This window comes from Streptomyces umbrinus (assembly GCF_030817415.1).
Taxonomy (GTDB): domain Bacteria; phylum Actinomycetota; class Actinomycetes; order Streptomycetales; family Streptomycetaceae; genus Streptomyces; species Streptomyces umbrinus_A.
This window is the reverse complement of record NZ_JAUSZI010000002.1, coordinates 6,471,890-6,584,048: the sequence shown is the minus strand read 5'-3', so window position 1 is coordinate 6,584,048 and position 112,159 is coordinate 6,471,890. Positions and strand designations below refer to the sequence as shown.

General features: G+C 70.6%; 107 protein-coding genes, 1 tRNA gene and 3 pseudogenes (2 of these 111 cut by a window edge). 44 read left to right on the top strand and 67 right to left on the bottom strand.

Going from position 1 to position 112,159, the window contains the following annotated elements:
• The 5 genes from QF035_RS29110 to bldG form a co-directional block, all read right to left on the bottom strand.
• Positions 1–367, bottom strand: the 5' portion of a protein-coding gene (locus QF035_RS29110; protein ID WP_143640322.1) for an oligoendopeptidase F family protein. It extends 224 nt beyond the left edge of the window; only the first 367 of its 591 coding nucleotides appear in the window; the start codon lies at positions 365–367; its stop codon lies off the left edge, out of view.
• Positions 368–582: 215 nt separating this feature from the next.
• Positions 583–2,988, bottom strand: coding sequence for a sodium-translocating pyrophosphatase (locus QF035_RS29105; RefSeq protein WP_307523494.1), 2,406 nt, complete (start codon positions 2,986–2,988; stop codon positions 583–585).
• Between the two features lie 63 nt (positions 2,989–3,051).
• Positions 3,052–3,282 (bottom strand): hypothetical protein, encoded by a 231-nt coding sequence (locus QF035_RS29100; protein WP_307523493.1) that lies wholly within the window; start codon positions 3,280–3,282, stop codon positions 3,052–3,054.
• Between the two features lie 60 nt (positions 3,283–3,342).
• Positions 3,343–3,786, bottom strand: a complete 444-nt coding sequence (locus QF035_RS29095) for an ATP-binding protein (protein ID WP_055618364.1) — start codon at positions 3,784–3,786, stop codon at positions 3,343–3,345.
• 150 nt (positions 3,787–3,936) lie between these two features.
• A complete protein-coding gene (bldG, locus tag QF035_RS29090) occupies positions 3,937–4,278 on the bottom strand; it encodes an anti-sigma factor antagonist BldG (protein WP_003975386.1) in 342 nt (113 codons plus the stop codon).
• An 80-nt stretch (positions 4,279–4,358) separates the two neighbouring features.
• On the opposite strand from bldG, the gene QF035_RS29085 reads away from it, so the two are divergent.
• Positions 4,359–6,833: a DEAD/DEAH box helicase gene (locus tag QF035_RS29085; RefSeq protein ID WP_307523492.1), complete on the top strand. Its 2,475-nt coding sequence runs from the start codon at positions 4,359–4,361 to the stop codon at positions 6,831–6,833.
• Positions 6,834–6,836: 3 nt separating this feature from the next.
• On the opposite strand, the gene QF035_RS29080 is transcribed toward QF035_RS29085, so the two are convergent.
• The 7 genes from QF035_RS29080 to ssd form a co-directional block, all read right to left on the bottom strand.
• Positions 6,837–7,331 carry an Rv3654c family TadE-like protein gene (locus QF035_RS29080; protein WP_307531503.1) on the bottom strand — a complete coding sequence of 165 codons (495 nt, stop codon included), beginning with the start codon at positions 7,329–7,331 and terminating at the stop codon, positions 6,837–6,839.
• Positions 7,332–7,414: 83 nt separating this feature from the next.
• Positions 7,415–7,777, bottom strand: coding sequence for a TadE family type IV pilus minor pilin (locus QF035_RS29075; protein WP_307523491.1), 363 nt, complete (start codon positions 7,775–7,777; stop codon positions 7,415–7,417).
• A 64-nt stretch (positions 7,778–7,841) separates the two neighbouring features.
• Complete coding sequence (locus QF035_RS29070; protein ID WP_373466742.1) at positions 7,842–8,078, bottom strand: DUF4244 domain-containing protein; 237 nt, start codon at positions 8,076–8,078, stop codon at positions 7,842–7,844.
• 133 nt (positions 8,079–8,211) lie between these two features.
• Positions 8,212–9,042 (bottom strand): type II secretion system F family protein, encoded by an 831-nt coding sequence (locus QF035_RS29065; protein ID WP_307523490.1) that lies wholly within the window; start codon positions 9,040–9,042, stop codon positions 8,212–8,214.
• Positions 9,039–9,878 (bottom strand): type II secretion system F family protein, encoded by an 840-nt coding sequence (locus QF035_RS29060; protein ID WP_307531498.1) that lies wholly within the window; start codon positions 9,876–9,878, stop codon positions 9,039–9,041. Before QF035_RS29060 ends, QF035_RS29065 begins: the two co-directional genes overlap by 4 nt.
• A gap of 25 nt (positions 9,879–9,903) precedes the next feature.
• Positions 9,904–11,202 carry a TadA family conjugal transfer-associated ATPase gene (locus tag QF035_RS29055; protein WP_307531497.1) on the bottom strand — a complete coding sequence of 433 codons (1,299 nt, stop codon included), beginning with the start codon at positions 11,200–11,202 and terminating at the stop codon, positions 9,904–9,906.
• A 29-nt stretch (positions 11,203–11,231) separates the two neighbouring features.
• Positions 11,232–12,335: a septum site-determining protein Ssd gene (gene ssd, locus QF035_RS29050; RefSeq protein ID WP_307531495.1), complete on the bottom strand. Its 1,104-nt coding sequence runs from the start codon at positions 12,333–12,335 to the stop codon at positions 11,232–11,234.
• 583 nt (positions 12,336–12,918) lie between these two features.
• Here ssd and QF035_RS29045 point away from each other — a divergent pair.
• Positions 12,919–13,743, top strand: coding sequence for an HAD family hydrolase (locus QF035_RS29045; protein WP_307523489.1), 825 nt, complete (start codon positions 12,919–12,921; stop codon positions 13,741–13,743).
• Between the two features lie 396 nt (positions 13,744–14,139).
• Here QF035_RS29045 and QF035_RS29040 read toward each other — a convergent pair whose 3' ends face one another.
• Positions 14,140–14,991 carry an oxidoreductase gene (locus QF035_RS29040; RefSeq protein WP_307523488.1) on the bottom strand — a complete coding sequence of 284 codons (852 nt, stop codon included), beginning with the start codon at positions 14,989–14,991 and terminating at the stop codon, positions 14,140–14,142.
• Positions 14,992–15,085: 94 nt separating this feature from the next.
• Here QF035_RS29040 and QF035_RS29035 point away from each other — a divergent pair, with 94 nt between their 5' ends.
• Complete coding sequence (locus tag QF035_RS29035; RefSeq protein WP_307523487.1) at positions 15,086–16,072, top strand: ATP-binding protein; 987 nt, start codon at positions 15,086–15,088, stop codon at positions 16,070–16,072.
• A gap of 33 nt (positions 16,073–16,105) precedes the next feature.
• On the opposite strand, the gene QF035_RS29030 is transcribed toward QF035_RS29035, so the two are convergent.
• Positions 16,106–17,446, bottom strand: coding sequence for a hypothetical protein (locus QF035_RS29030; RefSeq protein WP_307523486.1), 1,341 nt, complete (start codon positions 17,444–17,446; stop codon positions 16,106–16,108).
• 325 nt (positions 17,447–17,771) lie between these two features.
• On the opposite strand from QF035_RS29030, the gene QF035_RS29025 reads away from it, so the two are divergent.
• From QF035_RS29025 to QF035_RS29000, 6 genes are all read left to right on the top strand, one after another.
• On the top strand, positions 17,772–20,141 hold the full coding sequence (locus QF035_RS29025) for a bifunctional SulP family inorganic anion transporter/carbonic anhydrase (protein ID WP_307523485.1): 2,370 nt from the start codon (positions 17,772–17,774) through the stop codon (positions 20,139–20,141).
• Positions 20,142–20,381: 240 nt separating this feature from the next.
• Positions 20,382–22,379: an acetate--CoA ligase gene (acs, locus tag QF035_RS29020; RefSeq protein WP_307523484.1), complete on the top strand. Its 1,998-nt coding sequence runs from the start codon at positions 20,382–20,384 to the stop codon at positions 22,377–22,379.
• Positions 22,380–22,630: 251 nt separating this feature from the next.
• Positions 22,631–24,037 (top strand): Na+/H+ antiporter NhaA, encoded by a 1,407-nt coding sequence (nhaA, locus tag QF035_RS29015; protein ID WP_307531493.1) that lies wholly within the window; start codon positions 22,631–22,633, stop codon positions 24,035–24,037.
• Positions 24,038–24,174: 137 nt separating this feature from the next.
• A complete protein-coding gene (locus tag QF035_RS29010) occupies positions 24,175–24,663 on the top strand; it encodes a phage holin family protein (RefSeq protein ID WP_307523483.1) in 489 nt (162 codons plus the stop codon).
• Positions 24,660–25,610, top strand: coding sequence for an alpha/beta fold hydrolase (locus QF035_RS29005; RefSeq protein WP_307523482.1), 951 nt, complete (start codon positions 24,660–24,662; stop codon positions 25,608–25,610). The genes QF035_RS29010 and QF035_RS29005 overlap by 4 nt, the downstream gene beginning before the upstream one ends.
• A gap of 164 nt (positions 25,611–25,774) precedes the next feature.
• Positions 25,775–25,954 carry a hypothetical protein gene (locus QF035_RS29000; RefSeq protein WP_079053496.1) on the top strand — a complete coding sequence of 60 codons (180 nt, stop codon included), beginning with the start codon at positions 25,775–25,777 and terminating at the stop codon, positions 25,952–25,954.
• 74 nt (positions 25,955–26,028) lie between these two features.
• On the opposite strand, the gene QF035_RS28995 is transcribed toward QF035_RS29000, so the two are convergent.
• The 3 genes from QF035_RS28995 to nth all read right to left on the bottom strand — a co-directional run bounded on the left by QF035_RS28995 (position 26,029) and on the right by nth (position 29,346).
• Entirely contained in the window at positions 26,029–27,228 is a 1,200-nt protein-coding gene (locus tag QF035_RS28995) for a MarP family serine protease (protein WP_307523481.1), read from the bottom strand.
• 119 nt (positions 27,229–27,347) lie between these two features.
• The gene (locus QF035_RS28990) at positions 27,348–28,052 is read right to left on the bottom strand and encodes an NUDIX hydrolase (RefSeq protein ID WP_307523480.1); all 705 of its coding nucleotides are present in this window, start codon (positions 28,050–28,052) and stop codon (positions 27,348–27,350) included.
• Between the two features lie 52 nt (positions 28,053–28,104).
• A complete protein-coding gene (gene nth, locus QF035_RS28985; protein WP_373466986.1) occupies positions 28,105–29,346 on the bottom strand; it encodes an endonuclease III in 1,242 nt (413 codons plus the stop codon).
• 670 nt (positions 29,347–30,016) lie between these two features.
• Here nth and QF035_RS28980 point away from each other — a divergent pair.
• From QF035_RS28980 to QF035_RS28955, 6 genes and pseudogenes are all read left to right on the top strand, one after another.
• Positions 30,017–30,691 carry a Crp/Fnr family transcriptional regulator gene (locus QF035_RS28980; protein ID WP_016642758.1) on the top strand — a complete coding sequence of 225 codons (675 nt, stop codon included), beginning with the start codon at positions 30,017–30,019 and terminating at the stop codon, positions 30,689–30,691.
• 118 nt (positions 30,692–30,809) lie between these two features.
• On the top strand, positions 30,810–31,730 hold the full coding sequence (locus QF035_RS28975; protein ID WP_307523479.1) for a hypothetical protein: 921 nt from the start codon (positions 30,810–30,812) through the stop codon (positions 31,728–31,730).
• Complete coding sequence (locus tag QF035_RS28970) at positions 31,721–31,906, top strand: hypothetical protein (RefSeq protein WP_307523478.1); 186 nt, start codon at positions 31,721–31,723, stop codon at positions 31,904–31,906. Before QF035_RS28975 ends, QF035_RS28970 begins: the two co-directional genes overlap by 10 nt.
• A gap of 36 nt (positions 31,907–31,942) precedes the next feature.
• Complete coding sequence (locus QF035_RS28965; protein WP_307523477.1) at positions 31,943–32,626, top strand: nucleotidyltransferase domain-containing protein; 684 nt, start codon at positions 31,943–31,945, stop codon at positions 32,624–32,626.
• A 537-nt stretch (positions 32,627–33,163) separates the two neighbouring features.
• Complete coding sequence (gene ltrA / locus QF035_RS28960) at positions 33,164–34,612, top strand: group II intron reverse transcriptase/maturase (RefSeq protein WP_307522103.1); 1,449 nt, start codon at positions 33,164–33,166, stop codon at positions 34,610–34,612.
• Positions 34,613–34,723: 111 nt separating this feature from the next.
• Positions 34,724–34,921 (top strand): annotated as a pseudogene (locus tag QF035_RS28955) (nucleotidyltransferase); the annotation flags it as partial.
• 59 nt (positions 34,922–34,980) lie between these two features.
• On the opposite strand, the gene QF035_RS28950 reads toward QF035_RS28955, so the two are convergent.
• From QF035_RS28950 to QF035_RS28935, 4 genes are all read right to left on the bottom strand, one after another.
• Positions 34,981–35,820, bottom strand: coding sequence for an MBL fold metallo-hydrolase (locus QF035_RS28950; protein ID WP_307523476.1), 840 nt, complete (start codon positions 35,818–35,820; stop codon positions 34,981–34,983).
• Entirely contained in the window at positions 35,817–36,686 is an 870-nt protein-coding gene (locus QF035_RS28945; protein ID WP_307523475.1) for an NUDIX hydrolase, read from the bottom strand. The genes QF035_RS28950 and QF035_RS28945 overlap by 4 nt, the downstream gene beginning before the upstream one ends.
• A gap of 294 nt (positions 36,687–36,980) precedes the next feature.
• Positions 36,981–37,448, bottom strand: coding sequence for a RidA family protein (locus QF035_RS28940; RefSeq protein ID WP_307523474.1), 468 nt, complete (start codon positions 37,446–37,448; stop codon positions 36,981–36,983).
• A complete protein-coding gene (locus tag QF035_RS28935) occupies positions 37,445–37,606 on the bottom strand; it encodes a DUF4177 domain-containing protein (protein WP_107099910.1) in 162 nt (53 codons plus the stop codon). Before QF035_RS28935 ends, QF035_RS28940 begins: the two co-directional genes overlap by 4 nt.
• Positions 37,607–37,736: 130 nt before the next feature.
• On the opposite strand from QF035_RS28935, the gene QF035_RS28930 reads away from it, so the two are divergent.
• Together QF035_RS28930 and QF035_RS28925 are read left to right on the top strand one after the other, a co-directional pair.
• Positions 37,737–38,714: an ArsA-related P-loop ATPase gene (locus QF035_RS28930; protein ID WP_307523473.1), complete on the top strand. Its 978-nt coding sequence runs from the start codon at positions 37,737–37,739 to the stop codon at positions 38,712–38,714.
• On the top strand, positions 38,711–40,189 hold the full coding sequence (locus QF035_RS28925) for an ArsA family ATPase (RefSeq protein ID WP_307523472.1): 1,479 nt from the start codon (positions 38,711–38,713) through the stop codon (positions 40,187–40,189). Before QF035_RS28930 ends, QF035_RS28925 begins: the two co-directional genes overlap by 4 nt.
• Before the next feature lie 131 nt (positions 40,190–40,320).
• Here QF035_RS28925 and wblA read toward each other — a convergent pair whose 3' ends face one another.
• A complete protein-coding gene (wblA, locus tag QF035_RS28920; protein WP_055515737.1) occupies positions 40,321–40,659 on the bottom strand; it encodes a transcriptional regulator WblA in 339 nt (112 codons plus the stop codon).
• Positions 40,660–41,067: 408 nt separating this feature from the next.
• On the opposite strand from wblA, the gene QF035_RS28915 reads away from it, so the two are divergent.
• Positions 41,068–43,341 carry a transglycosylase domain-containing protein gene (locus QF035_RS28915; RefSeq protein ID WP_307523471.1) on the top strand — a complete coding sequence of 758 codons (2,274 nt, stop codon included), beginning with the start codon at positions 41,068–41,070 and terminating at the stop codon, positions 43,339–43,341.
• A 265-nt stretch (positions 43,342–43,606) separates the two neighbouring features.
• Here QF035_RS28915 and QF035_RS28910 read toward each other — a convergent pair whose 3' ends face one another.
• Positions 43,607–44,071 (bottom strand): GatB/YqeY domain-containing protein, encoded by a 465-nt coding sequence (locus QF035_RS28910; RefSeq protein WP_055617054.1) that lies wholly within the window; start codon positions 44,069–44,071, stop codon positions 43,607–43,609.
• Positions 44,072–44,202: 131 nt separating this feature from the next.
• On the opposite strand from QF035_RS28910, the gene QF035_RS28905 reads away from it, so the two are divergent.
• From QF035_RS28905 to QF035_RS28895, 3 genes are all read left to right on the top strand, one after another.
• Positions 44,203–45,135, top strand: a complete 933-nt coding sequence (locus QF035_RS28905; protein ID WP_307523470.1) for a metallophosphoesterase — start codon at positions 44,203–44,205, stop codon at positions 45,133–45,135.
• Between the two features lie 164 nt (positions 45,136–45,299).
• Positions 45,300–46,103 (top strand): Pr6Pr family membrane protein, encoded by an 804-nt coding sequence (locus QF035_RS28900; RefSeq protein ID WP_307523469.1) that lies wholly within the window; start codon positions 45,300–45,302, stop codon positions 46,101–46,103.
• 51 nt (positions 46,104–46,154) lie between these two features.
• A tRNA-Pro gene (locus tag QF035_RS28895) sits at positions 46,155–46,228 on the top strand.
• 135 nt (positions 46,229–46,363) lie between these two features.
• On the opposite strand, the gene QF035_RS28890 is transcribed toward QF035_RS28895, so the two are convergent.
• A complete protein-coding gene (locus QF035_RS28890; RefSeq protein WP_307523468.1) occupies positions 46,364–47,314 on the bottom strand; it encodes a helix-turn-helix transcriptional regulator in 951 nt (316 codons plus the stop codon).
• Positions 47,315–47,546: 232 nt separating this feature from the next.
• Here QF035_RS28890 and QF035_RS28885 point away from each other — a divergent pair, with 232 nt between their 5' ends.
• Together QF035_RS28885 and QF035_RS28880 are read left to right on the top strand one after the other, a co-directional pair.
• Positions 47,547–48,314, top strand: coding sequence for an SDR family NAD(P)-dependent oxidoreductase (locus tag QF035_RS28885; RefSeq protein ID WP_307523467.1), 768 nt, complete (start codon positions 47,547–47,549; stop codon positions 48,312–48,314).
• A 152-nt stretch (positions 48,315–48,466) separates the two neighbouring features.
• Positions 48,467–49,318, top strand: coding sequence for an SDR family oxidoreductase (locus tag QF035_RS28880; RefSeq protein WP_307523466.1), 852 nt, complete (start codon positions 48,467–48,469; stop codon positions 49,316–49,318).
• A 109-nt stretch (positions 49,319–49,427) separates the two neighbouring features.
• On the opposite strand, the gene QF035_RS28875 is transcribed toward QF035_RS28880, so the two are convergent.
• The 4 genes from QF035_RS28875 to QF035_RS28860 form a co-directional block, all read right to left on the bottom strand.
• Positions 49,428–50,435, bottom strand: coding sequence for an SMP-30/gluconolactonase/LRE family protein (locus QF035_RS28875; protein WP_307523465.1), 1,008 nt, complete (start codon positions 50,433–50,435; stop codon positions 49,428–49,430).
• Positions 50,436–50,591: 156 nt separating this feature from the next.
• Complete coding sequence (locus QF035_RS28870; RefSeq protein WP_307523464.1) at positions 50,592–51,527, bottom strand: TIGR03943 family putative permease subunit; 936 nt, start codon at positions 51,525–51,527, stop codon at positions 50,592–50,594.
• Entirely contained in the window at positions 51,524–52,534 is a 1,011-nt protein-coding gene (locus QF035_RS28865; RefSeq protein ID WP_307523463.1) for a permease, read from the bottom strand. The genes QF035_RS28870 and QF035_RS28865 overlap by 4 nt, the downstream gene beginning before the upstream one ends.
• A 159-nt stretch (positions 52,535–52,693) precedes the next feature.
• Positions 52,694–53,176: a spore germination protein GerW family protein gene (locus QF035_RS28860; protein WP_307523462.1), complete on the bottom strand. Its 483-nt coding sequence runs from the start codon at positions 53,174–53,176 to the stop codon at positions 52,694–52,696.
• A gap of 183 nt (positions 53,177–53,359) precedes the next feature.
• Here QF035_RS28860 and QF035_RS28855 point away from each other — a divergent pair, with 183 nt between their 5' ends.
• Complete coding sequence (locus QF035_RS28855; RefSeq protein ID WP_307523461.1) at positions 53,360–55,495, top strand: potassium channel family protein; 2,136 nt, start codon at positions 53,360–53,362, stop codon at positions 55,493–55,495.
• 68 nt (positions 55,496–55,563) lie between these two features.
• A complete protein-coding gene (locus tag QF035_RS28850) occupies positions 55,564–55,932 on the top strand; it encodes a DUF6191 domain-containing protein (RefSeq protein WP_307523460.1) in 369 nt (122 codons plus the stop codon).
• Positions 55,933–55,941: 9 nt separating this feature from the next.
• Here QF035_RS28850 and QF035_RS28845 read toward each other — a convergent pair whose 3' ends face one another.
• Positions 55,942–56,340: a nuclear transport factor 2 family protein gene (locus QF035_RS28845; RefSeq protein ID WP_307523459.1), complete on the bottom strand. Its 399-nt coding sequence runs from the start codon at positions 56,338–56,340 to the stop codon at positions 55,942–55,944.
• A gap of 150 nt (positions 56,341–56,490) precedes the next feature.
• On the opposite strand from QF035_RS28845, the gene QF035_RS28840 reads away from it, so the two are divergent.
• Both QF035_RS28840 and QF035_RS28835 read left to right on the top strand, forming a co-directional pair.
• Positions 56,491–58,350 (top strand): S9 family peptidase, encoded by a 1,860-nt coding sequence (locus QF035_RS28840; RefSeq protein ID WP_307523458.1) that lies wholly within the window; start codon positions 56,491–56,493, stop codon positions 58,348–58,350.
• 84 nt (positions 58,351–58,434) lie between these two features.
• The gene (locus tag QF035_RS28835; RefSeq protein ID WP_307523457.1) at positions 58,435–59,265 is read left to right on the top strand and encodes an SURF1 family protein; all 831 of its coding nucleotides are present in this window, start codon (positions 58,435–58,437) and stop codon (positions 59,263–59,265) included.
• A gap of 265 nt (positions 59,266–59,530) precedes the next feature.
• On the opposite strand, the gene QF035_RS28830 is transcribed toward QF035_RS28835, so the two are convergent.
• Positions 59,531–60,583 carry a hypothetical protein gene (locus tag QF035_RS28830; protein ID WP_307523456.1) on the bottom strand — a complete coding sequence of 351 codons (1,053 nt, stop codon included), beginning with the start codon at positions 60,581–60,583 and terminating at the stop codon, positions 59,531–59,533.
• 2 nt (positions 60,584–60,585) lie between these two features.
• On the opposite strand from QF035_RS28830, the gene QF035_RS28825 reads away from it, so the two are divergent.
• Positions 60,586–60,783, top strand: a complete 198-nt coding sequence (locus QF035_RS28825) for a hypothetical protein (protein ID WP_307523455.1) — start codon at positions 60,586–60,588, stop codon at positions 60,781–60,783.
• 94 nt (positions 60,784–60,877) lie between these two features.
• Here QF035_RS28825 and QF035_RS28820 read toward each other — a convergent pair whose 3' ends face one another.
• The 3 genes from QF035_RS28820 to QF035_RS28810 all read right to left on the bottom strand — a co-directional run bounded on the left by QF035_RS28820 (position 60,878) and on the right by QF035_RS28810 (position 64,322).
• Positions 60,878–61,546 carry a SigE family RNA polymerase sigma factor gene (locus tag QF035_RS28820; protein WP_079053095.1) on the bottom strand — a complete coding sequence of 223 codons (669 nt, stop codon included), beginning with the start codon at positions 61,544–61,546 and terminating at the stop codon, positions 60,878–60,880.
• 407 nt (positions 61,547–61,953) lie between these two features.
• Complete coding sequence (locus QF035_RS28815) at positions 61,954–63,048, bottom strand: aspartate-semialdehyde dehydrogenase (RefSeq protein WP_307523454.1); 1,095 nt, start codon at positions 63,046–63,048, stop codon at positions 61,954–61,956.
• Positions 63,048–64,322 carry an aspartate kinase gene (locus QF035_RS28810; protein ID WP_189843253.1) on the bottom strand — a complete coding sequence of 425 codons (1,275 nt, stop codon included), beginning with the start codon at positions 64,320–64,322 and terminating at the stop codon, positions 63,048–63,050. Before QF035_RS28810 ends, QF035_RS28815 begins: the two co-directional genes overlap by 1 nt.
• Positions 64,323–64,608: 286 nt before the next feature.
• Between QF035_RS28810 and QF035_RS28805 the strand changes: the two genes are divergently transcribed.
• Both QF035_RS28805 and QF035_RS28800 read left to right on the top strand, forming a co-directional pair.
• Entirely contained in the window at positions 64,609–65,343 is a 735-nt protein-coding gene (locus QF035_RS28805) for a response regulator transcription factor (RefSeq protein WP_307523453.1), read from the top strand.
• Positions 65,340–66,725 (top strand): sensor histidine kinase, encoded by a 1,386-nt coding sequence (locus QF035_RS28800; RefSeq protein WP_307523452.1) that lies wholly within the window; start codon positions 65,340–65,342, stop codon positions 66,723–66,725. The genes QF035_RS28805 and QF035_RS28800 overlap by 4 nt, the downstream gene beginning before the upstream one ends.
• Here the strand turns inward: QF035_RS28800 and QF035_RS28795 are convergent.
• A complete protein-coding gene (locus QF035_RS28795; protein ID WP_307523451.1) occupies positions 66,688–67,212 on the bottom strand; it encodes an SgcJ/EcaC family oxidoreductase in 525 nt (174 codons plus the stop codon). The genes QF035_RS28800 and QF035_RS28795 overlap by 38 nt on opposite strands.
• Positions 67,213–67,364: 152 nt before the next feature.
• Between QF035_RS28795 and QF035_RS28790 the strand changes: the two genes are divergently transcribed.
• Positions 67,365–68,096, top strand: coding sequence for a sulfite exporter TauE/SafE family protein (locus QF035_RS28790; RefSeq protein ID WP_307523450.1), 732 nt, complete (start codon positions 67,365–67,367; stop codon positions 68,094–68,096).
• A gap of 19 nt (positions 68,097–68,115) precedes the next feature.
• Here the strand turns inward: QF035_RS28790 and QF035_RS28785 are convergent, their stop codons facing one another.
• From QF035_RS28785 to QF035_RS28765, 5 genes and pseudogenes are all read right to left on the bottom strand, one after another.
• Entirely contained in the window at positions 68,116–68,703 is a 588-nt protein-coding gene (locus QF035_RS28785; protein WP_307523449.1) for a Uma2 family endonuclease, read from the bottom strand.
• Between the two features lie 67 nt (positions 68,704–68,770).
• Positions 68,771–69,856 carry a hypothetical protein gene (locus QF035_RS28780; RefSeq protein WP_373466985.1) on the bottom strand — a complete coding sequence of 362 codons (1,086 nt, stop codon included), beginning with the start codon at positions 69,854–69,856 and terminating at the stop codon, positions 68,771–68,773.
• Between the two features lie 287 nt (positions 69,857–70,143).
• On the bottom strand, positions 70,144–70,332 hold the full coding sequence (locus tag QF035_RS28775) for a DUF397 domain-containing protein (protein ID WP_307523447.1): 189 nt from the start codon (positions 70,330–70,332) through the stop codon (positions 70,144–70,146).
• Positions 70,329–70,976, bottom strand: coding sequence for a DUF5753 domain-containing protein (locus tag QF035_RS28770; protein ID WP_307523446.1), 648 nt, complete (start codon positions 70,974–70,976; stop codon positions 70,329–70,331). Before QF035_RS28770 ends, QF035_RS28775 begins: the two co-directional genes overlap by 4 nt.
• A gap of 52 nt (positions 70,977–71,028) precedes the next feature.
• A pseudogene (locus tag QF035_RS28765) lies at positions 71,029–71,217 on the bottom strand (hypothetical protein); the annotation flags it as partial.
• Between the two features lie 3 nt (positions 71,218–71,220).
• Between QF035_RS28765 and QF035_RS28760 the strand changes: the two are divergent.
• Positions 71,221–71,637 carry a hypothetical protein gene (locus tag QF035_RS28760; protein WP_307523445.1) on the top strand — a complete coding sequence of 139 codons (417 nt, stop codon included), beginning with the start codon at positions 71,221–71,223 and terminating at the stop codon, positions 71,635–71,637.
• A gap of 44 nt (positions 71,638–71,681) precedes the next feature.
• On the opposite strand, the gene QF035_RS28755 is transcribed toward QF035_RS28760, so the two are convergent.
• From QF035_RS28755 to QF035_RS28745, 3 genes are all read right to left on the bottom strand, one after another.
• A complete protein-coding gene (locus tag QF035_RS28755; protein ID WP_055613477.1) occupies positions 71,682–72,341 on the bottom strand; it encodes a DUF5063 domain-containing protein in 660 nt (219 codons plus the stop codon).
• A 112-nt stretch (positions 72,342–72,453) separates the two neighbouring features.
• Positions 72,454–73,053, bottom strand: a complete 600-nt coding sequence (gene recR, locus QF035_RS28750; protein WP_055613476.1) for a recombination mediator RecR — start codon at positions 73,051–73,053, stop codon at positions 72,454–72,456.
• Between the two features lie 145 nt (positions 73,054–73,198).
• Positions 73,199–73,540, bottom strand: coding sequence for a YbaB/EbfC family nucleoid-associated protein (locus QF035_RS28745; protein WP_269651748.1), 342 nt, complete (start codon positions 73,538–73,540; stop codon positions 73,199–73,201).
• Positions 73,541–73,865: 325 nt separating this feature from the next.
• Between QF035_RS28745 and QF035_RS28740 the strand changes: the two genes are divergently transcribed.
• The gene (locus tag QF035_RS28740) at positions 73,866–74,726 is read left to right on the top strand and encodes an SLATT domain-containing protein (RefSeq protein WP_307523444.1); all 861 of its coding nucleotides are present in this window, start codon (positions 73,866–73,868) and stop codon (positions 74,724–74,726) included.
• A gap of 163 nt (positions 74,727–74,889) precedes the next feature.
• Here QF035_RS28740 and QF035_RS28735 read toward each other — a convergent pair whose 3' ends face one another.
• Entirely contained in the window at positions 74,890–76,392 is a 1,503-nt protein-coding gene (locus QF035_RS28735) for a M20/M25/M40 family metallo-hydrolase (protein WP_307523443.1), read from the bottom strand.
• Positions 76,393–76,633: 241 nt separating this feature from the next.
• On the opposite strand from QF035_RS28735, the gene QF035_RS28730 reads away from it, so the two are divergent.
• Positions 76,634–77,074: a VOC family protein gene (locus QF035_RS28730; protein ID WP_307523442.1), complete on the top strand. Its 441-nt coding sequence runs from the start codon at positions 76,634–76,636 to the stop codon at positions 77,072–77,074.
• A 7-nt stretch (positions 77,075–77,081) separates the two neighbouring features.
• Here QF035_RS28730 and QF035_RS28725 read toward each other — a convergent pair whose 3' ends face one another.
• The 3 genes from QF035_RS28725 to QF035_RS28715 form a co-directional block, all read right to left on the bottom strand.
• Positions 77,082–79,172, bottom strand: coding sequence for a serine/threonine-protein kinase (locus QF035_RS28725; RefSeq protein WP_307523441.1), 2,091 nt, complete (start codon positions 79,170–79,172; stop codon positions 77,082–77,084).
• 78 nt (positions 79,173–79,250) lie between these two features.
• Positions 79,251–79,769 carry a MarR family winged helix-turn-helix transcriptional regulator gene (locus QF035_RS28720; protein ID WP_373466741.1) on the bottom strand — a complete coding sequence of 173 codons (519 nt, stop codon included), beginning with the start codon at positions 79,767–79,769 and terminating at the stop codon, positions 79,251–79,253.
• 62 nt (positions 79,770–79,831) lie between these two features.
• Positions 79,832–80,440 (bottom strand): DJ-1/PfpI family protein, encoded by a 609-nt coding sequence (locus QF035_RS28715; RefSeq protein WP_307523440.1) that lies wholly within the window; start codon positions 80,438–80,440, stop codon positions 79,832–79,834.
• A gap of 216 nt (positions 80,441–80,656) precedes the next feature.
• On the opposite strand from QF035_RS28715, the gene QF035_RS28710 reads away from it, so the two are divergent.
• From QF035_RS28710 to QF035_RS28700, 3 genes are all read left to right on the top strand, one after another.
• Positions 80,657–82,012, top strand: coding sequence for an aspartate aminotransferase family protein (locus QF035_RS28710; RefSeq protein WP_307523439.1), 1,356 nt, complete (start codon positions 80,657–80,659; stop codon positions 82,010–82,012).
• A 100-nt stretch (positions 82,013–82,112) separates the two neighbouring features.
• Positions 82,113–82,844, top strand: a complete 732-nt coding sequence (locus tag QF035_RS28705; protein ID WP_307523438.1) for a GntR family transcriptional regulator — start codon at positions 82,113–82,115, stop codon at positions 82,842–82,844.
• 370 nt (positions 82,845–83,214) lie between these two features.
• Positions 83,215–83,865, top strand: a complete 651-nt coding sequence (locus QF035_RS28700) for a hypothetical protein (protein ID WP_200397344.1) — start codon at positions 83,215–83,217, stop codon at positions 83,863–83,865.
• A gap of 42 nt (positions 83,866–83,907) precedes the next feature.
• Here QF035_RS28700 and QF035_RS28695 read toward each other — a convergent pair whose 3' ends face one another.
• The 4 genes from QF035_RS28695 to QF035_RS28675 all read right to left on the bottom strand — a co-directional run bounded on the left by QF035_RS28695 (position 83,908) and on the right by QF035_RS28675 (position 87,725).
• A complete protein-coding gene (locus tag QF035_RS28695; protein ID WP_307523437.1) occupies positions 83,908–84,333 on the bottom strand; it encodes a hypothetical protein in 426 nt (141 codons plus the stop codon).
• Between the two features lie 122 nt (positions 84,334–84,455).
• On the bottom strand, positions 84,456–84,746 hold the full coding sequence (locus tag QF035_RS28690) for a hypothetical protein (protein ID WP_189843271.1): 291 nt from the start codon (positions 84,744–84,746) through the stop codon (positions 84,456–84,458).
• A gap of 160 nt (positions 84,747–84,906) precedes the next feature.
• On the bottom strand, positions 84,907–85,956 hold the full coding sequence (locus QF035_RS28685; protein ID WP_307532056.1) for a hypothetical protein: 1,050 nt from the start codon (positions 85,954–85,956) through the stop codon (positions 84,907–84,909).
• Positions 85,957–86,441: 485 nt separating this feature from the next.
• Positions 86,442–87,725 carry an adenylosuccinate synthase gene (locus QF035_RS28675; RefSeq protein ID WP_143640206.1) on the bottom strand — a complete coding sequence of 428 codons (1,284 nt, stop codon included), beginning with the start codon at positions 87,723–87,725 and terminating at the stop codon, positions 86,442–86,444.
• Between the two features lie 199 nt (positions 87,726–87,924).
• On the opposite strand from QF035_RS28675, the gene QF035_RS28670 reads away from it, so the two are divergent.
• Entirely contained in the window at positions 87,925–89,013 is a 1,089-nt protein-coding gene (locus QF035_RS28670; protein WP_307523436.1) for a diacylglycerol kinase, read from the top strand.
• Positions 89,014–89,290: 277 nt separating this feature from the next.
• Here QF035_RS28670 and eutC read toward each other — a convergent pair whose 3' ends face one another.
• Both eutC and QF035_RS28660 read right to left on the bottom strand, forming a co-directional pair.
• Positions 89,291–90,064 carry an ethanolamine ammonia-lyase subunit EutC gene (gene eutC / locus QF035_RS28665; protein WP_307531488.1) on the bottom strand — a complete coding sequence of 258 codons (774 nt, stop codon included), beginning with the start codon at positions 90,062–90,064 and terminating at the stop codon, positions 89,291–89,293.
• A gap of 38 nt (positions 90,065–90,102) precedes the next feature.
• The gene (locus tag QF035_RS28660; protein WP_307523435.1) at positions 90,103–91,497 is read right to left on the bottom strand and encodes an ethanolamine ammonia-lyase subunit EutB; all 1,395 of its coding nucleotides are present in this window, start codon (positions 91,495–91,497) and stop codon (positions 90,103–90,105) included.
• Positions 91,498–91,748: 251 nt separating this feature from the next.
• On the opposite strand from QF035_RS28660, the gene QF035_RS28655 reads away from it, so the two are divergent.
• On the top strand, positions 91,749–93,260 hold the full coding sequence (locus tag QF035_RS28655) for an APC family permease (protein WP_307523434.1): 1,512 nt from the start codon (positions 91,749–91,751) through the stop codon (positions 93,258–93,260).
• A gap of 65 nt (positions 93,261–93,325) precedes the next feature.
• On the opposite strand, the gene QF035_RS28650 is transcribed toward QF035_RS28655, so the two are convergent.
• A complete protein-coding gene (locus tag QF035_RS28650) occupies positions 93,326–94,084 on the bottom strand; it encodes an alpha/beta fold hydrolase (RefSeq protein ID WP_307523433.1) in 759 nt (252 codons plus the stop codon).
• A 4-nt stretch (positions 94,085–94,088) separates the two neighbouring features.
• Positions 94,089–94,457 carry a DUF1330 domain-containing protein gene (locus QF035_RS28645; RefSeq protein WP_307523432.1) on the bottom strand — a complete coding sequence of 123 codons (369 nt, stop codon included), beginning with the start codon at positions 94,455–94,457 and terminating at the stop codon, positions 94,089–94,091.
• Positions 94,458–94,541: 84 nt separating this feature from the next.
• Between QF035_RS28645 and QF035_RS28640 the strand changes: the two genes are divergently transcribed.
• Complete coding sequence (locus QF035_RS28640) at positions 94,542–95,144, top strand: TetR/AcrR family transcriptional regulator (protein WP_307523431.1); 603 nt, start codon at positions 94,542–94,544, stop codon at positions 95,142–95,144.
• A gap of 79 nt (positions 95,145–95,223) precedes the next feature.
• On the opposite strand, the gene QF035_RS28635 is transcribed toward QF035_RS28640, so the two are convergent.
• Entirely contained in the window at positions 95,224–95,721 is a 498-nt protein-coding gene (locus QF035_RS28635) for a GbsR/MarR family transcriptional regulator (protein ID WP_307523430.1), read from the bottom strand.
• A 113-nt stretch (positions 95,722–95,834) separates the two neighbouring features.
• Here QF035_RS28635 and QF035_RS28630 point away from each other — a divergent pair, with 113 nt between their 5' ends.
• The gene (locus tag QF035_RS28630; RefSeq protein ID WP_307523429.1) at positions 95,835–96,743 is read left to right on the top strand and encodes an ABC transporter ATP-binding protein; all 909 of its coding nucleotides are present in this window, start codon (positions 95,835–95,837) and stop codon (positions 96,741–96,743) included.
• Complete coding sequence (locus tag QF035_RS28625) at positions 96,740–98,368, top strand: ABC transporter permease (RefSeq protein WP_307523428.1); 1,629 nt, start codon at positions 96,740–96,742, stop codon at positions 98,366–98,368. Before QF035_RS28630 ends, QF035_RS28625 begins: the two co-directional genes overlap by 4 nt.
• A 140-nt stretch (positions 98,369–98,508) precedes the next feature.
• Here the strand turns inward: QF035_RS28625 and QF035_RS28620 are convergent, their stop codons facing one another.
• The 7 genes from QF035_RS28620 to QF035_RS28590 all read right to left on the bottom strand — a co-directional run bounded on the left by QF035_RS28620 (position 98,509) and on the right by QF035_RS28590 (position 106,335).
• Complete coding sequence (locus QF035_RS28620) at positions 98,509–99,729, bottom strand: cytochrome P450 (RefSeq protein WP_307523427.1); 1,221 nt, start codon at positions 99,727–99,729, stop codon at positions 98,509–98,511.
• Positions 99,730–99,871: 142 nt separating this feature from the next.
• Positions 99,872–100,537 (bottom strand): response regulator, encoded by a 666-nt coding sequence (locus QF035_RS28615; RefSeq protein ID WP_307523426.1) that lies wholly within the window; start codon positions 100,535–100,537, stop codon positions 99,872–99,874.
• The gene (locus tag QF035_RS28610; RefSeq protein ID WP_307523425.1) at positions 100,534–101,880 is read right to left on the bottom strand and encodes a sensor histidine kinase; all 1,347 of its coding nucleotides are present in this window, start codon (positions 101,878–101,880) and stop codon (positions 100,534–100,536) included. Before QF035_RS28610 ends, QF035_RS28615 begins: the two co-directional genes overlap by 4 nt.
• Positions 101,881–102,011: 131 nt before the next feature.
• A complete protein-coding gene (locus QF035_RS28605) occupies positions 102,012–102,686 on the bottom strand; it encodes a response regulator (protein WP_307523424.1) in 675 nt (224 codons plus the stop codon).
• Positions 102,683–103,969: a sensor histidine kinase gene (locus QF035_RS28600; RefSeq protein ID WP_307531486.1), complete on the bottom strand. Its 1,287-nt coding sequence runs from the start codon at positions 103,967–103,969 to the stop codon at positions 102,683–102,685. The genes QF035_RS28605 and QF035_RS28600 overlap by 4 nt, the downstream gene beginning before the upstream one ends.
• 262 nt (positions 103,970–104,231) lie before the next feature.
• Positions 104,232–105,431 carry an acyltransferase family protein gene (locus QF035_RS28595; RefSeq protein ID WP_307523423.1) on the bottom strand — a complete coding sequence of 400 codons (1,200 nt, stop codon included), beginning with the start codon at positions 105,429–105,431 and terminating at the stop codon, positions 104,232–104,234.
• Positions 105,424–106,335, bottom strand: coding sequence for an alpha/beta hydrolase (locus QF035_RS28590; RefSeq protein ID WP_373466983.1), 912 nt, complete (start codon positions 106,333–106,335; stop codon positions 105,424–105,426). The genes QF035_RS28595 and QF035_RS28590 overlap by 8 nt, the downstream gene beginning before the upstream one ends.
• Here QF035_RS28590 and QF035_RS28585 point away from each other — a divergent pair.
• Complete coding sequence (locus tag QF035_RS28585) at positions 106,279–106,593, top strand: hypothetical protein (RefSeq protein ID WP_307532052.1); 315 nt, start codon at positions 106,279–106,281, stop codon at positions 106,591–106,593. The two genes, QF035_RS28590 and QF035_RS28585, sit on opposite strands and share 57 nt — an antisense overlap.
• Positions 106,594–107,046: 453 nt before the next feature.
• Here QF035_RS28585 and QF035_RS28580 read toward each other — a convergent pair whose 3' ends face one another.
• Entirely contained in the window at positions 107,047–107,913 is an 867-nt protein-coding gene (locus QF035_RS28580) for an alpha/beta hydrolase (protein ID WP_307523422.1), read from the bottom strand.
• 316 nt (positions 107,914–108,229) lie between these two features.
• Between QF035_RS28580 and QF035_RS28575 the strand changes: the two genes are divergently transcribed.
• On the top strand, positions 108,230–108,838 hold the full coding sequence (locus QF035_RS28575) for a TetR/AcrR family transcriptional regulator (RefSeq protein ID WP_307523421.1): 609 nt from the start codon (positions 108,230–108,232) through the stop codon (positions 108,836–108,838).
• 293 nt (positions 108,839–109,131) lie between these two features.
• Here the strand turns inward: QF035_RS28575 and kynU are convergent, their stop codons facing one another.
• The 4 genes and pseudogenes from kynU to QF035_RS28555 all read right to left on the bottom strand — a co-directional run.
• On the bottom strand, positions 109,132–110,337 hold the full coding sequence (gene kynU / locus QF035_RS28570; protein WP_307523420.1) for a kynureninase: 1,206 nt from the start codon (positions 110,335–110,337) through the stop codon (positions 109,132–109,134).
• Positions 110,330–111,193, bottom strand: coding sequence for a tryptophan 2,3-dioxygenase family protein (locus QF035_RS28565; RefSeq protein WP_307523419.1), 864 nt, complete (start codon positions 111,191–111,193; stop codon positions 110,330–110,332). Before QF035_RS28565 ends, kynU begins: the two co-directional genes overlap by 8 nt.
• Before the next feature lie 154 nt (positions 111,194–111,347).
• A complete protein-coding gene (locus tag QF035_RS28560; protein ID WP_307523418.1) occupies positions 111,348–111,761 on the bottom strand; it encodes a DUF3151 domain-containing protein in 414 nt (137 codons plus the stop codon).
• Positions 111,762–111,857: 96 nt separating this feature from the next.
• Positions 111,858–112,159: pseudogene (locus QF035_RS28555) on the bottom strand (MFS transporter) (its annotated part continues 1,187 nt past the right edge of the window); the annotation flags it as partial.

The following is a 112,159-nucleotide window of genomic DNA, read 5'->3' as shown; positions in this document are numbered from 1 at the left end:
AGATGGTGTTGAGCTCCGTGACGGCGTCCTTCTGCTTCTTCTCGCCGTCGTCGACGTCGGGCGCCCCAGCCTTGTTCACAGCGGCACCGATCGCCTTGTAGGCGTCGGACATGTCCTGGAAGGCCTTGGAGTCGGTCTTCTGGACGTCCGCCGGAGTGCTGTTGTCCGAGGTCTGCTTCTGGATCGCGGTATTGGCGGCCTCGATCTTCACCGCCTGCGGCTGCACCGCGTCACACACCTGCTTGGCCCAGGAGTTCAGCTTGTCGCTGCTGTCGTCACTGCTGCATCCCGACAGCGCCAGTACCAGTACCGCACCGCCGGACAGTGCGGCCGCGAGCTTCTTGTTCACCGGATTGGTCCCTTCCATGGCTCTCGGCCCCGGAACATACACGCCAAGTGGGCGACACCAGCGTGACGAAGGTCCACTTCATCCGTTATTGAAGCCATTTGCACCAAGCGAGATAAGGCTCACGAACAGGGCGTGGACACACACGGGCGGGCGGACGGCACGTCAATACGCGCCGTCCGCCCGCCCGTTGAGCGGAGCCCGGCCGGGCAATGACCCGGCCGGTCATCCGATGGCTACGAAACCACCGCCGGATCCACCGACTTGGCCACCCGCTCGGAGTTGCCTTCGTCACTCACGGCGATACCTCGCCGCTTGGACACGTACACCGCGCCCACGATGACGGCGAGCGAGAGCACCGCGATGAGAACCCGCATGCCCACGCTCTTGTCCTCGCCGTAGCTGAATTTGACTACCGCGGGCGCGATGAGCAGCGCCACCAGGTTCATCACCTTCAGGAGAGGGTTGATCGCCGGCCCCGCGGTGTCCTTGAAGGGGTCGCCGATCGTGTCGCCGATCACCGTCGCGGCATGGGCCTCGCTGCCCTTGCCGCCGTGGTGGCCGTCCTCGACGAGTTTCTTCGCGTTGTCCCACGCACCGCCGGAGTTGGCGAGGAACACCGCCATCAGCGTGCCGGTGCCGATGGCACCCGCGAGGAACGAGCCGAGCGCGCCGACCCCGAGTGTGAAGCCGATCGCGATCGGCGTCAGTACGGCGAGCAGACCCGGTGTGGTCAGCTCGCGCAGCGCGTCCTTGGTGCAGATGTCGACGACGCGCCCGTACTCGGGCTTCTCGGTGTAGTCCATGATCCCGGGGTGCTCGCGGAACTGCCGCCGCACCTCGTAGACCACGGCCCCGGCGGACCGCGAGACCGCGTTGATCGCCAGCCCCGAGAAGAGGAAGACGACCGCGGCGCCCGCGATGAGCCCGACCAGGTTGTTGGGCTGTGAGATGTCCATCATCAGGTTCATGGGCGCACCAGGCCCTGAGACCTTCTCGCCCACTTCGTTCGCGGCCGTGAGGATCGCGTCGCGGTACGAGCCGAAGAGCGCTGCCGCCGCAAGTACCGCGGTGGCGATGGCGATGCCCTTGGTGATGGCCTTGGTGGTGTTGCCGACGGCGTCCAGGTCGGTGAGCACCTGCGCGCCCGCGCCCTCGACGTCACCGGACATCTCGGCGATGCCCTGCGCGTTGTCGGAGACCGGACCGAAGGTGTCCATGGCGACGATGACGCCGACCGTGGTGAGCAGACCGGTACCGGCCAGGGCCACCGCGAAGAGCGCCAGCATGATGGACGTACCGCCGAGCAGGAAGGCCCCGTACACGCCGAGGCCGATCAACAGGGCGGTGTAGACGGCCGATTCGAGACCGAGCGAGATACCGGCGAGGACGACGGTGGCCGGGCCGGTCAGCGAGGTCTTGCCGATGTCCCGTACGGGACGCCGGGTGGTCTCGGTGAAGTAGCCGGTCAGCTGCTGGATCAGCGCGGCCAGGACGATGCCGATGGCGACCGCGATGAGCGCGAGGACCCGCGGATCGCCGGCGTGGCCGAGGATGGCCTCGTCCGTGACGCCGTCCAAATCGGCGTACGAGGACGGCAGATAGGCGTAGACCGCCGCTGCCACGAGCGCCAGCGAGATCACCGCGGAGATGAAGAACCCGCGGTTGATGGCGCTCATCCCGCTGCGGTCCGATCGGCGCGGAGCCACGGCGAAGATGCCGATCATGGCGGTGAGTACGCCGATCGCGGGCACGATCAGCGGGAAGGCGAGCCCGGCGTCGCCGAACGCCGCCTTGCCGAGGATCAGCGCGGCGACGAGCGTGACAGCGTACGACTCGAAGAGGTCGGCGGCCATGCCGGCGCAGTCGCCGACGTTGTCGCCCACGTTGTCCGCGATGGTCGCGGCATTGCGCGGGTCGTCCTCCGGAATGCCCTGCTCGACCTTGCCGACCAGGTCGGCGCCGACGTCGGCGGCCTTGGTGAAGATGCCACCGCCGACACGCATGAACATGGCGATCAGCGCGGCACCGAGCCCGAAGCCCTCCAGGACCTTGGGCGCGTCGGCCGCGTAGACGAGAACCACACAGGACGCACCAAGGAGTCCGAGCCCCACGGTGAACATGCCGACGACGCCGCCCGTGCGGAAAGCGATCTTCATGGCTTTGTGCGAGACGGCGGTGAGATCCTTTTCGGGCTCACCCTCTGCCGGAGTCGCTTCCCGTGCCGCGGCGGCCACGCGGACATTGCTGCGTACGGCGAGCCACATGCCGATATAGCCGGTGGTCGCCGAGAACGCCGCGCCGATCAAGAAGAAGACCGATCGTCCGGCGCGCTGATTCCAGTCGTCCGCGGGCAGCAGCATGAGCAGGAAGAACACCACGACGGCGAAAACTCCGAGCGTGCGCATCTGCCGCCCCAGGTAGGCATTCGCGCCCTCCTGGATCGCCACCGCGATCTTCTTCATGCTCTCGGTGCCCTCGCCCGCCGCGAGTACCTGGCGTACCAGGACCCCGGCGACGACAAGCGCCGCAAGGGCGACGGCCGCGATGACCATCACGATCAGACGGTTGTCGTCTGTCAGTACCGCGGCTGCGAGGGTAGTGGGCTGGTCAAACTGATGAGGGGTAGAAAGCCCCGCCATTCGTCCTCCTTGACGCTTGGACCGAGCTCAAGATGTGGACGGATTGTAGGTACCGGAACCTGATCAAAACAGTGCGCGGTAAGCGGAATTAGCCTTCACTTGCTCTTCAGCAAATGATCCAGGGATCATCACAGAACCCGAAAGTGGTAATGCCTCAAAAGCATTGACGCGTGATCCAATGGCGCCCGGCGCGGCGTAAAGCCGATCGTATTGTTGATCGTAATCCGGATAGTGAATTAATTCACGAAAACACGGAGCTTGATCAGAAGCCTGATCAGAAGAGGGTGCGGACATGCGAAAGGGCCCTGCTGAGCAGGGCCCTTTCGCACATGTGGGGCAGTACCAGGGGGTGGATCAGGGAACGAGCGCAGCCGGCGGCGTGGTGGGCCAGCTCATCCTGATCAGGCCGCCGTTCTCACCGGCGGTCACTTCGACGTCGTCGACGAGGCCGCTGATGACCGCGAGGCCCATCTCGTCCTCTTCGGTCTCGACGTCCGCGTCACTGGCTCCACCATGGGCGCCCGGCGTCTTGTCGCCGGGAACCGTGTGCGGGGCCTCGTCGCCGACCTCGATGGAGAACTGCTTCTCCTCCTCGATCAGCGACACCCGCACCGGCGCCGAGATTCCGCCACTCTGGTGCAGGCCGACGGCCCGGGTGCAGGCTTCGCCGACGGCGAGCCTGACCTCATCGAGAACGGCCTCGTCCACTCCGGCCCTGCGCGCCACCGCTGCCGCCACCAGTCGGGCGGTCCTGACGTGCTCGGGCAGCGCGCTGAAGCGGAGTTCAACGGTGGCCATGCATCCCCCTCGGAACTACGGGCGTGCGGTCGGGGGGCCGGGTCGCCGAGACCCGGCCCCCCTCCATTGACTTCTGCCTCCCGGACACGGTCCGGGATCCGGCTGTCGGCCGCTGACCGGCCAGTCAGGGACGGGCCGGTCCACGGCCGGTCAGTCGGTGGCCGCCACCGCTTCCTCGACCGAGGTGTGGATCGGGAACACCTTGGTGAGGCCGGTGATGCGGAAGATCTTCAGAATGCGCTCCTGATTGCAGACGAGCCGGAGCGAACCCTCATGGGCACGCACCCGCTTCAGGCCGCCGACCAGAACGCCGAGCCCGGTGGAGTCGAGGAAGTCCACACCCTCCATGTCTACGACGAGGTGAAAACTGCCGTCGTTCACCAGCTCGACCAACTGCTCGCGCAGCTTGGGCGCGGTATATACATCGATTTCGCCACCGACCTCGACGACCGTACGATCGCCGACGGTACGGGTCGACAGGGACAGGTCCACGGATCCTCCAGCACCTTGCTATCGAGCGGTCATCCCAAGGGACACCTCGGCAGAGCCCCCGGGACGGTTCGCCAGCCGCGATGGCATTCAATCACTTACCGGCAGGCGTGCACGACGCCTTGGGTCCATTGTCCGTCACGCCAGTGACACACTCGATGCCGATGGCCAAGAATCACCGATCCGATCGAACCTCGACGGACACCGCATCCCGCCCCTCGCCGGGCGAGATCCTGGACCGGCTCGCCTCGGGGCCGAGCCGGGTTTCGCGCATCACTCATACGGAGCACTTGCCCCCACGTGAGGGTCGTCATGCCGTGTGGCCCGACCGGATCCGCGCGGAGGTCATCGCCGCGGTGCAGTCCGCGGGAATCGAACATCCCTGGGCCCACCAGGCACTCGCCGCGGAGCACGCCCTCGACGGCGACTCGGTGATCGTCTCCACGGGCACGGCCTCGGGGAAGTCCCTGGCGTATCTCGTCCCGGTCCTGTCGACGCTCCTCGACGGCTCCGAGGCGCCGAACGGCCGTGGTGCGACCGCTCTGTACCTCGCCCCGACAAAGGCGCTGGCAGCGGACCAGCGCCGATCCGTGAAGGAACTTTCACAACCGCTGGGCAATGCCGTACGCTCCGCCGTCTACGACGGGGACACGCCCGTCGAAGAGCGCGAATGGGTACGCCAGTACGCCAACTACGTGCTCACCAACCCCGACATGCTGCATCGCGGGATACTTCCGTCACACCCCCGCTGGTCCTCCTTCCTGCGCGCCCTGCGCTATGTCGTCATCGACGAATGTCACACCTACCGGGGCGTCTTCGGGTCCCACGTCGCCCAAGTGCTGCGTCGGCTGCGCCGCCTCTGCGCCCGTTACGGCTCCTCTCCCGTCTTCCTGATGGCCTCGGCCACCGCGGCCGAGCCCTCGGTCGCCGCCTCCCGCCTCACCGGCCTGAAGGTGCTGGAGGTGGCCGACGACGCCTCACCCCGCGGTGGACTGGTGTTCGCCCTCTGGGAACCGCCCCTCACCGAACTCCACGGCGAGAAGGGCGCCCCCGTCCGCCGAACCGCCACCGCCGAGACTGCCGACCTCCTCACCGACCTGACCGTGCAGGGCGTCCGCTCGGTCGCCTTCGTACGGTCCCGCCGCGGCGCCGAGCTGATCTCGGTGATCGCCCAGGAACGCCTCTCAGAGATCGACCGCTCGCTGGCCCGCCGCGTGGCCGCCTACCGCGGCGGCTACCTCCCCGAGGAACGCCGCGCCCTGGAGCAGGCCCTCCACTCCGGCGAACTCCTCGGCCTCGCCGCCACCACCGCCCTCGAACTCGGCATCGACGTCTCCGGACTGGACGCCGTCGTCATCGCCGGCTACCCGGGCACCCGGGCCTCCCTGTGGCAGCAGGCGGGCCGCGCCGGCCGCTCCGGGCAGGGGGCGCTGGCGATCCTGGTCGCCCGCGACGACCCGCTGGACACGTTCCTCGTCCACCACCCCGAGGCCCTGTTCGACCAGCCGGTGGAATCCACCGTCCTCGACCCCGACAACCCGTACGTCCTCGCACCCCACTTGTGCGCCGCAGCCGCTGAACTTCCGCTGACCGAGGACGACTTGCTCCTCTTCGGCCCCGCCACCGCCGAACTGCTGCCGCAGTTGGAGGCCGCGAAGCTGCTGCGCCGCCGTACCAAGTCATGGCACTGGACCCGCCGGGAACGGGCCGCCGATCTGGCCGACATCCGCGGTGGGGGCGGCAGTCCGGTACAGATCGTGGAGGCCGGTTCCGGGCGCCTGCTGGGCACGGTCGACGCGGCGGCCGCGCACGCCACCGTCCACGAGGGCGCCGTCCACCTCCACCAGGGCCGTACGTACCTGGTGAAGGAGCTGCACCTGGACGACTCCGTCGCCCTGGTCGAGGAGGCCAACCCCCCGTACTCGACGGTTGCCCGCGACACCACCGCCATCTCCGTCCTGGAGACGGACGTCGAAGTCCCCTGGGGCGACGGCCGGTTGTGCTACGGCTCCGTCGAAGTCACCAACCAGGTCGTCTCCTTCCTTCGTCGTCGTGTCATCACCGGTGAGGTGCTCGGTGAGACCAAGCTCGACCTCCCGCCCCGCACCCTCCGCACCCGAGCCGTGTGGTGGACGGTCACCGAGGACCAACTCGACGCCGCCCGCGTGAACCCCGAGATCCTCGGCGGCGCCCTGCACGCCGCCGAACACGCGTCGATCGGCATGCTCCCGCTCTTCGCGACCTGCGACCGCTGGGACATCGGCGGCGTCTCCGTCCCGCTGCACCCGGACACCCTCCTGCCCACCGTCTTCGTGTACGACGGCCACCCCGGCGGCGCCGGCTTCGCGGAACGCGCCTTCCACACGGCCCGCGAATGGCTCACCGCCACCCACCAGGCCATCGCCTCCTGCGAGTGCGACGCCGGCTGCCCGTCCTGCATCCAGTCCCCCAAGTGCGGCAACGGCAACGAGCCGTTGCACAAACGGGGGGCGGTGCGGTTGCTCACGGTGCTGCTGAAGGGCGCACCGGAGAAGCCGGCCGGGGAGAGCCGAGGCTGAGCGTTACGGCCCCACCTCCTCGACGGCTCGGTCGGACGCTCTGGCCGGCGCCGGATGTGTGCCAGGACCAACTGGTCCCGCCGGGCCCTCCGATCCCGCCGATCCGGGAGGGCCGGCCGGAACCACAGGCCCTACAGGCCCCGCCGGGCCCGCCCTGGCCCGCACTTCCGCCGTCAACGGTCCCCGTCCCGCCGCGACCGTGACGTCCGAGATCTCGCCCTGGACGGCACACCGCACGACCCGGGTGCCCTGGGCCCGTGCCACCCGCTCCGCCTGCCCGCAGGCTGCCGTCCCACCCTCCATCCAGCCGTCGGCCGCCGCGAGCGCCGCCAAGTCGGCCGCTCCACCCGCGCGGTGGCGGATCACCACCGCCTGGCCCATGGCGAGGACGGCACCGAACACGACGCACAGGACGGCGATCGCACCCACGGTCCAGACGGTCGCCGACCCTCGGTCCGACGCGAAGACCCTCGCGGGGACCCTCGCAAAGCCCCTTATACGCGTCCGCCCACGCGGTCTCGTACCCACTCGCGTACCCGCTCTCGTTGCGGCCCCCGTACGCGACCGCAGCCCCGCCCACCTCATCCGCCCGCCCCCACCGTCTCCTCGGCCAGGGCCGCGGCCTCGTGCGTCAGGTCGAGGGTCAGCGCGTCGGGCCCCGGCGCCTTCGCCTCGACCCGTACGTGCACCAGGTCGCCCTCTCTCCGGACGGTGACCCGCGCACCGTTCGGCGCCGTGTCGCGGGCCGCCGCCAGCACCGTGCCCGGCAGGTCCTGCCGGGCCGCCGCGCGGGCCCCCGCCCTGGCCGCGTCCACGCACTGGATCAACGCGGCCGCCGCCATCAACGCCCAGACCAGCGCCATCGTGAACGCGACCAGCACGGGCAGCGCCACGGCCGCCTCCGCCGTCACGAAACCCCGGTCCCGGGACATCTCAAGGGGCATGTCCGGACTCCGAACCCGCCCCGGACCGGACGGCCCGGCCTCCACCTCCGCTTCCGCACCGGCCTCAGAACTGCCCATTGAGCGCCCGCCCCACGATGTCCTGCAGAGCGCCCCGCACCTGCCCACTGGTCAGCACCTCATAGAGCACCACGGCGAACCCCACCGCCGTGATCAGCCCCATCGCGTACTCGGAGGTGACCATCCCGGCGTCCCTCCGCACCTTCCAGTCCCGGCCCGCCAGGACCCACGCCCAAGCCGACCCCAGCATTCGTACTCGTACTCGCCGCATTGCCTTGCTCATCCGAACCCCCGTACAGCTCTGTTCCGTTGACCTTTGAAGTTGGCCACTGGCCCTTCGGCCCTTCGGCCGTTTGGCGCCTGGCCGTTGGCCGTTGGCCGACCCTGACCACTCGCCGTTCACCCCGTCCCGTACGTCACCCACCGCCTCCGCCCAGCACCCCGCCCGCGAGCCCGATCACCACGGGCAGCACGCCGATGGCGATGAACGCGGGCAGGAAACAGAGCCCCACCGGCGCGGTGACCAGGACACCCGCCCGCCGGGCACGGGCCGTGGCGGTGCGCCCCCACTCCGCGCGGGCGTCCGCGGCGATGCGTGCGACCGGACCCGCCGCCGGTACGCCGGACTCGCCCGCCCGTTCCAGCAACCGGGCCAGTGCCCGGGCCCCTGGCAGGGCGGCCAACCCCCGCCACGCCTCGGCCGGTTCACCTCCGAGGCGCACCTCGGCCGCGCCCCGCGCCAGCCGCTGCCCCACGGGCCCGTCCAGCGCCTCGCCCACCGCCCGGGCGGCCACCGCGGGACCGGCTCCCGCCGCGATACAGGCGGCCAGCAGATCGGCGGCGAGGGGCAGTTGCCGCGTGGCCAGACCCACGTCGAACTCCTCCACCGGCGCCGGTCTCCGCTGCCACCGCCACATCCCGAAGCCGGCCACGAGCCCGACCACGACCCCGGTCGCGCCTCCGACGGCGGCCCAACAGACGCTCAGGGCGCCGAAGACCGGCAACCACCGCCTCAGCTCACCGCGCACCTCCAGGCGCCGCCCGCCGGAAGCCGACTCCACGGCCGACCCCGTGCCCACGGCCGACCCCGTGCCCACGGCCGACCCCGGGCCCATGGCCACCACGGCCTTCAACCGCCTTCGCGTCCTCCGCTCCCGCCGCGCCGCGCCCAGGGCCCGGGCGAGCGCCCACACCGTCACCACGACGCACAGCGCGACCCCCAGCCTGTGGACAACTTCCGTGCTCATCCCGCCTCCGCTCCCCGTACGATCCGCAGCACCCACCACAGTCCGACGCCCTCCAGGACCCCGCCGACGAACAGACATCCCAGCCCCGCGCCGGTGTGCAGCACGACATGCAGCGGATCGGCGCCGAGCGCGGTGCCGAGGAGCAGTCCGAGCACCGGCAGTCCCGCCAGCAGCACCGCAGTCGACCGTGCCCCGGCCAACTGGGCACGCAGGTCTGCCCGTTGGTCCCGCTCCGCACGCAACGCGCCTTCCAGCCGGTCGAGCCCGGCGGCGAGTCCGGCGCCGCGGTCCACGGCGACGCGCCAGCACGCGGCGAGGCCCAGCAGTCCTTCGGCTCCCGGTCGTCGTGCCGCGTCGGTGAGCGCGCCAGGCACGTCCCCGCCGAACCGGGCCGCCGCCAGCACCACCGCCTGCGCGCGGCCCAGCCCGCCCGAGTCACAGGACGCGCCGAGCAGGGCCTCACCCGGCTGGCGCCCGGCACGCACCTCCCCCGCGAGCGCCCCGCACAGCGCGATCACCGCGTCGGCCCGCCGCTCCCGCGCCCGCCGTGCCGACCCGGCACGGCGGGCCCGTCGGACCAGCGGGACCCCGAGCGCCCCCGCGACGAGCGGCACCACGGACGCCCCGAGCAGGCCAACCACCGCCCCTGCGACCAGAACCCACCACTCGCCCCGCATCCGATGCCACCGCCGCAGCCGCTCTCCGGCCCGCACGACCCGCTCCCACCCCGGCGGCCCGACCCCGACCGCCCCGCCGCCCGCACACACCAACCGCGCCCGCCGCGCCCCCGGCCCCTGCCCGCCCATCAGCCAGGCCGCCGCCCCGGCACACGCCATCGCCGCACTCACGGACACCGACACCTCACCGACCCCCGTCACAACCCCTCACCCCTCTCGCCGACTTCACGGAACTCACCGATGCCAGACCGCCGCCCCCAGGGCCCCAAGTCCCGGAGCGCCCGGCGCCCCGGGAGTCCCAGACGTCCCCAATGCCGCCGAGCAGCCCCCTCAGCCGCTCCCACCCCCGCTCGCAGGTGAAGGCCTCCGCGCCCCACCGCAGCGCCGGTACCGTCACCACCAGCCCCGCCGGATCCCGCTCCAGCACGTGCACCTCGGCGATCCGCCGCCGCCCGGCCCGGTCGCGTACGAGGTGGAGCACCACCGATAGCGCGGCCGCCACCTGGCTGTGCAGAGCGGCCCGGTCGAGCCCCGCGGCCGTGCCCAGCGCTTCCAGGCGGGCCGGCACTCCCGAGGCAGCGTTGGCGTGGACAGTCCCGCAGCCGCCTTCGTGGCCGGTGTTCAAAGCCGCCAGCAGGGCGACCACTTCGGGCCCACGCACCTCGCCGACGACCAACCGGTCCGGCCGCATCCGCAGGGCCTGGCGCACCAGGTCCTGGAGCGTGACGAGGCCGGCGCCCTCCTGGTTGGCGGGTCTGGATTCCAGCCGTACGACGTGGGGATGGTCGGGGCGCAGCTCCGCCGAGTCCTCGGCGAGCACGATCCGCTCGCCCGGCCCGACGAGGCCCAGCAAGGCGCTCAGCAGCGTCGTCTTGCCACTCCCCGTGCCGCCGCTGATCAGGAAGGAAAGCCTCGCGTCGAGCAGTGCCCGCAGCAGCAGGTCCCCGCCCGGCGGTACCGTCCCCGCCGCCACCAACTCGGGGAGCGTGAAGGCCCGTGGCCGTACGACCCGTAGCGACAGGCACGTCGAGCCGACGGCGACCGGTGGCAGTACCGCGTGCAGCCGGGTGCCGTCCGGGAGCCGGGCGTCCACCCAGGGGTGCGCGTCGTCGAGCCGTCGCCCGGCCACGGCCGCCAGGCGCTGCGCGAGGCGTCGTACGGCCGCCGCGTCCGGAAAGGAGACGGCCGTCAGCTCCAGGCCGCCGCCCCGGTCCACCCACACCCGGTCAGGCGCCGAGACCAGCACGTCGGTGACCGAGGGATCACCGAGCAGGGGTTCCAGCGGCCCGCTGCCGACCAGTTCCGACCTCAACCGCTCAGCCGCCCCGAGGACTTCGGCGTCCCCGAGCACCCGCCCCTGTTCCCGCAGTGCCTGCGCCACGCGCGCAGGAGTCGGCTCGGCCCCACTCTCGGCAAGCCACTGCCGAACCCCGTCCAGCAGCCCCGTGTCCGAAGACAGACTCCCGCCCGCGCGCCGACCCATCAGCCCCACATCCGCAGGCGGACTCCCGCTCATACGCCCCCTCCCGCCACAGCCGTCCGCTCCCAGAACGTCGAGCAGAAGCGGGCCAGTGGCCCTCGGCCTTCCGCGCCGGGCGGTGCCCCTCGCTCCTGGGCCGCCAACAGACCCGTCTCCACCGGGACTTCGCCGGCCAGCGGGAGGCCGAGCAGTCGGGCGACCTCCCGGTCGTCCAGACCGGGCGCGTACGGTCCGCGCACCACGACGCGCAGGTCCTTCAGGACCATGCCGACCGCGGACGCCACCCGCCCGGCCGCCGCGACGGCGCGCAGCTCGGCGGGGACCACGAGCAGGCCCAGGTCCACCTGGGCGAGGGCCTCGGCGACCCCTTCGTCGATCCGGCGCGGCAGGTCCACGACCACTGCCCCGCCTCGCCGCCGGGCGGCGGCCAGCACGGCCCGGACGGCCTCGGGTGCGATGTTGACGCAGTCGCCGCGGTCCCAGCTGAGGATCCGGAGGGCGTGCAACGAGGGCAGCGACTCCTCCAGGGCGCCGCCGCCGACCCGGCCGTGCGACGCGGCGAAGTCCGGCCAGCGCAGGCCCTCGGCGGCCTCTCCGCCGAGGAGTACATCGAGTCCGCCGCCCAGCGGATCCGCGTCGACAAGGAGTGTGCGCCTTCCCTGGCGCGCCGAGATGACCGCGAGCGCGCAGGCGAGCGTGGAGGATCCGGCGCCGCCGCGACCGCCGATCACGCCGACGGTGAGGGCCGGCGGACCGACTCCCTCGGCCACGTCGGCGATCCGGTCGACCAACCATTGTTCGCCATCCGGCAGCAGCAGAACATGGTCGGCGCCGATCTCCACGGCCCTCCGCCAGACCCCGGAATCGTCCTGATCCCGCCCCACCAACACCACGCCGCGTCTGCGCGCGGCTCCCCGCACCCGTCGCGCGGCATCGTCGCCGACGAGCACCAGAGGTGCCGTCTCCCAGCCGCCGCCGCGCTCCGGCACCCCGTGGTGGACCTCGGGCCGGGCGCCGGCCGCGGCGCACAGCCGCAGCAGGTCGTCCAGCAGATCCGCGTCCTCCGTGACGATCAACGGTCCGCCCTGCCGCCCCTCGGCGGCCGACAGCCGGTCGTGTGTGATTGCTCCCGCCACGATCTCCAGCCCCCTTCGCTGCTTCCTCACGGCGCCCCTGCGGCCCCGCGATTCCCGCCCGCGCGAAGAACCGGCAACCGGCCCTCCATATGAACCGCCGATACGAACCGGCCATAGCCGCCGGACAATCGGAACCGGCCATGAACTTCCGCGAGCGGTGCGCGTTGGAATCACGGTGCAGCGATCCAGGAAATCGTGTGGATCTTGGTCGATAACTGTGGACAACTCGACGGTTGTGAATATCGCCTTCACCCAAACCGGTGACCGATGAGTGACTGCTGTACGACTCTCTTAGAGCAGGCCGACGACTACCCACAGTTACGAATCCTGTGCAGACGCAGAGGAACGCCGCAGCCCGCACAACAGGGCCCGGCGTTCGAAAAAATAAGGTTGAAAACCCACCCGGACATGCGACGACCCCCGCCGGGGGGGAGAGCGGGGGTCGTCCCCACGGTCTGACTCGGGGGGGGAGGAGCCGGACCGGGTTAGCACGGTCGCGAACGATCCGTGACTTCCATGGTGTACCCGAGAGCCCTCTCAGGCAAACCCACGCGCCCCACACTAGCCCGAATGGCGGGCGCATATGCTCGACCCCGTGGAAAACCACTCCTTGCCCCGCACAGCGGCCTTCTTTGACCTGGACAAGACGGTCATTGCGAAGTCGAGCACGCTCACCTTCAGCAAGTCGTTCTACCAAGGCGGTCTGATCAACCGCCGGGCGGTGCTACGCACCGCATACGCCCAGTTCGTCTTCCTCGCGGGCGGCGCCGACCACGACCAGATGGAGCGGATGCGTGAGTACCTGTCGGCGCTGTGCCGTGGCTGGAACGTCCAACAAGTGAAGGAAATCGTCGCCGAGACCCTTCACGACCTGATCGATCCGATCATCTACGACGAGGCCGCGTCCCTCATCGAGGAGCACCACATCGCCGGGCGGGACGTCGTGATCGTCTCCACGTCGGGGGCCGAGGTCGTCGAACCCATCGGCGAACTGCTCGGCGCGGACCGGGTGGTGGCGACCCGGATGATCGTGGGCGACGACGGCTGCTTCACGGGCGAGGTGGAGTACTACGCGTACGGCCCGACGAAGGCCGAGGCCGTCAAGGAGCTGGCCGCGTCCGAGGGGTACGACCTCTCACGCTGCTACGCCTACAGCGACTCGGCGACCGACATCCCGATGCTCGAGGCGGTCGGCCATCCGCACGCCGTGAACCCCGATCGCGCACTGCGCCGCGAGGCCACCGCGCGCGGGTGGCCCATCCTCGACTTCCACCACCCGGTCCGGCTGAAGCAGCGGCTGTCGGTGCCGCCCCGGCCGGCCCTCGTCGCCGCCGCGGCCATAGGAGCGGCGGCCGCCACGGCGGGTCTGGTCTGGTACGCGAGCCGTCGGCGCGCGGCAGCCGCGTGATCCACGAGCCGCGGATGCGCCCGATTCACCACCTTTGCCCCCAAAAGTAAAGAAGTACAGCGAGGGGTTCCGCTTCCTCCGGACCTGGAGTACAAAGGGGTTAACGGCCCGCGAGACCAAGGACATCCGAGAGGATTACCTTCAAACGCAACCGAGGCCCCACGGACCGCGCATGAACACCGGGCACCCACGCGACGTCGACCCGTCGATTACGGGCCAGCCGCACCAGGCGACGGGCAACAGTTCCCGACCTGATGGGCAATATCTCGAGGACGCTTGGTAACCGGGTGGACATGCCAGCGGCGGTACGGACCCCGTACCGCCGCAACCCTGTTCAGGGGCATTTTCAAGGTCCAGTGCTTCAAGGGCCAGGGGCCCTTCAGGAGCCCACAAGCCCTACGCAGCCCCTCGCTGAAGCGCCTCGCACACCGCAGTCGACTCCCTTGCGCCGAGTTCGATCGCCTTGCCGCAGTGGGCGATCCAGGTGGCCATGCCCTCCGGAGTGCCGGAGACATAGCCTTCGAAGGCCGAGGCGTAGGCCGCGCGGCCCAGTTCCCCGTGACCGACCTCCGCCGGGCAGACGGACTTGGGGTCGAGGCCGCTGCCGACCAGGACGATGCGTTCGGCCGCGCGCGCGACCAGGCCGTTGTGGGAACCGAAGGGGCGCAGCGCGAGGAGTTCGCCGTGCACGATCGCGGCGGTCACCAGGGCGGGTGCGGAACCCCCCGCGACGACCAGCCGCGCCAGACCGTCGAGACGGCCCTCGACCTCGGCCGCGTCCGGCAGCGGAAGTCCGATCAACGGCGGTCCCGCGGCGGCGGCCGCGGCTGTCTCGGTGACGGATTCGCCGTCCAGTCGTGGACGCCCGACCGCGTCCCCCTTGTCGGCGGCGGCCACCAGGTGCAGCCGCGCCAGTACCCGAAGGGGCGACTGCCGCCAGATGGACAGGAGTTGGCCCGCCTCGGCGGTCAGCCTGAGCGCGGAGCCCACCACGCGGGCCTCGTCGTCGCCGCTGAAGTCGGCCCGCCGGCGCACCTCTTCGAGGGCCCAGTCGGCACCGGACAGCGCCGCGGAACCGCGCGCGCCGCGCAGCGCCGCCTCCGAGGTGATCGCGTTGCTGCGGCGCCGCATGATGCGGTGCCCGTAGACCCGGTCCACGGCCTTGCGCACGGACTCCACGGATTCGGCCACGCCGGGCAGCGACCCCAGCGCCGCGAGCGGGTCGGCGTTCCCACCTGTCGTACTCATGAGTACGACCCTACGCACACCAGGCCCGCACCCCACTAATGAGTGGTCTTCTTCACGTGTGGCGGCCCCCGGACGCCGTCGCACCGCTACCTTAATGAACATGAAAATTGCTTTCGTTGGGAAGGGCGGCAGCGGCAAGACCACCCTGTCCTCGCTCTTCGTGCGCCACCTCGCGTCCACCGGATCGCCCGTCGTCGCGGTGGACGCCGACATCAACCAGCACCTCGGGCCCGCGCTCGGCCTCGCCGACGAGGAGGCCGAGCGACTGCCCGCCATGGGCGATCGGCTCGCGCTCATCAAGGACTACCTGCGCGGTTCCAACCCGCGCATCACGTCCACCGAGACGATGATCAAGACGACCCCGCCCGGCGAGGGCTCCCGTCTGCTGCGGGTGTGCGAGGACAACCCGGTGTACGAGGCTTGTGCGCGGCCCGTGGAACTCGACGGCGGCACCGTCCGTTTGATGGTTACCGGCCCGTTCACCGAGGCCGACCTGGGAGTGTCCTGCTACCACTCCAAGACCGGTGCAGTGGAGCTCTGCCTGAACCATCTCGTCGACGGCCAGAGCGAGTACATCGTCGTCGACATGACGGCGGGCTCGGACTCCTTCGCGTCCGGCATGTTCACCCGCTTCGACATCACGTTCCTCGTCGCCGAGCCGACCCGGAAGGGAGTCTCCGTCTACCGCCAGTACAAGGAGTACGCGCGCGACTTCGGCGTCACCCTGAAGGTCGTCGGCAACAAGGTGCAGGGGCAGGACGACATCGACTTCCTGAGGGGCGAGGTCGGCGACGACCTGCTGCTGACGGTCGGTCACTCGGACTGGGTGCGCGCCATGGAGAAGGGCCGCCCGCCCAGGTTCGAGCAGTTGGAGGACGGCAACCGCCGTGCGCTGCGCGCCCTTCAGGCCGCGGCCGACGCCACGTACGGGCAGCGCGACTGGGAGCGCTACACGCGCCAGATGGTCCACTTCCACCTGAAGAACGCCCAGTCCTGGGGCAACGAACGAACAGGCGCCGACCTGGCGGCCCAGGTCGACCCCGAGTTCGTCCTGCGCGAGGCCGAGGCCGCCAGGGCCTGAGCCTCACGCCGTACGGTCGCCCGCCCCCAGGGGCTACCGCTTGACCGCCGGTGCTCCCGGGACGCCCTTCGGGGCCGGGGCGGGCTGCTCGGCGAGGGGGGCCGAGGGCGGCTGCTCGGAGACGGGGGCCGGGGCAGGTTCCTCGGTGAGGAACGACGTCCAGCCGCCCTTCGGGTCCTCGCCCACCTTGAGGGTACGGAGTCTGTCCAGGGTCTTCGGGTCCTGGACGTCGAGCCAGTCGGCGAGTTGGCGGAACGAGACGCAGCGCACCTCGGACCTGGTGCAGACGCGCTCGATGGTCTCCTGGACGGCGCGCATGTACGTGCCGCCGTTCCAGGACTCGAAGTGGTTGCCGATGATCAGGGGCGCACGGTTGCCCTTGTAGGCGCGAGAGAAGCCCTTGAGCAGGCCGTCCCGCATCTGATCGCCCCAGTAGGCGTGCTTGGCCGGGTTGCCCCGGGTGGTGGCGCCCGACTGGTTGACCAGGAAGTTGTAGTCCATGGTCAACGTCTCGAAAGCGCGCCCCGGGACGGGGACGAGCTGCATCGACAGGTCCCACAGGCCCTTCTCCTTCTTGGGCCAGACCTGGTTGTTGACGCCACTGGTGTCGTAGCGGAAGCCCAGCTCCCGGGCGGCGCGCATGAAGTTCTTCCGCCCCTCCAGACAGGGGGTGCGGGCGCCGATGAGTTCCTTGTCGTAGTCGAAGGGCAGCGGGGAGCCCTTCGCCGTACCCGTGGTGCTCTTCCAGGACTTGACGAAGAACTTGGCCTGGGCGATCTCGTCCTTCCACTCCTCGACCGACCACTGGCCCACGCCGCCCCCGCCGCCGCAGAAGTGGCCGTTGAAGTGCGTGCCGATCTCGTTGCCCTCGAGCCAGGCGCCGCGCAGTTGCCGCACGGTGTCCTGGATGCCCTGCTCGTCATTGAAGCCGATGTCGGAGCGGCCCGGTGAGTGCCGCGGCGGCCGGTACAGCTCACGCTTCGCCTCCGGAAGCATGTACACACCGCTCAGGAAGTACGTCATCGTCGCGTTGTTGACCTTGGCCACCTTGCGGAAGTGCGAGAACAGCCGCTGGCTGTCCTCGCCGGCCCCGTCCCAGGAGAAGACCACGAACTGGGGCGGTTTCTGACCGGGCTTCAGGCGCTCGGGCCGCGGCAGGTGCGGCTGCGCGCCGGTGAAGGCGGTGGAGCCGTCGCCGATCAGACGGACCGCGTTCTTGGGTGCCGGGGCGCCCGCGGCCTTCGTCGCGTCGCGAGCGCCGTCACCGTGCGCGCCCTTCTCCACGCCGGTGTCACCGATACCGCAGCCGGCGAGCGCCGCGGCGCAGGCCGCGGCGGCCGTGACACCCGCGGCGATCCTCTGAGTGGTGGCCATGTACCGCCCACCTTCTTCCTTCATTCGGGCCGAAGCGGAAGGGATTCCGTGCGGTGAAATCCCGGATAACCCCGAGAAAACGGACAGAAACCGACAGCTCCCCCAAGATCGCAGGGATCCCGGAATGAATTAGCACGACAAGCCGATCAAAATGATTAATCACTCCCTGGAGTGAATTACTGACCCATTTGCGCTACTTTTTCGCACACGTCCTTTACTCTCCATTACGATTCATTTACCGAGCGTTGAGAAATCCCGCCGCTGTACGCCGTGACCCACGGCCGCGCCCCAAGCGACCGCGTAGCCCCGGAGGAAGACGGGAACCATGCCTGCCTGCGTCCCCACCCGCACCGACGACTCATCGCACATGCCGGACGAGGGGCGGCCGCACAGCCCGCCCGAGCGCCGCCGCCGAACCCCCCGGCTCCCCCGTGTCCCCCGCATCGCCGGCGCCGATCTGTCCGCCTCGATCGCCGTCTTCCTGATCGCCCTTCCGCTGTCCCTGGGCATCGCCCTCGCCACCGGGGCCCCGCTGCAGGCGGGGCTCGTCGCCGCCGCCGCGGGCGGGCTGGTGGCCGGCCGCCTCGGCGGCGCCCCGCTCCAGGTGAGCGGCCCCGCCGCCGGGCTCACGGTGGTCACCGCCGATCTCATCCAGAAGTTCGGCTGGCGCACGACCTGCGCCATCACCGTCCTCGCCGGTCTCGCCCAACTCGGCCTGGGCTTCCTGCGCGTGGCCCGCTCCGCCCTCGCCGTCAGCCCCGCGATCGTGCACGGCATGCTGGCCGGCATCGGCATCACCATCGCCGTGGCCCAGCTGCACATCGTGCTAGGCGGCTCCCCGCGCAGCTCGGTCGTCGCCAACATCCGGGAGCTGCCGGGACAGTTGGCCCACCCCCAGGTGGCCGCGCTGTCCATGAGCGCCCTGACGCTGGTCCTGCTGCTGGCCTGGACCCGGATCCCCGGACGCGTGGGACGGGCCCTTCGCAAGGTGCCCGCCGCGCTCGTCGCCGTCACCGCGGCCACCACCACGGCGGCGCTCGCCGGGCTCACCCTGCCCAAGGTCGACCTGCCGTCCTGGCGGAGCCACGCGCTGGCCGGACTGCCCGAGGGCCCGGCGCTCGGGATCACCGCCGCCGTGCTCACCGTCACGCTGGTGTGCAGCGTCCAGTCGCTTCTCGGCGCCGTCGCCGTGGACAAGCTCACGGCCGGGCGGCCGACCCAGCAGAAGCGCTCCGACCTCGACCGCGAGCTGCTCGGACAGGGCGCCGCCAACATCGTCTCCGGATCGCTCGGCGGGCTCCCCGTCGCGGGCGTGGCCGTGCGCAGCTCGGCGAACGTGCAGGCGGGAGCGGTCAGCCGGAACTCCACGATGCTGCACGGCGTCTGGGTGGTGGTCGCCGCGCTGCTGATGGTCCCGGTCCTGGAGCTGATCCCCCTCGCCGCGCTCGCCGCCCTGGTGATGGCCGTCGGAATCCAGATGGTGTCCCTGCACCACATCCGCACGGTCACCCGCCACCGAGAGGTGCTGGTGTACGCGGTCACGACCCTCGGCGTCGTCGTCCTCGGCGTCCTGGAAGGCGTCCTGCTGGGGGTCGCCGTGGCCGTCGGAGTCGCCATGCACCGGCTCACCCGCACCCGGATCACCCACGACGTGGACTCGGCGGGCGTCCACCACGTACGCGTACGCGGGCAGTTGACGTTCCTCGCCGTGCCGCGCCTCAGCCGGACCCTGCATCTCGTGCCCCAGGGGGCCGATGCCGTGGTCGAGCTGGACGGCTCCTTCATGGACCACGCGGCGTACGAGTCGCTGCACGACTGGCAGAGCACGCACCTCGCGCAGGGCGGCTCCGTCGAGCTGACCGGACGGACGGGGGCCCGGCTGGCCGCGCCCCACGTCCAGGGGGGCACCGGAGAGACCTCGCACTGCCACTGCCGGCCCTGGACGCCCTGGCGCAACCACCATTGCGAGCGCCCCGAGAGCGCCCCGCAGGACGGGCGTCGCAGCGGGCATCAACTGGCCAGCGGCATCAGCTCGTTCCAGCGCAACACCGCGCCCCTGGTGCGCGGTGAGCTGGCCCGGCTCGCGCGGGAGGGGCAGCGGCCCTCGCAGCTCTTCCTGACCTGCGCAGACTCCCGGCTGGTCACGTCGATGATCACTTCCAGCGGCCCGGGCGACCTCTTCGTCGTACGGAACGTCGGCAATCTCGTACCGCCGCCCGGCGAGGAGAGTGCCGACGACTCGGTCGCGGCCGCGATCGAGTACGCGGTGGAGGTGCTGCAGGTGCGGTCCATCACCGTGTGCGGGCACTCCGGATGCGGGGCGATGCAGGCGCTGATGAACACCGAACCGGGCGGCGCGCAGACGCCGTTGAAGCGGTGGCTGCGGCACGGGCTGCCCAGTCTGGAGCGGATGGCCGCCAAGGACCGGCCCTGGACGCGCATCGCCGGCCGGGCACCCGCCGACGCCGTCGAGCAGCTCTGTCTGACCAACGTGGTGCAGCAGTTGGAGCATCTGCGGGCGCACGACTCCGTGGCCCGGGCACTGCAGGAGGGCGCGCTCGAACTGCACGGGATGTACTTCCACGTGGGCGAGGCCCAGGCCTACCTCCTCAACGAGCGCGCTCACCACGAGGAGCCGGACGGCGAGGTCTTCGACCGGGTCGCGGCGACGGCACTGCACGACACACCGGCCTGAACCGCCACACTCGTCTGAACCACCCGTTCCAGGAGCCCCGCGAGCCCTCTCCCAGGGGCTCGCCCGGCGCCCTGCCAGGGGCCCGCCCCGCCCGCGAGCCTGAACCGCGCCCCTCCCCCGTCCGTGAGAACGTGTGGCCCCCCGTGTCCGCGGGAGGCCGCACGCACACATGATCCTGCCCACAGGTCTAAACCAATTCCCGGACGGCCCTTGTCACCAGGGGTCCCCGTCTGATGAGCTGTGGTCTGGGACACAACGGACACCCTGGGAAAGGGAGATGTCGTGAGCAACGAAAGCCTGGCCAACCTGTTGCGCGAAGAGCGCAGGTTCGCGCCGCCCGCCGACCTGGCCGCGAACGCCAACGTCACCGCGGAGGCGTATGAGCAGGCCAAGGCTGACAGGCTCGGCTTCTGGGCCGAGCAGGCCCGCCGGCTGACCTGGGCCACCGAGCCGACCGAGACCCTCGACTGGTCGAACCCGCCGTTCGCCAAGTGGTTCAAGGACGGCAGGCTCAACGTCGCGTACAACTGCGTGGACCGCCACGTCGAGGCGGGGAACGGCGACCGGGTCGCCATCCACTTCGAGGGCGAGCCGGGGGACGGCCGCGCCATCACGTACGCCGAGCTGAAGGACGAGGTCTCCCGGGCGGCGAACGCCCTCACCGAGCTCGGGGTCGAGAAGGGCGACCGGGTCGCCATCTACCTGCCGATGATTCCCGAGGCCGTCGTCTCGATGCTGGCCTGCGCCCGCATCGGCGCCGCGCACTCCGTGGTCTTCGGCGGCTTCTCGGCCGACGCCATCGCGACCCGTATCCAGGACGCCGACGCCAAGCTGGTCATCACCTCGGACGGCGGCTACCGCCGCGGCAAGCCCTCCGCGCTCAAGCCGGCCGTCGACGAGGCGGTCTCCCGGGTCGACGGCGTGGACAAGGTCCTCGTCGTGCGGCGTACGGGCCAGGACGTCGAGTGGACCGAGGGCCGTGACGTCTGGTGGCACGAGATCACGGCGAAGCAGTCCGCCGAGCACACTCCCGAGGCGTTCGACGCCGAGCACCCGCTGTTCATCCTCTACACCTCGGGGACGACGGGTAAGCCGAAGGGCATCCTGCACACCTCCGGCGGCTACCTCACCCAGGCCGCGTACACCCACCACGCCGTCTTCGACCTCAAGCCGGAGACCGACGTCTACTGGTGCACGGCGGACATCGGCTGGGTCACCGGCCACTCGTACATCACGTACGGGCCGCTGGCGAACGGCGCGACGCAGGTGATGTACGAAGGCACGCCCGACACCCCGCACCAGGGGCGCTTCTGGGAGATCGTGCAGAAGTACGGCGTGACGATCCTCTACACGGCTCCGACGGCCATTCGTACGTTCATGAAGTGGGGCGACGACATCCCCGCGAAGTTCGATCTCAGCAGCCTGCGGGTCCTGGGGTCCGTCGGTGAGCCGATCAACCCCGAGGCGTGGATCTGGTACCGCAAGCACATCGGCGGCGACCGCACGCCGATCGTGGACACCTGGTGGCAGACCGAGACCGGCGCGATGATGATCTCGCCACTGCCGGGTGTCACCGAGACCAAGCCCGGGTCGGCGCAGCGGGCGCTGCCCGGCATCGCCGCGACCGTCGTCGACGACGAGGCGCGGGAAGTGCCGGACGGCGGCGGCGGTTACCTCGTGCTCACCGAGCCGTGGCCGTCGATGCTGCGCACCATCTGGGGCGACGACCAGCGGTTCCTCGACACGTACTGGTCGCGCTTCGAGGGCAAGTACTTCGCGGGCGACGGCGCCAAGAAGGACGACGACGGCGACATCTGGCTGCTCGGCCGGGTGGACGACGTGATGCTCGTGTCCGGGCACAACATCTCGACCACCGAGGTCGAGTCGGCGCTCGTCTCGCACCCGTCGGTCGCCGAGGCGGCGGTCGTGGGCGCGGCCGACGAGACGACCGGCCAGGCGATCGTGGCCTTCGTGATCCTGCGCGGTACGGCATCGGAGACCGAGAGCCTCGTGGGCGACCTGCGCGACCACGTCTCGAAGGCGCTCGGCCCGATCGCCAAGCCGAAGCGGATCCTGCCGGTGGCCGAGCTGCCCAAGACCCGTTCGGGCAAGATCATGCGCCGGCTGCTGCGCGACGTCGCGGAGAACCGTCAGCTCGGTGACGTCACCACGCTCACCGACTCCACGGTGATGGACCTCATCCAGTCGAAGCTCCCGGCGGCGCCCAGCGAGGACTGACGTACGACCCGTAAGACGTACGACTCGTGAAGGGGCACCCGGCGCCGGACGCGCCGGGTGCCCCTCTCGCGTCTAGCCTGAAGATCACCGGATGGGGCCGGCCGCATCTTGGGTAGGCTGAGAAACACGTAAACAACGCGACAAGAGAAACGCGACAAAGAGAACCCCGAGATCCCAGAGATCTCAAAAGGTGCGCCGGGAAGTCTGGTCGGCAAGTGCTCAGTGATGCCTACCGACCGGAGGTCGTTCTCGTGCCCGCGCCCGCTCCCCCCAAGAACCACAAGGTCCTCGGACGGCTCTCCCTGCCCGAGCGGACCTTCGTCGCGGACGCGCTGCGCACCGAGACGGTCGGCGGTGTCCTCCTGCTCGCCGCCGCGATCGCCGCGCTGATCTGGGCGAACACCCCGATCCGGGAGAGCTACGAGTCGGTCAGGGACTTCCACGTGGGACCCGCCTCGCTCGGCCTGGACCTCTCCATCGAGCACTGGGCCGCCGACGGCCTCCTCGCCGTCTTCTTCTTCGTCGCCGGCATCGAGCTCAAGCGCGAGCTGGTCGCCGGTGACCTCAAGGACCCGCGGGCCGCCGCGCTCCCGGTCGTCGCCGCGCTGTGCGGCATGGCCGTGCCCGCGCTCGTCTACACACTGGTCGGCGTCACCGGCGGCGGCTCGCTCGCCGGCTGGGCCGTACCGACCGCGACCGACATCGCCTTCGCGCTCGCCGTCCTCGCCGTCATCGGTACGTCGCTGCCGGGCGCCCTGCGCGCCTTCCTGCTCACGCTCGCCGTCGTCGACGACCTCTTCGCGATCCTGATCATCGCGGTGTTCTTCACCGAGAACCTGAACTTCGCGGCGCTCGGCGGCGCCGCCGTCGGCCTCGCCGTCTTCTGGCTGCTGCTGCGCAGGGGCGTACACGGCTGGTACGTGTACGTGCCGCTCGCCCTGGTGATCTGGGGGCTGATGTACAACAGCGGCGTCCACGCCACGGTCGCCGGTGTCGCGATGGGGCTGATGCTGCGCTGCACCACCCGCAAGGACGAAGGCGAGCAACGTTCACCCGGCGAGCGCATCGAGCATCTCGTACGCCCCCTGTCGGCGGGGCTCGCCGTGCCGCTGTTCGCGCTGTTCAGCGCCGGGGTCGCGGTGTCCGGCGGCGCGCTCGGCGATGTGTTCACCCGGCCGGAGACCCTCGGTGTCGTGCTCGGTCTGGTCGTCGGCAAGACGGTCGGCATCTTCGGCGGCACCTGGCTGACGGCCCGGTTCACCAGGGCCTCGCTCTCCGACGACCTGGCCTGGCCCGACGTCTTCGCGGTGTCCTCGCTCGCCGGTATCGGCTTCACCGTCTCGCTGCTCATCGGGGAACTCGCCTTCGCGGGCGACAAGGCGCTCACCGACGAGGTCAAGGCCGCCGTCCTGCTGGGCTCCCTGATCGCGGCCGTCCTGTCGGGTGTCCTGCTGAAGATACGCAACGCCAAGTACCGCAGGCTGTGGGAGGACGAGGAGCGCGACGAGGACCTCTCCGGCATCCCCGACGTCTACGAGCAGGACGACCCGGCCTACCACCTGCGGATGGCCGAGATCCACGAGCGCAAGGCCGCCGAGCACCGAAGGCTTGCCGAAGTGACGGGCGGGGCAAGCGAGGAGAACGACGGTCCGGCATGATCTGACACGCACGGTCCGTTACGCACGTTCCGATACGCCCGGACCGGCACGTACGGTCCACACGTACCCAAAACGTGCACAGCTCCACGACGACAGACGACGCAAGACAACGGCGACAAGACAACAGGGAGAACGCGATGAGCGCACCCGACGGCAGCCCGGTCGGCGCCGAACGCAGCATCGGCCAACTGTTCGCCTCGGCGACGACCGAGATGTCCGCGCTGGTGCACGACGAGATCGCACTGGCGAAGGCGCAGCTCAAGCGGGACGTCAAGCGCGGAGCGGTCGGTGGCGGCGCGTTCGCGGCGGCCGGTGCGGTACTGATCTTCTCCCTGCCCATGCTGAGCTTCGCCCTGGCGTACGGCATCCGCACCTGGAGCGACTGGAACCTGGCCGTCTGCTTCCTGCTGTCGTTCGCCGCGAACGTGGTGGTCGCGGGCGTCCTCGCGCTGATCGGCGTGATCTTCGCGAAGAAGGCCAAGAAGGGCCAGGGCCCGCAGAAGACGGCCGCCTCGGTCAAGGAATCGGCGGCCGTACTGCAGAACGTGAAGCCGCACCCCCGTGAGGTGACCGCGGCCGACCCGGTCGGTGACACCGTCAAGGCTGTGGCACGCTCGTCCTCATGACGGACCCCGCCTCATCCTCGGCACAACCCACCTCGGTCGTACGGCTCGACGTGCCCGGCGGAAAACAGGTGACCCACCGGGACGTCGCCGCCAACGGCGCGCGCTTCCACATCGCCGAGATGGGCGACGGACCGCTCGTCCTGCTGCTGCACGGCTTCCCGCAGTTCTGGTGGACCTGGCGGCATCAGCTGGTGGCGCTCTCCGACGCGGGCTTCCGCGCGGTCGCGATGGACCTGCGGGGCATCGGCGGCAGCGACCGCACCCCGCGCGGCTACGACCCCGCGAACCTCGCCCTCGACATCACCGGCGTCGTACGGTCCCTCGGCGAGCCCGACGCCGCGCTGGTCGGGCACGACCTCGGCGGCTATCTGGCGTGGACCGCGGCCGTGATGCGCCCCAAGCTGGTCCGCCGGCTCGTGGTCTCCTCGATGCCGCATCCCCGGCGCTGGCGCTCCGCGATGCTCTCGGACATGAAGCAGACCGCGGCCGGCTCGTACATCTGGGGCTTCCAGCGGCCCTGGATCCCCGAGCGCCAACTGCTCGCCGACGAGGGGGCCCTGGTCGGCGAGCTCGTCCGGGACTGGTCCGGGCCGCGGCTGCCGGACGACGAGGCCGTGTACGCGTACCGACGGGCGATGCTGATCCCGTCGACGGCGCACTGCTCGCTGGAGCCGTACCGGTGGATGGTCCGCTCGATGGCCCGTCCTGACGGTATTCAGTTCAACCGTCGTATGAAGCGGCCGGTGCGGGTGCCGACGCTGCATCTGCACGGCTCGCTCGATCCGGTGATGCGCACGCGGAGTGCCGCGGGGTCCGGGGAGTACGTCGAAGCGCCGTACCGCTGGCGGCTGTTCGACGGGCTCGGACACTTTCCCCACGAGGAGGATCCGGTGGCTTTCTCGACCGAATTGGTGAACTGGCTGAAGGACCCCGAGCCGGACCGCTGAGGCATCGCGCCGCAGGTCGGGGGCCGTTCGGCGAGGCACTGGCACCATCCGCCACACCCGTCCCGGGAACGCCTGTTCTACGAACGGCCAATTGCCCGACGCATAGGCCGATTGGGGGGCGTGGGGGCGGTTATCGACCTTGGGGCAGGGGCAGACGTCGGGGTATGGGCTGGACGCACGACTACAGTGACGCAGCACGAAACCGCCGCTCGGCCAGTGGCCTGAGCTCCCACCAGAGGGGAGCCCCGCAGCTGCAGGGCACGGATCCTCGGCTGGGAATCCCGCACATTCTGAAGCGCCGTGCCCGCTGGGTCTCGGCGCGCCTGCGTCACCCGCGCGACTGAGGACGCGCGCGGCCGGAAGCCTCGGACCTTCGCCCGTGTGACTCCCGTCGGCCGAGCCCCTCCGCGCCCCCGGACTACAGCGCGCAGCTGTCGCTGCCCACCTGTTGGTTGGCGGTACGACCCTTGGTGATGTCCTCCTGGACCTCTTCCACGGTCAGCGCGTATCCCGTGTCGGCGTTGTCGAGGGACTTCGCGAACACCACGCCGTACACCTCGCCGGTCGCGGTGAGCAGCGGGCCGCCGGAGTTGCCCTGGCGCACGGTCGCGAACACGGAGTAGACCTTCCGCTGCACGGTGCCGCGGTGGTAGATGTCCGGGCCGTTGGCCGTGATGGGTCCGCGCACGCGTGCCGGGTTGACCGTGTACGAGCCGTTCTCCGGGAAGCCCGCGACGATCGCGTCGTCCCCCCTGGTCGCTTCCTTGGTGCTGAACTTCAGGGCGGGCGCGTTCAGATCGGGTACGTCGAGTACGGCGATGTCGCGCTCCCAGTCGTAGAGCACGACCTTCGCGGCGTACCGCTTGCCCTCGCCGCCTATCTGGACGTACGGCTCGTTCACGCCGCCCACCACATGGGCGTTGGTCATCACGCGGCGCGGGCCGAAGACGAAGCCGGTGCCTTCGAGGACCTTGCCGCAGCTCTGGGCGGTGCCGGTGACCTTGACGATGGAGCGCTGGGCGCGGGCGGCGACCGGGCTGCTCGCGAGGGCCGGGTCGGGCGGATCCACCTCGTTGATCGGCTCGTTCGAGAACGGGCTGAAGACCTGCGGGAAGCCGTTCTGCGCGAGGACCGAGGAGAAGTCGGCGAACCAGGTGTCGGCCTGGTTGGGCAGCGCACGGTCCACGCCGAGCATCACCTTGGAGTTGCGGACCTCCTTGCCGAGCGTCGGCAGTGTCGTACCGGCCAGGGCCGAGCCGATCAGCCAGGCGACGAGGAGCATCGCCACGACGTTGACGAGGGCGCCGCCCGTGGCGTCCAGGGCGCGGGCCGGGGACCAGGTGATGTACCGGCGGAGTTTGTTGCCGAGATGGGTGGTGAGGGCCTGGCCGACCGAGGCGCAGACGATCACGACGACCACGGCGACGACGGCTGCGGTCGTGCCGACCTCCGCGTCGTCCGTCACCGCGCCCCAGATGACCGGCAGGAGGTAGACCGCGACGAGACCGCCGCCCAGGAATCCGATCACCGACAGGATGCCTACGACGAACCCCTGGCGATAGCCCACGATCGCGAACCACACGGCGGCGACCAGCAACAGGATGTCCAGCACGTTCACTGCTTCAAGCCTCGCCTCATCACTTTGCGGTGGCCGTGCCTCGGCCGGGGGTCCGGGGACACCCGGCGCAGCCGCTCATGTCGCGGCCCCCGGAGAGACACAGCACGGGTGCCACCCTGTCATGCGCGCCAGTCGAGCGGGACCTGCTTGTCGCGGTCCCAAGGTCGTTCCCAGCCCGCGTAGTGCAGGAGGCGGTCGATGATTCCGGCCGTGAAGCCCCAGACCAGGGCGGATTCGACCAGGAATGCCGGACCTGCGTGGCCGCGCGGGTGCACGGCCGTCGCGCGGTTGCCGGGGTCCGTGAGATCCGCCACGGGGACCGTGAAGACGCGGGCCGTCTCAGCCGGATCGACCACGCCGACCGGTGTCGGCTCGCGCCACCAGCCCAGCACCGGGGTGACCACGAAGCCGCTCACCGGGATGTAGAGCTTCGGGAGCACGCCGAAGAGCTGAACGCCGCGGGGGTCGAGCCCGGTCTCCTCCTCGGCCTCGCGGAGGGCGGCCCGCAACGGCCCGTCGGCCTTCGGGTCGCCGTCCTCGGGGTCGAGGGCGCCACCGGGGAACGACGGCTGCCCCGCATGCGACCTGAGCGAACTCGCCCGCTCCATGAGCAGCAGCTCGGGGCCCAGCTCTCCCTCGCCGAACAGGATCAGTACGGCCGACTGGCGCCCGCCGCCGTCCTCCGGGGGCAGGAAGCGGCTCAGCTGGAGCGGCTCCACCGTCTCCACGGCATGCACCACCGGGTCCAGCCAGCCCGGCAGGCCGTCCTTGGTCAGGACCAGATCGCCGTCCTGAATGTCGTGCGTGCGACTCGCGCGCGTCATCGCCACCCCCGTTCTGCTGCTCTCAACGCCCGCGGGTCCACAGATCGTTCCGTCATCCGGCCTCCCGCGCGGGTGAACCGGGCGCGGGGGCGGCGGAGGCGGGTGCGGGCGCGCCGGGGGCGGAGGCGCCGGGCGCGGAGGCGCCGGGCGCGGAGGCGCCGGGGATGGTCGCTCCCAGCGGGGGTGCCGGAATGCCGCCCGCGTCGAGGTAGGACTGCGGAGGGTTGAGGCGCTGGCCCGGGAAGCCGCCCTTCTCGTACTTCAGGAGCTTCTGGGCCTTCTCCGGGTCCGTCTCGCCCTCTCCGTACGCCGGGCAGAGCGGGGCGATCGGGCAGGCACCGCAGGCGGGCTTGCGGGCGTGGCAGATACGGCGGCCGTGGAAGATCACGTGGTGCGAGAGCATCGTCCACTCGCTCTTCGGGAAGAGCCCGCCGATGATCGCCTCGATCTTGTCGGGCTCCGTCGCGTCGGTCCACTGCCAGCGTCGTACGAGTCGCTGGAAGTGGGTGTCCACGGTGATGCCGGGGCGGCCGAAGGCGTTGCCCAGGACGACGAAGGCGGTCTTGCGGCCCACACCGGGCAGTTTGACGAGGTCTTCGAGGCGGCCGGGGACCTCGCCCCCGAAGTCGTCCCGCAGGGCCTTGGAGAGCCCCATCACCGACTTGGTCTTGGCCCGGAAGAACCCGGTCGGCCGGAGGATCTCCTCGACCTCCTCCGGGTTCGCCGCGGCCAGGTCCTCGGGCGTGGGGTACTTCCCGAAGAGGGCCGGCGTCGTCTGGTTCACCCTCAGGTCCGTCGTCTGCGCCGACAGGACCGTGGCGACCACGAGCTGGAAGGGGTTCTCGAAGTCCAGCTCCGGGTGTGCGTACGGGTACACCTCGCCGAGCTCACGGTTGATACGGCGCGCCCGCCGGACGAGGGCCGTGTGCGACTCGTTCCGGGGAGGCTTGGCGGGGGCGACTTTGGTGGGGGTGGTTTTGGCGGAGGTGGCCTTGGCCGGCGCCGCTTTGACAGGGGCGGCTTTGGCGGGAGTGGCTTTGGCGGGGGTCACTGCGGCGGGTGCGGCCTTCTTCACGGGGGCGGACTTTTTGGCAGGCGTGGGCCTGGGCTTCCTGGCGGTCGCCTTCGCAGGCGCGCTCGATGCCGAGGTCTTCTTGGCGGTCGACTTCGCCGGCGCGCTCGACGCCGAGGCCGCCTTCCCGGCGACGGCCTCCGCCGGTGCGCTCTTCTTGGCGGCCCTCTTCGGAGCGGCAGCCTTCTTCGGAGCGACCACCTTCTTGCTCGCGGCAGCCACCTTCCTGCTCGGGGCGGCGGCCCTCCCGCTCGGAGCGGCAGCCTTCTTGCCAATGGCGGCGGCCTCCCCACTCGGGGCCGCCACCTTCTTGGTCGCGGCAGCGGCCTTCTTGGTCGCGGCAGCAGCCTTCTTGGTCGCGGCAGCAGCCGTCTTGCTCGCGGCAACCTTCTTCGAGACGGCCACCTTCCTGCTCGCGGCAGCCACCTTCCTGCCCGGGGCGGCAGCCTTCCTCGCGGACGCGGCTCTCTTGACGGCGGCGGCCTTCTTCGCGGTCGCGGCCATCTCCGAGGCGGCGGCCCCCGCGGCCTTCCCCGCGGCCCCGGCCGACCTCCTGGCCCGTCCGGACCCTGCCGCATTTGTCGTTTTGTTCGCTCCGTCGGGGTCCTGTTCGCCCACAGCGGAATCGCGACGTACAACCACCCGTCCAGCCCCCTTGGCCTGTGCTCTCACCGGCGATTTGGACACCCGGCCAGCCTAAAGCCCACCAGTGACATCCGCCCCGGCCCTCGGAGATCGGCCCCCAATTGGCCCCCTGCCGCACTGCGGGACACACCTGTACGGCAGACTTGTGACTGATCACACTGTTTGGACCGTCCGGCAAAATGGGGAACACGGTCCCCGGCACACGGGGGAGCAAGATCCCCTGAGCAGGTCGACAAGGAGAGAACTCGTGGACGACGTTCTGCGGCGCGCCCCGCTCTTCGCGGCGCTCGATGACGAGCAGGCCGCGGAGCTCCGCGCCTCCATGAGTGAGGTGACCCTCGCGCGCGGAGACGCGCTCTTTCACGAGGGCGACCCCGGAGACCGCCTGTACGTGGTCACCGAGGGCAAGGTGAAGCTCCACCGCACATCACCCGACGGCCGCGAGAACATGCTGGCGGTCCTCGGCCCCGGCGAGCTCATCGGTGAGCTGTCGCTGTTCGACCCGGGCCCGCGCACGGCGACCGCCAGCGCGCTGACCGAGGTCAAGCTGCTCGGCCTCGGCCACGGCGACCTCCAGCCCTGGCTGAACGCACGGCCCGAGGTGGCCGCCGCCCTGCTGCGCGCCGTCGCCCGGCGTCTGCGCAAGACCAACGACCAGATGTCCGACCTGGTCTTCTCCGACGTGCCGGGCCGGGTGGCCCGCGCGCTCCTGGACCTCTCGCGCCGCTTCGGCGTGCAGTCCGAGGAGGGCATCCACGTCGTGCACGACCTGACCCAGGAGGAGCTGGCCCAGCTCGTCGGCGCCTCCCGGGAGACGGTCAACAAGGCGCTCGCCGATTTCGCGGGCCGCGGCTGGCTCCGCCTGGAGGCCCGCGCGGTGATCCTGCTGGACGTGGAGCGCCTCGCGAAGCGCTCGCGCTAGCCGTTACGTCACGTCTTCTTTAAGAAGGGCCCTGCCGCAAGGTGGGGCCCTTCTTGTTGTCTTGCTTCTTGTCTTGATCTTGTCCTGCTGTCGCCGGACGCCGGCCCGAGGGGTGGGGATGCACGAAAACGCGGGGACGTACGAGGACAGAGCACCGGAGTCGGTCTGGGGCGGCGCGAAGGGGCCGCCGAAGGGCCCTTGGTGGCGCCGGGGGCCCGCGTCGGCGCCGAGGCTGTGGAAGTACCCGCGGGAGAAGGGAAGCCCCGGCGCACCTCTGAGCACCTGGGCGGTCGCCGTTACCCTCGCCATGGCCCGCTCCGACCGGGTGGAGGCGTACGGCCTGACGACCGGTGACCCCCTGTGGACGTGGCAGCCGCCCGACGACGAGGTACTGGCCCACGCTTCCGCGGACGCACCGGACGGCGTGGGCGTCGTACTGCATCACGCCGACGGGGACGGCGGCGCGGAGCACGTCCGCCTCACAGGGCTCGACGTCGGCTCGGGCAGGGTCCTCTGGTCGCGCGAGCAGCGCGCCGACGTGCTCGGATCCGTCGGCGGCGTCGGCGGGCACGCGCGCGAGGTGGCACTCGGCGGCGGCCGCGTCGCGACCGTCCGTCCCCGTCACGGGGACGCGCCGCCGGTGCTCCGGACGTTCGACGCGCACACCGGCGCCCTCTTGTGGGAGCGACCGGTCCCCGAGCGGTGGGGGAATGTCTCCGTCGTGCGCGCCCACCCTGTCGTCGTGTCCACCGTGGGACCCGGCGAGGGCGCTCCCCGGCGGCTCGTCGTGGTGGGCGAGGAAGCGGAGCAGGAGATCGAACTGCCTCGCTGGGCCAAGGAGTTCGGAGATGACGTGGCCATGGTCGGCGACCTGCTCGCCGTCGAGTGCGTCGGCCCGCCGACCCCGACGGCGAGGAGGCCACCGGAAGCACGCTCAACGCGTTCTCCGTCACCTCGGGCGCCCTCCGCTGGACCTGGAGCAGCACGTACGGTGCCACCCTCTCCCCGCTGGCCCACCGGAGTCACCTCGTGGTGCTGAACGGCTACAGCGACCGTGCGACCGTCCTCGATCCCGCGGACGGCCGGGTCGTGGCCGAACGTGCCCTGCCCGGCCACAGCCACCGGGCCCGCCTCGCCGCGGCCGGGGACTGCCTCGCCGTGGTCTGCACGGCGGAGCGCCCCGTCCACCGTCTGCGCGTGTTCCGTTGGAAATGACATGAACCCGCGGCCCGGCCCGTGCAGAGTGTTCCCATGCCGAACAAGGGGCTCGACGCCCGGGGATACATCGAACGCGAGGGATCTCCGGGCCTGATCCCGAGCGCGTTCCGGCCCGTCGTGGCCACGGCCCGCGACCGGGTGCTGGACGTCTTCGGGGCACGGCTGCACAGCGCGTACCTGTACGGGTCGATCCCGCGCGGCACCGCGCGCGTGGGCCGTTCCGACCTCGACCTGCTGCTCGCCCTGCGCGAGGAGCCCACGGAGGCGGACCGTACGGACGCCCGCTCGCTCGACGAGGCGCTCGACAAGGAGTTCCCGCAGATCGACGGGGCGGGGACGCTGCTGGTCGGCCGGGAGCAGGTGCTGAGCGACCTGGAGAGGCACGACCTCGGCTGGTTCGTGGCCTGCCTCTGTACGCCGCTGCTGGGCGAGGACCTCGCCGAGTATCTGCCGCGCTACCGGCCCGACGCGCTCCTCGCCCGGGAGACGAACGGCGACCTCGCGTTGTTCCTCCCGCGGTGGCGTGAGCGGATCGCCGAGGCGGACGGCGCGGAGGAGGCCCTGAGGCCCCTCGTGCGCTTCATGTCACGTCATCTCGTCCGCACCGGCTTCACCCTCGTCATGCCCCGCTGGAACTGCTGGGTGCGCCACGAGGCGCCATGTGACCGAGTGGAGGTGCAAGACCTCTACCGCCGGGCCGTCGCAGCGGCCGGGTAGAAGCTGAGGGCAGTCCGAGCCGGGGAACGCCGGTGAAGATGGAAAGCAGCCCTGACAACGCCGGGACGGCGCGGTACTGCCAGACGTGTCGGGTTCGGCAAGCAAGGCCAGAAGGCGTACGAAGAGGAACCCGTGTAAAGCCCCGTAAGTCTTGCACCGGGCTCAAATCTGGCGGATATGGGCCCGGGGTGCAGTGCGTGATCGCTCGCTTCGACAGGGGTGGTCAACTCCGAAGCCGGTCTCCAACTGCCGGTGGGGAGGCCACGCTGAAGGTCTGCGGCGTAGGCGTGGTGATGCTGCCGGGGTAGTAGCGGGACGCCGACCTGGCCGATCGGCACATGGTGAACGTGGGAACCGCCTGCGGTCGCCCTGTTCCTCCGGACTGCCGGTCCGGCGGCGGAGGGCAGGCCCGTTGCCGGCTGAGGGCCGCAGGTGGGGCGGAGGCCCCGTAGTAGTCCGAGCGGAGGAAAGCTCCGTGCATGGCGAAGGGGGCCAGCAAGTCGGCAGGGAGGATGCTGCAATGCCGGGAGGCCGCTGGTGAATACCGACGCGCTGGAGTTCGCGCTGCTCAAGGCCGAGCGCCGGGTACTGGAGATGCAGACCAAGCTGCACTGTTGGGCGACCGACGATCGTGATCGCCGGTTCGATGACCTGTTCAATCTCGTTGCCGATCCCGCGTTTCTACTGATCGCGTGGGATCGGGTGAGGAGAAACAGGGGCGCCCGCTCGGCCGGAGTGGACGGGCAGACCGCTCGCTCCGTAGAGGACGGGCAAGGCGTCGAGGCATTCCTCGACGAGGTGCGGTCCGACCTGAAAGACCGTAGTTTCCGCCCGCTTCCCGTGCGGGAACGGATGATTCCCAAGCCGGGGACGGCCAAGCGCCGTCGGCTGGGGATCCCCACCGTGCGGGACCGGGTGGTCCAGGCGTCCCTGAAGCTGGTGTTGGAGCCGATCTTTGAGGCGGATTTCCTCCCGTGTTCCTACGGGTTCCGCCCCAAACGCCGGGCTCATGACGCGCTCGCCGAGGCACACCACTTCGCCAAGAGCTCTTATGAGTGGATGGTGGAGGGGGATATTGAGGCGTGTTTCGACTCGATCGACCACACGGCTCTGATGAGCCGGGTGCGCCGCCGAGTCGGGGACCGACGCGTTCTTGACCTGGTGAAGGCATTCCTGAAGGCGGGCATCCTCAGCGAGGGCGGCCAGTCCAAGGACACCGATACCGGCACTCCGCAAGGCGGGATCCTCTCGCCGCTGCTGGCCAACATCGCCCTGTCGGTCCTCGATGAGTTCATCGCGGCCTGTCCGGGCGGGCCGAACTTCACGCAGGGCCAGCGGGCCCGGCGACGTCGCCAGAACCTCGCCAACTACCGGCTCTTCCGGTATGCAGACGATTTTCTGATCGCCGTGACCGGGACCCGTGAGCAGGCTGAGGACATACGCACCCAGGCGGCGGAAGCACTCGTCCCGATGGGACTGCGTCTGTCGGTGGAGAAGACGGCCATCACCCATATCGACGAGGGGCTGGACTTCCTCGGGTGGCGCCTCCAGCGTCACCGCAAACGCGGGACCCAGAAGCACTACGTCTACCTCTACCCCTCCAAGAAGGCCCTCCAGGCCGTCAAGGAGAAGGTCAAGACGCTGTGCCGACAGGACACGAACCTGCCGCTGGCAGTCGTGCTGCACCAGCTCAACCCGGTGCTGCGGGGCTGGACGGCGTACTTCCGGCACGGGGTGTCGTCCGCGACCTTCCAGTACCTGTCGGCCTTCACCTGGCGCCAGGTCTTCGGATGGCTGCGGCGCAAACACCGCCGGTCCAACTGGAAGAACCTGCGCCATCGTTACTGTGCAGGCCAATGGTGGCCAGCCGACGACGAGGTCGTCTTGTTCAGGTGCGCGAAAGTGCGCACAAACCGTTACCTGTATCGCGGGAACAAGATCCCCTCGCCCTGGCCCAGCGGGACCACGATGACAGCGGCCGCCTGAGAGGGCTTGTGGAGAGCCGGATGCCTGGAGATCGGGCACGTCCGGTTCGGGAGGCGGGCCGGGGAAACCCACCGACGGCAACGTCGGCAGGGCGCCCCGGTCCGACCTCACACGAGCGATCTGACGGAGATGGCCGAGGTGTTCGGCACGTACTACCCGGAGCGGGCCGCGCAACTGCGGGAGGCGGCCGTCCTCGGGTACGAGCCGAAGGGCGATGCCGTCGTCCTGCGGTCGTACGTCGACGATCTCGGGCCCTGGCTCGCCGAGGAGTACGCGCGCGTGCACGGCATCAAGAAACCACGACCCTAGGGAGGGCGTTTTCGACCGTGCCCCGAACCGTGCCCCCGAGGAGGGCTGTTTCCGGGTCCTCAGGTCTCCCCGATGAGCCCGTGCTCCCGGAGATAGTCCAGCTGAGCCAGCACCGACAGCTCCGCCGCCGGCCACAGGGAGCGGTCGACGTCGGCGTACACGTGGGCGACGACCTGGGACGGGGTCGTGTAGCCGTTCTCGACCGCCGTCTCGACCTGGGCGAGGCGGTGGGCGCGGTGGGCGAGGTAGAACTCGACGGCGCCCTGGGCGTCCTCCAGGACGGGCCCGTGGCCCGGCAGGACCATGTGCACACCGTCGTCGACCGTCAGGGACCTGAGGCGCCGCAGGGAGTCCAGGTAGTCGCCCAGGCGCCCGTCGGGGTGCGCGACGACCGTGGTGCCCCGGCCCAGGATCGTGTCGCCGGTCAGGACGGCCCGGTCGGCGGGCAGGTGGAAGCAGAGCGAGTCGGCGGTGTGGCCGGGGGTGGACACGACGCGCAGCTCCAGGCCGCCCGTGGTGACGACGTTCCCGGCCGCCAGGCCCTCGTCACCGAGCCGCAGCGCCGGGTCGAGCGCCCGCACCTTCGTCCCGGTCAGTTCCGCGAACCGTCCGGCGCCCTCCGCGTGGTCCGGGTGCCCGTGCGTCAGCAGGGTCAGCGCGACCCGCTTTCCGGCCTTCTCGGCGATGTCGACGACGTTCCGCAGGTGTACGTCGTCCAGGGGCCCCGGATCGATCACCACCGCCAGCTCGGAGTCCGGCTCGGCCACGATCCAGGTGTTCGTGCCGTCCAGGGTCATCGCGGAGGCGTTGGGCGCGAGGACGTTGACGGCACGCGCGGTGGCGGGGCCCGAGAGCACCCCGCCCCGTGGCTGGCCGGGAAGGGCGGCGGCGTCGGTCATGCGGAGGCTCCACCGGTCGGGATGTGCTTGGTGAACTCGTCGTGGCCGGGCCAGCTGAGGACCAGCTCGCCGCCCTCCAGGCGGGCCTGGGCCAGGACGGGCGTCATGTCGCGCCCCGGTGCCGCGGCGAGGGCCTCGGCGGCGGTGGCGTACGCGCCGAGCTGGCGCAGGGTCGCGATGGTGGGCGGCATCATCAGAAGGTCGCCCTTGTCGTAGCCGTCCCTCGCGTCCGCGGGGCGGATCCAGACGGTGCGGTCGGCCTCCGTGGAGGCGTTGCGGGTGCGCTGACCCTCCGGGAGCGCGGCCACGAAGAACCAGGTGTCGTAGCGGCGGGGCTCGAACTCCGGGGTGATCCAGCGGGTCCAGGCGCCGAGGAGGTCGGAGCGCAGGACGAGCCCCCGGCGCTCCAGGAACTCCGCGAAGGAGAGGTCACGTGCGACCAGGGCCGCACGGTCCGCCTCCCACTCCTCGCCCGTGGTGTCGCCCACCACGGTGTCCGCGGTGGGTCCGGCGAGCAGGACGCCCGCCTCCTCGTACGTCTCGCGCACCGCAGCGCAGACGATCGCCTGGGCGGCTGTCTCGTCGACGCCGAGCCGGGACGCCCACCACGCGCGCGTGGGGCCCGCCCAGCGGATCTGCCGGTCGTCGTCCCTGGGGTCGACTCCGCCGCCCGGATACGCGTACGCGCCTCCGGCGAAGGCCATGGAGGCGCGTCTGCGCAGCATGTGTACGACGGGGGTGGAGTCGGTGTCCTTGAGCAGCATGACGGTGGCCGCCCGCCTGGGGGCGACCGGTGTGAGCGTGCCCTCCGCGAGCGCGCGGATTCTCTCGGGCCACTCGGGGGGATACCACTGCCCATTCGCCATGGGCGGAGGCTATCCCGGAGTGGGCTGATGTTCGAGAGGCAACGATCGTCTCCCCGGGAGGCCTGCCCACGCCATACCGCCAGGCCCGGGCACGGCCCAGGAGCACCGCCTGTGCCACGGCGGGACGGCGTGCGGACCCGGCGGAACGCCCGACACACGGCGAAGTGCCCGACCCGGCGGCGGAACAGACGCAACGGGCGGGCGCCCGGAGCCACGACGGACCGGCACACAACGACGAACCGGCTCGCACCGCGGCCGGCGGCAGCCGAAGGGCACACGCCCCGGCGAATCCGTCTACGCGTGCGTCAGCTCCACCAGGACCTCGACCTCGACGGGCGCGTCCAGCGGCAGCACCGCCACGCCGACCGCGCTGCGCGCGTGCACGCCCTTCTCGCCGAGGACCTCGCCGAGCAGCTCGCTCGCGCCGTTCAACACGGCGGGCTGGCCCGTGAAGTCGGAGGCCGAGGCGACGAAGCCGACGACCTTCACCACGCGCGCGATGCGGTCGAGGTCACCCACGACCGACTTGACCGCCGCGAGGGCGTTCAGCGCACAGGTGCGGGCCAGGTCCTTGGCCTCCTCCGGCGTGACCTCCGCGCCCACCTTGCCGGTGACCGGAAGCTTGCCGTCCACCATCGGGAGCTGGCCGGCCGTGTACACGTACACACCCGACTGCACCGCGGGCTGGTACGCGGCCAGCGGCGGTACGACGTCCGGCAGGGTCAGTCCGAGCTCGGCCAGCTTCGCCTCGACGGCGCTCATGCGGCCTTCTCGCGCTTCAGATAGGCGACGAGCTGCTCGGGGTTGTTCGGCCCGGGCACGACCTGGACGAGCTCCCAGCCGTCCTCGCCCCAGGTGTCCAGAATCTGCTTCGTGGCGTGGACGAGCAGCGGCACGGTTGAGTATTCCCACTTGGTCATGAGGGCGACTGTATCCGCTGCCGCACACACCCTTCCGCGGGCCTCGTCGGGGGCCTCGCCCGGCACCTCGCGCACAGCTTGTCCACAGCCTCCTGCGTACTTCCGCGGCCGACTGGTTAGGCTCGAAGACGTGAGCAGGCTCCAGGTCGTCAGCGGCAAGGGCGGTACCGGCAAGACCACGGTCGCCGCAGCACTCGCGCTCGCCCTAGCGACCGAGGGCAAGCGTGCCCTTCTGGTCGAGGTCGAGGGCAGGCAGGGCATCGCGCAGCTATTCGAAGCGCAGGCACTGCCCTACGAGGAGCGGAAGATCGCCGTCGCTCCAGGGGGCGGGGAGGTGTTCGCCCTCGCCATAGACCCCGAACTGGCCCTTCTGGACTACCTCCAGATGTTCTACAAACTCGGCAGCGCCGGACGCGCGCTGAAGAAACTCGGCGCCATCGACTTCGCGACCACCGTCGCGCCGGGCCTCAGGGACGTCCTCCTGACGGGCAAGGCCTGCGAGGCCGTGCGCCGCAAGGACAAGCGCGGCCGCTTCGCGTACGACTACGTGGTGATGGACGCGCCGCCCACCGGCCGGATCACCCGCTTCCTGAACGTGAACGACGAGGTGGCGGGGCTCGCCAAGATCGGCCCGATACACAATCAGGCGCAGGCCGTCATGCGGGTGCTCAAGTCGCCCGAGACCGCCGTGCACATGGTGACGCTGCTGGAGGAGATGCCCGTCCAGGAGACCGCGGACGGCATCGCCGAACTGCGCGCCGCGCGGCTGCCGGTGGGGCGGATCATCGTGAACATGGTCCGGCCCGCGATCCTCGACGAGACCGATCTGGCGCTCACCCGCGAGGCACCGCGCACGTCCATCGCCAAGTCGCTGTCCGCCGCCGGCCTCGGTGGCGCGCGCCGCGGCGGGGTCGCCGAGCGGCTGGTGGAGCCGCTGCTGACCCAGGCCGACGAGTACGCCGAGCGGCACGCGCTGGAGCGCGACCAGCGGGCCGTGCTCCAGGACCTGGACCTCCCCCTGCACGAACTCCCGCTGCTCGCCGAGGGAATGGACCTCGGGGGCCTGTACGAACTCGCCAAGGAACTGCGTCAGCAAGGGATCTCATGAGCCAGGACCCGGCCCGCGCACACGACACGACCCACTCGCACGACCCCGCCCGCGGCATAGACGCAGCCGCCGTCCTGGACGTCGATCCGCTGATCGACGACCCGAAGACCCGCATCGTGGTCTGCTGCGGCTCGGGCGGCGTCGGCAAGACCACCACGGCGGCGGCCCTCGGGCTGCGCGCCGCCGAGCGCGGCCGCAAGGTGGTCGTCCTCACCATCGACCCGGCACGCAGGCTCGCCCAGTCGATGGGCATCGACGCGCTGGACAACACCCCGCGCCGGGTGAAGGGCGTCGACGACTCCGCGGACGGCGAACTGCACGCGATGATGCTCGACATGAAGCGCACCTTCGACGAGATCGTCGAGGCGCACGCGGACCCCGAGCGGGCGACCGCGATCCTCAACAACCCCTTCTACCAGTCGCTTTCGGCGGGCTTCGCGGGCACGCAGGAGTACATGGCGATGGAGAAGCTGGGCCAGTTGCGGGCCCGCGAGGAGTGGGACCTCATCATCGTCGACACCCCGCCCTCGCGCTCGGCGCTCGACTTCCTGGACGCGCCGAAGCGGCTCGGGTCGTTCCTGGACGGCAAGTTGATCCGGCTGCTGACGGCTCCGGCCAAGCTGGGCGGCCGCGCCGGGATGAAGTTCCTGAACGTCGGGATGTCGATGATGACCGGCACCCTCGGCAAGCTGCTGGGCGGCCAGCTGCTCAAGGACGTCCAGACGTTCGTGGCCGCCATGGACACCACCTTCGGCGGTTTCCGCACCCGCGCGGACGCCACGTACAAGCTGCTCCAGGCGCCCGGGACGGCGTTCCTGGTCGTCGCGGCCCCGGAGCGGGACGCGCTGCGCGAGGCGGCGTACTTCGTGGAGCGGCTGGCCGCAGAGGACATGCCGCTCGCGGGGCTCGTGCTGAACCGCGTCCACGGCAGCGGCGCGGCCCAGTTGTCGGCGGAGCGGGCGCTGGCCGCCGCGGAGACCCTCGACCTCGCCGCCGGCCCTGTCGAACACCTCGCCGCCGGTCCGGCCGAACCCGGTGCCGATCCGGCCGCCGCGGAAAATCTTGACGAGGCCCGCATTGTGGATCAGTCGGGCGGGAAAGCTGGACTTCGTAACTCTCCCGACACGTACGGCAGTTCAGAATCACCCGCTACCCAGACCACCGTTCCCGAGGCTCCCGCGCCCGACGCAGGCTCCCCCGCCGCGGACCGGACCACCGCCGAAGGAGCCGGGACGGACGACCCCACGGACGACCGCACCGTCGAACAACTCACGGCAGGCCTGTTGAGGCTGCACGCCGAGCGCATGCAGCTGCTCTCCCGCGAGCAGCGCACACGTGACCGCTTCGCCGCACGCCACCCCGAAGTGGCGGTGGCCGAAGTGGCCGCGCTGCCCGGCGATGTGCACGACCTCGCAGGGCTGCGGAACATCGGGGAGCGGCTCGCGGCCGGTACCTCGCCGGCCGGAGCTGCGTAGCCTCTCGGGGCCACAGTGGCCCCGGTTGCGTGCGGACGCCGTATACGACGCCGTGCGGGGTCGCGTGTACGTCACGTGGCCCCCTGACGCATACGGGGCCGATGGGACCCCGGTTGCGTGCGGAGAGGCGGTCAGCCCACCGCCGCGTAGTTCTCGTACACCTCTTCCTCGTCGAGAGGCAGAATGCCCGCCCCTCGCTCGTACTCGGTACGCGCGGTTTCGAGCAGCCTGCGCCAAGAGGTGACGGTGGGCCGCCTGCGCAGCAGTGCGCGGCGCTCCCGCTCCGTCATTCCTCCCCACACGCCGAACTCGACGCGGTTGTCCAGCGCGTCGGCCAGGCACTCCGTGCGCACCGGACACCCGGTGCACACTGCCTTGGCCCTGTTCTGCGCTGCTCCTTGAACGAACAGTTCATCCGGATCGGTAGTGCGGCAGGCCGCCTGCGCACTCCAGTCGGTTACCCAGCCCATACCGGCGCCGTCCTCTCCCGAATCGAGGCTCCCCCACGGCGGCAGCGGCATATTCACCGCCGCCAGTTGAGGACGTTACGGAAGGTGGGCACAGTCAACCAGCCCCTTCGGGCCCAATCTTGAATGGCCCGAATGGACTATGGGTACGCGACAGATCACCCAACGGAGTGACCCGGCGACATGCGTGACTTTCCCGGCAAACCGGGGCAGTTGAGTTGCGTCACATCGGACACCAACTGACACATGAGGCGGATTCGGGCACGTGCTCAACAAAAAAGTTGAGTGCCGACCGAAACGATTCGGGGTCGCCGGACGTATTGATACGTAGCCCTACTGCTGTGACAGTTGAGAGCAGCTTAGGCCAAGGCCTATACGTGTGTCCGGCGAATGAGAACGTAGGCTGCCCTCATGCCAAAGAAGCGCTCGGGCGGTGGTCTGTCGCCAACGCAACAGGCCGCCAAGTTCCTCGGTGTCAGTGTGCTCGCGGGAGCCGTCATGGCCGGAATCGCCGTGCCGGCGTTCGGCGCGCTCGGTCTCGCGGCCAAGGGTTCGGTCGAGGGGTTCGACGAGATCCCCACCAACCTGAAGCGGCCACCGCTGAGCCAGCGCACGACGATCCTGGACAGCAAGGGCGGCCAGATCGCCACGGTCTACTCCCGTGACCGCACGGTGGTCGACCTCAAGGACATCTCGCCGTACATGCAGAAGGCGATCGTCGCGATCGAGGACGCGCGGTTCTACGGGCACGGCGCGGTCGACCTCAAGGGCGTCCTGCGGGCCCTCAACAAGAACGCGCAGAGCGGCGGCGTCTCGGAGGGCGCCTCCACGCTCACGCAGCAGTACGTGAAGAACGTCTTCGTGGAGGAGGCCGGCAACGACGCGGATCTGGTCGCCCAGGCCACCCAGCAGACCCTCGGCCGGAAGGTCCGCGAGCTGAAGTTCGCGATCCAGGTCGAGGAGGAGCTCGGCAAGAAGAAGATCCTCGAGAACTACCTGAACATCACGTTCTTCGGTCAGCAGGCGTACGGCGTCGAGGCCGCGGCCCAGCGCTACTTCTCCAAGTCCGCCAAGGACCTGAAGCTGGAGGAGGCCGCGCTGCTCGCCGGCATCGTCCAGTCGCCGAGCCGGTACGACCCGGTCAACGACGAGGAGGAGGCCGTCAAGCGGCGCAACACCGTGCTGCAGCGGATGGCCGACGTCCACGACGTCTCCCAGGCGGAGGCCGACAAGGCCAAGAAGAAGCCGCTCGGCCTGAAGGTCAGCAGGCCCAAGAACGGCTGCATCACGGCGGTCAAGGGCGCCGGCTTCTTCTGTGACTACGTCCGCGAGGTCTTCCTGAACGACCCGGTCTTCGGCAAGACGCAGAAGGCCCGGGCCAAGATCTGGAACCAGGGCGGCCTAACGATCAGGACGACGCTCGACCCGCAGTCGCAGGAGTCGGCGCAGGCCTCGATCAAGGACCACGTCTACAAGAGCGACGACGTGGCGACCGCCGCCACCATCGTCGAGCCCGGCACCGGCAAGATCCTCGCGATGGGCCAGTCGCGTCCGTACGGCTTCGGCAAGAACCAGACGCAGATGAACCTGTCCGTGAACAGCAACATGGGCGGCGGAGCCGGCTACCAGCCCGGTTCGACGTTCAAGCCGATCGTGGCCGCGGCGGCCATCGAGGGCGGCAAGCCGGCGAACCAGGTGTACTCGTCGCCGTACGAGATGGACTACCCGAGCCCGGTCTCGGCCTGTGACGGCAAGAGCTGGAACGAAAAGGGCATCCCGGTCGCCAACGAGAACGAGACCGAGGTCGGCCCGTACGACATGCAGGACGCGACCGCGAAGTCGGTCAACACGTACTACGTTCAGCTGATCAGCGACATCGGCATCTGCCCGGTGACCGACATGGCGGGCAAGATGGGCGTCGAGCGCGCCGACGGCAAGAAGATGAACCAGGCCCCGTCGATCGCCCTGGGCACGCAGGAGATGTCCCCGCTGACGATGGCGAGCGCGTACGCGACCTTCGCCACGCGGGGCACGTACTGCTCGCCGATCGCCATCGAGTCGATCCGCCAGACCGTCGGCGGCCAGAAGAAGTCCCTGCCGGTGCCGAAGTCGACGTGCTCACGCGCGATGTCCGAGAACACCGCCGACACGATCAACACGCTCCTCAAGGGCGTGGTCGAGGACGGTACGGGTTCGGAGGCGGGCCTCGACAGCCGGGCGAGCGCGGGCAAGACCGGTACGACGGACGAGCGCTACGCGGCCTGGTTCGTGGGCTACACGCCGAACATGGCCGGCGCGGTCTGGGTCGGCGACCCGGCCCACAAGCGTCGGATGACCAACATCACCATCGGCGGTGTCCCGTACGAGAAGGTCTTCGGTGGCAAGGTCCCCGGACCGATCTGGCGCGACATGATGGCCGGCGCCCTGGAGGGCAAGGAAGCGCCCCAGTTCAACCTCGTCAACATCCCGCGCGGCGACACCGGCAAGGAAGACGGCCGCGGCGACGAGGACGACAACGGTGACGAGGACGGCAACAACGGGGACAACGGGGGGAACGGTGACGGCAACAACGGCGGCAACGGCAACCCGCAGTTCCCCAATCCGACCATCTCGATCCCCGAGGAGTGGACGATCAACGGGAACGACAACGGCGGCGGGAACGGAAATGGCGGGAACTTCCCGTAGGACCGGGGCGGGCCCGGGGTTCGATGGGCCCGGGGTTCCGTAGTCAGTGGTTGTACGCCGATGGGGGCGCCCCTTGTGACAAGGGGCGCCCCCATCGGCGTATGCCGTATGCCGTATGCCGTATGCCGTATGCCGTGCGGCGTGCGGCGTGCGGCGTGCGGCGTGCGGCGTGCGGCGTGCGGCGTGCGGCGTGCGGCGTGCGGCGTGCGGCGTGCGGCGATGATCGGCCGTCTCGGCGGCCCGGACTCAGCCCGTGAGCAGTTGCTCAGCCCGCGAGCAGCTTCTTGACGACCCCGGCGACGCGGCCGCCCTCGGCCAGACCGGCCACCTTCGGGTTCACGATCTTCATGACCTGGCCCATGGCGCGCGGGCCCTCGGCACCGGCGGCCTTCGCCTCCTCGACCGCCTGCGCGACGATCTGCTGGAGCTCGTCGTCCGAGAGCTGCTTGGGCAGGTACTCGGCGAGGACCACGCCCTCCGCCTTCTCGCGCTCGGCGGACTCGGCGCGGCCGCCCTGCGCGAAGGCCTCGGCCGCCTCGCGGCGCTTCTTCGCCTCCTTGGCGATCACCTTCTGCACCTCGTCGTCGGAGAGCTCGCGCTTCGACGTACCCGCGACCTCTTCCTTCTGGATGGCGGCGAGGGTCAGCCGGAGCGTCGAGGAGCGGAGCTCGTCGCGCTCCTTGATGGCGGCGTTGAGGTCTGCCTGCAGCTTCGACTTGAGCGTGGTCATGGGGTGATTGTCGCAGGTGTGGTGCGGCGGGTGCCCATGGATTTCGGGCGCCCCCTCCGACGACCCTCCGACGCCCCTTCGATGGTCCTCCGATGGTCTTAAGAGTGTGTGGGGTCTGACACGATGGGCTTATGCGCGCGCGATACGGAGTACCTCTGGGAATCGCGGCGGCTGGCGCCGCCGGTCTGCTCTACTCGGCGGGTTTCGAAGCCCGCTCCTTCCGTCTGCGGCGGGTGACGGTCCCGGTGCTGCCGCCCGGGATGCGACCGCTGCGCGTACTCCAGGTCTCCGACATCCACATGGTGGGCGGCCAGCGCAAGAAGCAGCGCTGGCTGCGGTCGCTGGCCGGGCTGCGTCCCGACTTCGTCATCAACACCGGGGACAACCTGTCCGACCCGGAGGGCGTGCCCGAGGTGATGGACGCCCTCGGTCCGCTGATGGAGTTCCCGGGGGCGTACGTCTTCGGCTCGAACGACTACTACGGGCCCACACTCCGCAACCCCGCCCGCTACTTGTTCGAGAAAGCCCAGGGCAGGCACGGGCTGAACGGCAACGCGCCCGTGGTCGGCGTGGTCCACAACCCATGGGAAGCGCTGCGCGACGGCTTCGACGCGGCGGGCTGGCTGAACCTGACGAACGCCCGGGGTTCGCTGAAGATCGACGGCTTCGAGGTCGAGCTGACCGGGCTCGACGACCCGCACATCAAGCGCGACCGCTACGCGCGCGTGGCGGGCGGCCCGTCCGACGCGGCCGACCTCTCGATGGGCATCGTGCACGCCCCGTACCTGCGCACGCTGGACGCCTTCACGGCGGACGGCTATCCCCTGATCCTGGCCGGCCACACCCACGGCGGCCAGCTGTGCATCCCCTTCTACGGCGCCCTCGTCACCAACTGCGACCTGGACACGGAACGGGTGAAGGGCCTCTCCACGCATACGGAGACGGAGTCCGGGCGGACGGCATACATGCACGTGTCGGCGGGCTGCGGCACGAGCAGGTACACACCGGTCCGGTTCGCGTGCCCACCGGAGGCTACGTTGCTCACGTTGGTGGGGCGGGGTTGAGGGGCTGCGGGACTGAGGGGGGTTCGGGGCCGTTGGAGTCACGGGGCAAGCTCTGACGCGTGGAGTGCGTGGGGGTGAGTGAGGCGCGTGGGTGCGCGAAGCGGCACCGCCCGACCGGTTCAACCCACCTCGCCCCTTTTGTCCAACCCGCTTAACGTGAGGGGATGACCGCCCCCCTGCCGGCAGACATCCCGGACATACCCGTCCTCCCGGGCGTGGCTGCCAACGCCGCCGCCATCGTCCCCGTCGTCCCGGCGGACGCGGTGATCCCCCGCGTCCGCCGCCCCCTGGTCGCCGCCTTCCGCCTCCTCGTCGCGCTGACGGCGACCGCGGGTGTAGCCCTCGCGCTGGTCCTGGGCACCCCGTCCCGGGTCATGAGCCACTTCACGATCCTGAGCAGCATCCTGGTGGCCGCGGTGTTCACCGTCTCGGCCTGGCGGGCATGGACGGCCCGCCGCCCACTGCCGCCGTCAGTCACCGTCGGCACGATGCTGTACGCGGTGGGTGCGGGCCTGGTCCAACACGTGATCCTGGCGAACGGTCCGAGCGGTTTCTCAATGACGGGCGGCATCGAAACGTCCACGGGCTGGCATGCGCTCACGAACCAGCTCCTGCACACGGCGGTCCCGCTCATGGCCGTACTGGACTGGTTCCTGCTGACCCGCCCGGGCCCACTGCGTCTCCACACCGCGGCCACCTGGCTGGTGCTGCCCGCCGCGTACCTGGCCTTCACCCTCGCCCGGGGCGCGCTGCTGCCTGCCAACACCCAGGCCCGCTACCCGTACTCCTTCCTGGACGTCTCCCAACACGGCTACGTCGAGGTCCTCGGCAACGCCACCGTCCTGGGCCTCGCCTGCTACGCACTGGCCCTCCTCCTCGTCGCCCTCGACCACATCCGCCCCGTTCCACGCCGCCACCGACCCCCCGAAAACCGGATTTCGTCTCCGGCCACCGGTGGGCTAAAGTAAACGACGTCGCCACGGACACGGCCCACGCAAGTGGCCTCCCCAAAGCGACATCGGGGTGTAGCGCAGCTTGGCAGCGCGCTTCGTTCGGGACGAAGAGGTCGTGGGTTCAAATCCCGCCACCCCGACAGCTTTAACACCAGGTCAGGCCCGGTGCTGAGAAATCAGCGCCGGGCCTGATGTGTTGTGCGGCCCCGTCTTGGGGCCAGTTGGGTGTCACTTTTGGTGGCAGGCCCAGAGTGCGAGGCGTAGCGCGTGGGGCATCAGTCGCGTGGCTCGGCCGACTCGGGGGCGTCGGTCGCCTCCGGTCCGGCGATGTCGTCGTTCGTCGTCGCGGACCAGCTCGCCAGCAAGTTGAGGGCCTCCTGGGAGCGGGAGGCGGGCTCGGCGGTGTAGGTGAGGAGGAACTGGGTGGGGTCTGCGCCGAGGGGGAAGGTCTCGAAGGGGAGGTCCAGGTCGCCGACGATCGGGTGGTGGAGGCGCTTTGCGCCTGTGGTGTGGATGCGGACGTTGTGTGCGGCCCAGCGGCGGCGGAACTCCTCGCTGCGGGTGGACAGTTCCCCGATCAGGTCCGTCAGCCGCCGGTCGTAGGCGTCGCGGCCTGCCTCGGCGCGCAGCATGGCGACCGTGTCGTTCGCGACCTCGTCCCAGTCGCGGAAGAACTCGGTCGCGTGCGGGTCGAGGAAGACGAACCGGGCGTTGTTCGGTGGCCGTGCCGGGTCGGCGGGGGCGGCGGAGTCGACGGGGGCAGCGAGGGCTGCGTAGAGCGGGGAGAACAGCGCCCTCCCCAGGGCGTTGGCCGCCAGGACGTCCAGGCGTCCGCTCAGCACGAACGCGGGTGTGCCGGTCATTGAGTCGAGTACGCGTTGTACCGCGGGCCTGACGCGCTGCTGGGCCGGTCGGCGGCGCGGTGGGCGGGTCGGGCCGGCGCCGCGCAGCAGGTCGAGCAGGTGGATTCGCTCGGCCTCGTCCAGCTGCAGCGCCTGTGCGATGCCGTCGATGACGCTCTCGGAGACGCCGGTGGCGTTGCCGCGCTCCAGCCGGGTGTAGTACTCGCTGGAGATGCCCGCGAGCAGGGCCACCTCCTCCCGGCGCAGACCGGTGACCCGTCGACGGTCTCCGCCGTAAGCCGGTAGTCCGGCCTGCTCAGGGGTGACCCTGGCCCGTCGCGTGCCCAGGAATTCCCGGATCTCCGCGCGGAAATCGCCACGCATGTCGCGATTGACTCCGTAAGGGTCGTTTTTCCCTGCCATGTGCTCCACTCTACGAGCGCTTCCCGCCTGCTGGGGGTCCCTCTCAGTGACCCCCTCATCAGGGACTCCCACCCTCCCGTGACAACCGGTTCTGTTGATGGTGCCCCCACGGTGGTGCTTTCGCCGCTGGTCTCCAGGCTCCTCCGCGGTGTCGCCGACACTGCGATCTTCGGAATCAGAATCAGGACTCCCCATGGCAACGAAACTGACCGACACCATCGCTCTCGTCACCGGTGCGAGCAGCGGTATCGGGGCCGCCACCGCCCGTCGGCTCGCTGAGGACGGTGCCTGCGTCGTCCTCGTGGCGCGGCGCAAGGACCGTCTGACAGAGCTCGCCGCCGAGATCGAGAAGGCGGGCGGCACCGCGCTGGTCGTGGAGGCGGACATCGCCGACCGTGCCCGGGCCGAGGCCGCCGTACAGGAGACCGTCGAGCACTTTGGGCGCCTGGACATCCTGGTCAACAACGCGGGCCTGATGCTTCTGGGCCCCGTCGTCGATGCGGACGTCGAGGAGTGGGAGCGGATGATCGCCGTCAATGTCCAGGGTCTGCTCTACACCACCCGCCCCGCCCTCCCGCACCTGCTCAAGGCGGCAGAAGACGGGCCGCGCCAGGTCGCCGACATCGTCAACATCAGCTCGATCGCGGGCCGCGTCGCCTGGAACGGATACGGCGTCTACAACCTGACCAAGTTCGGCATGAACGGCTTCACCGAGTCACTGCGCCAGGAGGTCACCCAGCGACACGTACGCGTCGGCGTCCTGGAGCCGGGCGGCGTGGACACCGAGCTGGGCTCGCACAACGACCACAAGCCCGAGATCCGCGAGGCGATCGGCACCTTCTACGAGCAGACCGAGGTCCTTGCCCCCGACGACATCGCCGACGGCGTCGCGTACATGGTCACCCGGCCCCGCCACGCCTCCGTCGGCGAGCTGTGGATCATGCCCACCGACCAGGCCTGACCTGACCTGGCCTGGACTGGCCCGGCCTGGACTGGCCGGCCTGGGCTGGACTGGGCTGGACTGGGCTGGGCTGGGCTGGACTGATCGCCTCCTCAGCCCCACCCCTCATCACCGCACCGATTCATCACCGCACCATTTGAAAGGAACCAGCCATGAGCAAGGTCATTCTCGTCACCGGCGCCGGACGCGGTCTCGGCACCGACATCGCACGCGAAGCCCTCGCCGCAGGCCACCAGGTCGTCGCCACCGGCCGCCGCCCCGAAGAGGTCGAGAAGACCCTCGGCGGGCCGCAGGACAATCTGCTGGTCACCAAGCTGGACGTCACCAGCCCGGACGACGCCGAGGCCGCCGCGCAGGCCGCCGTCGACCGCTTCGGGCGCATCGACGTCCTGGTCAACAACGCCGGGAACTTCTTCGCCGGCTACTTCGAGGAGATCACGCCCGACCAGATGCGCCGGCAGATCGAGACCAACCTCTTCGGCCCGATGAACGTCACCCGCGCCGTCCTGCCCGTCCTGCGCAAGCAGCGCGCCGGCCACATCATCACGCTCTCCTCGTCCGCCGGTCTGATCGGACAGGAGTTCTGCGTCGCGTACTCCGCCTCCAAGTTCGGTGTGGAGGGCTGGATGGAGTCGCTGCGCTACGACGTCGAGCCCTACGGGATTCGCACCACCGTCGTCGAACCCGGCTTCTTCCGCACCGAGTTGCTCGTGGACGCCTCCACCACCTGGCCCGAGCCGACCATCGACGACTACGCCGAACGCACCACCGCCACCATCGCCGCCTGGAAGAGCATGAACGGCCAGCAGACCGGCGACCCCGTCAAGCTCGCCCGCGCCCTGCTGACGATCGCCGACCAGCAGGAGCCGCCGCTGCGCTTCGTCGCCGGCGCCGACGCCATCGAAGGTGTCGAGGCCAAGGCCAGGGAACTCCTCGCCCAGGCCCAGGCGTCCCGCGAACTGGGCGGCGACCTGGCCTACGACGACACCACTGCCACCGCCTGACCTCCTCTCTCACCTGCCGGATCCGGGCTCGGCCCCTGCCCCTGCCCCTGCCCCTGCCCCATCCGTACGCGTACTCGTCCCCGTACGCGTACTCGTCCTGCCCTCCGCGTCAGATCGGGACCGCCACCCCCGTGAACGTCGTCTCCGGTGTCTGGGGGCTGGTGAAGCGGGCGTTGACCAGGTAGAGGCGGTTGGCGAAGCGCGCTGCGGTTGTGGGGACGTCGAAGCGGGGGTCCGTGATCGTGCCGGTGAGGGTGGCTGTCGTGGCCTTGGAGTTGAGGTGGAACACGCTGATGAGGTTCAGGCGGTTCTGGACCACGTACAGCGTGCGGCCTATGCGGTAGAGGCCGTCGCCGTTGACTACGTTGGCCGCCCCGACGAGGGTGATCTTGGTGGCGTGGCCCGTCTTGAGGTTCACGTTGTACAGCTCGCCCGGCGTGCTCTTGACGACGATCAGGGCGTGGCCGTCGGGTGTGCCGACGATGCCGTTCGCGTTGTTGACGTCGGGGAGCTGGACCCAGTCGCCGGTGAGGGGCAGGGTCCGTACGGTTCCGGCTCGGCCTCGCGGTACTCCGTACAGCGCGGCGGCGCGTGAGTCGGTGAACCAGGCGCGGTCGCCGAGGAGCGTGACGTCGTTGATGAAGTGGCCGGTCGGTTCCGTCAGCTGGTGTGTTGCGACCACTTCGCCCGTGCGCGAGTCATGGGTACGGGCCACACCTGTGTTGCCGGCCACGTACAGCAGGCCGTCGTGGTCGAGCTTCAGGCCTACGGCTATCAGGCCGGTGCCGCCCGCGAAGAGGATCCTGCCTTCGCCGGTGCGCAGGTCGGTGCGGTAGAGGGCGCCGTTGGCGCGCGAGCCCATGTACGCGTACGGCTTTCTGCCGATGGCTATGCCCTCGGGGAGGAAGCCGTTGGGGAGCGGGAACTCGGTCGGCCATGTGCCGCCGGCGGTGGTTCCGCTGGTGGTGGCTCCGCCGGTGGTGGTCGCGGTCTTGGTGCCGGTGGCCGCGTTCGCCGTCCCTGCGCCCGTCGCCACCGCGAACGCGGTGAGGGCGGCGCCGCCCAGGAGGGCGCGTCGGGAGGGGTGGGGACGCGGATGCGAGTGACTGCGGGTCATGGTTGCGGGCCTCCGGGAAGAGTGGGGTGAGAGCCTTCAACTCGCCCATCCTGGCCCACACTTGGCCGTCACTCCCCCGTACGTCGGCTATCGACAGAGGATCGACAGGTTCCACCGCGAAGCCGGGGTCGGCGGCGTCGGCGGCCTACGCCCGGATCAGCCGTTCCAGCTCTCGTCGTACGGGTCTCGCGGTGCCTTGACCGGCTTCAGCTCGGTGACGTGGAGAAACGGGATGATGCCGTCGTTCACCGGGTCCTTGGTCTGCTTGGTGGTGTACGTGCCGGTGGCCTCCAGCCAGGTGTCCGGTCGCAGGACGGGAGGGATACGGCCGGTCAGGCCGATCTTCACCGGCTGGGCGTCGGCGGCGCAGCAACTGAGCGCCATCCGGACCAGGTATGGGGTGCCGTCGCGGTCCAGGGCCAGCAGGCCGGCGATCTTGATGTGGCGGTGGTCGAGGGAACGGCCGTTGTCGTACGCCACCCGGCCCGCGTAGTCGACGAGGTTGAGCCGGATCGTGTCGCCTGCGGGGAGGTCCGCGAAGCCCCAGGGCTGCTTCTGCAGGGCCGTGCCGGTGCGCATCGCGCTGTACGAGCCGAGGGCCGGTGGGGCCACGAGGATGAGAGCGAGGAGAGGGAGGACCAGGAGCCAGGAGATACGGGGTTCGCGGTGGGCATGGGCGTCGGCGTCGGCGTCGGTACGGGCGTGGGCGTGGTCATCGAGGTCCGCGACGCGGGGCGGGGCTTCAGCGGCTACGTCTACGGCCCTGCCTGTAGCTGTGTCCGTGCCTGCGGCCGCCTCGTGATGTTGCTCCGGCTCCGGCTCCGGCCCGTCCCCGGCGGACGTCCACGCGACCTGACGCCCGTCCCCGGCGGACGTACCCGCGACCTGACGCCCCTCCCCCGCAGACATACGCGCAGCCTGTCGCTCGTACCAGACCGTCGCGACCGCCGTGGCGATCAGTACGACCCCCGCCGCCACCAGCAGCGGCTGCAACCCGGCCTTGACGTACCGCAGATAGAGGTCGGTGAGGGCGGCGTGCAGGATCGCGCCGCCGGTGAGGAAGAGGACGGCTGCCTGGGCCTGGCGGTTCACAGGAGCACCGCCCCGAGCAGGGCCGAGACCAGGACGGCCAGGGCGAAGGTGGCGGGCGCGAAGCGCAGGGCGAACTCCCGGCCGAACGTGGCCGTCTGCATCGCGAAGAGCTTGAGGTCGATCATCGGGCCGACCACGAGGAACGTCAGCCGGGCCGTGAGCGAGAACTGGGTCAGGGACGCCGCCACGAACGCGTCCGCCTCGGAACATATGGAGAGCAGGACGGCCAGGACCGCCAGGGCGAGGACCGACACCACCGGGTTGTCGGCCGCGAGGCTCAGCCACTCCTCCGGGACCACGGCCTTGAGCGTGGCCGCGGCCATCGCGCCCACGACCAGGAAGCCGCCCGCGTGCATCACGTCGTGCCGTACGGATCCCCAGAACGCCGCGCCCTTGCCGAGGCCGTCGGACGCCGGGCGGGTCGGTGGGCGCAGCCAGTCGGCGCGGCCCAGCCGTTGCCACAGCCAGCCCATCGTGCAGGCCACCAGCAGGCTCGCCACGAAACGGGCCACGACCATCTGAGGTTTCCCGGGGAACGCGACGGCGGTCGCGGTCAGCACGATCGGGTTGATCGCCGGCGCGGACAGCAGGAACGCCAGCGCCGCCGCGGGCGTGACACCCCGGCGCACCAACGCCCCCGCCACCGGCACGGACGCGCACTCGCAGCCCGGCAGCACCGCCCCGGCCATCCCCGCGACCGGCACCGCGAGAGCGGGCCGCCCCGGCAACGCGCGGGCGAAGAACGACGGCGGGACGAACACCGCGATGACCGCCGACAGCAGCACGCCGAGCACGAGGAAGGGCAGCGCCTGCACCATCACCGCGACGAACACGGTCATCCAGCTCTGCATCACCGGCGCGGACAGCGCCCCGCGGATCGGGCCCTGGAGCACGATCCCCACGAGCAGCAGCATGATCAGGACAAGGGGCGAGTTGAACTGCCAGCCCCGCGGTTCGCTCGGCTCGGCGTCCTCAACCCTGGGCGGTGCCGTGTCGGTTGTGGTCACGGGAGAGGTACCTCCGGTAGGGAAGGGCTTCCTGGATGGGTTGCCCTCCACCTTCAGTACGCCCGTTCCGGCACAGCTTCTCATCCCGATGTTCCGGCCGGGTGTGCCCGTGTTCCGGCCAGGGCACGCCCGCCTTCCGGCCGAGGGGCGCCCGAGCCGTCACTTCCTGCGGCGCAGCGCCCTGGTGATCCCGGGAAGCGCACTGCCGAGTGCGACCACCGCCAGCGGGACGAAGACATCGACCCAGGGATCGCGGATCGGGCGGTACGTGGCGAAGCCCTCCTGGATCTCGATGAAGCCGATGGGCTTCGCTCCCACGCCGCCACCTCCGCCACCGCCCTCGCCGGTCTTGGCGGCGCCGGCCTCGCGGCCCACGCCGGCCCCGAAGCCGAACCCGACCTTGGCGACGGGGATGACCGTGACGCCGTCCCTGGTCACGGGTTCGCCGTAGACGGCGGACACCGAGGCACGCCCGCCCAGCTTCTCGGCCAGCCGCTCCAGCAGCACGACAGCCGGGTTGCCCTTGGGTACCTCCGCAAGAACATCCGCGGGGACGCCCTCCGGCGGCTGCGCCGACGTGGCCTCCACCGGCTGCGCGGGCTTCACGGGCTCCTCCGGCTGTACGGGCTCGTCTTGGGGCATCACTCGTCACCATCCTTCTGGCAGTACGGTCTGCGGTCGGTTCGGGCGGCCAGTGTCCCGCGGAACCCCTGCCTCAACTCCCTTGCGGCAGGCCCCTGTGCAACCGTCCGTGTCGGTGAGGCACTCTGTGCTGTTGTGGCGAGCCTTCCTAATCAGAGCGGGTCGGACGATCGCGGTGCGCACATGGTGGTGTGCGGGGACGATGCCCTCGCGCACCGGCTGGCGGCCGAGTTGCGTGGTGTCTACGGCGAACGGGTGACGCTGGTCGTGCCGTCCGCCGAGGGCACCGTACGGCCGCCGGTCGTCGGGCGGGCCCGTGCCTCGGCACTGCTCGACCGCGTGTCGGCGGCGGTGACCCGGGCGACGGCCAACGGCGGCATCGGCGGCGGCGGAAGTGGCAGTGGTAGTGGCAGTGGCAGTGGCAGTGGCAACAGCAGTGGCACCGGCGGGAACGTGGGCGGCGGTGAGGGCGGCGCGGCCGGCCGGACCGCCGTCTCCCTGACCCGTGGAGCCACGTCTCCCCGCGGAACCGCCTCGGCGAATCGGTCCGCCACCTCCGAGGAACCGCGCCCAGCCCGGGTGTTGGAGGCCGCCGTCCTGACCGAGGCCGTGCTCGCCGAAGCCGGTGTCGAGCATGCCGCCGCGCTGGCACTCGTGCATGACGACGACGAGACGAACATCCGTGCCGCGCTGATGGCACGCCGCCTCAACCCCCGTCTGCGCCTGGTCGTCCGGCTCTACAACCGCCGTCTCGGCCAGCACATCGAGGCCCTCCTCGACCAGGCCTCCGCCCTGGCCATGGCGGGCATGGCGGACGGCGGAGAGGGTGCCGGAGCGAACACCGGAGGAGACGGCAGAGGGAACGGCGGTCCATCCCGGCCCGTACACCTCGACGCCTCCACGACCGTGCTCTCCGACGCGGACACCGCCGCGCCCGCGCTGGCGGCGACCGCGGTCGCCGGGACCAGCAAGGTCGTACAGACCGACGGGCTGATGCTCCGGGCCGTGGAACGGCAGCCCCCTGGCCCCGGGGAGGTCGCCGACCCGGGACTGTGCACGCTGGCCCTGCTCTCGGCCACCACCAACGACCCGGCCGGCGCGGACGGTTCGGAGAGCAGTGGTGAGAACGGGCCGCGGCTCCTGCCCGACGAACGCTCCGTGGCCGCCGCGACCGGCCGCGGCACCGTCGTCCTGGAGACGGTGTCGTACTCGGGTCCGCCGCTCCCCGCCGGACGCAGTGTCCTGCCCATCGGCAGGCTGTTCTCCCGGCGGCTGCGCTGGTCGTTCGCGGGCCTGGTGGCCTGTGTGGTGGCGCTCGCCGTCGCGTCCATGGTGACGACGGGCGAACACCCCCTGCGCGCCACCTATCTGACCCTCCTCGATCTCTTCGCCATCAACGACCCCGCGCTCGAAGGACCCCTCGGCCGCCAGATCCTCCAACTCCTCTCCGGTCTCGTCGGGTTGCTGCTGCTCCCCGTGCTCCTCGCCGCCGTGCTGGAGGCGCTCGGTACGTTCCGCGGCGGGACCGCGCTGCGGAAGCCGCCCCGCGGGCTCTCCGATCACGTCGTGCTTCTCGGACTCGGCAAGATCGGTACGCGTGTGCTCGCGCGCCTTCACGAACTCCGCATCCCGGTCGTCTGCGTCGAGGCCGATCCCGAGGCACGCGGGCTCGCGCTGGCGCGCCGGCTGCGCGTGCCCGTCGTCCTCGGCGACGTCACCCAGGAAGGCGTCCTGGAAGCCGCCAAGATCCATCGCGCGCACGCCCTGCTCGCCCTGACCAGCGCGGACACCACCAACCTGGAAGCCTCCCTGTACGCCAGGTCGGTGCGGCCCGATCTGCGCGTCGTGCTGCGGCTGTACGACGACGACTTCGCCACCGCCGTCTACCGCACCCTGCGCGCCACCCACCCGCACGCGCTCACCCGCAGCCGCAGCGTCTCCCATCTGGCCGCGCCCGCCTTCGCCGGAGCGATGATGGGCCGCCAGATCCTGGGGGCGATCCCGGTCGAACGCCGGGTCCTGCTCTTCGCCGCCCTGGACGTCGCCGGGCATCCGCACCTTGAGGGCCGTACGGTCGCCGAGGCGTTCCGCGCGGGAGCGTGGCGGGTGCTCGCCCTGGACAGCGCCTCCCCCGAGGAACGCCGGCCCGACCTGGCCACCGCCCCCACCCCGGGCTCGCCCGAGCGCCCGTCGGGCCTGGTCTGGGACCTGCCTCCCACCTACGTGCTCGGCTCCGAGGACCGCGTCGTCATCGCGGCCACCCGACGAGGCCTCGCCGAACTGCTGGGACGACGCCCCCGGGACCGTACGGGCGCGTAGTCCCGGGACCGTACGGGCGCGTGGTCCCGGGTCTGTCCCCGCGGTGCGGCCCGCCCCACAATGGGCCGATGGAATTCGCCGTGTTCGCCTCCCTCCCCGGGCTGGTCATCCTGCTGACGGTCATCGCGTTCGTCGATCAGTTGATGTTGCGGGCCGGGCGGGCCGGGGTGCTGCCCTGGCGCAACGGGGCGCGGGTCGGACAGGTGTCGGCCACCGGCTTCGAGCAGCTGCACGGCGCGCTGTCACCGGGCAAGCAGAACGAACTCAAGGAGCGGGAGTCCGCCCTCGTGCTCCGGGACGACGAGGAGGACGGCGCGCCCCCGCACCGGACACGCGTCGACCTGGACAGCGGGGTCGCGGTGGTGGTCATAGGCACGCCGGCCCCAGCCCGGAACGACGGAGACGGCTCGCCTCAGGAGCGCTCCACCGGTCAGTAACCCTCCACCTCAGTAACGCTCCACCAAGTGCTCCCGCCCCACCGGAGGTTCGTACGGCTCGGGCCAGAAGTCCGTGATCGTCAGCACGCGGCCCTCCGCGTCACCCGTGAAGAACGAGATCCCGTACATCTCGTCCAGGCCCACCGTGAAGTGGAGCCAGGTGACGACCTGGCCGGGCTCGGCGACTATGCGCTCGATCCGCAGGTGCCAGTCGCCGGGATACTCGCGGTTGAACTCGACATACCTTTCCCGCCCGCTGACGCGCTCGCGCGTCTGGGGAAGGGTGTAGACGACGTCCTCCGCGAGGGTGTCCGCGAAAGCCGTCCAGTTCCTGTCCTCGGCCGCGGCCCAGAAGCTCTCCACTGTTTCGCGCAGATTTGTTGTGCGCGGATCGGTCGATGAGGTCATGGCGCCATAGTGCACCCGGCCACTGACAATCGGCCCTGACCTGCACGGACCCGGACATTGTCCCTGCCGCGGCGAGATCGGTTCGCGGAGTTTTCCACAGGCTGAGGGCCCCGGGAGCGCATTGTCGTCCAGTGCGGGCAGTATGGGGCCATGACTGAGAGCAACGGGTCCGTCCCGCACGAGGGAAGCATGCCGGACTGGGAAAAGCGCTTCCGGGCGCCGCGGGTGTCCTTGCCGGACTGGGCGGAGGACGCGCCGCACCGGTCCTTGTTCGTGTCGAACGCGACAGGGACGTACGAGTTGTACGCGTGGGACCGCGAGACGGGTGACCAGCGCCAGGTCACGGACCGGCCCAACGGGACCACGGACGGCGTGATGTCGCCGGACGGCGAGTGGATCTGGTGGTTCGACGACAAGGACGGCGACGAGTTCGGGATCTGGCGACGGCAGCCGTTCGCCGGGTCCGGCGACAAGGGCGGCAAGGGTGGCGAGGGCGGCGCGCCCGTTTCCGACGAGCCCGCGGCTCCCGGGCTCGACCCCTCCTATCCCGCGGGGCTCGCGCTCGGCAGGGACGGACGGACGGCGATCGTCGGCCGGTCGACCGACGAGGACGGCTCGACGATCTATGTCAGCCGGACCGGCGAGGACCCCGTCGAGGTCTACCGGCACCGCGAGTCGGCGAGTGTCGGCGATCTCTCGCACGACGGATCGCTGATCGCGATCGAGCACACCGAGCACGGTGACGCGATGCACTCGGCGGTGCGGGTGCTGCGGATGGACGGCTCGGCGGTCGCGGAGCTCGACGACACCAAGGGCGGCACGGCCGAGCTCGGCCTGGAGGTGCTCGGCTTCGCCCCGGTCGACGGGGACACCCGGCTGCTCGTCGGACATCAGCGGCGCGGCCGCTGGGAGCCGATGGTGTGGGACGCGGCGTCCGGCGAGGAGACGGACCTGGCGCTGGCCGCCCGCCTGGACGGCGACCTGAGCGCCGAGTGGTATCCGGACGGTTCCGCGCTGCTCGTGGTGAACAGCTTCGAGGCGCGCAGCCAGCTGTGGCGGTACGACCTGGCGACCCGCGGCCTGGAGCAGGTGCCGACGCCGAGGGGCACGGTGTCGGGGGCGACGGCCCGCCCGGACGGCAGCGTGGAGTTCCTGTGGTCGTCGGCCGCCGAGCCGCCGGTGGTCCGCTCGACGTCCGGCGAGGTCGTCCTCGACCCGCCCGGTATGAAGGCCCCGGCGTCGGTGTCCGTCCAGGACGAGTGGGTGACCGGTCCCGGCGGCCGTATCCACGCCCTCGTCCAGCGGCCGGCCGGGGTGACGGGTCCGCTGCCGACCGTCTTCGACATCCACGGCGGCCCGACCTGGCACGACAGCGACTCGTTCGCGGCGGGCCCGGCGGCCTGGGTGGACCACGGGTACATGGTGGTCCGGGTCAACTACCGCGGTTCCACGGGCTACGGACGCGAGTGGACGGACGCGCTCAAGCACCGGGTCGGCCTGATCGAGCTGGAGGACATCGCGGCGGTACGGGAGTGGGCGGTCTCGTCCGGTCTCGCCGACCCGGACCGGCTGATCCTCACCGGCGGCTCCTGGGGCGGCTATCTCACGCTGCTCGGCGTCGGCATGCAGCCCGAGGCGTGGGCGCTCGGCATCGCCGCGGTGCCGGTCGCGGACTACGTCACGGCGTACCACGACGAGATGGAGGCCTTGAAGGCGATGGACCGCACGCTGCTCGGCGGCACACCGGAGGAGGTCCCGGAGCGCTTCGAGGCGTCGTCCCCGCTGACGTACGTCGACGCGGTGAAGGCCCCGGTCTACATCTCCGCCGGGGTCAACGACCCGCGCTGCCCGATCCGTCAGGTCGAGAACTACGTGACCAGACTCGCCGCGCGCGACGCCGTCCACGAGGTGTACCGCTATGACGCGGGGCACGGTTCGCTGGTCGTGGACGAGCGGATCAAGCAGGTCCGTCTGGAGCTGGACTTCGCGGAGCGACACCTGGGCAGGTGAGCCCACCGGGTCCCCTCGCGGGAGGCTCGGCCGTGAGGCACCCCTCGGCCGACCCGCCCGCGAGGGCCCCGTACCTTTGAGGTTGTGTACCGGTTCCTGCTGACGCCCCGCTGGTGGGGGATCAACGTCTTCGTGCTGTTGGCCATCCCCTTCTGCATCTTCATGGGGTCATGGCAGTTGAGCCGGTTCGAAGACCGGGTCCAGGACCACCGTGACGCGGGCGAGCAGGCCACGGCGGCCAAGACGGATCCGGCGAGGCCGCTCGCCGAGCTGCTGCCCGTGGACAAGGAGACGTCCGGCAAGCAGACCACGGCGAAGGGCCGGTACGGGAAGCAGTTGCTCGTGCCGGGCCGGGAGCTGGACGACAAGCGCGGCTTCTACGTTCTGACGTTGCTGCGTACGGACGACGGCAAGGCCCTGCCGGTGGTCCGGGGCTGGCTCCCCGGGGACGCGGACCCCTCGAAGGCCCCGGCCGCTCCGACCGGCGAGGTCACCGTGGCCGGCGCGCTGCAGGCCTCGGAGACACCCGGTTCGAACGGCGTGCCCGCGGCCGGTGGTCTCCCCGCCGGCCAGACCGGCGCGATCAGCTCGGCGGCGCTGGTGAACCTCGTGCCGTACGACGTGTACGACGCCTGGGTCACGCTCGCCAAGGCCGACTCGGGGATGAAGGCGGTGCCCGCGGCGGCTCCGGCGGACACGGGCCTGGACCTGAAGGCGTTCCAGAACCTGGGCTACACCGGCGAGTGGTTCGTCTTCGCGGGCTTCGTGGTCTTCATGTGGTTCCGGCTGATGCGACGCGAGGTGGAGTTCGCACAGGACGCGGAACTGGGCCTCGTCGAAGGCAACGGCGAGGACGCCGCAACCAACACCGCCACCGCCGACAACACGAAGGTGTCGGCCTCTCCCACGGCCTGACCCGAAATCAACCTGCCCCGTCGACCGACCGGACCTCAGGAAGTCCTCAGGGGCGCGGGGAACGACGCAGTCCTTTAGGGGCGCGGGGAACGGCGCAATCTTTTAGGGGCGCGGGGAACGGCGCAATCTTTTAGGGGCGCGGGGAACTGCGCGACCAGCCACAACGCACCCGCACCCGCACCCGCACCCGCACCCGCACCCGCACCCGCACCCGCACCCGCACCCAGCGAACGACCCCAGGACCGCAAGGGCCCCCGGCCGGACCTCAGGACCCGGCCAGCACCCCGGTCCGATAGACCGTCCCGGCGCACGCGTTGGACACGGTCGTCGACACCGTCGGGCCGCCGCCCTCCGCGGAGTAGGAGACGAGGACGCTTCCGTCGGCCGCTCCGTCCTCCTTCATGAGCTGCGAGCTCACGCCGCTGGTGCCCTCGGAGGTCGTACCGCCGCTGTCGCCGGTGGTGCCGGTCGGCGTCGGGTCGGGCGAGGGCTCCCCACCGCCGGTGCTGCCACCGGTGGTCGGACAGGTGCTCGACGGCACCCAGGCGAACTCGACCTCGTAGGCCGAGCCCGGCTGGAGCACCAGCGCGGCGGCGTACGTGGACTGGTCGGGCAGTCCGGCCGCCGCGTCACCCGTCGCGTGCAGGGCCGTGCCGATCGCGGACTGGCTCGCCGCACCCTGGGCGGCCAGGGCGACCGAGCCGTCGCCGGAGACCGTACAGCTGGCGGCGGAGACGTTGGTAACCCGGAAGGAGCCGTAGACCGCGCCACTGGCGTCGGGTGAGCCGGCGCTCCCGACGGCGCTGCCGAGCTGCAGGGACGTACAGGCGGGCACGTTCGCGGCGGAGGCCGACGGCTGGGTGCCGGCGGTGCCGCCGTTGCCCCCCTTGCCCTTGTCGGGCTTGTCCGTCTTGTCGCCCTTGCCCTTGTCGTTGTCCTTGCCCGAGGAGCCGCCGGAGCCGCCCCCCGTACCGGCCTGCTTGCCCTCGTTCGCGCCGCCCTGGGTCTGTGAGGCGTTGGCAGCGATGGACGGGTCGGCGTTGGAGCCGGTGGCGTTCGAGACATGGATGAGGGCCGGGACGGCCGTTCCGATGAAGAGTGCGGCGGCCGCCATGCCGACGACGGCCTGGCGCTTGCGTGCCCGCCTGGCCGGTACCGCGCGCCGCAGATGGTCCAGCGTGCCGTCGGTCGGCTCGATCTCCTCGACGGACTGGTGCAGAAGCCGCCGCAGGGCCAGTTCGTCGGAGCCGAGCGCCCCCAGGGCGAGGCCGTCGGCGCCGAATCCGCCCGAGTCCCTCGACTCCGGGCCCCGCGGCATCCGTGTCCGAGTCCGAGTCCGAGTGGACCGAAGGGGTCGACTGGGCCGAACGGGTCGAGTGGACCGAAGGGTCCGACTGGCCCGCCGCGCCCGAAGGGCTCGACGAGCGCGGCGAAGCACCGGACGGGCGGTCCGCCGAGCGGCCGTCCGTGTCCGAGACACCCGATTCTTCCGGGCCCGAATTCCCCGAGGGGCCGTGATTCACAATTCCGTTCCCAGCGTGCTGGTCGTGCTCGTTGTCGTCGCTGTAACCGCGACCGTATTCATCATGGCGTGCCCGCTCGTCCTTCGCGCTCATGCCGGCGCCTCCATGGCGACACGGAGCGCCGCGATGCCGCGCGAGCCGTAGGCCTTCACCGAACCCAGCGAGATGCCGAGCGTCTCGGCGACCTGCGCCTCGGTCATGTCCGCGAAGTACCGAAGGACGAGGACCTCGCGCTGGCGCCTCTGGAGCCCCTTCATCGCCTTGATCAGGGCGTCGCGCTCCAGCAGGTCGTACGCGCCCTCCTCCGCGCTCGCCATGTCGGGCATCGGCTTGGAGAGGAGCTTGAGACCGAGGATGCGCCGGCGCAGGGCCGAGCGCGAGAGGTTGACGACGGTCTGCCGCAGATAGGCGAGCGTCTTCTCCTGGTCACGCACGCGCTTGCGCGCCGAGTGCACCCGGATGAAGGCCTCCTGGACGACGTCCTCGCAGGAGGCGGTGTCGTCGAGGAGGAGCGCCGCGAGACCGAGGAGCGATCTGTAGTGGGCGCGATAGGTCTCGGTGAGATGGTCGACGGTGGTGCCGGCCGCCAGGGCTTCGTCAGCGCCCTCGCGCTGGTTCGGGATGCGGGTCGGCCGCGCTGCGGGCATGGGGGCGATCACCGGCATGCCGCCGCCGGACGCGCCGGACATGCGGGGTCGGCGGGGCGGGCGCAGGGTCGTGCCCCGCGCCGCCACAGTGAATTCGAGTACCTCAGCCACGCCAGTTGGACACGCGTCCCCCCGTTGGGGTTGTACGCGACAGGCATCACTTTTGCGTCAGGCTGCACGCCAGACAGTGCGTCAAATGCCCTCATACGTAAAAGCTCATCCCCTATGCCCCATGTGAACGTGGCGTCCGGACGCCCCCTGAAGGGCGACCGCAAAGACGCTCCCCGCCCTCCGCGCGGTTGCGGAGAACGGGGAGGAAAATCTTCGAACGCCAGAAGCCTCGGTCGTCGGAAGCCTCGATTCAAGTGGTCCGGACCAATTTCCGACCACGAAAGTCACACAGATTCTACAAAAGATTCAACTTTCGACCAGAAAATTTCCGGCCGGAGCCGCCCACAGCACTGCGACATGGCACAGAGGCACACACGACGGCACAGACAGCGGCAGCCGTGCCCGACTCACGCTCCAGCCAGCTCGGCCGCCACCAGCTCCGCGATCTGGGCCGTGTTCAGCGCGGCCCCCTTGCGCAGATTGTCCCCGCACACGAAGAGCTCCAGCGCCGTCGGATCGTCGAGCGCCCGCCGCACCCGCCCCACCCACGTGGGATCCGTACCCACCACGTCGGCCGGCGTCGGGAACTCCCCCGCCGCCGGATTGTCGAAGAGCACGACGCCGGGTGCCGTGGCGATGATCTCCCGCGCCCGGTCCACCGTCACCTCGCCCTGGAAGCGGGCGTGGACGGTCAGCGAGTGCGTGGTGACGACCGGCACGCGTACGCACGTGACGGCGACGGGCAGGTTCGGCAGTCCGAGGATCTTGCGGGACTCGTCCCGCACCTTCATCTCCTCCGAGGACCAGCCGTCCTCGCGCACGGTCCCGGCCCACGGCACCACGTTGAGCGCCACCGGCTCCGGGAAGGGGCCCGTGTTGTCCCCCACCGCCCTGCGTACGTCGCCGGGGGTCGTCCCCAGCTCCGTACCGGCGACGAGCGACAGCTGCTGGCGCAGGGTGTCGACACCGCGGCGCCCGGCCCCGCTCACCGCCTGGTACGAGGAGACCACCAGCTCGCGCAGGCCGAACTCGGCGTGCAGCGCGCCCAGGGCCACGATCATGGACAGGGTCGTGCAGTTGGGGTTCGCGATGATGCCGCGCGGCCGCACCCGGGCGGCGTGCGGATTGACCTCGGGCACCACCAGCGGCACCTCGGGGTCCATCCGGAAGGCGCCGGAGTTGTCGACGACGATCGCGCCCTTGGACGCGGCCAGCGGCGCCCAGCGCTCGGCGACCTCGTCGGGTACGTCGAACATGGCGACGTCGACCCCGTCGAAGGCCTCCTCCGTCAGGGCCACCACCTCGACCTCCTCGCCACGGACGGCCAGCTTGCGGCCGGCCGAGCGCGGCGAGGCGATGAGGCGGATCTCGCCCCAGATGTCCGCGTGCTGGGACAGGATCTGGAGCATGACGGTGCCGACGGCCCCGGTCGCTCCCACGACCGCGAGCGTCGGCCCTACGGACCCGGGTCGCACGGTCCCGGGTCCCACAGTCCTGGCCATCAGCGGCCGGTGCCTCCGTAGACGACGGCCTCGTCGCTGTCGGAGTCGAGCCCGAAGGCGCTGTGCACGGCGCGCACGGCCTCGTTGACGTCGTCCTGGCGGGTCACCACCGAGATGCGGATCTCGGAGGTCGAGATCAGCTCGATGTTGACGCCCGCGTCGGACAGCGCCTGGAAGAACGAGGCGGTGACGCCCGGGTTGGTCTTCATCCCGGCGCCGACCAGGGAGATCTTGCCGATCTGGTCGTCGTAGCGCAGCGAGTCGAAGCCGATCGCGCCCTTCGCCTTCTCCAGGGCCTCGATGGCCTTGTGGCCCTCGGTCTTGGGGAGGGTGAAGGAGATGTCGGTGAGGCCCGTGGAGGCCGCCGACACGTTCTGCACGATCATGTCGATGTTGATCTGGGCGTCCGCGATGGCGCGGAAGATCACCGCGGCCTCGCCCGGCTTGTCCGGGACGCCGACGACCGTGATCTTGGCTTCGGAGATGTCGTGCGCGACTCCGGAGATGATGGCGTGCTCCACCTGCGCGTCCCCTTGCGGATTCTCGTTGCTGACCCAGGTGCCCGGCAGTCCGGAGAAGGACGAGCGGACGTGGATCGGGATGTTGTAACGGCGTGCGTACTCGACGCAGCGGTGCAGCAGCACCTTCGAGCCGGAGGCGGCGAGCTCCAGCATGTCCTCGGAGGAGATCCAGTCGATCTTCCGGGCCTTCTTCACCACCCGCGGGTCGGCGGTGAACACACCGTCGACGTCCGTGTAGATCTCGCAGACCTCGGCGTCGAGGGCGGCGGCGAGCGCGACGGCGGTCGTGTCGGACCCGCCTCGACCCAGCGTGGTGATGTCCTTCTTGTCCTGGCTCACGCCCTGGAACCCGGCGACGATGGCGATGTTGCCCTCGTCCAGCGCGGTCCTGATGCGGCCGGGCGTGACATCGATGATGCGCGCTTTGTTGTGGACGGAGTCGGTGATCACGCCTGCCTGGCTGCCGGTGAAGCTCTGGGCCTCGTGGCCCAGGTTTTTGATCGCCATGGCCAGCAGGGCCATGGAGATCCGCTCTCCTGCGGTCAGCAGCATGTCGAACTCACGCCCGGCAGGGATCGGGGATACCTGCTCGGCGAGATCGATCAGCTCATCCGTCGTGTCACCCATCGCCGACACCACGACAACGACCTGATGGCCGTTCTTCTTGGCGTCGACGATCCGCTTGGCGACACGCTTGATGCCCTCGGCATCGGCTACGGAGGAGCCTCCGTACTTCTGCACGACAAGGCCCACGTGCGCTCCTCGCTCAGTCCGTCTCGTACCGCACGACTGCGGTCGGCTCAGTCTAACGAGCGGCCGAATTCCACCCCGGCGATATCGCATCGTGAGATGTCCCGCTCACGAGTTGATCACCCGGGTCCGTCCGGCTCCCGGTCGTCCGATCGGTCGGCTTCCGTCGGCCGGCCCTCCGGCCGCTCCAGGACCGCATCTGCCCTGCCCGGGCGCACCTCACTCGGAAAGTGCGCCGCGTCACACTCACGAGCCGTCGCGTTAAATTTCAAGCATTAGGGTTCCGCTTGTGCGCGTACTCCTGGTGGAAGACGACGAGCCGGTAGCCCAGTCGCTCCGGCGCGGGCTGCTGCGTTACGGCTTCGAGGTGGCCTGGGTCGCCACGGGCGGTGACGCCCTGGCCCACGAGGACCCGTACGACGTCGTGCTGCTCGATCTCGGGCTGCCCGACACCGACGGTCTGGACGTCTGCAAGGCGCTGCGCGAGCGCGGTGACGTGCCGATCATCGTCATCAGCGCACGCAGCGACGAGACGGACCGGGTGGTCGGCCTGGAGCTCGGCGCCGACGACTACGTCACCAAACCGTTCGGGGTGCGCGAGGTCATCGCGCGGATAAGGGCGGTGATGCGGCGCGCCCAGCCGCGTACGGCAGCCGAAGCGGCGGCGGGACCCGACCGGTACGGGTCGCGCCTGACCATCGACCGCAAGGCGGCCCGCGTCCGGCTGGACGACGAGGAGGTCGCCCTCGCGCCGAAGGAGTACGACCTGCTGGCCTTCCTCACCGAGGAGCCGGGCGCGCTGATGTCGCGCGAACAGATCATGGAAGCGGTCTGGGACGCGAACTGGTTCGGGCCGACCAAGACGCTGGACGTCCACGTGGCGGCGCTGCGGCGGAAGCTCGCGGGCGCGATCACGATCGAGGCGGTCCGCGGGGTCGGCTTCCGCCTGGAGATCGCCAAGGACGGCGACCGGGGCGACGGCAGCGCTTCGGGCAGCGGCGCCAAAGGTGACGCCGCGTCATGATCCGGCAGCTGATCGTCAGTTACGTACTCCTGGTGGCGGTCGCGCTGGCCGCCTTCACCGTGCCGGTGGCCTTCACGCTGACCTCGCAGCTGCGGGGGGACACCGAGGAGTCGGTGGAACGCGAGGCCACCACCATGGCGCTGCTGCTGGGCGAGGGGGACGCGTCCTCGCGGCAGGCACTCGCGCGGATGGCCGAGGCCTACTCCAACGACACCCCCGGCACCGTCCAGGTGACCGACTCCAGCGGCACGGCGGTGGCCTCGCTCCCCCTCCCCGCGGACGACCAGGCGATCACGCAAGCGCTGAAGGAACGTAGGACGACGGTCGACTGGGGTTCCTCCTTCGTCTGGGGGCGGCACCTGGTGGTGACCGTGCCCGCCGGGTCGGCGGAGGACAAGGACCGGATCGTCGGCGCGGTACGCATCAAGTACGCGACCTCCGACCTGAGCAGCCGGCTGTGGAGCATCTGGGGCTTCCGGGCCGTACTCGCGGTCAGCGTGCTGGCCGTGGCCGCCTTCATCGGCGCGTTCGTGGCCCGCCGCCTCACCCGCCCGCTCCGCCAGCTCAACGACATGGCGACCCGTTTCAGCGACGGCGACCTGACGGCACGCTCGCCGGTGGAGGGCCCGCACGAGACCCAGCAGCTGGCCCGCACGCTCAACTCGGCCGGCGAACGCCTCGACAGCCTGGTCGCCGCCCAGCGGATCTTCGTCGCCGACGCCTCCCACCAGTTGCGTACGCCGCTGACGGCACTGCGCCTCTCCCTGGACAACATCGCGGACGGCACCGACGACGAGTTCGTACGGGAGGACGTGGAGCAGGCCACCTCCGAGGTGGTCCGGATGAGCCGCCTGGTGAACGGTCTGCTGGTGCTCGCGCGCGCGGAGGCGAAGGTGTCCGCGGCCGAACCGCTGTCGCTGGTCGACGTGATCGAGGAGCGCTTCTCGGTGTGGAGACCGGCCGCCGACGAGCGCGGAGTCACCATCGCTCTGGGGGGAGTTGCCGGCGGCCGGCCGCTTGTGCTGGCCAGTCCCGGTCATCTGGACCAGGTACTGGACAACGTCCTGTCGAATGCTCTGGAGGTCTCACCGGACGGCGGGACGATCACCGTGGAGGTGTCGGTGTCGTCCCACCCCGACGAGGTCGTGATGTCGGTGCTGGACCAGGGGCCCGGCATGTCCGACGCGGAGAAGTCCCGCGCCTTCGACCGCTTCTGGCGCGGCCAGGGCCTGACGGGCCGGGCCGGCTCGGGGCTCGGCCTGGCCATCGTCAAGCAACTGGTCACCGATGACGGCGGTGCGGTGGCGCTGCGGGACGCCCCTGGTGGGGGGCTGTGCGTCCGGTTCAGCCTGCGGCGGGCAGCACCGAGGAGTGGTGGTTGACGATCAGCCACTTGCCGCCGCGCTTCTCGTACTCGTACGTGTAGCGGGCCTCGACGTTCTTCTTCTCGCCGGTCTTGGGGTCGGTCAGGTTGAAGACGTACAGCCCCGCGTCGATCGCCGAGTTGCTGTCCAGGACGTTGATCACGGACTTGATCTTCGTACCCTTGGGCTTGTTCAGCAGGAAGTGGTCGAAGTAGTCGACGATCTCGGCGTGGTTCGTACGGATCTTGGGCGAGGCGGTGGGCAGGAGTACGGCGTCCGAGGCGTAGTGGGCGGCGACCTTCTTCGAGTCCCCGGTCTGCAGGGCCTTGTTCCAGCCGTCGAACAGCGCGGCGATCTCCGCCTTGGAAGCCTTCTTCGCGTGCTTGGTCGCGGAGGGCTTCGACCGCTGCTCCGGCGCGGCCTGGCTGACACCGACGGTGACGGCTCCGGCGGCCACGAGGGCGACGGTGACGATCGCTGCGCGGGTCCGTATGTGACGCTGCATCACAACTCCTGTGTGGTGGGGTGGACTTGCTCCCCTGGGGGAGTGATCCAACCTTCGCTTCACACCGGTTAAGCCCCGTGCAGCGCAGATGCAGCGCACGTCCAACGTTCGTACAAAACAGCAAAAGCACCAGGTCACGGGGAGGGCTGACCATGGCAGGTGGCTGGGAGGCCGGCTTGCTGCTGAGCGGCATCGTGCTGCTCGGTTCCTGTGTGCAGTGGCTCACCGGCATGGGCTTCGCGCTCGTCGCCGTGCCCGCGCTGGTGCTGCTGCTCGGCCCGGCGCAGGGCGTCGTCCTCGCCAACTGCGTCGCCGGCGTCATCTGCGTGGTCGGCCTCGCGGGCGGCCTGCGCGAGGTCCGGCTGCGCGCGATGGTGCCGCTGTGCGCCGCGGCGGCCTGCACGGTCCCCCTGGGCACCTGGCTGGCCCGCCGGCTCCCCGAACCCGTCCTGCTCGCCTGCATGGGCGCCCTGGTGACGACCGCCGTCCTCCTCGTGATGCGGGGCGCCCGGCTACCGTCCCTGCGCGGAAGCGGCGGCGCGGTGGCCGCGGGCGCGGTCGGCGGCTTCATGAACTCGGCCGCGGGCGTCGGCGGCCCGCCGATATCCCTGTACGCCCTCAACGCGGGCTGGACCGTACGGGAGTTCGTGCCCAACGCGCTGTTCTACGGCGTGGTGGTGAACGCGTTCTCCATCGCCGCGAACGGGGTGCCGCAACTCAGCACGCCTGTGTGGGGGTTGGTCGTGGCGGGGATGGTCGTCGGAGGGTCCATCGGCAGGTGGCTCGCGGGACGAGTGCCGGAGAAACAGGCCCGCCTGCTGGTGCTGCTGCTGGCGTTGGTGGGCGGGCTCACGACTCTGGGGAAGGGGCTGTGGGGGTTGTGACCTGTGGCGTTCGGATGCCTCAGTCCACGAACTCCTTGAGCTCCTCGGTTTCCAGGGTGAGGCCGACAGGTGTCGGGATCTTGACGGATGCCCCGAAGGGCTCCTTCACCTGACGGCGGTAGCGGCCGTCCTCCGGATCCGTGAAGACGGTGACCGAGCAGTCGTCGCGGTCGATGAGGAGATATACGGGGATGTCTGCGGCCGCGTAGCCGTCGGGCTTCTCGACCCGGTTGTACTGGTCGGTGTCCACGTCGTCAGCGGTGACCTCAAGGGCCATGAGCACGCCCTCTGGGTCCGACCATTCGCCGTGTCCCGCGAAGTGCCTGTCCGGGGCGAGCGCACCGTCCGTGCGGAACCGGCCCACTCCGTCGGCCTCCACGCGCAGGCCTCGAAATGTGTAGAGCCATAAGCCCGAGTCAGCTTCTGCAAAGGCCCGTTGTAGCCAAGCGAGGATCTCGCTGCGGCTGCCGTCCGGGCCGCCCTTGACCGCCAGCCTCCCTGCGACGAACTCCAGCCACACCGTCTCGGGCGCCAGACGAGCAAGTTCCTCGAAGTCGCCGACAGACATCTGGGGCCTCCCCCTCCTCGACACTTCCCGCAGTCTCATACACCCGATCCCGTTCGGCGGACGGTCCAGATCAAGGTCCAACGCGCTTGGCACGGACGAGCGCGCATCACGGCTTCCAGCGCCTCGGCGGGAGGCCGTTCGCGATGCGGTCCCGGTTGTCGCGGTAGTGGTAGTGGACTCGGTCCTCGATGGGCACAGGGCGGAACGTGTCGGGTACGGGTCCGCCCGTGCGCCGCTCCAGCTTCAGCTTCAGGAGACGGGCGGTCGCGGTGCCCATGTGGGCGATCTCCTCGAAGCCCTTCTTGACGTCCTCCTGTGTCATCCCCAGCTCCGCCTCCTCCGCGAGGCAGTCCTCGCACACACCCCGGACGATCTTCGCCGTGCGCTCGTCGGCGTCACAGGTGGCGCACGCCATGATCACGCGGGTCACCTTCGCGCGGAGGGGACGGCCGGGGCCGGTCTCGGCGGTGTCGTTCTTCTGCGGGGGCATCTTGTTCTCCAATCGGGTGCGGACGAATCCGCCCGGGTTCGCGACGGCGGGCGGCAGCCCGTCGGTCAATGCGCGGATCATGTCGGCCGGGGTGGCGCCTCGTGACAGCCACTCGGCGGCAAGTGGTTCAAGGGCCCGGCACTCCGCTTCCGAGAGGGGCATACGGGGGTCTGCGGCGCGGAGCCCGGCGAGTGCGCGGTAAGCGGCGCTGGGCTCGGGAGCGGAGTCGGGCTGTTCGGCCTGCTCTGCCAGCTCTGCCCGCTCGGGCTTCTCGGCTTCCGAGACCGGCTGCGGGGCCGGAGCGGAAGCCTCGGTGCGGGCCAGGCCCGGCTGGTGGTTCTGCGTTACGTCCCTGCCGTGGCGCTCTCTCGCGAACTCCGTCCACCACTCCACGGACCTGGGCGTACGCGACCAGTACGTCCGCGTCACCCACCGCATCGAGTTGTCCTCGACGGTGATGTGTTCCTTGATCCAGCGCAGGTGGCCGGCCTCGGTGAGGCTCCTGAGGGACGTACGGCTCGCCTGCTGGCCGTATCGGGGGTGCTCGGCCGCGATCACCTTGTGCCCCATGGCGTGGCCGTCGTCGAGGTGGTCGATGAAGACGGCGAACTCGGCGTCCCGGGGGCACAGATGCGCGAAGTCCGTGTCCGCGTGCGGGGGTTCGTCACCCACAGCGCGTTTTCCGTAACCCGTTTTGGCCATGGGGTGGGTGGGGCGCGGCAGGGCGGGGCTAGGCTGGGCGTAAGCCACGGTCGAACTCTCGATTCGATGCGTAGGTCTAGGCCTCGGAGCCGGTGTTGGCGCACCGACCGGGGCCGATCTATTTGCCGCGAACCTAGAGTGACTTCACGTTCTGAAGCAAGCCGATCACGGATCGTCACCCTTACGAGTTACGCGCGCTCAACTCACGTTCAGACTTGGTTGGTTGGGTAGTTCCCGCCATCAAAAACCAAACCCAGAACCCATGGGAAGAGCTCGGGTCCCGGGGCTCAAGCTCCGGGCTGAACTGCGGAGATGAAGGCGGACCAGGCGGGGGCCCGTACGTTCAACTCGGGGCTGTCGGCAGCCAGTTTGGTGTCACGTATGTGGGTGGTGGTGGGGGTGAGGGCGACTGACACGCAGTTGTCACCCTCGGCGTCGCTGTGGCTGGACTTGAACCACGTCAGCTGCTCGCTCATAGCGCCTCCACCATCCGCTCGATGAAACCGGCCGACTCAGCAGGGCCGAGAGCCACGGTGCGGATCATGCTAAGCCGCTCGATGTGCGCGCTGACCACCCCTGGGTCGGACGTGAACTGGCTCACCGACTGGCCTGTCGAGTACGCGAAGCGCTCGTGGTCGTGCGTCTCCAGCATCACCATGGGGCCGCCGAGCGCAGCAGGGATCGCCAGGCCGAACGGGAGCACCTGGATCGTGACGTTGTTGCGCTTCCCCAGCTCCAAGAGGTGGAGCAGTTGTTCCCGGTCCACCTGACAGCCACGCAGCACCGCCTCGTGCAGCACATAACTGCATGCCACCGGCGGCTTGCGGGTGAGAAGTTCCTGGCGCTCCATCCTCGCCGCGACTCGCTCCTCGACCGTCTCCTCGTCCAGCGGCGGGCTGAAGTTGCCGATCAGCCCCGTCGCATAGGCCTTCGTCTGCAACAGGCCGGGTACCAGCAGTGTTTCGTACGACCAGATGCTGACCGCTTCCCGCTCGTACAGCATGAAGTCCTGCGCCCGTGCCGGAAACGGCTCCCGCTTCACATAGTCCTTGGCGGCACTCAGCAACCCCTCCGCATGACACAACTCGTCCGCCGCGTCCAGGACGCGCGGCGTCGGCATTGCGTACGCCCTGTTCCATCGACTTGATGGTGTCCGGGGAGTAGTTGGCGGCGGCGGCCAGCTCTTCTCGGGTCACGTTCGCCTTGGTGCGCCAGCGTTTCAACTGGTTGCCGCTGTAGCGCCAGTTGAGCGGCGACGGCGTGGAGGAGTTGTACTGGACTGACACTGCGGCCACCTCCGACCGATACACCCCGGCGTGTATCCCCTCGGTCACTACCGAGCGTAGCTGTGCGACCGTCATCGTGTGACCATGACGAACGCAATCCCCCACTACCGCCCCGAGTGGGTCCCCCTCGCCGGTCACCAACTCCGCCTGTCCGGCATCCACTTCGACACGATCCGGGTCCAGGGCGTACGCGGGGAGCAGATCGCCTCGGACCTCGTCGAGGCGACGGACGGCGACGCGGGGCCCGTCGTCTGCGAGGCGGTCGGGTTCCGGTGGATGTACTTCCTGCTCGCACCCGGAGCCGCGAGGACACACACGTGGCCGTTGGGGGTGCAGCGGTTCGGAGGGGCCGGGTGCCGCACGGTCACGTACATCGGGATTCCGGCGCTGGACGGCAACACGTGGCCGTTGCAGTGGTACAGCGAGCCGACGCCCACCACGCCGTACGTGGACCCGGACCGGCTGCACGCGACGCTCGGCCTCCGCTGCGCGTGAGTGCGCTGTGCGAGGGCCGCGACGACTCGCCCGTACGGCCGGGGCTACTTGACCTCGCGCAGGCCCAGCGGGCCCGCGATCTCCTCCGCCATCACCTTGCCGGCGGCCTCCGCGAGAGCGTCCTCGCTGAGGTCCTGGTCGGTGTCGAGGCCGTCCAGTTCCTCCAGGGGCTGGTTGAGGCGGACGTGGGCGACCAGGGACTGGAGGGCGCGCAGCGTGGCCGAGGCGGTGGAACCCCAGTTGGAGAAGTACGAGAACTGCCACCACCACATGGCCTCGGTGGTGCGGCCCGCCTTGTAGTGGGCCATGCCGTGACGGAGGTCCGCCATGACGTCGGCCAGGTCGTCCGAGATACGGGCCGGGACGGGGGGCTTGCGGGGCTCGTACGGGTCGAAGACCTCGGAGTAGACGTCGACCGGGTCGAGCATCAACGCGAGGCGCTCGCGGAGTTCGTCGACGTCCGGCTCGGGGCCCAGGTCGGGCTCGTAGCGCTCGTCCGGGACGATGTCCTCGTGCGCGCCCAGGCGGCCGCCGGCCAGCAGGAGCTGGGAGACCTCCAGGAGGAGGAAGGGGACCGCCGAGTCCGGCTCGTCGCCCTTGGCGACCTCTGTGACCGCTACGAGGAAGCTCTCCACCTGGTCCGCGATCTGGACCGCGAAGTTGTCGGGGTCCTGCCCCGTCGCGTGCAGCGTGGCGTCAGACATCTAGAAGCCGGCCTTCCTCAAGGACTTCGACAGGGACGTCGAGAAGGCGTCGAGAAGAGCTTCGTCTCGCGCGTCTCGTGCATCTCGTGCGTCTCGTGCATCAACTACTCGTTCAGACATCCAGCAGCCGCCTTCCCTCGAAGGCGCGTCCCAGAGTGACCTCGTCCGCGTACTCGAGGTCACCGCCCACCGGCAGCCCGCTGGCGAGGCGGGTGACCCTGAGGCCCATGGGCTTGATCATGCGGGCGAGATACGTGGCCGTGGCCTCGCCCTCCAGGTTCGGGTCCGTGGCCAGGATGAGCTCCGTGACCGTGCCGTCCGCCAGGCGCGCGAGCAGTTCCCTTATCCGCAGGTCGTCGGGGCCCACGCCCTCGATCGGGCTGATCGCGCCGCCCAGGACGTGGTACTTGCCCCGGAACTCACGCGTCCGCTCGATCGCGACGACGTCCTTGGGCTCCTCTACCACACAGATGACCGTGAGGTCGCGGCGCGGGTCGCGGCAGATGTTGCACAGCTCTTCCTGCGCCACGTTCCCGCAGGTGGCGCAGAAGCGGACCTTCGCCTTGACCTCCATCAGGCACTGAGCGAGACGGCGTACGTCCGTCGGCTCGGCCTGGAGGATGTGGAAGGCGATCCGCTGCGCGCTCTTGGGACCGACGCCGGGGAGCCGCCCCAGTTCGTCGATGAGGTCCTGGACCACGCCTTCGTACACGGATTGCCTTCCTGTTCCTGCTCGTTGCGCTGCTCGTTCTACCGCTCGTCCGCTGCTCGCTCGGTACGTACCGTAGTCGTGCTTGCCCTCTTGGTACGTACGGTAGTTGGCGGTCGGCCGTCTTAGAAGGGACCGCCGGGTTGACTTAGAACGGCAGGCCGGGGATGCCGCCGCCGCCCAGGCCCTGGGCCAGCGGGCCGAGCTTCTGCTGCTGGAGGGTCTGGGCGTTCTCGTTCGCCGCCTGGACCGCCGCGACGATCAGGTCCGCGAGGGTCTCGGTGTCCTCGGGGTCCACGGCCTTGGGGTCGATGACCAGGCCACGCAGCTCGCCGGAACCCGTCACCGTCGCCTTCACCAGGCCGCCGCCCGCCTGTCCTTCGACCTCTGTCCGCGCCAGCTCCTCCTGCGCGGTCGCGAGGTCCTGCTGCATCTTCTGGGCCTGCTGGAGCAGCTGCTGCATATTGGGCTGGCCACCACCGGGAATCACGATCAGCTCCTGGTTTCGTACGGCTTGGGTACGGCTTCCCGGACAGCCGCGAGTACGACCGTCCGTACCGCTTGTGTACGGCTGTCCGGCGGGGGTTTCCCGCCTTGGCACGAGCCTACGTGGTCTGCCGAGCCGTCGCCCCAGCACTCTTTCGAGTGAGACGGCGGATTGGCCTATACCTGATCAACGCCCACGTCCGAGCGGAAAACCCCCGAAACCGGGTCCATCGCCACCCATTGGGAGGTAGTAAGGGTGCGGCGCAGCAGCATCTCGTGAACCTTGCGCCACGCTACCGTCACGCAACGTCACGATTAGGGAGCGTCGGGTGAGCCAGCCGGACATGCAGCCCGAGGGGTCGGCCCAGGACGGGGACGGTCGGGGTGATGGTGCGCGGGCCGGTGGTCCGAGGCCGGGCGGGTTCGGGCCCGGCGGGTCCGGCGGTCCCGGAGGACCCGGGCGGAGCGGTCCGCGACGCGGTGTTCCCGGCCGGGGCGCACTCGGGCCCGGCGGGCCGAGGCCCAGCGATCTCATGGGGCGTACGTTCCCCCTCGGGGACTGGGGGGAGCCGGCCGAGCGGCTCCACGAGCTGTACCGGTGGGTGGAGGCGGGGGCGCTGGCCACGGCGTCCTGGTATCTCGCCGAGCGGGTGTGGAAGCGGCGGGTGGCGCGGGCGTTGCGGGGCGGGGCCGCGGTGGGGGCTCTTGCCGGGGCCGCGTTGCCTCTGCTCGATGTCACGGGGGTGGTGGGCGGGGGTGCCGTCTGGGGATATCTGGGGATGCTCGTCGGGGTCGCGTGTGTGGCGGGGGACCGTTTCTTCGGGGTGACGGCCGGGTGGATAAGGGATGTGGCCACGGCTCAGGCCGTGCAGCGGCGGTTGCAGGTACTTCAGTTCGACTGGGCGTCCGAGTGTGTGCGGGAGGTTCTCGGGCCCGCCGAGGGGACCGCGGGGGAGGCTGCCGAGCGGTGCCTTGGTGTGCTTCGGCGGTTCTCGGAGGATGTGACTGAGCTTGTGCGGGTGGAGACCGCGGACTGGATGGTGGAGTTTCGGACCGGGGCGGGGCCGCTTGCCATCCAGGCGGGCGTGGGTGGGGCCGCCCGCGTCGACTCCGCTCCGCCCGGGCGCCCCCCGCTTCCCCCGGGCACCCGCCCGAACATGCCTCGCCAGCGCCCGCCCGAGCCCCGGTAGGGCTTTTCTCGCCCCCGCCGCCCCTACCCATTCCCGTCACTTGCCGGGGGCTCCGCCCCCAGACCCCCGCTCCTCAAACGCCGGAGGGGCTGGAATACCTCAGGGGCGCGGGGAACTGCGCGATCAGCCACAACGCACCCGCACCCCATACACGAGGAAAGCCCTATACCTGCGGCAACGGGAACGCCACCGGTCCCCGCAATCCCGCTCGGTTTACCCCCCTCACGCCGAAGAAGACGTTGTCCTTGGACAGGTCCACCTCGTGGGAGGTCACGTCGCCGACCGGGATGACGTGGGTCCACTCGGGGGCCGTGGTCTCGCGCCAGACGATCTCGTAGCCGACGAGGTCGGGCTCGGAGCCACGCTTCCACGTCAGCTCCGTGGAGTTCGTGAGCGCGGCCGTCAGGATCCGCGCGTCGCGCGGCGCCGCCGGAGCCTGGGCCAGGGTCCAGAGCGCGGCGGCGTTGACCCGGGCGACCCGGGCCGTGAAGGGGAAGTCGCAGAACTCCGGCAGGTCGCCGAATTGTTTGCCGCCTTCGACCCGTACGTCCTGGTGCTGGTGAGCGAAGTCCTCGGCCGGCTCGGTGAACCGGGCGGCCGCATAGCCCTGTTCGAGGAAGGGGATGTGGTCACCGCCCCGCCGGTACCGGTCCCGGCGGTAGACGACACGTACGTGCATCCCCGTCGCCGAGTTGTCCCCGGTGTCACGGACGAAGCGCGCCAACTGCCGCGACGGGGAGTCGTTCTCGCCGCCCACCGACCGGCGCGTCGCCGCCTGCTCCGGTGTCTCCGACGTGGGCACGCCTTCGGCGAAGAGACGGATCGTGTACGGGTCCTTCGTCCCGTCGTCCGCCTTCGAGCTGCCCACGATGTCGTTCGTGAACATGGCCTGCACGTCCGTGCCGGCCGCCTTGAACCGGGACGCCATGTGCGCGGCCCCGTACAGCCCCTGTTCCTCCCCCGCGACCGCCGCGAACACGATCGTCGACGCCGGGCGGCGCTTCGCCATCACCCGCGCCAGTTCCATGGCCACGGCGACCCCCGACGCGTCGTCGTCCGCGCCCGGGGCGTCCGAGGTGGCGTCCATGACGTCGGTGACGCGGGAGTCGTAGTGGCCGGAGACGACGTACACCCGCTCCGGGGTGACCGAGCCCCGCAGGGTGGCCACCACGTTGGTGATGCGGGTCGCGGTCGGGATGCGGGACGCGGGCTCCTGGACGTACGACTGGAGTTCGGCCGTCATCCGGCCGCCGGACCCGGCGGCGTACGAGCGCATCTCCGCGAGGATCCAGTCACGGGCCGCGCCGATGCCGCGGTCCGGGTCGTCCTGGGTGGAGAGGGTGTGCCGGGTGCCGAAAGAGACGAGTTTGCGGACCGTCGCCTCGATGCGGTCGGGGTCGATCTCCCGCAGCAGGGCGCGCAGTTCACGGGAGGGGGCCTGCGCGGTGGCCGGCGGACGCGGGCCCGGCGACGCGGCCTCGGCGGGCCTCGCGGGCGTGTCCACCAACTCGGCCGTCGGCATGGCCGGAGCGGACGCGGCGGGCGCCGCGGACGGCCCCACCGTGACGGCTCCGGCGGCCGCCGTCGCGGCCAGGACGGTTCTTCTGCTGGGGCGTATGTGCGGGACGGAGGGTGGGGTGGGGGATGAGGTGGGGGTGGGTGACATGGATCCATGGTTGTGCGCGCGTCCGGCGCACACAAGAGTCCCTGCCGTCACCCGGGCGCCCCCACCCTCGTCGAGCACGGCAGATGACGGATCTGCTGTAGCAATGCCGAGGTGCGAGCCAGATTTTTCTGAGTTCGGTGGTCCGGGGATGTCGAGAACGTGCCACCGGCTCCGTCCCAGGGACATCAGCGGCCACCACCGGCCGCACGAGGAAGAAGAAGACGAAGAAGGAGAAACCAGCATGGCGATTCAGCGGATGGACAACGTCGGCATCGTCGTCGAGGACATGGACGCCGCCATCGCGTTCTTCGTGGAACTCGGTATGGAGCTGGAGGGCAGGGCGGAGGTCAAGGGCCTCGTCGCCGACCAGTGCACCGGACTCGACGGCGTCCACTGTGACATCGCGATGGTCCGGACCCCGGACGGTCACAGCCGGCTGGAGCTGTCGAAGTACCGCAGTCCCGCGGCGATCAGCGACGGGCCGCGCAACCGGCCGCACAACGTGCTGGGCACGCACCGCGTCATGTTCGCCGTCGACGACATCGAGGACACCGTTGCCCGACTGCGCCCGCACGGCGCCGAACTCCTCGGCGAGATGGCCCGGTTCGAGGACAGCTATCTGCTCTGCTACGTCCGCGGCCCGGAGGGCATCATCGTCGGACTGGCCGAGCAACTGCGCTGAGACCGGCTCAGCCCTGCTTCGTGTACGTCAGTTCGTCGCCATTGCTCGTGTTCACCCGGCGGAGGCGTCCGTCGGGGAGGACGGTCAACTCCGTTGCCTCGCCCGGGCTGCAGGACGTGGCCGGCCGGCCGGCCGTGACCTCGGACGCGCCGATCCGGAGCGGGCCGCCGGCGCTCGGGGCCTCGGAGAGCTCCGCCCGGAACACACAGTGGTACGTGCCGCTGCCGGCCGGGCCGTCCGCCGTGAGCGAGAGGACCGTGTCGCCCACCTCGCCCTGCTGGATGGTGAGTTCGCGGGTGTTGTGGCCCGTGGCGTTGTCGATGGACGCGGTCCAGGTGCCCAGGTACTTGACGGGGATCGCGCCGTCCGTCGGCGTCTCCTCCGGTGTGGTCGGCGGCTGCGTGGGGCCCTCGGTGGCCGGGCCCGGGGCGGGCGCGGTTGCCGTCGGGGACGTGGTGGAGTCGCCGCCGCCCGCCCGGTTGTCTCCGTCGCCCTTCATCAGTGCGTAGACGGACGCGCCTGCGCCCAGCGCGACGATCAGCGCCACGATGATCAGGACCGCGGTGGAGCGGCCGCCTCTTTCCGGCGGCGGGCCGGGTTGTGGGAGAACTCCCGGGCCGTACGGGGGTGTTGGGCCGTACGGGGGGCCGTAGGGCGGAGTCGAGCCCGGAGGGGGTGGGTAGCCGGCGGGCTGGTGTTGGTAGTGCGGGTAGCCGTAGGCGGCGGGCTGGGGGTGTTGCTGGGGGTAGCCGTAGGCCGGGTGGACGGGTGGGCCTCCCGGCGGTCCTCCCGGCGGGGTGGTCGGTGGGGGTGTCCCGGGCAGGCCCGTGGTCATTGTGGGGAGGTGGTCGAAGGGGGCGGCTCCCGGGGTGCCTGGCGGGGGTGGGGTGGGGCCGTCGGGGGTGGGGGCGTGTTCGTGTTCGGGGGAGGCTTCGGGGGGACCGGGAGTTTCTTCGCCCCCGCCGCCCTTACCCTTCCCGTCCCTGGGGGCTGCCGCCCCCGGACCCCCGCTGTCGGCCTGAACGGCCTCCTCCTCAAACGCCGGACGGGCTGGTTGTGCCTGAGGCTTCTTCAGCCCCTCCGGCGTTTGAGGAGCGGGGGTTCGGGGGCCGGCCCCCGACGGGGTCTGGGGCGGAGCCCCAGAGGACACCTCCGGATCCTCCGTGTCCAGCAGCTGCACCGCGTGCCGGCCCAGCTGGGCCACCAGCGTCCCCGGCAGCCAGGGGTCGCGGCTGCGGCCGTCCGTGACGGTGTCCTCGGCGCCTGTGCGCTCCAGGATGTCGTCGAGGGTCGGGCGGGAGGCCGGGTCCTTGCGCAGGCACTGGCGGACGAGGTCGGCGATGCCCTCCGGGACGCCCGCCAGGTCCGGCTCCTCCTGGGCGATGCGGAACATCAGGGCGTGCACGCCGCTGTTGGCCGTACCGAACGGCAGGTCGCCCGTGGCCGCGTACGACAGGACCGAGCCCAGGCAGAAGACGTCGCACGCGGGTGTGATGCGGTCGCCGCGGACCTGCTCGGGGGCCATGAAACCGGGTGAGCCGACGAGCGCGCCGGTGCGGGTGAGGCCGCCGTCGGTCACCGTCTCCAGGGCGCGTGCGATACCGAAGTCGATGACGCGCGGGCCGTCGATGGTGACGAGGACGTTCGACGGCTTGAGGTCGCGGTGGATCAGTTCCGCCGCGTGGATGTCCTTGAGCGCGTGCGCGAGGCCGGCCGCGAGGATCCGTACGGAACGCTCGGGGAGGGCCCCGTGGTCGTGCCCGACGACCGTTTCGAGCGAGGGCCCCGCGACATAGCCCGTGGCCACCCAGGGGATCGCCGCCTCCGTGTCCGCGTCGAGGACCGGCGCCGTCCAGTACCCGCCCACCCTCCGCGCGGCCTGCACCTCCTGGCGGAAGCGTGCGCGGAACTCCTCCTGCTCGGCGAGTTCCTGGCGTACGAGCTTGACCGCGACCGTCCGCCCCCGGTCGGAACGCGCCAGGAACACCTGCCCCATGCCGCCGGCGCCGAGCCGCGCCAGCAGTCTGTACGCGCCGATCCTCCCCCAGCCTCCGGCCGGGGGGACCCCCAGCGGATCATCAGGCCCGAGCTTCTCCATCGGTATGCCGCCCTCCCCCGTACTTGTGCGACAGCCCGAGGATAGTGCGGCCGAACGGGGAGGTGGCCGGAGCGGTGTCTACGGTTCCGTAACAGCGGATGCCGTTTCTGTCACGGTTCGCCCACCCGACTCCGGGCCCGAATCCGGGCCCGGGCCCGGGCTCGCCTCCGTGACCGTCTCCATCGCGCCGATCAGTCGCTCCAGCACCCGTACGGTCTCGGCCAGTTCGACCTCGCCGAGGGTCTGTGCGAGGCGGTCCGCGAAGGCCGCGTGTCCGGGGTTGATCCGCCTGACGGACGCGAGGCCCTCGTCCGTCGGGCGGAGCAGCTTGGCTCGGCGGTGGGCGGGGTTGGGCACGTACTCCGCGAGCCCGCGCTCGACCAGCAGGTCGGCGATCCGCTGCACGCTCTGCCGGGTGATGCCCATGACGCGGGCGATCCCGGAGACGGGCAGCGGCTCCCTCAGTACGGCCCCGAGCACCTGCCACCAGGCGGCGGTGAGCCCGGCGGGGCGGGCCAGTTCCTCGGCCACACCCATGAACTGGCCGTTCAGCCGGAAGATGCCGAGCGCGCTCCGGCTGAACAGGTCCTGCCGCACCCTGTCCGCCGGCCCACTCGACCTACCCGCCCCGCCCGTCTCGCCCGCCCCGCTCGTCCCAGTCACTGGCCGGCCGCCTCAAGCACCGCGTACGCCTCCGCGTCCGAGTCGTGGAACAGCCGGTACCAGGCGTCGAGCACCTCTCCCTCGTACACCCCGAGCAGCCCGAACACCTCCCGCGCGAACGCGACGGGCTCGGTGGGACCGGCGGTGATCAGCCTGCCGTCCGTGACGGCGTCGGTGTCGACGTACCGCTCGCCGCCCTTGTATCCCGTGGCCGCCAGATAGAAGGAGACGGCACTGGTGTGGGCCCGGTCGTCGAGCAGTCCCTCGCGGGCGAGGCCCGCCGTGCCCCCGCAGATCGCGGCGACGGGCACGTCGGCGTCCAGGAACTCGCGCGCCTTGCGGGCGAAGGGGACGAGGTCGTCGCTCGTGTCCCACAGGTCGGCTCCCGGCAGGATCAGCAGCGAGCTGCCCTCGGGCCGCAGGTCGGCGAGCGTGACGTCGGGCTGGATCCGCAGCCCGCCGACGGACCGCACGGGGGCGGGAGACGCTCCGACCGTCCGGATCTCGTAGCCGCCCCTCGCGAGGTACGCGGTCGTGTGGCCGGTCTCCCAGTCGGCGAGCGTGTCGTAGACGGCGAGGTGTACGGGCTTGGGGTTGCCGTTCATGGTTCCTCCTCGGTCGTGGTGCTCGGTACGGTCCGGCCCTGCTTGTGCTTGTGTAAGCATGCTGTCATCTCGACAGTATGCTGTCAACAACTCGCCGCAGTCGCGGCCGAGGCTCCCCCTGGTGTCCCTACACACGACAACCTGTCGCGTTCCCGGCCGCACCACAGACAGGACGCCGATGTCGCGCCCTCGCCCCGGACACCTACGCTCGGCCGCATGACCCCTCAGCCCAATCCCCAGGCCGGCGCTGCCGTGAAGGCCGCGGACCGTGCGCACGTGTTCCACTCCTGGTCAGCGCAGGAGCTCATCGACCCGCTCGCCGTCGCCGGTGCGGAGGGGGCGTACTTCTGGGACTACGACGGCAGGCGGTATCTGGACTTCACCAGTGGGCTCGTCTTCACGAACATCGGCTACCAGCACCCGAAGGTCGTCGCCGCGATCCAGGAGCAGGCCGCGAGCATGACGACGTTCGCGCCGGCCTTCGCCGTCGAGGCCCGGTCGGAGGCGGCACGGCTGATCGCCGAGCGGACGCCGGGGGATCTGGACAAGATCTTCTTCACCAATGGCGGCGCCGAGGCCGTCGAGAACGCCACGCGCATGGCCAGGCTGCACACCGGCCGCCCGAAGGTGCTCTCCGCCTACCGCTCGTACCACGGTGCGACCTCCGCCGCGATCAACCTCACCGGTGACCCGCGCCGCTGGCCGAACGACAGCGGGGCGGCCGGGGTCGTGCACTTCTGGGCGCCGTTCCTGTACCGCTCGCCCTTCCACGCGGAGACCGAGCAGCAGGAGTGCGAGCGCGCGCTCCAGCATCTCGCCGACACCATCGCCTTCGAGGGTCCTGCCACCATCGCGGCGATCATCCTGGAGACGATTCCGGGGACGGCCGGGATCATGATGCCGCCGCCGGGATATCTGGAGGGCGTCCGCTCGCTCTGCGACGAGTACGGGATCGTCTTCGTCCTGGACGAGGTCATGGCCGGCTTCGGACGGACCGGGCACTGGTTCGCCGCGGACCACTACGGGGTCGTGCCGGACCTGATGACGTTCGCGAAGGGTGTGAACTCCGGGTACGTGCCCTTGGGCGGTGTCGCGATCTCGCCGACCATCGCCGAGACCTTCGCGAAGCGCCCCTACCCCGGCGGGCTCACCTACTCCGGGCACCCGCTCGCCTGCGCCGCCGCCGTCGCGACCCTCAACGTGATGGAGGAGGAGGACATCCTCGGCCAGGCCACCCGGATCGGCCGGGCCGTGCTCGGTCCCGGGCTGCGCGAGCTGGCCGAACGCCACCCGAGCGTCGGCGAGGTCCGCGGCACGGGCGTCTTCTGGGCCCTGGAACTCGTACGGGACAGGGAGACGCGGGAGCCGCTGGTGCCGTACAACGCGTCCGGTGCGGCGAACGCGCCCATGGCGGCGTTCGGTGCCGCGGCGAAGGCGCACGGTCTGTGGCCCTTCATCAACATGAACCGCACCCATGTCGTTCCCCCGTGCAACATCACGGAGGCGGAGGCCAAGGAGGGGCTGGCCGCGCTCGACGAGGCGCTCTCGGTGGCGGACGAGCACACGGTGTAGCGCAGGACCGGTGTGGTCCGGATGGCCCTTTCCCGAACGCGTAAGGTGACTGGCTCGTAGACATGAGCGAGTACTTATCCGCTTGGGGAAGGAACGGACGATGCCCCGCACCGGCAGCGGCAATGGCGCCGTCACCCGCAGCACCCTGCGGCAGCAGATCGCGGACGCGCTCCGCGACGAGGTGCTGGGCGGACGTCTCAAGCCGGGCCAGGAGTTCACGGTCAAGGAGATCGCCGAGCAGTACGGCGTCTCCGCGACCCCCGTCCGCGAGGCCCTGGTCGATCTTTCGGCCCAGGGCCTGCTGGACGCGGACCAGCACCGCGGCTTCCGCGTCCACGAGTACTCGCTGAACGACTACCGGGGCATGATCGAGGCCCGCAGCCTGGTCACGGACAGCATCTTCCGCGGGCTGCTCGACGCGGAGGCCACCACCACCCGGGGCGCCCGCGCCGCACTCGCCACCCGGATCGACGACCCGCGCACCGGTGCCGCGCTCGCCGGGGTGCGGCGGCGCGGCGAGGAGGCCCAGCGGGCGGCCGCCGCCGGTGACCTCAACATCCTCATCGGCTACGACCTGCGCTTCTGGCGCGAGCTCAGCGGGCTGTTCGGCAATCCGTACCTCGCCGACTTCCTGCACCGGCTGCGCGTCCAGTCCTGGGTGTGCGCGGTCCAGCACCTGCGCCGGGTCGACGACCTGCGCGGCCGCCTGTGGGCCGAGCACACGGCCCTCGTGGACGCCCTCACCGAACGCGACGCCCCGGCCGCACACACGATCGTGACCGCGTACGACGCGCACTCACTGGCGCTGATCGAGCAGTTGGTGGCCGACTAGGGCGGAGGAACCCGGGGTGGGGTCGAGGATCCGGGCCGGGGCCGCGGGTCCGGGGCGCGGGCCGCGGATCCGGGGCGCGGGCCGTGCCGGTACGTCGAGCCCGCCGCTTGCCGGGTATACGGCTGCGGTTTTCAAAGGTGCTGCGTATCGGAGGAGCCGTATGCGGCGGGCTTCGACGTACCGGCACGGCCCGCTCCCGTGCGATCGCGGCTGCGGGTTCCGGGGGGCTGGGGCGAAGATCCGGGGCCGGAAGCGGCGGGTGTGGGGGTGGGGCCGTCAGGTGTGGGGTATTCGACGTTCACGGCGGGGCCCGACCGCGCTTGCACCCATTACGCTTTCTTGACCACCGTGCTACGCGAGGAGCTCTCTGTTGGCTTGTGACCTGTGGCTGGTCCCGCTCGTCGACGTGTTGTGCCACACCCCCGACAACCCCTTCGCCGAGGAACTCGCGCTCTACGACAAGGTGCTGGGCGAGGCCGGACTTCCGCCGGTGCCGGTCTACGCCTACATGCCGGGCCTCTCCGGCGATGTGGCACCGGTCGCGGGCTTCGACTACGACGCGCTGCACTTCCTGCGCCGCGCGTATCTGCTGCAGGTGTGCGGGCTCGCGGTGACGCCGGTCGACGAACTGGGCGGTGACTACGAGCAGTTGCTGGAGATGTTCGACGCCACGGCCCAGCAGTCGCACCTGGTCTGGCACTACGACCACGCGGGCGCGTACGTACCGGTGGACTTCCCGCACCCGCTGTCGAGCGACGAACTCCTCGCGGGCGGGGGCCCCTTGGGCTCGTCCCAGGCCCTGCTGCGGGAGCTGGAGTTCGTCGCCCCGACGATCGGCATCGACCCCGCCGTGCCTCCCCTCCCGCCGGAGCCGCCCATGGCCCCCACCGAGCTGGAGGAGCCGGCCGCGCCCGCGCCCTTCGACTCCAGCCCGTTCGCCCGCGAACGGCATGTGTGGCTGGGGCTGCACGCGGCGGCGACACGGAGCCTGGCGCAGGGCTCGATGATCATCTTCAGCTAGCCCTGGAGGCATCCGGGGCCTCCGGGGCCTGCTGTACGGGTGTTACGACGTGCAGACGTCGGTCAGTTCGTCGGCGGCGGCGTCGATCCGGCCGGAGTGCGGGCTGGTGTCGCCGTCCAGGACCGCCTTGTTGTAGTCCTTGATGGCGTCGTTGAGGTCGTCGACCGCCTTGCCGACCTTGTCATCGTTGGTCTTGTCGCCGTCCGTCCTGTCGTTGATCCTGTCGAGGTTCTTCTCGATGGTGTCGATGGACGAGTCGGTCCGCGTGGGATCCTTCACCGCGTCCGCACCGGCCTCGTGGATCGCCTTGAGGCTGTCGGCGATCGTGTCGGCGTTCTTGACGCAGCTCAGCGAGTTGTCGAGGTCGCCGTCCTCGCATCCGGTGAGCAGCCCCGCGGCCAGCGCGACGGCTGCCAGGGTGGTGACGACGGTGACGGTACGGCGTACGGGGCGACGGTTCGCGGCCATGGAATGGGCCTTTCTGGATCGGCTTGTGATGCCGTCCACGATTCCGTCGCACACGCGCCGCCACGAGGGACCGGCCCCCCGAGTCGGTGGTGTAGCGGGCTACACCACCGACGCCCCGGCGGTCAGCGCAGCTCGGACAGCCCCTTCTGGAGGTCCTCGCCGTTCATGATCGGGCAGACCTCGACCTCGGCGTTGAACTGGGTGAGGAACGGCTCCCCGACGGGAGGCAGCTCCGAGCTGTCCTGCATGTCGAAGAACAGGAGGCAGGTACGCCGGCCGCCCAAGGGCGCGAAGTACGCCGCCTCGGGCTTGAGATGGTCCAGGATCTCCTTGATCAGCTCCGGCATCTTGCCGCTGCGGATCGCTTCGTTCGACTTCTCCGTGTCCAGAGTGGCCTTGAGCATGACGCGCATCGCGCTCACCTTCTCCTGATCGACGCACGCACGTTTGCACCCTCAAGCCTATGCCCGCTATGTGAGGTACGCCCACTCTTGTTCCTGGGCGGAGGCGGAGAGGCGGAAGCGGCCCAGGCTCCGCCGTCTCCGGCAGGGCCTGGGCCGCGTTCGTCTCCGGTCAGTTGAACTTCCGCCAGTCGTAGGTCAACTGGTACTGGCCGCCGTGGCCGCTGAAGGTGACCGTCTTGTCAGGGCTGTTGTCCTGACCGCCGAACGTGTTGGGCAGGCCGTGGATGACACAGCTGACCGTGTACGGCTTGAAGACGTCGTCGCCCCACAGGCCCTTCAGCCACTCGAAGACCTGGCCGACCACGAAGCCCACCGCGATACCGACGGCGATGCCGACGGGCCCGCCGGAGGCGCCGATCGCGCCACCGATCGCGGCCGCGACCGCCGTGACGACCTTCTCCTTCACCTTGTCGAGCAGGTTGTTGAGGAAGTCCGCGAGGCCGCCCCAGTCGATCTCCGCGAGCACGAACGTGCAGAAGTACGACTTGGGGAACGTCACCTTGCTGCTCTCGGTGAGGCTGAAGGACGTGAACCGCCGCGGCGGTGAGTACGTCTGCACGACCCCACTGCTGAAGCTCTTCACGCGGAACGCCGAGACCTTCTTGGTGTCACCGTCCTCGTCGACGGACGTACCGCCGAGGTCGATCTCGTCCTTGCCGATCTCGCTGGTCTCCTTGACACACTTGACCCGGTGGATGCGCAGTTCCAGGTTGCGCAGCTCCACGCCGCTCGCCGCGGCGGCCGACGCGGTCCCCTCCCCGGTCAGCGCCTTGGCCATCCGCTCCAGCTCCTGGACCGGGAACTTCAGGTTCTGCGGGAACGCCAGCCTGCCGGCCTGCGCCTCGATGCCGGTCTTGGACTTGAGGTCGACCTTGGCGAGGTCACCGAGCCGCTTCTGGCGGGCCGCCCCGCCGCCGAGCTCCGTCATGACCTTGTCCGCCGCCTGCTTCTGCTGTCCCTCGGGCAGTACGCGGAAGCGGCTCGCGAGCAGTTGCTCGACGCTTCCGGCCTGGTCCGCCAGCGGGTAGGCGCGGGGATCCGCATGGTGCGCGGCGACCTTGTCGGCCGCCAGCTGGATCTCCAGCGCGACCCGCTGGGCCACCGCCTTGAGTTTGGCGCTGGGTATGTCGGTGACTTCGAGTTCCTTGTCATCGGCCATGAAAACTTCCCCCCTGTTTGTCTGATGGCGCGTGCCACAGACGCTAGGGCGCCGATGCCGGGAAACGACCTCGGGAACGACCTGGGGGAATCCCTGGTCCTGTCCCGGAAGCGCAACCTCCTGGCCCGTCGGCAGCGCGGCGAGGCTGGTGCGCGAGGGGACCCCGAGCTTGGCGTAGATGCGTCCCAGGTGGAACTCCACGGCCTTGACGCTGATCACCAGCACCCGCGCCACCTGCCGGTTGGCCAGACCGGCCGCCAACCCGTCCGGCCACCATCCGCTCCTGCGCGGTGAGCGACGAGGCGCCGGTCCACAGCCGCGCCTGCCCGGGGACGACCGGGCCGCCCACGGGACCACCGACCGCCAACTCCCGCTCGCAGCGCTACGCAGAGAGGTCCATACGCAGTGAAGTGGGGCGCCGGTTGAACCGGGCGCCCCACTTCACTGTTCGCGAACGAATCCGCGTACTCGGCCTACTGCGCGTACTAGATGAACGAGTTGATCTCGATCGTCTCGTCGCGGCCGGGGCCGACGCCGATCGCGGAGATCGGGGCGCCGGACATCTCCTCCAGGGCCTTCACGTAGTCCTGCGCGTTCTTCGGGAGGTCCGCGAAGGTCTTGGCCTTCGTGATGTCCTCCGACCAGCCCGGCAGGGTCTCGTAGATGGGCTTCGCGTGGTGGAAGTCCGTCTGGGAGTACGGGAGTTCCTCGACGCGCTTGCCGTCGATCTCGTACGCCACGCAGACCGGGATCTCCTCCCAGCCGGTCAGGACGTCCAGCTTCGTCAGGAAGAAGTCCGTCAGGCCGTTGACGCGCGTCGCGTACCGCGCGATGACCGCGTCGAACCAGCCGCAGCGACGGTCACGGCCGGTGGTGACACCGCGCTCGTGGCCGATGCGGCGCAGGGCCTCGCCGTCCTCGTCGAAGAGCTCCGTCGGGAAGGGACCGGCACCGACACGCGTGGTGTACGCCTTCAGGATGCCGATGACCCGGCTGATCTTCGTGGGGCCGACGCCCGAGCCGGTGCAGGCGCCACCGGCGGTCGGGTTGCTGGACGTCACGAAGGGATACGTGCCGTGGTCGATGTCCAGCAGCGTGCCCTGGCCGCCCTCGAAGAGGACCACCTTGTCCTCTTCGAGCGCCTTGTTGAGCACGAGGACCGTGTCGGCGACGTACGGGCGCAGCTTCTCCGCGTACGTCAGCAGTTCCTCGACGACCTGCTCCGACTCGATGGCGCGCCGGTTGAAGACCTTGGTGAGGAGCTGGTTCTTGCCGTCGAGGGCCGCCTCGACCTTCTGCATCAGGATCGACTCGTCGTACAGGTCCTGGACGCGGATGCCGACACGGTTGATCTTGTCCGCGTACGTCGGGCCGATGCCGCGACCGGTCGTGCCGATCTTCCGCTTCCCGAGGAAGCGTTCCGTCACCTTGTCCACCGTCACGTTGTACGGCGTGATGATGTGCGCGTTTCCGCTGATGAGGAGTTTGGAGGTGTCGACGCCTCGCTCGTTCAGTCCGTTCAGCTCGGAGAACAGGACCGACGGGTCGACGACGACTCCGTTGCCGATGACCGGAGTACACCCCGGCGAGAGGATTCCGGAAGGGAGGAGGTGGAGGGCGTACTTCTGATCGCCCACGACTACCGTGTGGCCGGCGTTGTTGCCGCCCTGGTAGCGCACCACATAGTCCACGGAACCACCGAGCAGGTCGGTGGCCTTTCCCTTGCCTTCGTCACCCCACTGAGCACCGAGCAGCACAAGTGCGGGCACGCGCGTACACCCCTTCCGGGCGGGGCATGTCCAAGGTCGGGGACGTACGCGGCTGGTTCTGGTATGGCTGCGTACGCCGGCGACCACCTTTGGCCGCGACCGTCGGACCGGATGCCCCGGAATAGACGAAGCCCCTGGCGCAATAGCGCAAGGGGCTCTTGCACAAAGATGCTACCCGAGGAAGCGAGGCAGGACCGAGGTGTCGACTTCCGACCAGCTCCTTGTGGTCATCGACCCGGTCGCCCGTCACGGTGACGGTGAGGCGGTACGGATCGCAAAAGACGTGCTCAGCGCGGGTGCGACGACGAAAGTGTGCCTCCCTGACGGGCCCGAGGAATTCGATCGGGCACTTGCCAGGAGAGGGTCACGACGGCCTGTCGTGATCGGGGACGACCGGGCGCTTTTGCGCGCGGTTTCCGTTTTGTACCGACGGCGGGAGCTGGCCGGATGTGCACTGTCCCTGGTGCCGGTGGGCGCCAGCGGCGGCGCGCTGTCGCTCGCGCGGGCGCTGGGCGTGCCCATAGGTGCCGTCGCGGCGGCCCGCGCCGTGCTCGACGGGGCCGAGCGACGGCTCGATCTCCTGGTGGACGACAGCGACGGGGTGGTGCTGGGGACGCTACGGATTCCGCCGTTGGCGGGGGACAGGTGGGGGGTGGCCGGTTCGACCGGGTCTTCGGGGGTGGGCTCGGGTGAGGGTTTGGGGGAAGGTTTGGGTGGGGGCTTGGGGGCTGGTTCTGGTGCTGGGAACGGGTCTGGGTCTGGGTCTGGGTCTGGGGCCGGTTCTGGCAATGGGGCCGGGGGCGGTTCGCGGTTGGGGTTGGGGTTGGGGTTCGGATTGGGGTCGGGGACGGGTTCCGGTTCCGGCTCGGGGGCGGGGGCGGGGGCGGGGAGCGCTTCGGAGGATGGTGGTGGGCATCACCATCACTGGCTTCGTACCTGCCAGTCCCTCGTACGGACCCTCGCCGCCCGGCCCGCCCGGGTGCCGGCTCCCGCGGTGACCGGGCCGACTCGGTTGCGGATCGAGGTCGACGGGGTGACCCTCGTCGACCTCGACCAGCCGCTGGAGTCCGTGTCCGTCACGCCGGGTGGGGTGGGCGGGGGTGCGCGGGTCGAGGTGCGGCCCGCTTCCGTCGGTGCGGAGGCCGCTCTGCTGGAGGCCGTGGCTCGGACGATCACCGTGTCGGGGTCGGACTTCCGGTATCGCGCGGATGCGGTGGTGGCGGGGCCTGTGCGGACGCGGACCTGGACCGTGCGGGAGGGGGCTTGGGGGTTGACGTTGCCGGTGTGACGGGGGTGCCGGGAGGGGTTTTTCGCCCCCGCCGCCCCTACCCTCCCCCACTCTCGGCTTCGCTCGAGCGGGGGGACCCCCATCGTCACTACTCAGGGGCTTCGCCCCCGAACCCCCAAAAGACTGCGCAGTTCCCCGCGCCCCTAGGTCTTCAGGGGCGCGGGGAACTGCGCGACCAGCCACACCCAACCCGCACCCGACAACAAACCCAACGGGGTCTGGGGCGGAGCCCCAGAAGGACGGGAATGGGTAGGGGCGGCGGGGGCGAAGAAAACCCCTACCCCGCCGCTCCCGGCAACCCCACCACCCCATCGTCCAAGTCGTCCTTCAAGGACACCCCCGTGCGGCCCAACCCCCGCGCTCGGGTCATCAGGGACGTCAGCTTGGCGGCAGCCGTGTCGTACGACAGGCCCAGCGGAGGGCGGATGTTGGAGAGACAGTTCCGGTCGGCATCCGTGGTGCGGCCGGGCCGCGGCGCGTACGTGAGGTACGCGCCCAGGGAGTCCGCCGCCGACATCCCGGGCCGTTCCCCGACGAGGACGACGACCATCGCGGCACCCAGCGCATGGGCGACATCGTCACCGAGCGCCACCCGGGCCTGCTCGGCAAGGACGACGGGCGCGACCCGCCACTCGGCAGGCAGCCGAGCCGTCGTAGCCCGGATCACCGGCGCCGCGTGGTCGTGAACGGCCCGGCTCGACAGCCCGTCCGCGACCACGAACGCGATGTCCCAGTCGTCGCGCGGCAGATGCGCCCGGTCGACGTCGTCGAGCCTCCGGCCCAGGTCCGGACGCTGGAGGTACGTCAACCGGTCGGGAGCCGCACTCCGGACCCGTACCGTCGGCACCCCCGGCAGCCCGGACGCCACCACGTCCGGGTCGAACGGCGAGTGCACCGCGTCCCGCGCCGCCGCGTGCGCGGCCTGGAGTTCGAGGCGGTGGCGCGTGGGCAGCGCGGACCCGGCCCGGCCGAGCCCGATCCGCGCCTGGGTGTGCCGCCGCAGCCCCGTCCACAGTGCGGCATCCGACGGCTCCGGTGCCGTCGACGTCATCAACGCCCGTACCAGCGTCGCCAGTTGACGGTCGTCCGTCATGCTGCCAGCTCCTTGCCGAGGGCCATCAGTGGGTGGGCGGTGCCGGCGACGGGCCGTATTCCGCCTTGTTCGTCCAGGAGGCCGATGCCGTCCAGCCACGCCTCGAACTCCGGTGCCGGGCGCAGCCCCAGGACCTCGCGCAGGTACAACACGTCGTGGAAGGAGGCGGATTGGTAGTTGAGCATGATGTCGTCGCCGCCGGGCGTGCAGATGACGAAGGACGCCCCGGCCACGCCCAGCATGGTGAGCATGGTGGCGATGTCGTCGTCGTCCGCGTCGGCGTGGTTCGTGTAGCAGATGTCCAGGCCCATGGGCAGGCCGAGCAGCTTGCCGCAGAAGTGGTCTTCGAGGGCGGCGCGGAGGATCTGGCGGCCGTCGTAGAGGTATTCCGGGCCTATGAAGCCCACCACCGTGTTGACCAGCAGCGGCTCGTAGCGGCGGGCCACCGCGTACGCGCGCGCCTCGACCGTCTGCTGGTCCACCCCGTGGTGCGCGTCGGCCGAGAGCGCGCTGCCCTGGCCGGTCTCGAAGTACAGGGCGTTGGACCCGACCGTGCCGCGGCCCAGGGCACGCGCCGCCTCGTACGCCTCGTCGAGGAGGCCGAGGGTGACGCCGAAGGAGGCGTTCGCGGTCTGCGTACCGGCGATGGACTGGAAGACGAGGTCGACCGGTGCCCCGGCGGCCATGAGGTCGATGCTCGTCGTGACGTGGCTGAGCACGCAGGACTGGGTGGGGATCGCGTACCGCTGGATCACGCCGTCGAGGAGTTCCAGCAGGTCCCGTACGGCCTTGGGGCTGTCGGTCGCCGGGTTGATGCCGATGACCGCGTCGCCGGAGCCGAGGAGGAGTCCGTCGAGGAGCGCCGCGGCGACGCCCGCCGGGTCGTCGGTGGGGTGGTTGGGCTGGAGGCGGGTCGCGAGCCGGCCGGGCAGGCCGATCGTCGAGCGGAACGCCGTGACGACCTGGACCTTGCGGGCGACCGCGACCAGGTCCGCGTTGCCCATGAGCTTGGAGACTGCCGCCGTCATTTCGGGCGTCAGGCCGGGGGCCAGCGCTGCCAGGGCCGTCGCGTCCGCCGCGTCCGAGAGCAGCCACTCCCGGAACTCCCCGACCGTGAGACCGGCGACCGGCGCGAAGGCCACCGCGTCATGGGTGTCCACGATGAGCCGGGTGACGTCGTCGTCCTCGTACGGGATCACCGGCTCGGCGAGGAACCGTGCGAGCGGCACGTCCGCCAGCGCCCAGCGGGCGGCGACCCGCGCCTGCGCCGACTCGGCGGCGAGCCCGGCGAGGCGGTCGCCGGAGCGTTCGGGGCTCGCGGCGGCGAGCAGCCGGGCGAGGCCGTCGAAGCGGTGGGTACGGCCGCCGAGGGTGGAGGTGTACGTGCTCATGCCGGGGACGGTACGAAGCGTGGGCCCGCGGGGTCCATGGCCGGGCGGAGAGTTAACGCAGACGTTCGCTGCTGGGGCGATCCACAGGCGTTCTAAAGGTCTGGTTGACAAACATTTAACGCCCGGACCGGCGACACGACTCATTTTCCGTGCAGCATTCCGGTCGACCGAGGACAAGCGCGAAGGCAAGCGCGAACACGAGCACGAAGACGAGCGGGCGACCGCGGACGACCATGGAGAGGGGCCACCCGATGGCAGTACAGGAGGGCGCCGCCCCCGAGGCGGCGACCGGCGAGGACACCACCGTCCACCGGCTCAAGCCGAACGCGATCGGCCTGCTGGGCGTGGTCTTCATGGCCGTCGCCACAGCCGCGCCGATCACCGCGATGACGGGCAACGTGCCCTTCATGGTCTCCTCCGGAAACGGCATCGGAGCCCCCGCGAGCTATCTCGTCGCAATGGTCGTCCTGGCGATCTTTGCGGTCGGCTTCACCTCGATGGCGAAGCACATCACGTCCACGGGCGCCTTCTACGGCTTCATCTCGTTCGGCCTCGGCCGGACCGTCGGCCTGGCCTCGGGGCTCCTCGCGACCTTCGCGTACGTGGTCTTCGAGCCGGCCCTGATCGGTATCTTCTCGACCTTCGCCACCACCACCCTCCACGACCAGACGGGGGTTGACGTCCCGTGGTGGGCGTTCGCGATCCTGATGCTCGCGATCAACGCCATGGGCACGTGGTTCGGGGTGTCGGTCGCCGAGAAGCTGCTCGTGGTGCTGCTGGCCACCGAGGTGACGATCCTCGCGGCGATGGCGATCTCCGTCGCCCTGCACGGCGGCGGCCCGAACGGGTTCACGTTCGGGCCGGTCAACCCCGTCAACGCCTTCCAAGGGACCTCGGCCGGTCTCGGACTCTTCTTCGCCTTCTGGTCGTGGGTCGGCTTCGAGTCGACGGCCATGTACGGCGAGGAGTCCCGCGACCCGAAGAAGATCATCCCCAAGGCCACGATGATCTCGGTGCTCGGCGTCGGCGTCTTCTACGTCTTCGTGTCCTGGATGGCCATCACGGGCAACGGCGAGGCGGCGGCCGTCGAGGCGGCCTCGTCCTCCAACCCGCTCGCCCTCTTCTTCAACCCCACCGAGCAGTACGTCGGCCACTGGGCCGTCATCGTCATGCAGTGGCTGATGATCACCGGCTCGCTGGCCTGCGGCATGGCCTTCCACAACTGCGCCGCCCGCTATCTCTACGCCCTCGGCCGCGAGGGGGTGCTGCCGTCACTGCAGCGCACGATCGGGCGCACCCACCCCGAGCACGGCTCCCCGCACGTCGCGGGCCTCGTCCAGACGATTGTCAGCGCGGTACTGCTCGGCGCGTTCTGGGCGGCGGGCAAGGACCCGTACACCGGTACGTACGTCCTGCTCGCCATCCTCGGCACGATGGCCATCCTGGTGGTGCAGGCGGTGTGTTCGTTCGCGGTGCTGGCGTACTTCCGCAAGAACCACCCCGAGTCCCGGCACTGGTTCAGGACCTTCACCGCCCCGCTCGTCGGCGGCCTCGCGATGCTCGCGGTGGTGGTCCTGCTGGTGTCCAACATGGGCGTCGCGGCCGGCCCCGAGTCCGGCTCGATCGTCCTGAAAGCCACCCCGTGGATCGTCGTGCTGATCGGCACGGGCGGCCTGGCGTACGCGCAGTACTTGAAGCGTCGGCGACCGGAGGGGTACGCGCTGCTGGGCAGGACGGTCCTGGAGGAGACGAAGGAGCGGTAGGAGTTCCCTCCACGGCCCGGCGGCCGGTGGTCATTGCCGCCGGGCCATCACCATCGCCATCACCATCAGCACTGCGCCCAGAACGTGGTCAGGGCGCGGGCTCCACGCGCGGGATCCTGGGTCATCCACCAGTGGCCGAGCCCGTCCAGGGTCTCGACGCGGGCGCCTGCGCGACGGCTCGCGCGCCGACGTTGCGGGTCGGTGCCGACCGCGTGGTCCTCGGTGGCGAGGAGCGACAAGCCGGGCCGCCGCGACGCCTGCTCCAGGTGGCGGCCGAGCTCGGCCATCACCGGCTGCGCGGCGGAGCGGTAGAGCGCGAGCGCGGCCCGGCCCATCGTCTCGTCCTGCTCCGCCGCGAGCCGCTCGGCCACCGACCTGCTCATACCGCGCTCGACGAGCAACCGGGTACGCGTACCGACGGTTGCGCCGAACCGCTCGGCGACATCGGCTTCCCCGTCTCCAGGGGTCTGCCAGCGCCGGGCAAGCTCATGCCAGACGTAGTCGCGGTCGAACACCCCGACGACATCGCTCGCCCAGCTGCGCAGCAGGTCCGGCCGGTTCATGGCGACGTTCAGGACGTGTGCGCCGCCCCAGTCGTGACCGACCAGGTCGACGGGTTCCCCGAAGTCCTCCAGCGCTCCGATCAGCCAGTCACGGTATTCGCCGACCGTCGCACCGAAGCCGGCGGGCAGGGGCGCGCCGAATCCGGGTGGCGAGAGGCAGATCAGTCCGGCACGTGGTGAACCGGCGCGGTCGAGCTCGGTGAGCAACGGGCTCCATACCGCCGCCGTTTCGGGATTGCCGTGTACGAATACGGCCGGCACCGTGTCACGCCCCGATCGGTGAGGTCGGCTGCAGCACCGCCTCCACGAGCGCCTCACTGCGCAGGTGGGCGATCGCGCGGTACTCGGGATCGCGAGCCATGTCCACGAACGCCTGCCGGTTCGGGTAACGCACCAGCACGACCATGTCCCATGCCTGCCCGTCCCCGGCGACCAGCGCGCGCCCACCGTCGCCCACGTACTCCACCTGCAGCCCGTACCGCGCGTGGATCGCCTCACCGAGCGCGTCGCGGTAGCGCCGGTAGCTGTCACGGCCACCGTCCGGACGGAAACGCAGCAGGTTCAGCATCACCACGGGACCACCCGGGTCCTCGGCGAGCAGCACATCCAGGTCGCTGTCATCGAACTCGTTCATTCCACACTCCAGGTGAGCCGGTTCGGAGACGCCAGACTCACATACTTGTCGGCCAACACGCAAGTTTCTTGGTAAGATGCCCGCATGGTCACCACTCGCCGTACCCAGCAGGAGCGCCGGGCCCAGGCCGAAGCCGCACTGCTCGACGCCGCCGCCGAACTGGTCGTCCAGCACGGGGTGCGGTCACTGACGCTGGCGCGGGTCGGCGAACAAGCGGGGTACAGCCGCGGGATCGTCACCCACCACTTCGGGTCCAAGCAGGCTCTGCTCGAGCGACTGGCCCGCGCGACGCAAGCCGGCTTCGTGCCCGGGCTCGCGGACCTCCCACCCGGACTGGACCGGCTCCTGCGACTCATCGACGGCTACATCGGCGCCCTCGGGGACGTCGGAATGATGAACCGGGCCTTCCTGCTGCTGTGGGCGGAAGCGGCCACCGCGTCCGAACTGGCCCCGATCTTCCGCGAGCGCGACGAGGCGTTCCGCTCCGACCTGCGCTCCGACGTCGCCGCCGGAATCACCGACGGGGACGTGCGTCCGGACGTCGAGCCGGGCGACGTGGCCATCGCGGTCGTCGGACAGCTGCGCGGGATCGGACTGCAGCGCCTCCTCGATCCCCACACCGTCGACACCGCACGGCTGCGCCACACCGTCACCGACTACTGGCGCCGGGCACTGCGCGTCCCCTAGGGAGCGCATGGACTCCATCAGGGAACGCACGGAGTCGATCGCCGCGTCGGGGCGACCCCGCAAGGCCCCCTTCGGGGCCTCATCCGTCCCCGAACTCCCGCTCCTTGTGGACGCGCCAACGCTCCATCATCTCGGCGATCTCCCCCTCGATGAACTGGAAGAAGGCGCGGGTCTCGGCGAGCCGCCGCCCCGCGGGCGTCTCGATGCCCAGGCTGTCGACCCCCTCGTCGAGGGCGGACTGCCAGCGCTTGAGCACCGCGTCGCGGCTGGTCAGCGCCTCGTACCACTGGTCACTGTGCACCCGGTACCGCTCGCGCCGGGAGCCGGGTTCCCGCTCGCGCGAGACCATGTGCTGCTGCGAGAGATAGCGCACCGCCCCGGAGACGGCGGCGGGGCTGACCTGGAGCTGTGCACCGATCTCGGCGGAGCTCAGCGCCCCGGAGTCCGAGGCGAGCAGGGCGCCGAACACCCGGGCCGGCATCCGCTGCATCCCGGCCTCGACCAGCTGCGCGGCGAAGCTCTCGACGAACTTCGAGACCGCCTCCGGGTCCCGCCCCACCTCACTCGGTTCCGACATCCCTGGTTCCTCTCCCCTTGCTCCCCTGTTCAGCGCGCCATGGTCGAGTCTATCCGTGATTTATACGCTTCCTTAACTTCACAAATTTCTGAAAGAAGCGTACGTTCTGAACCATGACGAAGGCAATCACCGTCTCCGGACTGCACAAGTCGTTCGGCAGCACGCACGCCCTGGACGGTCTCGACCTCGACGTCGAGACCGGCGAGGTCCACGGCTTCCTCGGCCCGAACGGCGCCGGGAAGTCCACCACCATCCGCGTCCTGCTGGGCCTCCTGCGCGCCGACTCCGGCGCCGCCCAGCTGCTGGGCGGGAACCCGTGGACCGACGCGGTCGAACTGCACCGCCGGATCGCGTACGTCCCCGGCGACGTGACCCTCTGGCGCAACCTCTCCGGCGGCGAGGTCATCGACCTGTACGGGCGACTGCGCGGCGGACTCGACAAGGCACGCCGGGCCGACCTGATCGAGCGGTTCGAACTCGACCCGACCAAGAAGGGGCGCACGTACTCCAAGGGCAACCGGCAGAAGGTCGCCCTCGTCGCCGCCTTCGCCTCGGACGTGGACCTGCTGATCCTGGACGAGCCGACGTCGGGCCTCGACCCCCTCATGGAGGAGGTCTTCCAGTCCTGCGTCGAGGAGGAACGCGACCGGGGCCGCACCATCCTCCTCTCCTCGCACATCCTCAGCGAGGTGGAGGAACTGTGCGACCGCGTCAGCATCATCCGCAAGGGCCGGACCGTGGAGAGCGGCTCGCTCACCCAGCTGCGCCATCTGACCCGCACGAGCGTCACCGCCGAGCTCGCGGGCCCGCCCAACGGGTTGGCGGCCCTGCCCGGCGTCCATGACCTCGACGTCCAGGGCAGCAGGGTCAAACTCCAGGTGGAGAGCGACAAGCTGAACGCCGTACTGCGTTCCCTCACCGAGTCGGGCGTACGGTCCCTGACCTCGACTCCGCCGACCCTGGAGGAGCTGTTCCTGCGGCACTACCAGGAGGACGTGCGGGCGGAGGCGGTGTCGCGATGACCGCCGTGGCTTCGGGCACTTCGGGGACAAGGTTCGGCGTGCGAGCGGGCGGTTCCCGTCAACTGGCCGGTACCTGGACCCTGTTGAGGCTCGCACTGCGCCGCGACCGGGTGATGATCCCGCTGTGGGTCGCGGTGATCGGGCTGATGGTGGTCTCCATGCCCGGCTCGCTGGAGAGCGTCTACTCGACGGCCGCCGAACGCGCCGACGTGGCCCGCCAGATGCTGACCAACAGCTCCCTGCGCGCCATGTACGGGCCCGTGTTCGGCGACTCTGTCGGCGGCCTCACGGCGTGGCGCATCGGAACGTACGCGGGCGTGTTCGCCGGGATCATGAGCCTGCTCGTCGTCGTGCGGCACACCCGGGACGAGGAGGAGAGCGGCCGCCAGGAGATGGTCTCGGCGGGCATGGTGGGCCGCCGCGCCCCGCTGACCTCGGCACTTCTCGCCGCCCTCGTCGCGAACGCGGCCCTCGCGCTGATCATCACGGGCGGCCTCGCGGGACAGGGCTCCTCGGGCGCGCTGGCGCTCGGGCTGGGCACGGCCGGGGTCGGCATGGTCTTCGCGACGATGGCGGCGATCGTCGCCCAGCTCACGGAGAGCGCCCGGCTCGCGAAGGGGCTGACGGGCGGCCTGCTGGGCGCGGCGTTCGTGCTGAGGGCGGCGGGCGACTCGTCGGTGAGCGACGGCTCGTCGGTACTGACCTGGCTGTCCCCCGTCGGCTGGCTGGAGAACCTGCGCTCCTTCGCCGGCGAGCGGTGGTGGGTGCTGCTCCTCTTCGTCGCCGCCGTGGCACTCCAGGGCCTGATCGCGTACGACCTGGCCGGCCGCCGTGACGTCGGCATGAGCTTCCTGCCGACCCGGCCGGGCCCTGCCACCGGCCGCCTCGGTACGGCCTGGGCGCTGGCCTGGCGGCTGCAGCGCGGCAGCGTCCTCGGCTGGAGCCTCGGCTTCCTCGCCGCCGGGGTCGCCTTCGGCGGGATCACCACGGGCGCCACGGATCTGGTCGGCGACAACGAACGCACCCGCGAGATCATCGAGCGTATGGGCGGCCAGTCCGGGATCACGGACGCGTTCCTCGCCACGATGGTCGGCATGCTCGGGATGGTCGCCGCGCTGTACGTCGTCCAGTCCGTGCTGCGACTGCACGCCGAGGAGACCTCCCAGCGTGCGGAGCCCGTCCTCGCCAACGCCGTGGGCCGCCTGCGCTGGGCCTCCGGCCACCTGCTGATCGCCTTCGGCGGGGCGACCCTGATCATGCTGGTCGGCGGCCTCGGTCTCGCCCTCGGTTACGGCCAGGACCTCCCCGCCATCCTGGGCGCCTGCCTGGTCCAGCTCCCCGCGATCTGGACCATCGGCGGCCTGGCCGTCCTCCTCCACGGGGTGTCTCCGACGGTGGCGCCGGGTGCGTGGGGCGCCGCCGGCGCGGTCCTCCTCCTGGGCTGGATCGGCCCGGCCCTGGACCTCCCGAACGCCCTCCTGGACCTCTCCCCCTTCGGCCACCTCCCGAAGCTCCCGGGCGGGGACATGACCTGGACACCGGTGCTGGTACTTACGGGGATCGCGGTGGCGCTGGTGGGGGTGGGGCTGGTTGCGCTGAGGCGCCGGGATCTGACGACGGGCTGACGGGGGCTCGCCCCTCAGGGGCGCGGGGAACTGCGCAGTGTTCTAGGGGCGCGGGGAACTGCGCAGTCTTTCAGGGGCGCGGGGAACTGCGCGACCAGCCCCCACCAACCCGCACGTACCCACCGGACCTACCGCCCCCGTCACACCTCGACAAGCAGCCCCTCCAACCCCCGAATCACAAAGTTCGGCTTCCGCTCGGGCTCGGCAGCGAGCCTGAGCGAAGGAGCCTGATCCAACAACGCCCCCATCGAGGCGGCCAGCTCGATCCGGGCAAGCGGCGCCCCGATGCAGTAATGGATCCCCGCGCTGAACGAGATGTGCGGATTCTCCGGCCGAGCCAGATCCAGCGCATCCGGCTCGGCGAACACCGCCGGGTCATGGTTGGCGGAGCCGAACAGCAACGCCACCTCGCTCCCCCGGGGGATCACCGTCCCGTCCACCTCGATCTCGTCGAGCACCCACCGCTCGAACAGCTGCAACGGTGTGTCGTACCGCATCAGCTCCTCCACCGCCGTGCCCACCAGCCCCCGGTCCGCCCGCAGCGCCGCCAGCTGATCGGGGTTCCGGAACAGCGCCCACCACCCGTTCACCGTGGCGTTCACCGTCGCCTCGTGGCCCGCGTTCAGCAGGAGCACGCACGTCGAGATCATCTCCTGCTCACTGAGCCGGTCCCCCTCGTCGTACGCCGCGATCAGCCCCGAGACCAGGTCGTCCCCCGGCTCCTTGCGCCGGACCGCGATCAGCTCCCGCAGGAACTCGGTGAACTCGACCGACGCCCGCACCGCCTTCTCCGCCGTCTCCTCCGACGGGCTCAGCTCGTACATCCCGCAGATGTCCGCCGACCAGGGCCGCAACTGCGCCCGCTCGGACTCCGGGATCCCCAGCATCTCCGCGATGACCGCCACCGGGAGGGGTTCGGCGACGACCTTCAGCAGGTCGCCTCCGCCGGCCGCGACCAGCTCGCCGACCAGCTCGGACGCCAGCCCGTCCACGTACGGCCGCAGCCGCTCGACCGTCCGCGGGGTGAACGCCTTCGACACCAGCCGCCGGATCCGCGTGTGGTCCGGAGGCTCCAGGTCGAGCATCCCGTGGTCGTTCAGCACGTGGAACGGCTCGTGCTCGGCCGGCGGTGCCGTACGCCCGAAGTCCTCGTGGGTGAACCGGTGCTGGTACGTCCGGCCCAGGCGCCGGTCCCTGAGCAGCGTCGACACGTCCGCGTGGTGCGGGACCAGCCACTGGTTGGTGGGCTCGTAGTAGTGGACCCGGCCCTGGGCACGGAGGTCCGCGTACGCGGGGTACGGGTTGGCCAGGAAGGCCTGGTCCCAGGGGTCGAACGCGGGCGGGGTTTTCGTAGCTGCCATGAGCGGACGCTAACCGGAGGTGTCCCTGTCTGAACAGGGCCGTCCCTCTTCCTGAGGTTGTCCACGGGCCGGTGGGGACGTGCGGGTGCGCCGTGGCTGAGCGCGCAGTTCCCCGCGCCCCTAAAAGATTAGGGCGCTTCCGTCAGCCCGGGGTTACCAGTCGCGCCTCGTAGGCGAACACCGCCGCCTGGGTGCGGTCCCGCAGGCCCAGTTTGACCAGGATGCGGCTCACGTGGGTCTTGATGGTGGACTCGGCCACTACGAGGCGGGTGGCTATCTCGGCGTTGGACAGGCCCTGGGCTATGAGGACCAGGACCTCCGTCTCGCGCTCGGTCAGGTCCCCGTAGGCCGCCTGGGCGGTGGGCGAAAGGCGGGGCTCCTCGGCCAGCTTCGAGAACTCCGTGATCAGCCGCTTCGTCACCGAGGGCGCCAGCAGTGCCTCGCCGGCCGCGACCACGCGCACCCCGTCCGCGAGCTGCCGGGCGGAGGCGTCCTTCAGGAGGAAGCCGGACGCTCCGGCACGCAGCGCCTGGTACACGTACTCGTCGAGGTCGAACGTCGTCAGGACGAGCACCTTCGACGCGCTGTTCGCCGCCACGATCTCGCGGGTCGCCTCTATGCCGTTCATCTCGGGCATCCGGATGTCCATCAGGACGACGTCCGGCCCCAGCTCCCGGACCCGGTCCACGGCCTCGCGGCCGTTGACCGCCTCGCCGACGACCTCGATGTCCGGCATCGCGCCGAGCAGCACCGAGAAGCCCTCGCGGACCATCATCTGGTCGTCGGCGATCAGTACGCGGATGGTCATGCGGAGTCCTCCGTCGCTGCCGTCGCCGGGACGGGGAGGAAGACCGTGACCTCGTAGCCCCCGTCGTCCGTCGCCGCCGCCGTCATCTCCCCGTCCAGCATCGACACCCTCTCCCTCATGCCCGTGATGCCGTGCCCGGCGCCCGGGGAAGGCTTGACCAGGCCCGTCGCCGGACCGTTCACGATGCGCAGTCCGAGTCCGCCGAGCACATAGCCGATCTCCACCTTGGCCGCGGCGCCCGGCGCGTGCCGCAGGCTGTTGCTCAGCGCCTCCTGGACTATTCGGTACGCGGACAACTCGACGCCCTGCGGGAGCTCGCGCACCGCGCCGGTGACCGTCTTGTCCACGGCGAGTCCCGCGCCCCGCACGTTCTCCAGGAGTCGGTCCAGGTCCGCGAGGGTGGGCTGCGGGGCGTCCGGGGCCTCGTAGTCCTCGGCCCGTACGACACCGAGGACCCGGCGCAGCTCGGAGAGAGCTATGACCGCGTTCTCCCTGATCACCGCGAAGGCGTACTCCAGCTCCGGCGGTGGGTTCTCCACGCGGTAGGGGGCGGCCTCCGCCTGGATGGCGACCACCGACATGTGATGGGCGACCACGTCGTGCAGCTCGCGGGCGATCGTCGTGCGCTCTTCGAGAAGGGTCCGCTTGGAACGCTCGTGCGCCGTCACCGTCTCCTGGGCGGTCACCTTCTGCGCGGCGTCGTGCCGCACATGCCACACCGTGACGACCAGCAGGGCCAGCGCGCTCACGAACAGGAAGGGCATGGTGTTCGTGTAGTAGTGGCTGCCTCCGAAGAAGACCTCCGCGAACAGGCCGTACGCCGCGGTCAGCGCCCACATCCAGGCTGCCGTGCGGGGTCTGGTCCGCAGCGCCACGACCGTGAGCACGATCAACTGGGTCGCGAAGGCGCCGGGCAGCCAGGGCCAGTCGCTCCCCCAGTCGTTGCCGAACAGGGCCGTGACCGGTGTCACCGCGAGGGAGACCCAGAAGGCGCCGACCGGCCTGAGCAGGGTCAGCAGGATCGTGCCCAGTGCGAGGAGGCCGGTCAGGAGCTGCGGGAGATCACCGCCGCCGTTGCCCGCGAGGGAGATGAGCAGCGCCACCCCACCGGCCAGCGCCACCAGGGCATGCGGGGTCCGGGTGGCCTGCTCGCGAAGGCGCGGCGGCAGCCGCCGGGTGAGAGGGCCGTCCACGCGCATCTTCGGAAGCGGGCGGAAGGCGAAGGCGTCGTGGAAGAGGTCCTGTCGCAGCCCCCGCGAGGCGTCCATCGCCAGCTGGAACTCGGGGCTGCGCGGCCGGCCACCGCTTGGCGGTGTCGTCTGCGTCTGGGTCGTCTCGGTCACATACAGAACCGTAGGCGGAGGTGGGGGTAGCGGTCGTCACCAGTGAGGTGGGTCATTCATCCTCCCTCTCAGGTACTACGGGTACGACCGGATGTCCCTCGGGGCAGTGCCGCCCGTGGCCGCCGGGGCGCTCAGTAGCCGGTGGGGCGCACCAACCCGCACTCGTACGCGAACACCGCCGCCTGGGTGCGGTCCCGCAGGCCCAGCTTCACGAGAATGCGGCCCACGTGGGTCTTGACGGTCTGCTCGGCGACAAAGAGCCGCTCGGCGATCTCCGCGTTCGACAGGCCCTGCGCGATGAGGGCGAGCACCTCCGTCTCGCGCTCGGTCAGCTCACCGACGCGCTGCTTGAGGGGGGTGCGGGGCGTGGAGTCCAGCCGGGAGAACTCCGCGATGAGGCGGCGGGTGATGCCGGGCGCGAGCAGCGCGTCACCGGCGGCCACCACCCGGATCGCCTCGGCGAGCTGGTCGGCGGACGCGTCCTTCAGCAGAAAGCCGGAGGCACCCGCGCGCAGCGCCTCGTACACGTACTCGTCGAGGTCGAAGGTGGTCAGCACCAGGACCCTGATCTGCGGAGTCTTGTCGGTGATGCGGCGGGTGGCCTCGATGCCGCCGAGCTCGGGCATGCGGATGTCCATCAGGACGACGTCCGGGGCGAGTTCGGCGACCTTGGAGATGGCGTCCAGGCCGTCGACCGCCTGGCCGACCACGTCGATGTCGGGCTGGGTGTTGAGCAGCACCGTGAAGCCCTGCCTGACCATCTGCTGGTCGTCGGCGATGAGTACGCGGATGCTGCCGCTCGTCATGAAGTGTCTCCTGTGGGGTCCGGTGGGCCCTTGGGGCCGGTCGAGTTGTCGGGACGGGGAGTGCGGGAGGTGGTGGTGCCCGAACGCGGCAGGAACGCGGCCACCGTGAACCCGCCGCAGGCCGTCTCCATGGCCATGAGGGTCCCACCGAGCATCATCGCCCGCTCCCGCATCCCGAGCAGACCGTGTCCGGCGCCCGGTGACGGCGGTGCGGGCCGACTGGGCGAGGAGTTGACGACGCGGATCTGCAGGCCGCGCGGGAAGTGTGTGAGCTCCACCCGCACCACCGAACCGGGCGCGTGCCGCAGCGCGTTGCTCAACGCCTCCTGGACGATCCGGTACGCGGACAGCTCCACGCCGGGCGGCAACGGGAGCTGCTCGCCGGTGATCTCCGTGGTCACCGCCAGCCCCGCGGCGCGGGTGTTCTCGACGAGGGCGTCGAGGCGGTCGAGGGTGGGCTGGGGAGAGTCGGGCGCGGCACCGGTGCCGGCGCCGAGACCGTACGCGTCGTCGGGATTCTCCGAGCGCAGCACGCCGAGGACCCTGCGCAGTTCGGTGAGCGCCTCCAGAGCGTTCTGCCTGATGCCGTCGAGGTTCTCCTTGAGCTCGACGGAGGGGTTGTCCACCAGGTGCGGGGCCACTTGGGCCTGGATGGAGATGACCGACATGTGGTGGGCGACCACGTCGTGCAGCTCGCGGGCGATGCGGTTGCGCTCCTCCAGCAGGGTGCGGCGGGAACGCTCCTCCGCCGTCAGGTACTCCTGCTCGACCAACTGGGTGCGTGCCTCGCGGCTGCCGCGCAGGGCGGTGCCGAGGAGGACGGCGACGGCGAACACGGAGACGGCCAGCACGCCCGTCCCCGAGTACGGTCCGCCGCCGAGGACGCCCTGGACGAAGGCGGTGACCAGCCCAGTCACCGCCAGCACCGCGAGGGCCACGCGGGCGGGCATCCGCAGGGCGAGCAGGAAGAGGATGAGGGCGTGCGCGGCGATCGTGGGCCCGATCCACGGCCAGTTGGGGCCCGGGGGCACCATCTCCGTCATGTTCGACCGCGCGGCCACGGCGGCGATGAACGTCGCGGACAGCGACAGCCACCAGGCCGGAAAGGGCCGCCACAGGGCGAGTACGAGCGCCACACCCTGCGCCACCCCGGCCAGCAGACCGAACTCGACGCCCAGCCGGTAGCCGGTGCTCAACTCGTCGATGCTGCCGATCGCGACGAGAACAGCGATCAGGCAGATCACGACATGGGGCAGCCGGCGCAGCCAACGGGGCCGGGACATCGGCGGCAGGGGCGCGCTGCCCGACGAGAGGCCCGCGAGAAGGGCGGACAGGGAGCGGCGGACGCGAGGCACCTGGGCGGGACCGGCAGGACCGGTGAGGCCGACCGGGTAGGGGCCGGTGGGGCCGGTAGCGCTGATGGGGTGCTCGGAGCGGGCGGGCAGAGGCACGGCGGGGAGGATCTCCGGTGGTGGGGGCGGGGGCGGGGCCGAGGTGGTGTCGTCCTCTGTCCGGGCGTCCCTGGCGTCGTCCACGCCGTCAACCCTAGGCACGCCGGACCTCGTTCGCTTCCACGGATACGCGGTGGGTGCGGACGACGCGCGATGGACGACGCATACGACGGCCCCGGCCGCGGTGCCCCTGCTCGTAGGAACGAAAGGCCGCCCAGCACACGGCCAGGGCGAGGGCGAAGACCGGGAGCCAGGCAAGTCGGAAGGCCACCCACGCGAGGTCGTCCGGGGTGGTGTGCAGGCCGGGGAGCCGGCCCACGAGGAGGCCCGTCGCGGTGACCGACATCAATGCCGTCTGGTGCCACAGGAAGATCGTCATCGCGGAGAGGTTGACGAAGGCCACCCAGGCCCAGAGCACCGGCCGGCGCATCGCCAGGCGCAGGCGCTCGCGCAGAAGCAGCGCCAGACCGCACTGGGCCAGGCCGAAGGTGACCACGGCCAGGGTCGGCGGGTTGAGGTTGGAGACCGAGGCTCCGGGGACGCCGACCATCGACGCCGGATAGCCGCCCCACGCCACGAGCCCCGCGGTCACCGCCGCGCCGCCCGCGAGCAGCACCCAGCCCGAACGCCGCGTCAGCTCGCCCCGCGTCCAGGCCGCGCCCAGCGTGTACGGCACCAGCCAGCCCGCCGCCACATTGACCCAGCCCAGCCAGGCCGGACCGCCGAACCCGAAGCGGATGAGGTCCACATGGAGAACGACGGCCAGCGGCCACAACGGGTTCACCCGCGTCACCAGTGGGGTCACCGCCGTCAGCGCGGCGAAGACCAGCAGGAACCAGAGAGGGGACAGGACCAGCTTCAGCAGCGCGTGGACCGTCTTCATGTCCGCGCCCGTCACGAGCAGGCCGACCGTGGCCACGGTCCACAGCCCTAGGACGGCCGCCACCGGCTTGAAGAGCCGGGACAGGCGCGTACCGAGCCAGCGTCCGTACGTCGTCCCGCGCGACCGCGCCGACGCGTAGCTCTTCGTCGCCACGTGCCCGCCCACCAGGAAGAACACGGCGAGCGTCTGGAAGACCCACGAGATGGGCGCCAGCCAGGGCATGTGCGCCAGCGGGCTCGACGTGCGCAGCCTGCCGCCGTCCGCGACCAGGGCCGTGACGAGCCAGTGGCCGAGCACGACACCGAGTATCGCGAAGGCGCGCAGGGCGTCGACGGAACGGTCCCGGTCGGCCGGTGTCGCCGCGTCGATCCGCTCGGCGCCGAGGCGCAGTCGGCGTATCACCTCATCCATGGGTCATCTCCGATGTCTCGCCGAGCACGATCCGGGCGATGTTGGCCAAGGACACCGAACCCGGCTTGAGGTAGTCGCTGTGGCCGCCGTCGCCCGCCGCGAAGACGCGGGCGCCGAAGGACGGGGACACGGGGTCGGTGCCGAAGCCGACCGTCGTGCCGAAGAGGTCGGCCCTGGTGTGCGGGACGTCCGCGATCCAGTCGTCGCCTCCTCGGCCGGCCCAGACGCGGGCCTTCGTGTGCAGGCCGGCGGCCGAGTCCACGCCCGTGCCGGGGCTGCCTATAAGCACCAGGTCCGAGATGTCGAGGCCACTCGCCGCGCGGGCGCCCACGACCGTCCCGTACGAGTGGCACAGCAGGGTGAGCCCGGCATGCCCGTTCACCCGCCTCAACTCACCTATGAACTCCAGGAGTTCGGGTGCCGCCTCCTTGGCCAGGCCCGTGGTGAGGACGTCGGCGCTGATCGTGCCGGGCGTCTCGTAGCCGAGCCAGGCGATCACCGCGGCGCGTGGGCCGAGCCGCTGGTGCAGGGCGACGGCTCCTGCGCGGAAGCGGTCGTATGTGTCCAGGCTCGTGTCGGAGCCGGGTACGAGGACCGCCACGTGGTCGGCCTTCGCCAGGTCGCCGAAGACCTCGGAGGCTCGGCCGGAGCCTCGGGCGTCGAAGGTGAGGAAGTGGCGCGACGGGTCCGCCATGGAGCGGACGGCGGCCGCTCGGCTGCGGTCGCCGTGGGCCGCGGCCATGCGCGAGGCCTTGACGGCGTTCGCCCGGTTCGCCGCGTAGGCGCTGTCCAGCGTGGTGGGGGTCACCGGGCCGGTGTGGGCCGGGGCGGGGGCCGGTATCTCCGGGTGGGTGGCCGCGGCGGAGATCGGGGCGACGAGGGCGCCCGTGATCAGGGCGGCCAGCAGGCCGCGGCGGGCGCGGGGCCATCGGGGGCGTTTGCCCGGATGGCGTGGCTGGCGTGGCTGGCCCGGCTGGTCTGGCTGAACCGGCTGGTCTGCCTCGCCCGGCGGGTCTGCCCGACCTGGCCGGCCTGCCGGAACCGGCGGGTCTGCCTGACCTGGCTGGCCTGGCTGGTCTGCCTCGCCCGGTCGGCCCGACTGGTCTGCCTCGCCCGGCCGGCCTGCCGGAACCGGCAGGTCTGCCTGGCCTGGCTGGCCTGACTGGCCTGACTGAACCGGCCGGCCCGTACGGCTCGGCCGGGCCGACCGGCCCGGTCGCGCCGCAGCCCTCCCCCGTAGCCCCATCCGTGTGCCCCCGTCTCGGTTCGCCCGTCCGTCGGGCTCAACTGAGAAGGAAGTTACGGATCTGGGCTTGTGGTCGGCGTCCCGCCAGGGAGCTCACCTGCGGGGTAGCTCTCAGGTATTACGGGTATCACCGGGGCGCCTCTGCTCCGCATGGGCAGCGGCTCCGCTCCGGCGCGGGCGCCACCCAGGCACGGGCTCCGTTCCGGCTCCGGCACGGGTGCGGCTCCGTTCCGGTACCGGCACGGGTGCGGCTCCGTTCCGGTACCGGCACCGCACCCGTCGATTCACTGACTCTCGCTGACGCGGCCGCGGGAGCTTCGGGGCTGAGCGCGCAGTTCCCCGTGCCCCTGAAGGGGCAGGGCCGCGCCCCTACCAGGCCAGTTGGGCGATCTCCTCCGCCACCACCGCGCACGCGTCCGCCGCCGGGTCGATCAGGGGGAAGTGGCCCACGTCCTCCAGGAGCGTCAGGCCGACCACCTCGCCGGCCTTGGCCGCCGCGTCCGCGTATGCCTCGGCGACCGCCTGCGGTACGACGACGTCCTCGCGGCCCTGGACCAGGGTCGTGGCGATGCCCGTCGGGAGGAGCAGGGCCGGATCGGCGTACGGCTGGCGTTCGCCGAACTTCGCCTCTCCGCCGAGGAGTTGGCGGGACGCGCCGGAGCAGACGTCCAGTTTCTCCGCGACCGTGAAGTCGGCGATCGGGGCGAGTGCGACGACGCCTCGGAGTGGGGCGGGGCGGTCCGTGCGCCAGGGCGCGTCGGCCGGCAGCAGGTGACGGGCGGCGGCCCAGAGAGCCAGCTGGCCGCCCGCCGAGTGCCCGGTGACCACCATGCGGCGCGGGTCGGCCTGCGGCAGGGCCTCGCGCAGGAGTCCCGGCATCGCGTCGAGCGCCGCCGCCACGTCGTCGAACGTGTCCGGCCAGCGTCCCGCGACGGGCCCGTCGCCGCCCTGCGCCGGGATGGTGCCGCCGCGCCGGTACTCGACGTTGGCCACGGCGAAGCCCCGCCTGGCCAGGAAGTCCGCGAACGGCGTGATGTGCCGGCGGTCGTACGGTGCCCGCCAGGCGCCGCCGTGCAGGACCACGACGAGCGGGGCGCGTTCCTCGCCGCCGCGCGGCGCGTAGAAGTCGACGACCTGGTCGGGGTGGTCCCCGTACGCGGTGGTGGTGTCGGGGTCGACGGGCGGATGCGAGAAGGCCGACTCCTCCTCCGCGGCGTCGCGGGCGTCGTCCGGCATGCTCCAACCTCTCAGCGGTGCGGTGTGTGTTCACCTGCGCGGCCCGCCTGTCAACACGCTCCGGCGGGCGGACCGTTGGCGGGACGGTATCAGGCCGGTGACGTGCCTCAACACGCGGCCGTGACCCTCGGTGAGGGGCAAATGGTTCTGTTGTTTCGTTACGCTGGTGGTGGGCCTCGTGCCTCCACGAAACGCCACGGCCGTGGCCGCCGTGCGTCCGTGAATCGGCCGTGGCCGCCCGTCCATGAAGCCGCCATACGTCCATGAAGCCGCCATACGTCCATGAAGCCGCCGTACGTCCTTGAAGGAGCCCGTCATGTCCGCTGAGCCCGGCACCGTTCGTCCCGGGGGGCGTACCGCGCGGGTGCGGGCCGCCGTGCTGCGGGCCGCCGGGGACGTGCTCGCCGAGCAGGGGTTCGCGCATCTCGATCTGGCGGATGTCGCGCGGCGGGCCGAGGTGGGGAAGACCACGGTGTACCGGCGGTGGGGAAACGTGACGGGGCTTGTCGCGGATCTGCTGGCCGAGATGGCAGAGGAGTCGTTGCCTCGTACGGAGACGGGGGGTGTGCTCGGTGATCTTCGGGCCAATGCGCGGCTTGTTCGGGGGACGTTGGCCGATCCTCGGCAGGGGGCGTTGTTTCGGGCGGTGATTGCTGCGGCTACGGGGGACGGGCGTACGGCGGAGGCGTTGCGGCGGTTTTATGAGGTGCGGGTTGCTGAGTGGGCGCCTTGTGTCGAGCAGGGGGTTGCTCGGGGGGAGTTGCCGTTGGGCACGGACGCGTCCGAGGTCGTACGGGCTGTCTCGGCGCCCCTCTACTACACGTTGCTCACGACGGGGGTGGCGCCCGGTGTGGCCGCGGCCGATCGGGCGGCGGAGGCCGCGGTTGCCGCCGCGCGGGCCGGGGTGTTCGTTGTGGGGGCGTGAACCCGTGCCGGGGGCGACCTCGGTTTTCTTCGCCCCCGCCGCCCCTACCCGTCCCGTCCCCTGGGGGCTCCGCCCCCAGGCCCCCGCATCGCGCTGACGCGCTCGTCCTCAAGCGCCGGACGGGCTGGGTGAGTGGGTGGGTTGACCGTGGGTGGGTGGGGAAATCGGCCTGCGGCCTCGTCCTCAAACGCCGGACGGGCTAAAAGATCAAGCGCCGGACCGGCCTACGGCCCAACCCCCGACCGGCCGAAAACCCAGCGCCGGACCAACCGGAAGCCCGAGCCCCGAGCCCGCTAGAACATCTCCCCCAAAACCCGCGCCGCCCTCTCCACATCCCCGAACCCCACGTACAGCGGGGTGAAACCGAAGCGGAGGACGTCCGGTTCGCGGAAGTCGCCTATGACGCCCCTGTCGATCAGGCGGCGCATGACGTTGCCCGCGTCGGCGCAGCGGAGGGCCACCTGGCTGCCGCGTTCCGTGTGGGCGGCGGGAGTCACCGACTCCACCGCGCCCCCGGGGACGTAGGCCTGGACGCATTCCAGGAAGAAGTCCGTCAGGGCGAGGGACTTGGTGCGGACCGCGGCGATCGATACGTCGTCCCAGACCTCCAGTGCCGCCTCCAGGGCGAGCATGGAGAGGATGTCGGGGGTGCCGACGCGGCCGCGGAGGGCGCCAGGGGCCGGGGTGTAGTCCGGGGTCATGCCGAAGGGGTCGGCGTGGGAGTTCCAGCCCGGGAGGGGGGAGTCGAAGCGCGGTTGGTGGGCCTCGCGGACGTAGAGGTACGCGGGTGAACCCGGGCCGCCGTTCAGGTACTTGTACGTGCAGCCGACCGCCAGGTCCACGCCGTGTTCGTCGAGGCCCACCGGCAGGGCGCCCGCGCTGTGGCACAGGTCCCAGACCGAAATGGCGCCCGCCGCGTGGATCGCCGCCGTGAGGGTCGGCAGGTCGTGCAGGCGGCCCGTGCGGTAGTCGACGTGGTTCAGCAGGACCGCCGCCGTGCGCTCGCTCAAGGCGTCCGGCACCTCGTCCGGGGTCACCGGACGCAGCGTGCAGCCCGTGAGGCGGGCGGCCGAGGCGGCGATGTAGCCGTCCGTGGGGAACGTCGTCGCGTCCACCAGGACCTCGTCCCGGCCGCTCCGCCCCTCCGGACCGCCGTCCGCCAGCCGTACCGCGCCCACAACCGCCTTGAAGACGTTGACACTTGTGGAGTCGCCGACGACGATCTGGCCGGGCGCCGCGCCGACCAGCGGAGCGATCCGGTCGCCGATCCGTTCCGGTGCGGTCCACCAGCCGCTCTCGTCCCAGGACCGGATCCGCAGCGAACCCCACTGGCGGCGTACGACGTCCTCGACCCGTCCGGGGACCGAGCGCGGCAGCGCGCCCAGGGAGTTCCCGTCCAGGTACACCGCGTCGTCGAGGACGAACTGGGCGCGCAGACCGGCCAGTTCGTCCGTCGCGTCCAGTTTCTCGGCCTTCGGCCGCATCTCGGGCTCAGACATGGGACCGCGCCGTCCACAGCTCGGGGAACACGTTCTTCCGGGCCCGCTTCTCCAGCCAGGCCACCCCGGCGGAGCCGCCCGTGCCGGTCTTCGACCCCATGGCGCGCCGCGTGGCCACCAGGTGGTCGTTGCGCCAGCGCCACACGAGCTCGGCGACATCGGTCAACGCCTCGCCCAGCCGGGCGAGTTCGGCGTCCTCGTCGCCCGAGTACAGGTCGGCCCAGACGGTCTCGACCTCGGGCGACGGGTCGTAGCGGAGGGACACGTCACGGTCGACGACCGAGGACGGAATCGCGTGGCCGCGCCGCGCCAGCAGCCTCAACACCTCGTCGTACAGGCTCGGTTCGTGCAGGGCCTTCTCCAGCTCGGCGTGCACGCGGGGCGCGCCCCGGTGCGGCACGAGCATGGACGAGGACTTCTCGCCGAGCAGGAACTCCATACGGCGGTACATGGCCGACTGGAAGCCGGAACCCTCGCCGAGGGCACTGCGATACGAGTTGAACTGGGCCGGAGTGAGCTGGCCGAGGGGCTTCCAGGAGGCGTTCAGCGCCTCCAGCTCCCGTACCGACCGCTTCAGGGCCGCCACCGCGACCGGCACCCGGTCCTCGCGCAGTGCCTTCGCCGCGGTCTCCCACTCGTGGACGATGACGGTGAACCACAGCTCCATGACCTGGGTGGTCACCAGGAAGACCATCTCTCCGGGATCGTCGGAGAGGGTGTGCTGGAGGTGGGTGAGGACGTCCGCCTGGACGTAGTCCTCGTACGGGGTCGTGCCCTGGCTGCTCCAATTTAGTTTTGGGGCGAGATGCGGGGTCTCGGGCTCCGAAGCCTCTTGGGGCTGAGCCTGGTGGGACATCGCTGTCTCCTGTTGTGTACTCCGGGTAGCGGTCCGCCCCTGCCGAATTCGACACGGTGGCCCCGGTCCCCACGGGCATCCTCCACAATCGTGCCCCGAATCCGCAAGGTCCGCCTGGTCACACCAGGCGGACCTGCACAAACAACAGTCCGGCTCAGCCGAGGGTCTGGGCCGCCGCCGGAGAGGAGTCCTTCAGGAACTGCGAGCAGCGCTCGTACTCCTCCTGCTCGCCGATCGCCTGCGCGGCGCGGGCGAGGCCGTGCAGGGCGCGCAGGAAGCCACGGTTCGGCTCGTGCTCCCAGGGCACCGGGCCGTGGCCCTTCCAGCCGTTGCGCCGCAGGGAGTCCAGACCGCGGTGGTAGCCGGTACGGGCGTACGCGTACGACTCGACGACGCTGCCGCGCTCGTACGCCTCGTCGGCCAGCTGGGCCCAGGCGAGCGAGGAGGTGGGGTACTTGGCGGCGACATCGGCGGGCGGTGTGCCGTTCGCCAGGAGCTCGCGCGGCTCCGGGTCGTCGGGCAGGTGGGTCGGGGGCGGTCCCCCGAGGAGGTTCTCGTTGATGGCCATGGGTTCCAGTTTGCCTGGCCCCGACGCCCGCGCGCGCACTGCGGGCCCGCTTTACTCCCCCCGCGAACGCGACGCCGCCACTCCGGTCGGCTACTCCAGCCGCCCGCGCGACTGGTTCGGCTCCAGCGGCGGGGCCGTCACACTGCCGTGGGTGAGACATTCCGGGCGCAGACAGCCCGGCGGAGGCTTCCGTACGGTCGCGTAGGCGATCACCGCACCCACGACCAGGATGCCCGCGCACAGGGGCATCGCCCGCCGGAACGCGTCATTGAAGGCGTCCGCCGAGCGGTACGCCTCCTCGCCCATCCCGGCGAGCAGCGGCAGCGCGGCCACGGCGACGAGGCCGGCCGCGCGGGCCGCCGCGTTGTTGATCCCGCTGGCCAGGCCCGCCCGGCCGA

Excerpts from the sequence above, each read along its gene's own strand:
- QF035_RS29105 (WP_307523494.1), bottom strand. The coding sequence starts at position 2,988 with ATGGCGGGGCTTTCTACCCCTCATCAGTTTGACCAGCCCACTACCCTC.
- QF035_RS29100 (WP_307523493.1), bottom strand. The coding sequence starts at position 3,282 with ATGTCCGCACCCTCTTCTGATCAGGCTTCTGATCAAGCTCCGTGTTTT.
- QF035_RS29095 (WP_055618364.1), bottom strand. The coding sequence starts at position 3,786 with ATGGCCACCGTTGAACTCCGCTTCAGCGCGCTGCCCGAGCACGTCAGG.
- QF035_RS29085 (WP_307523492.1), top strand. The coding sequence starts at position 4,359 with ATGGCATTCAATCACTTACCGGCAGGCGTGCACGACGCCTTGGGTCCA.
- QF035_RS29075 (WP_307523491.1), bottom strand. The coding sequence starts at position 7,777 with ATGCCCCTTGAGATGTCCCGGGACCGGGGTTTCGTGACGGCGGAGGCG.
- QF035_RS29070 (WP_373466742.1), bottom strand. The coding sequence starts at position 8,078 with ATGAGCAAGGCAATGCGGCGAGTACGAGTACGAATGCTGGGGTCGGCT.
- QF035_RS29065 (WP_307523490.1), bottom strand. The coding sequence starts at position 9,042 with ATGAGCACGGAAGTTGTCCACAGGCTGGGGGTCGCGCTGTGCGTCGTG.
- QF035_RS29060 (WP_307531498.1), bottom strand. The coding sequence starts at position 9,878 with ATGGCGTGTGCCGGGGCGGCGGCCTGGCTGATGGGCGGGCAGGGGCCG.
- QF035_RS29055 (WP_307531497.1), bottom strand. The coding sequence starts at position 11,202 with ATGGGTCGGCGCGCGGGCGGGAGTCTGTCTTCGGACACGGGGCTGCTG.
- QF035_RS29045 (WP_307523489.1), top strand. The coding sequence starts at position 12,919 with ATGCTCGACCCCGTGGAAAACCACTCCTTGCCCCGCACAGCGGCCTTC.
- QF035_RS29040 (WP_307523488.1), bottom strand. The coding sequence starts at position 14,991 with ATGAGTACGACAGGTGGGAACGCCGACCCGCTCGCGGCGCTGGGGTCG.
- QF035_RS29035 (WP_307523487.1), top strand. The coding sequence starts at position 15,086 with ATGAACATGAAAATTGCTTTCGTTGGGAAGGGCGGCAGCGGCAAGACC.
- QF035_RS29030 (WP_307523486.1), bottom strand. The coding sequence starts at position 17,446 with ATGGCCACCACTCAGAGGATCGCCGCGGGTGTCACGGCCGCCGCGGCC.
- QF035_RS29025 (WP_307523485.1), top strand. The coding sequence starts at position 17,772 with ATGCCTGCCTGCGTCCCCACCCGCACCGACGACTCATCGCACATGCCG.
- QF035_RS29010 (WP_307523483.1), top strand. The coding sequence starts at position 24,175 with ATGAGCGCACCCGACGGCAGCCCGGTCGGCGCCGAACGCAGCATCGGC.
- QF035_RS29005 (WP_307523482.1), top strand. The coding sequence starts at position 24,660 with ATGACGGACCCCGCCTCATCCTCGGCACAACCCACCTCGGTCGTACGG.
- QF035_RS29000 (WP_079053496.1), top strand. The coding sequence starts at position 25,775 with ATGGGCTGGACGCACGACTACAGTGACGCAGCACGAAACCGCCGCTCG.
- QF035_RS28990 (WP_307523480.1), bottom strand. The coding sequence starts at position 28,052 with ATGACGCGCGCGAGTCGCACGCACGACATTCAGGACGGCGATCTGGTC.
- QF035_RS28975 (WP_307523479.1), top strand. The coding sequence starts at position 30,810 with ATGCACGAAAACGCGGGGACGTACGAGGACAGAGCACCGGAGTCGGTC.
- QF035_RS28965 (WP_307523477.1), top strand. The coding sequence starts at position 31,943 with ATGCCGAACAAGGGGCTCGACGCCCGGGGATACATCGAACGCGAGGGA.
- QF035_RS28950 (WP_307523476.1), bottom strand. The coding sequence starts at position 35,820 with ATGACCGACGCCGCCGCCCTTCCCGGCCAGCCACGGGGCGGGGTGCTC.
- QF035_RS28945 (WP_307523475.1), bottom strand. The coding sequence starts at position 36,686 with ATGGCGAATGGGCAGTGGTATCCCCCCGAGTGGCCCGAGAGAATCCGC.
- QF035_RS28940 (WP_307523474.1), bottom strand. The coding sequence starts at position 37,448 with ATGAGCGCCGTCGAGGCGAAGCTGGCCGAGCTCGGACTGACCCTGCCG.
- QF035_RS28935 (WP_107099910.1), bottom strand. The coding sequence starts at position 37,606 with ATGACCAAGTGGGAATACTCAACCGTGCCGCTGCTCGTCCACGCCACG.
- QF035_RS28925 (WP_307523472.1), top strand. The coding sequence starts at position 38,711 with ATGAGCCAGGACCCGGCCCGCGCACACGACACGACCCACTCGCACGAC.
- wblA (WP_055515737.1), bottom strand. The coding sequence starts at position 40,659 with ATGGGCTGGGTAACCGACTGGAGTGCGCAGGCGGCCTGCCGCACTACC.
- QF035_RS28915 (WP_307523471.1), top strand. The coding sequence starts at position 41,068 with ATGCCAAAGAAGCGCTCGGGCGGTGGTCTGTCGCCAACGCAACAGGCC.
- QF035_RS28910 (WP_055617054.1), bottom strand. The coding sequence starts at position 44,071 with ATGACCACGCTCAAGTCGAAGCTGCAGGCAGACCTCAACGCCGCCATC.
- QF035_RS28905 (WP_307523470.1), top strand. The coding sequence starts at position 44,203 with ATGCGCGCGCGATACGGAGTACCTCTGGGAATCGCGGCGGCTGGCGCC.
- QF035_RS28900 (WP_307523469.1), top strand. The coding sequence starts at position 45,300 with ATGACCGCCCCCCTGCCGGCAGACATCCCGGACATACCCGTCCTCCCG.
- QF035_RS28890 (WP_307523468.1), bottom strand. The coding sequence starts at position 47,314 with ATGCGTGGCGATTTCCGCGCGGAGATCCGGGAATTCCTGGGCACGCGA.
- QF035_RS28885 (WP_307523467.1), top strand. The coding sequence starts at position 47,547 with ATGGCAACGAAACTGACCGACACCATCGCTCTCGTCACCGGTGCGAGC.
- QF035_RS28880 (WP_307523466.1), top strand. The coding sequence starts at position 48,467 with ATGAGCAAGGTCATTCTCGTCACCGGCGCCGGACGCGGTCTCGGCACC.
- QF035_RS28875 (WP_307523465.1), bottom strand. The coding sequence starts at position 50,435 with ATGACCCGCAGTCACTCGCATCCGCGTCCCCACCCCTCCCGACGCGCC.
- QF035_RS28860 (WP_307523462.1), bottom strand. The coding sequence starts at position 53,176 with ATGCCCCAAGACGAGCCCGTACAGCCGGAGGAGCCCGTGAAGCCCGCG.
- QF035_RS28855 (WP_307523461.1), top strand. The coding sequence starts at position 53,360 with ATGGTGGTGTGCGGGGACGATGCCCTCGCGCACCGGCTGGCGGCCGAG.
- QF035_RS28850 (WP_307523460.1), top strand. The coding sequence starts at position 55,564 with ATGGAATTCGCCGTGTTCGCCTCCCTCCCCGGGCTGGTCATCCTGCTG.
- QF035_RS28845 (WP_307523459.1), bottom strand. The coding sequence starts at position 56,340 with ATGACCTCATCGACCGATCCGCGCACAACAAATCTGCGCGAAACAGTG.
- QF035_RS28840 (WP_307523458.1), top strand. The coding sequence starts at position 56,491 with ATGACTGAGAGCAACGGGTCCGTCCCGCACGAGGGAAGCATGCCGGAC.
- QF035_RS28830 (WP_307523456.1), bottom strand. The coding sequence starts at position 60,583 with ATGCCGCGGGGCCCGGAGTCGAGGGACTCGGGCGGATTCGGCGCCGAC.
- QF035_RS28815 (WP_307523454.1), bottom strand. The coding sequence starts at position 63,048 with ATGGCCAGGACTGTGGGACCCGGGACCGTGCGACCCGGGTCCGTAGGG.
- QF035_RS28800 (WP_307523452.1), top strand. The coding sequence starts at position 65,340 with ATGATCCGGCAGCTGATCGTCAGTTACGTACTCCTGGTGGCGGTCGCG.
- QF035_RS28795 (WP_307523451.1), bottom strand. The coding sequence starts at position 67,212 with ATGCAGCGTCACATACGGACCCGCGCAGCGATCGTCACCGTCGCCCTC.
- QF035_RS28790 (WP_307523450.1), top strand. The coding sequence starts at position 67,365 with ATGGCAGGTGGCTGGGAGGCCGGCTTGCTGCTGAGCGGCATCGTGCTG.
- QF035_RS28785 (WP_307523449.1), bottom strand. The coding sequence starts at position 68,703 with ATGAGACTGCGGGAAGTGTCGAGGAGGGGGAGGCCCCAGATGTCTGTC.
- QF035_RS28780 (WP_373466985.1), bottom strand. The coding sequence starts at position 69,856 with ATGGCCAAAACGGGTTACGGAAAACGCGCTGTGGGTGACGAACCCCCG.
- QF035_RS28775 (WP_307523447.1), bottom strand. The coding sequence starts at position 70,332 with ATGAGCGAGCAGCTGACGTGGTTCAAGTCCAGCCACAGCGACGCCGAG.
- QF035_RS28770 (WP_307523446.1), bottom strand. The coding sequence starts at position 70,976 with ATGCCGACGCCGCGCGTCCTGGACGCGGCGGACGAGTTGTGTCATGCG.
- QF035_RS28755 (WP_055613477.1), bottom strand. The coding sequence starts at position 72,341 with ATGTCTGACGCCACGCTGCACGCGACGGGGCAGGACCCCGACAACTTC.
- QF035_RS28735 (WP_307523443.1), bottom strand. The coding sequence starts at position 76,392 with ATGTCACCCACCCCCACCTCATCCCCCACCCCACCCTCCGTCCCGCAC.
- QF035_RS28730 (WP_307523442.1), top strand. The coding sequence starts at position 76,634 with ATGGCGATTCAGCGGATGGACAACGTCGGCATCGTCGTCGAGGACATG.
- QF035_RS28725 (WP_307523441.1), bottom strand. The coding sequence starts at position 79,172 with ATGGAGAAGCTCGGGCCTGATGATCCGCTGGGGGTCCCCCCGGCCGGA.
- QF035_RS28715 (WP_307523440.1), bottom strand. The coding sequence starts at position 80,440 with ATGAACGGCAACCCCAAGCCCGTACACCTCGCCGTCTACGACACGCTC.
- QF035_RS28710 (WP_307523439.1), top strand. The coding sequence starts at position 80,657 with ATGACCCCTCAGCCCAATCCCCAGGCCGGCGCTGCCGTGAAGGCCGCG.
- QF035_RS28705 (WP_307523438.1), top strand. The coding sequence starts at position 82,113 with ATGCCCCGCACCGGCAGCGGCAATGGCGCCGTCACCCGCAGCACCCTG.
- QF035_RS28695 (WP_307523437.1), bottom strand. The coding sequence starts at position 84,333 with ATGGCCGCGAACCGTCGCCCCGTACGCCGTACCGTCACCGTCGTCACC.
- QF035_RS28690 (WP_189843271.1), bottom strand. The coding sequence starts at position 84,746 with ATGCGCGTCATGCTCAAGGCCACTCTGGACACGGAGAAGTCGAACGAA.
- QF035_RS28685 (WP_307532056.1), bottom strand. The coding sequence starts at position 85,956 with ATGGCCGATGACAAGGAACTCGAAGTCACCGACATACCCAGCGCCAAA.
- eutC (WP_307531488.1), bottom strand. The coding sequence starts at position 90,064 with ATGACGTCGACGGCACCGGAGCCGTCGGATGCCGCACTGTGGACGGGG.
- QF035_RS28660 (WP_307523435.1), bottom strand. The coding sequence starts at position 91,497 with ATGAGCACGTACACCTCCACCCTCGGCGGCCGTACCCACCGCTTCGAC.
- QF035_RS28655 (WP_307523434.1), top strand. The coding sequence starts at position 91,749 with ATGGCAGTACAGGAGGGCGCCGCCCCCGAGGCGGCGACCGGCGAGGAC.
- QF035_RS28645 (WP_307523432.1), bottom strand. The coding sequence starts at position 94,457 with ATGAACGAGTTCGATGACAGCGACCTGGATGTGCTGCTCGCCGAGGAC.
- QF035_RS28640 (WP_307523431.1), top strand. The coding sequence starts at position 94,542 with ATGGTCACCACTCGCCGTACCCAGCAGGAGCGCCGGGCCCAGGCCGAA.
- QF035_RS28635 (WP_307523430.1), bottom strand. The coding sequence starts at position 95,721 with ATGTCGGAACCGAGTGAGGTGGGGCGGGACCCGGAGGCGGTCTCGAAG.
- QF035_RS28630 (WP_307523429.1), top strand. The coding sequence starts at position 95,835 with ATGACGAAGGCAATCACCGTCTCCGGACTGCACAAGTCGTTCGGCAGC.
- QF035_RS28625 (WP_307523428.1), top strand. The coding sequence starts at position 96,740 with ATGACCGCCGTGGCTTCGGGCACTTCGGGGACAAGGTTCGGCGTGCGA.
- QF035_RS28620 (WP_307523427.1), bottom strand. The coding sequence starts at position 99,729 with ATGGCAGCTACGAAAACCCCGCCCGCGTTCGACCCCTGGGACCAGGCC.
- QF035_RS28615 (WP_307523426.1), bottom strand. The coding sequence starts at position 100,537 with ATGACCATCCGCGTACTGATCGCCGACGACCAGATGATGGTCCGCGAG.
- QF035_RS28605 (WP_307523424.1), bottom strand. The coding sequence starts at position 102,686 with ATGACGAGCGGCAGCATCCGCGTACTCATCGCCGACGACCAGCAGATG.
- QF035_RS28600 (WP_307531486.1), bottom strand. The coding sequence starts at position 103,969 with ATGTCCCGGCCCCGTTGGCTGCGCCGGCTGCCCCATGTCGTGATCTGC.
- QF035_RS28595 (WP_307523423.1), bottom strand. The coding sequence starts at position 105,431 with ATGGATGAGGTGATACGCCGACTGCGCCTCGGCGCCGAGCGGATCGAC.
- QF035_RS28580 (WP_307523422.1), bottom strand. The coding sequence starts at position 107,913 with ATGCCGGACGACGCCCGCGACGCCGCGGAGGAGGAGTCGGCCTTCTCG.
- QF035_RS28575 (WP_307523421.1), top strand. The coding sequence starts at position 108,230 with ATGTCCGCTGAGCCCGGCACCGTTCGTCCCGGGGGGCGTACCGCGCGG.
- kynU (WP_307523420.1), bottom strand. The coding sequence starts at position 110,337 with ATGTCTGAGCCCGAGATGCGGCCGAAGGCCGAGAAACTGGACGCGACG.
- QF035_RS28565 (WP_307523419.1), bottom strand. The coding sequence starts at position 111,193 with ATGTCCCACCAGGCTCAGCCCCAAGAGGCTTCGGAGCCCGAGACCCCG.
- QF035_RS28560 (WP_307523418.1), bottom strand. The coding sequence starts at position 111,761 with ATGGCCATCAACGAGAACCTCCTCGGGGGACCGCCCCCGACCCACCTG.